Consider the following 108,969-nt stretch of genomic DNA (forward strand, 5'->3'; position numbering starts at 1 on the left):
ATGAATCTTCTGAAGCAAGCAGATTTTTCGGATGTCATAAAATCCAAAAACATTACAATTTCTCAAAAGCAGCACATTTGCGATAAATGCGAAGATTATCTGGATAGAGTCATTAAGTTATTTTAATGCGGATGCCCTGCATAAAAACAAAAGAAGAATGATAATGACAAATTGCACACAAAAACAAAAAAATTGCTGATGCGTACCATGTAGTAGCCTGTTATGCTTGTATTTCCCCGGAAAATGTAGGCAAGTGCATCTGCAATGAGCAAAAATCCAGTGAAAAATTCAATAAAGATGAGAGTTCGCCTGCCGTTTTGCTTTAAATTTTGACCAGACCACAAAAAAATTCCCACCTGAAAGCAAAAAAATGAAAGAAAGAAAAGAGATGAGATACTGATAATTCTTGTAAAGTCAGTCATGAAAAATTCCCCTGATAAAATTATTCCATAGTATTATACCAAGGTTTAAGGAAAATTTAAATAATAAAACTGATTTGAGTTTGAATAAAACAGGGCAAATGCCGGGTTTTGAATTTCAAAACCCGGCATTCGGCCTTTTACTCAGTCTTGCATGAACCGCCTGCACAATGCGGGCAGCTTCCACCGCCACAGCCGCATGAGCAAGAAGATTTCCCGCTGAGTTTGTTTTTGATAAGCCGCACGATTACGGCCGCAACAATGGCGAGCAGAATCGTGCCGACAATAATGTTTCCCATTTATTTTCCTTTGGAAACACTGATTTATTCAATCGAGAATAAATCAGTGTTCTCTTTGAATGTTGTTAATTGTCCGTAAATCGAAGATTTACGGCAATTTGGTGGGAAGTGCGGATTAATCGCGTCAAGTGTTAATCAGCACTTTCCCACATTTACTGTGAGTTTATCTGCCTCAGTATACTTCTTGATGAAAAGCATGTAAATGATTCCAACAAGAGCGACTACTGAAAGGGCAAATCCAACGATATTCACATTTCCTGTGAAGAGTTTTCCAAACTGATTGATTATGAATGCAACGAGATATGCGAATCCACACTGATAGCCGATTGCAAACCAGAACCACTTTGTGTTGTTCATCTCGCGCTTGATTGCACCGATTGCGGCGAAACATGGAGCACACAAAAGGTTGAATACGAGGAATGAGAAGCCGGCAACGCTTGTGAAAGCCTGTGCAAGAGCCTGATAAGCCGTAACATCTCCGCTTCCGTACAAGATTCCCATTGTACCGACGATGTTTTCCTTTGCGACCAAACCTGTGATTGAAGCGACCGCTGCCTGCCAGTTACCCCAGCCCAAAGGTGCGAAAATCCAAGCGATGCAAGAACCGATTTTTGCAAGGATAGAAGAATCAAGCTGATCTTCGCTAAGCATACCGAAGCCCTCTTCTGTCCAGCCGAAGAAAGATGTGAACCAGACAACGATTGTTGAGAGCAAGATGATTGTTCCTGCCTTTTTGATGAATGACCAGCCGCGTTCCCACATTGAGCGGAGAACATTGCCACAAGTCGGCAAATGGTAAGCCGGCAATTCCATTACGAAAGGAGCCGGATTTCCAGCGAACATCTTAGTCTTTTTGAGCATTACACCAGAGATGATGATTGCGGCCATACCGATGAAGTAAGCGGATGTTGCGACCCAGGCAGCTCCACCAAAGATTGCGCCTGCAATCATCGCGATGAAAGGAACTTTTGCACCACAAGGAATGAAAGTAGTTGTCATGATTGTCATGCGGCGGTCACGCTCATTTTCGATTGTTCTGCTAGCCATGATTCCAGGAACACCACAACCAACACCAACGAGCATCGGAATGAATGATTTTCCGGAAAGTCCGAATTTTCGGAAGATTCGGTCAAGGACGAAGGCGATTCGTGCCATGTAACCACAAGCCTCAAGGAATGCAAGCATGAGGAAGAGAACGAGCATCTGAGGAACAAAGCCCAAAACTGCACCAACACCGGCAACAATACCGTCAAGGATAAGGCCGCTCAACCATTCAGAAGTTCCGAGTTTTTCAAGCAAAACACCGATAACGGCCGGAACACCAGGAACCCAAACGCCGTAGTTTGCAGGATCAGGGCCTTCTTCGCCGTACTTTTCTGCCATTGCCTTTGCTTCTTCTGCCATTTCGGCTGTGATTTCGATTGGGTCAGAAGTTTCAAGAGTCTCATCATCTACTGTGATGTATGATTTTTCGCCAGCTTCAAGTGCCTCAAGGATTGCAGGTGTATCACCGTACTCTTCCGCAGCCTCTTCATAAGCTGCGCTTCCGATTCCAAGAAGATGATAACCGTCACCAAAAAGACCGTCGTTGGCCCAGTCAGTAGCCGGAGCACCAACGCCAATCATTGCAATCCAATAAACCGCGAACATAATCACGGCAAAAATCGGCAAGCCCAGCCAGCGGTTTGTTACAATTCGGTCAATTTTATCAGATGTTGAAAGAGAGCCGGCATTTGCCTTTTTGTAGCTTGACTTGAGAATCTGTGCAATGTAGATATATCGTTCATTTGTGATGATACTTTCGGCGTCATCATCAAGCTCTTTTTCGGCAGCCTTAATGTCAGTCTCAACATGCTCAAGCGTTGTTTTTTCGATTTTGAGCATTTCAAGAACTTTATCGTCACGCTCAAAGACTTTGATTGCGTACCATCTCTGCTGCTCTTCCGGGAGATTGTGAACAACAGCTTCCTCAATGTGAGCGATTGCGTGCTCAACAGGACCAGGGAAAACATGCTGAGGAACAGTTTTTGTCTGTGCTGCGGCTTTGATTGCTTCTTCGGCCGCTTCCATAACATTTGTGCCTTTGAGGGCTGAAATTTCAATGATTTTGCATCCGAGCTGGCGACTCAATTCCTGAACATTGATTTTATCGCCTGCTTTTTTAACCAGGTCCATCATGTTAAGGGCGATTACAACCGGAATTCCAAGCTCAACAAGCTGAGTTGTGAGGTAAAGGTTTCGTTCCAGGTTTGTAGCGTCAACGATGTTGAGGATTGCATCTGGTCGCTCTCCAACGAGATAGTTTCGTGCGACAACTTCTTCGAGAGTATATGGAGAAAGAGAATAAATACCAGGAAGGTCAGTTACGACAACGCCTTCATGTTTCTTGAGTTTTCCTTCCTTTTTTTCAACAGTAACTCCAGGCCAGTTTCCGACAAACTGATTTGAGCCTGTGAGCGCATTAAAAAGCGTAGTCTTTCCCGCGTTCGGGTTTCCTGCAAGTGCAATTCGAATATTTTCTGCCATTTTTTCTAAATTCTCCTTTTTTTTACTCTACTTCAATCATTTCTGCATCGGCTTTTCGCAAAGAAAGCTCGTAACCACGAACAGTGACTTCAACAGGGTCTCCGAGCGGGGCAACTTTTCGAACGAAGATTTCAACACCCTTCGTTACGCCCATGTCCATTATTTTTCGCTTGACTGCACCTTCACCGTGCAGCTTAACGACTTTTACAGTCTCGCCGATTTTTGCTTCACGCAATGTTTTCATATTTTTATATCCTCCAATTATTTGCTGACATTTTGCTTAAACCATGATTTTTCTTGCCATGCCCTCATCAATGGCGATTCTTGACTCTTTGACTTTGACGATTATATTTCCGCCAAGTGAATTAATGATTGTGACCGTGCCGCCCACAGTAAAGCCCAATTCTTCAAGATGCCGCTTTACTTCGTCACTGCCACCGATTTTTTTGATAACCTGTTCTTCCTCTTTGCCTGCATAAACTAATGGTATCATTTCCTATCCCTTGTTACCTTATAGCAATTACTAGTAAATAATATATATTAGTCATAAATAACTTTCAATAGCTTTAACGAAGAAAAATTTTATTTAAGTAACTGAAATTTGATTTGCGTTTTTTTTCATAATATTGTACAATTTTGATAGTGGTGCTATCAAAAGATTAAATGGAGCTTAATATGAAAAATCGACGGTTCTTTTTTGTTGCGGTTATTTTTTCAATGCTTTTTTTGCTTGCTGCTTGTTCGGATTCCCATCATGAGCGAATCTCTTTGACTGAGGGGTGGGAATACAATCTTTTTGATCCCGCGCTGCATGAGAACGACTTTAAGCCCCTTGAAGATTCAATGCTTTCCAATCTCGAAAATCTTGTTACTGATAATTACGGCTATCTCTGGCTCCGTAAACGATTTTCTGTGCCGGACACTCTCAAAAATAAACTTTTAGGCTGTTATCTTGGCCGAATAACTATTGCCGATGAGACTTTTTTGAACGGAGCAAAAATTGGCGGAGAAGGGCTTTTCCCGCCGCATGAATTCAGCGCATGGAACCGTGCCAGGCTTTACACAATCCCTGCAAATTTGATTCTGGACGGTGAGAACGAGCTTGTCGTAAAAATCTGGGTGGACGGCGAAGGTTCAATTGTCTCAAATCCTTTTATCGGTGAGATTGATGATGCGACTGAAATTGCAAAGCGCGAGGCATTCTGGGCTAGCCGAATCCAGCTTGTGTTCGCATTCCTTATGTTCGTAATCGGACTTTATCATCTTCTTTTGTATGTAAAATCTCGTTCTGAAAAAGATAATTTTGCTTTCGGACTCATAAATCTTATCTCTTCAGTTTATCTTTTTGTCTTCTATTATGTTGAGTTCCCGGCCTTTACCGGCGAGCATATTTCATTCTTGTGGTTCCAGAAGATTTTTTCGAGCGGGCTTCCTTATGTCCTGCCATTCCTTGTCACGATGTACATAAACAGCTTCCTTAAAAGGCGGGATCGAAAGCCTGTTCTTTTTGCGCGCCTCGTGTTCGCTGTGGTTCCTGTGATTATCGTAATGTTCTGTCCGTCTTACCGGGTTCTTCGCCAGATGCAGCCTCTTTTGCAGGGAATGTTGATTCCGCCGATGGTTTACATTCTGATTATTCTTGTCGGAAAGGTAATCCAGAGAAAAAAAGAATCTCTCACGCTGCTGATCGGTTTTTCTCCGCTGGTTATTTCTGTCGTCCTGGACTTTTTGATTCATTCGGTGTTCAAGTTCTACAATTTCCCTTATATCTCATCAACGGGCTGGCAGCTTGTAATCATCACCCTGCTTTTCATAATGGCAAACCGTTTTGCGAATTCAAAGCTTGAGGTCGAATATCTCAACCGCAATCTTGAAAAAGAAGTCGCCGACCGCACGAAGGAGCTTTCTGAGTCAAATGCCCAGCTCTCGGTTACGAACGATGAGCTTTCTACGGCAAAAAGAAGGGCTGATCGTGACATGCAGCTTGCGGTTTATGTCCAGAGAAGCTTCTATCAGAAATTTATGCCTGATTTTTCTGACTGGGAAGTGGCATATTATTTCAATCCTATGGCCGGAGTTTCCGGGGATTTGTACGATTTCTTCTATAAACATGAGACTCTGCGCGGAGTCGGGCTTTTCGATGTGTCGGGGCACGGAATTGCTTCGGGCTTGGTAACAATGCTTGCGAAGACCGTCATTGACCGCAAATTCAACGAGGGGCTTGAAAAACCTTTGAGTCAGGTCATGGGCGAGATAAACAGGCAGATTGGAGAAGAGAAGGGCGACATTGAGAATTATCTCACGGGCGTTCTTTTGAGGCTCAACGGAAATAAGGTCGAATATCTGAGCGCGGGGCATCCAAAGGCATTCTTCCGCTCAGGACACAGTGGTAAGACCGTTCCTATTGAAGTGAAGGGGCAGGAAAACGGCGGCGGATTGATTGGAATCCCGATGCTGGAGCCTGAGTACAGCGCAATAGGATTTTCAATGAAGAGCGGTGACAGCATTCTTTTGTACACAGACTGCCTTTCAGAGTCTCGTAACAAGGAAGGAAAAGAATTTGGCTATGAAGGAATCACGCGTTCGTTCTCAAATGCAGGCGGAGCGGCGCAGTTCCAGCTTGATTCGATTCTTGCTGATTTTGAAAAATTTACGGAAGGTGTTCCTGTGAACGATGACCTTACAATCATCGTCCTCAAGAAAAAATAATTTTTGATTTTTACTGGCCGAAGTGCCGTTAGAGCACATGCTTTCTCAAAAAATCGCCCACGCCGCTGTGATTGTTGTCCAAATCAGTCACAAAGCGGGCGATTTTTTTGATTTCTGGAAGACCATTCGTCATAGCCACGCCGTAGCCGGCCATTCTGATAAGGCTCTCGTCGTTCATGCTGTCTCCGAATCCCATTGTGTTTTCGAGGCCGAAGCCGAGCTGATTTGAAAGCCATTCGACAGCCTCGCCCTTGCCACAGTTTGGAGGAAGAATTTCAAGGAAGTAAGGCTTGCTCGTAAAAATAACGGCACGCTCGCCGAATTCTTCCCGGAGAATTTTCTGCAGCTTCTGAAGCTCCTCTGGCTCTCCCGGAACGAGCATTTTTGTGAAGCCCGTTTTCAAGAATTCCTTGTAATTTTCGACAGACTGGCCTTTTAAGCCGCACAATTCGACATCAAGCTTTGTCCATTTTGTTGCTTCGGCATAATAAATCGTGTCCGGGGTGTAGACTTCTGTTTTTAAGCCCCAGCTTTCTGCGATTTCGTTTGTGCGCAATAGAATCTCCGGCTCGACTTTACGGCAGAAAATCTGCTGTCTTTTGTGCATGTCAAAAATCGAGCAGCCGTTGATTGCTATGATGAATTTTCCGGCCTCTTTTCCGGCAATTTCTAGCTGCCTTACGAAAGGAAGAATCGCGTCCTCGGCACGGCCTGAGCAAAGGACTATGTAAATGCCCTTTTCGGCACATTCACGCAGAGCCGCTACATTCCCTTCGGGTATCTGCCTGTCATCGTTAAGAAGAGTATCATCCAGATCAAAAGCGATAAGTTTTACATCAATTTTTTCCATAAAATTCCTATTTGAGAATGAATTTCTGCAGGTAACCGACAGCCCAAATTGCGATGACAATCAGTGGAAGAATATAGCTGACATAAAATTTGAGGATCCGCGGGAATTTGATTCCTGAGCCTGTGTTTGCTTCGATGCTGAACTTGTCGAATCCCCAGCCGTACTTTGAAGTACAGAAAACAAGGTAAACGAGCGAGCCAAGCGGAAGAAGGTTGTTTGATACGATGAAATCCTCGATGTCCTGAATATTGCCGATTTTTGGAACGACAAATCCGCTCCAGATATTGAATCCGAGCGCGCATGGAATTGAAAGCACGAGTATCAATATGAAGTTGATTACGACCGCTTTTTTTCGGCTGTAACCGTGCATGTCCATAGAGAAAGAAATCGTGTTCTCGAAAACTGCAATTACGGTCGTGAGGGCTGCGAAAGACATGAATACGAAGAAAACTGTGGACCAAAGCCGGCCGAGGAACATTGAGTTGAAAATATTAGGGAGAGTTACGAAAATAAGGCCCGGTCCTTGCCCTGGGTTTGCGCCGAAAGCAAAACATGCCGGGAAAATGATGAAACCTGCCATGAGAGCAACAAAAGTGTCGAGCGCGATTACATTCAATGCCTCGCCTGTGAGCGATTTTTCTTTTCCGAGGTAACTTCCGAAAATAGCGAGCGCGCCGATTCCGAGAGAGAGGGTAAAGAAAGCCTGACCCATTGCCGCAAAAATAACTTCGCCGAGACCGTTTTCAGTCATCTTTGAAAAATCAGGTTTGAGGTAGAATTCGAGGCCTTTTCCTGCTCCCGGAAGCGTAACTGCCCTTACGACGAGAATGAGCATGAGAAAGAGAAGGCTTGTCATTATGATGGTCGAAGCCCTTTCAACACCGTTTTTAAGGCCGCCCAAGCAGATTAAGAAACCGATTATGACTACGATTGTCATCCAGAAAAGCTGTTCCCCTGGATTTGCGAGCATTGCGTTGAAGATATTTCCGATTTCGCCCGGTTCAAGGGTGGTGAAAACACCTTTCGCACTTTTGTAGATGTACGCGAACATCCAGCCTGCGACAGTCGTGTAGAACATCATGAGAAGGTAGTTGCCCGCCGCCGCAAAATATCCGAAAATATGCCATTTGCTTCCGGCCGGTTCCAGCGCGTGGAAAGAACGGACTGCACTCTTACCGCTTGCACGGCCAACTGCAAATTCCATTACCATGATTGGCGAGCCAAGAATGAAAAGAAACACCAGATAAAAAAGGACGAATGCCGCTCCACCGTAACGGCCGGTGATGTAAGGAAAGCGCCAGACATTTCCAAGTCCGATAGCGCAGCCTGCCGAAGTCATGATAAATCCGATTCGTGACTTAAAATTTTCTCGATTTTCCATAGCGAAAGATTCTAGCACATTATCGGATTTTAATCATCTGCCCCAAAATAGCAGTTCCCGGCAAGCCTGCTTCTGCAAGACCTGCCCCAGAAAGCCAGCTTTTTTGGACTAAAGGAAATATGTCTTCATCTCACCCTTGCCCTTTACGGCGACTTCAACGCCTGAGCTGTAAGGGAAGCTGTCTTTTGTCTGCTCGTAGGTCGATTCCGTGACATGGATTTTCATCGGCTCACCAGTGCTTTCCATTCGGCTTGCGACATTTACCGTGTCACCCCAGATATCGTAAATGAACTTTGATTTTCCGATAACGCCCGCGACGAGGTTTCCTGTGTTGATTCCAAGACGAATCTGGATTTTGACAGAAGATTTATCGTTGAAAGCCTTTACATCATCCATGAGCCCCTGAGTGTAATGAACCATTTTTAGCGCGCCTTTGTTGTCCGCATCTTCTGAAAGGCCTGTCGCGGCCATGTATGCGTCTCCGATTGTCTTGATTTTTTCGATTCCTTCGCGTTTTGCCCGCTCGTCGAATTTTGAAATCATCTTGTTGAGCATGGTGACTACTTCCTCAGCTGTCATGCCGTCGCTCATTTTCGTGAATCCGACAATATCAGTGAACAAAACAGTGACATTCGGGAATTTTTTAGCGATTGTCTGGTTCGGATGCTCCGTAAGTTCTTTTGCGACTTCTTTTGGAAGAATGTTCAGAAGAAGGCTCTCGCTCTTTTCCTTTTCAAGCTTAAGCTCGTGGGTTCTTTCCTCGACTTTCTGCTCCAGCTCAATCTGATAGCGGCGCATCTTTCGGATTTTATGAAGGACGATGAGTGCTGCCGTTGCGATGATTATAAGAATAATCAGAACCCAGAACCACACATGCTGCCAGATATAAGGCTTTTTGATGATTATGATTGGCTCGGTAGGTGCGCTTTCGATTTCATCGCTGTTCTGTGAGATTACGGTGAATTCGTAAGTTCCAGGCTTAAGGTTTGTGTACGAGACATTTCTCAAAGTTGACCAGTCCGAATAGTCCTGCTCGAATCCGCCGAGCTTGTAGCGGAACCTCATCTGGTCTGACGAAATGAAACTGAGACCCGTGAACTTGATGCTGAGTCGTTTTGCCGAAGGCTGGAGAATGATTTTTTCTCCATTATAGTCATACTTGTTGTTGTCGATTGTGTACTGCTGAATCTCGATTTTTGGTGCAATCTGATTTTTGCCTGATTTTACAGGGTCGTAGATTGCGAAACCGTCGATGAGCGTGAACCAGATTCGTCCGAGCGAATCCTGAGTAGATACAGATGTTGATGTTACGCCGCCTGTTATGAGACCGTCAGAGTTGCCGTAGAATTTCGGCGAGACCTTGCTTTTTTTGCCAGCTGCGACATCCTGCATTTCTGAAAGATTCAGCGAGAGAACGCCCTTGTTGCTCGTCATCCAGATTGTGCGCGTGTAATCACAAATCATCTGGAAAACGCTGTCAATTCCAAGTCCGTTCCGAGAGTTAAAGTTGAAGAATGAATTTGTTTCGGCCAGATATTTTGAGATTCCTGTTCCAGTGGTAATCCAGATGTCATTGTCGATTTCAGCAATTTTGAAGATTACATTGCCCGCAAGCCCCAGATCACTCTTGAAGTGCCTGTAGATTTCCTTGTCTTTGAGGATGTAGATTCCGCCGCCGTCCGTTCCGACCCAGATGTTGCCTTCTTTGTCCTCGAAAAGTGCCATGATGAATTCGTTTTCAAATCCTGTGTCGCGGGTGATGTTCGTTATCGCGCCTGTCTTTCCGTCGATGATGCTGAGTCCTTGCGTTGTGCCTACATAATAGTCACCGGTTTTTGTTTTTATTGCGACCCTGCATTTGAGGCCTGCCAGTCCATCCCCGGTTGACCAGACTTTTATGCTGTTGTCTGGGCTAAGCCGGATTTGGCTCAAGTCAGAATATGTTGATATGAGGATTTCATTGTCGCTGGTTATTTCGAGATGCCTGACCCTTGCGCCTTTTGTGAGGTTTGTAAGGTCGTTTTCGATGAATTTATTGTCCTTGTCATAGCAGTAAAGTCCGTCATCCGCGCCAAGCCATGTTAGCCCGCGACCTTTGTCCTCGCAGATTGCGTTTATTGCGATCGGCATACTGATTGTGCGGAATTTTCCGTGGCTCATTTTTTCGATGCCGCCGCGGTTGTATGCGATCCAGATGTTGCCTTCGTGGTCCTGGAAGATTTCGTTGATATAATCGTCTGCGATTCCGTTGCGCTTGTCGTAATAAGTGTACATTCCGTTGTGGAGAATCGTGATTCCGCTGTCCGAGGCGAACCAGAAATCTCCGGCAGTGTCCTGGATGATTGAGTTTACGACAGTTCCTTCAAGATGGTCGTGCGAGATGTCAAAAACAGTTTCCTCATTTTCCTTGATTCGGACTGCGAAGTGCGGTGCTACTCCGAACCAGAATGCACCGCTTCTGTCCTGTGTGACTTCGTTTACGGAAGGATCCTTGATTTTTGTGATTCCTGTGAACCGCTCGATTTTTTTGTTTGAGTAGACGAAAAGATCATTTTCGATTGCCGTAGAGACCCAGATTCTTCCTGCTGTGTCGCAGTAAAGCTGTGAGACTTGAATGGTTTCCTGACCAAGCTCATGAAGCCCTGTTGGCTGCATGACTTTTTGAGCCGGCGTGAGGTAGCACAGACCCGATGCCGTTCCGAGCCAGATATTGCCTGAATGGTCTTCACAGATTGCTCTGACTGAATTGTGGGGAATGCCGTTCTCGGTTGTATATTTTATGATTTCTCCGCTTGGTTTTAGGCATGTTACGCCCTCGTCGTTGTGTCCGACCCAAAGGTTTCCGTTAGAGTCCTGAAAAATTGCGCGGACTGATGCGAAGTCGTATTTCGGATCTACAGTTCGCGTGAAATTTACGAATTCAATTCCGTCGAATCGGACAAGGCCGTCATAAGTTCCGATATATATGTAGCCTTTCTGGTCCTGCATGATTGCCGTAATCGTCATGCCGGGGAGTCCGTCTGCGGTAGTCCAGTTCCTTCGGACGAAATCGTTCAAAAAAGCCTGATCAACATTGCCTTTTGCCGCTGCCTGTGAAAAGACAGATGATGCAAAAGATGCTAGAATGAGTAGAGAAGAAAAAAACTTTTTCATTTTCATAATATTTAATTGTAACTTAAAATTGAAAATAAGACAAATTTTTCTTTAAAGAATATTTTGAATTTAAAATTAATAGCGAATTCTGTTATTTTTTGCAAAAAAATGTTAGGCTATCACTAAATTTTGTACTTATAATTGACTCATAAAGCAAAAAAGGAGTGCGTATGAAATACGGTTATTTTGATGATGAAGCTCGTGAGTATGTTATTACTCGCCCTGATACCCCTGCTCCCTGGGCAAATTATCTTGGCTCGCCTGAATATGGCGCGCTGATTTCTAACAATGCGGGCGGTTACAGCTTCGCAAAATCTGGTGCCAACGGCCGAATCTTGCGCTATGTTTTCAATAATTTCGACCAGCCTGGCCGCTATATTTATATCCGGGACAACGAATCAAAAGATTTCTGGTCTGCTTCATGGCAGCCTGTCGGAAAGAATGTCGATGAGTATAAGAGTGAGTGCCGACACGGAACTGCTTATACAAAAATGCTTGCTGATTATTCTGGGATTCATTCTGAGGCACTTTATTATGTTCCTCTCAATCAGTCTTATGAGGTATGGTCTCTCAAATTAAAGAACACTTCTGACAAAACAAGAAAACTTACAATCACAGGTTACGCTGAATTCACGAACAACTCGAACTACGAGCAGGATCAGGTAAACCTTCAGTATTCTCTTTTCATCGGCCGAACTTACTTTGACAAGAACCGCGTCGTTCAGCAGGTTCACGGAAACTTGGCTGATGTCGAGAAGGACAAGCCTGTTGACAACAAAATCGTAACTGAGCGTTTCTTGGGCTTGGCCGGAAGCGAAGTCTCATCATATTGTGGTGACAAAGAAGAATTCCTCGGTCTTTACCATTCTTACAAAAATCCGGTTGGAGTCGAGAACGGAGATTTGGGAAATCATCTTTCTTACAACGAAAACTCATGTGGAGCAGTTTCTTCTATTATACAGCTTGCTCCTGACGAAGAAAAATCAATCGCTTTCATCGTCGGAATAAAATACACTGACGAGGCTGGAAAAATCATCGATTCTTACAAAGATGTTGCAAAAACTTGCGAGAAAGAGCTTTCTGAGCTTAAAAAATGGTGGCACGGCAAGTTCGAGAATTTCCAGGTCAACACACCAAGCAAAGAATTCAACACGATGATTAACACTTGGAACGCTTACAACTGTTTCATGACATTCATCTGGTCTCGCGCGGCTTCATTCATCTATTGTGGTCTCAGAAACGGCTACGGCTACCGCGACACAGTTCAGGACATTCAGGGCGTAATTCACCTTGCTCCTGAGATGGCTGTCGAGAAAATCCGATTCATGCTTTCGGCTCAGGTTGATAACGGCGGCGGCTTGCCATTAGTAAAATTCACACACAACGCAGGCCACGAGGACACTCCTGATGACGCAAGCTATGTAAAAGAGACCGGACATCCGGCTTACCGTGCTGACGATGCTCTCTGGCTCTTCCCGACAATCTTCAAATATATTTCCGAGTCAGGAAACCTTGCTTTCATCGATGAGGTTATTCCTTTCGCAAACAAAGATGAAGGAACTGTATATGAGCACTTGAAGAGAGCAATCAACTTCTCTATGGAGAGGCTTGGTCCTCACGGCTTGCCGGCAGGCCTTTACGCTGACTGGAACGACTGTCTCCGCCTCGGAAAGAACGGCGAGTCTTCTTTTGTTGCTTTCCAGTATTACTATGCGATGACCGTAATCAAATATTTTGCTGAGTACAAACAAGATACTGACTACATTGCCTTTATCGAGCGCACTCAGGAAAGTTTCAAAAAACTTTTGAACAAACTTTGCTGGAACGAAGACAGATTTATCCGTGGCTTCACTGAGGCCGGTGAGACAATCGGCAAAAAAGGCGACCCAGAGGCAAATATGTGGCTCAACCCGCAGAGCTGGTCTGTCATATCCGGTTTGGCAACAAAAGAGCAGGCTGAGAAGGCTTTGGATTCAGTCCAGAAGCAGCTCAACACTGAGTACGGTGCAGTCCTCATGGATCCGCCATACCACTCACACGCATTCGAGGGCGCACTTGCCGTAATCTACAATGCTGGCGTAAAAGAGAATTCTGGAATCTTCTCTCAGTCACAGGGATGGATTATCCTTGCCGAGGCTTTGAGCGGACACGGAAATGCAGCTTTCCAGTATTTCATGGAGAATGCACCGAGCGCGCAGAACGACAAGGCTGAAATCCGAAAACTTGAGCCATATTGCTACGGTCAGTTCACGGAAGGAAAGGCAAGCCCGCACTTCGGTCGCTCTCATGTCCACTGGCTTACAGGAACTGCTTCAACCGTAATGGTTGGCTGTGTCGAAGGAATTTTGGGTATGCGCCCGGATTTCGGAGGCTTGAGAATCGCACCGTCTGTTCCATCAGACTGGAAAAACTTCTCGATTGAAAAGACTTTCCGGGGCAAAAAACTCAAGATTACAGTGGAGAACCCGAACGGAAAAGAAAGCGGATTCTCTGAGTTCTATGTGAACGGCGAGAAACTCAGCGACAATTACATTCCAGAAAGCAAACTCACTGCTGTAACGGAAGTTCGCCTGGTAATGTAGAAATATCTGCTTTTAATTTTTTCCCTGCCTGCAATTGATAGGCGGGGATTTTTTTAGTTTCTTTTCCTTGCAAGATTTCTTTTTTGACTGTATAATGTTTCTATAAATAATAACATACATCTTTGCTTTGGAGAAAGAAATGTCCGAAAAAATTCCTTACAAAATCTATCTTGATGAAAATGAACTTCCAACTGAATGGTATAATGTCCGCGCCGACATGAAGAACAAGCCGGCTCCTCTTTTGAATCCTGCTACCGGAAAGCCATGCACCGCCGAAGAGCTTTCACATGTTTTCTGTGACGAGCTTGTAAAACAGGAGCTTGATGATACAACCGCAAATATTCCGATTCCTGCAGAAATCCGTGAATTCTACAAAATGTACCGCCCGGCTCCTCTTGTCCGTGCATACTGCCTTGAGAAAAAACTCGGCACACCGGCTAAAATCTACTATAAATTTGAAGGAAACAACACGAGCGGAAGCCACAAGCTCAATTCAGCAATCGCACAAGCTTACTATGCCAAAAAACAGGGACTCAAAGGCGTTACGACTGAGACTGGCGCAGGTCAGTGGGGAACAGCACTCTCAATGGCCTGCTCATACTTTGACTTGGACTGTCAGGTTTACATGGTAAAGGTCAGCTACGAGCAGAAGCCTTTCCGCCGAGAAGTAATCCGCACTTACGGAGCAAAAATCACGCCGTCTCCAAGTGAGACAACTGAAGTCGGCCGTAAGATTCTTGCTGAATTCCCTGGAACCGGCGGAAGTTTGGGTTGTGCAATTTCTGAGGCGGTAGAGGCTGCCACAAAGCAGGAAGGATACCGCTATGTTCTCGGAAGCGTTCTCAATCAGGTTTTGCTCCACCAGACAGTAATCGGTTTGGAAACAATGACCGCAATGGACAAATACGGAATCAAGCCGGACGTAATCATCGGCTGTGCAGGCGGCGGCTCAAACTTGGGAGGATTGATTTCTCCTTTCATGGGCCGGAAATTGCGCGGCGAGGCCGATTATCAGTTTATCGCGGTAGAGCCAGCAAGCTGTCCTTCACTCACACGCGGCTCTTATGTCTATGACTTCTGCGACACAGGTCATGTTTGTCCTCTTGCAAAAATGTACACTCTCGGAAGTGAATTCATGCCGTCACCGAACCATGCCGGTGGCTTGCGCTATCATGGTATGAGCAGTATTCTTTCTCAGCTTTACGATGACAAGCTCATTGAAGCGCGCTCCGTTGAGCAGACTGCTGTTTTTGAGGCTGCACAGGCATTTGCCCGCGTTGAGGGAATCTTGCCGGCTCCAGAATCAAGCCATGCAATCAAAGTTGCGATTGATGAGGCTCTCAAATGCAAGGAAACTGGTGAAGAAAAGACAATTCTTTTCGGTCTCACAGGAACAGGCTACTTCGATATGTACGCTTACAAAGCTTTCAATGATGGAACTATGAGCGATTACATTCCGACAGATGAGGAGATTGCGAAGTCACTCGCAAAAACGCCGAAAATCTAGGGAAGTAGATTTTGATGAATGGGGCAGAAATGCCCCTTTTTTTTATAGATTCCCCTTATCGAGGCGTTCGCTTCCGCGGAAAAATCACAGATTTCTCCGAGACTAACTAAAATCACGCCTCGCGTGATTTTCCCCTATCGGGTCGTTCGCTTCCGCGGAAAAATCACAGATTTTTCCGAGACTCACTAAAATCACGCCTCGCGTGATTTTCCCCTATCGGGTCGTTCGCTTCCGCGGAAAAATCACAGATTTTTCCGAGACTCACTAAAATCACGCCTTGCGTAATTTTCCCCTATCGGGTCGTTCGCTACCAAGTAGAATCCCTATCGGTCTTAGGGTTTCGATGTTTTCGCAGAAGATTTTTATGATTACCATTAGCGGGACGGCTAGGATTAGGCCTAAAAATCCCCAGAGCCAGCCCCAGAGGGACAAGCTTACGAGAATCACGAACGGAGAGATTCCAAGATTTTCTCCTTCGATTCGTGGCTCGACCACATTTCCTAGGAAGACATTCATAACGAGCACTGAGACTGCGATAAAAATCACCGGGAATGGTGAAGGGTAGCACTGCAAAAATGCGAATGTCGTCGTGATTGCCCATGAGATTATTGAGCCGAAAGTCGGAACGAAATTGAGGACAAAGGCAAGAAAAGCCCAGACGAGCGGAAAGTCAACCCTCGCAATAAGACAGAAAATAAAGACGAAAATTCCTGTCAAAAGAGAAATGAAGAATTTGATTGATATGTAATGCGTGGTGTCGCGCGCGATTCTGTTCATTATGTCATGGATTTTCGAGCTGCTGTGATTTGAGAAAGCCGAATAAATCTTGATTTTTGTAAACTTCATTTCAAGAAGAAGAAAAACCGAGAGAAGAAGAACAAGGAACGAGCTTTTCATGAACGAGATAAGAAAAGTCGTGAAATTGACCGCGAAATTTTTTAGAAGCGGAAGGACATTCAGCTGAGTGCTGATATTTTCAAGGAAAGTCTGGTCGTTGTTGAAATCAAAGAAGAATCCCAGTAGCCCGGAATCAGAATTCGCCGAAAAACTTTCCTGAATGTTTCGATAAATCGTCTGGAACCTTTCTTCGTAGCGCGGGTATGAATTGATGATTGACATGATGCTCGAAGAAAGGATGTTACCGATTCCGACGAAAATGGTGACAAACACACCGTAAACAATGATAATTCCCAAAAGCCAGGGAAGCTTGTACTTTGTATTGAGCCTTTTGATGAACGGATAAAAAACCGCCGCCAAAAGAACTGCCAGAACAACAGGTTTGAGAAAACTTTCCAGCACCTTGAGCATCGTTCCTGCCAGGATAACGCTCATAAAGATGAGAAGATAAAAGATTCCTCGTAAAAGCCTGTTTTCTGGATTAAGCATGTTTGATACCAATTATGCCCTGCACGGATGCAGGGTAAAAGCAAAGAGAGAATTTTCGAAACGAAAATTCTCGTACGAATCACGAAATCCATGGATGGATTTCGTGTTCGCTATTTTTTTGCCGGGTGATAAACCGGGTCTTTCTTATTCTTTGGCAAGATTTTGTCGAATCCGCAGTATGGAACGAGAACTTCTGGAATTGTGACAGAGCCGTCAGCGTTCTGATAGTTCTCCAAGATTGCGAGCATTGCTCGGCCTACAGCGATTGCAGTACCGTTGAGCATGTGAACATACTTGTTCTTGCCATCGTCATCTCGGTATTTTACGTTCAAGCGGCGTGCCTGATAGTCTGTACAGTTTGAAGTTGATGTTACTTCACCGTAGTCGCCATCTGGGTGAGCCTCGTTTGCTCGGCCTGGCATCCATGCTTCCAAGTCCCATTTGCGGTAAGCTGGAGCGCCCAAGTCGCCAGTGCAAGTGTCAACGACATGGAATGGCAAGCCCAAGCCTGTGAAGATCTCTTCCTCAATCAAGCGGAGTTTTTCGTGGATTTTGTCAGATTCCTCTGGCAATGAGTAAACGAACATCTCAACCTTGTCGAACTGATGAACGCGGTACAATCCCTTTGAGAATTGCCCAGCACCACCTGCCTCGCGGCGGAAACAGTGTGAGAGACCGCAGTAGAAAAGCGGGAGAGCTGATTTATCAAGGATTTCGCCTGAGTGGTAGCCACCCAAAGTGATTTCGGCAGTTGCGACCAGACAAGTTCCTTCGTCTTCGATACAGTAAACGTTAGATTCGTTTCCGCGCGGGTTGAATCCGATGCCCTGCAAAACTTCCTGCTTTGCTACATCTGGAGTGATGAACTGAGTGAAACCGTGTTTGCGGAGAACATTGAGAGCGTACATGATAAGAGCCTGCTCCAGGAAAACAGCCTCATTTTTGAGATAATAGAACTTTGGACCAGAAACTTTTGTTCCGCGGTCAAAGTCGAGAATATCAAGCTCTTCGCCAAGAGTTACATGGTCTTTTGGCTGGAAGTCGAATTTGCGTGGAGTGCCGACTTTTTTGACTTCAAGGTTCTCTGTGTCGAGCTTGCCGATTGGAGTGTCAGGGTGGTGCATGTTAGGAATCTGTCGTCCTGCGGCATCAAGCTTTTTCTCAACCTCAGAAAGTTCCTTTTCTGCAGCGGCAACATCGTCCTTAATCTTTTTGCCTTCTTCGATGTACTTTGCGCGTGTGTCAGCGTCAAGCTTCTGCTTCATTGAGGCAGCATTCTCGTTTCGCTTCTGCTGCAAAGCCTGCAATTTTGTGGTGAGAGCTGTTCGCTCGTCGAAAAGTTTTACAACAAGGTCAGCATCAGCGACCATGTTTCGGTCAGAAATATTCTTTTTGACTTCATCAAGATGTTCTTTAATAAAACGATAATCAAGCATTTTTATTTCCTTTTCTTCTATTATATTGATTTCTGAATTTTATCTCAACTGATAGACAGCATCGACTGAAATTGTGATTGTTGAAGATCCGCCTGAAATTGGGGTAGGGGCTGCTTCTTCAATAGCCATGTCATTTGCTGCCACAGCCGAAGTCTTCATGAGCCTTGCCCGTGGATATGCGTAATCGGCATGTTCGGAGATTGAGAGCACCTTGCCAAGTTTTGCCCCGCTCGCACCAGCAAGAAGATTCGCGCTTTCCTGTGCCTGAGCAATCGCAAGGCTCCGTGCCTGCTTTTTTGCAATCTCAGTGTCCGTAACCCCGTAAGTGAGGGAAGAAAGCTGGTTTGCGCCCGATTTGAGAGCAAGGTCGATAATTTCTCCAGCCATGTTGATTTTTTTGACCAGAATCTTGACCTGATTCGTAACGCGGTAATCGTCATAAACCTGCTTGCCGGATTTATTGTCGTAGTGGCTTTCCTGATAAACCGAATAATTCTGTGTCGAGATACATTCTTTCTGGATGCCCTTTGCCTTGACAGCATCCTGAACTGCTGTCATCTTTTTTGCGTTCTCTGCCGAAGTCTCAGCGACATCCTTGCCAGTCGTAATCACCGAAAGGATAATCGTAGCCGTGTCCGCCTCAACAGTGACACTTCCTGTTCCAGAAACAGAGACCGTTCTTTTCGCATAATTATCCTGCTGAATCGAGCAGGAAGAAAGCAGCACTGTAGCCGCCAAAATTGAAATAATTGATTTTTTCATGGACAAAGTTTATCACTAATCAGAAACTGGAGCAACAGAACATGTCTTAAGCCTAACTAAACTACTAGATTTTTCCTCGAATTTTTCCGCTATCCTTTAGTCACAAGCGCTTATAAATCTTAACTAAACATAGGTGGATACTTGAAATTTGATTGCGTATATGCAGATTTTGTTATATTTTCAATTTCTTCACGAAACTTCTGTTCTTTTGAATTCCAATCTTCTTCATTTTCTTCTCGAATGGATCATCGTGAAATCTCTTGCTATGCGGTAAAATTTCCCATTCCCCCAGCATCCATGCTATAATATCCTCATGAAAAGATTCTTCTATATAATAGCATTTCTCGCCCTCACGACATTCGCTTTCGCCGAGAAAGTCACATTCACCACAGGCGACATCGCAGGCTCTTCCCTCATAGACCGCTTCATGCTTATGGATTTTTCAATGCTTGCCTCTCAATGCACGGTGAGCGCAATCAAAAAAGTTGATAAAGATATCTGGTGCATAAAAATCACCGCAAGCAAGCAGGGCGGGGCTAGCTCAATTCCAATCGAATATGAATATTTCGTAAAAAAAGGCGATAAAATCCGCATGAGAAGAATTTCTGCACAGGGAATGAGCGAGTGCGAGCTTACAGTGGAGAGTCTGGACTGGAATAGGGCTGAGTTCAGTTTTTAAATATGTATTACCTTATATCAATATAGAATCTCTTGAGGTAAATCGAGCGGTTCTTTGCTTTTTTCCAGTATTTACTTGCTGGATAGAGCTTTACTAGCGTGTCATAAGAGTCCACGGCGGAACGGATGTTCTTTACGCTGCTGTTGCTTTCCCAAATCTGACCCAGAAGATAAAGTGCTTCATCGAGCCGAGTTGATGCCGTGTTGTAATACTGCTGTGCTTCTGTCAGGGCAAGCTCGTAGTTTTTTTCCTCAAAGTCTTTCTTTGCTTTTTCAAGAAGTGACTCGTCGGCTGCCACAGAGCTGTCTTCCACGATGACGACAGGCTCGCTTAAAATCGGGCTTTCTTCGACTGGTGCGCTCTGAGAAGAGACAGGCGTATAATTGAAAGCTTGTGCATCCGGGGCTTTTTCTGCTGTTTCGGAATCCGGCTGATTTTTTGCACTTTCAACAGCAGGTTCTCGCGTTTCTTTTGAAGACTCTGCTGTTGAGTCAGTGTTCTGAATTACTGTCTTGATGTTGCTTTCTGGAACTGCGGCTGAAATCTGCGTTGCTGCGGTTGCTGTAACTGGAGCCGTTGAGGCGGCAGAAGCTGTTGTGGCTGGAGCAGAGCTTTTTTCTGATGCTGCCATAGATTCGCTTCCTGCGGATTTTGCGCTTTCGGCAGGAGTTTTTTGTTCCGGAACTTTCTGATCCGTGCCTTTCTGAGCCGGAGTTTTATTCTCTGTTGATTTTTCCTGCTGAGTCTGAGCTATTTTTTTCTGAGAATCTTCTTTTGGTGAGTCGGTTTCCTTCTGCTCCGAAATTGCCTTTTCGTCCGCTGCTTTTTCGTTTGCACGGTCGATTCTTCGCTGCGGCTTTGCAGGAATTATATCAGCGTAAGAAGGTGCTTTGACTCTTCCTGCGCTTCTTGCGCTCAGAACTTCGACTTCAAGGTAATCATCGATATATTCACCTGTGAGCGCATCATTTTTGTAGAAGTGGAGTAGTGTTTTTCCGGCTTTTTTTGCACGGAGCGCGAATGTTGTGTTGCCTGTTCCGAGCTTTCGGCCAAAATAATTGAAAATCGGAGTTTTTTCAGTCTCTCCGATATAAATCCAGCCTGTTCCAGGATATGTTACATCAAGGTACTGGCTGAGTTTTACTTTGACTGAGCGAGAAGGAACGATTGGCTTTTCGGCCTCCGCCTTGATTTCTTCGATAACTTCAACATCCTCGGTCGGGGCTGCTGTTTCAACAGGGGCAGGGGCTGCTTGTGCCTGTTCTTTTGGCTCAGCTTTTTCAGTTTTTTCGGATTTTTTTGTATTTTTTGGAACTGCCGGAAGAGCTGCGGCCGCAATTGCTGCTTTATCAGCTTGTGGAGCGGGAGCTGTTTTAACTTCTGGCTTCGGCTCTGTTTTCGGTAAATCTTTGACCTTTACATCCGGCTCTTCGAGAATCTTATATTCTGAAACCTTGTTCTTTTCGTCTGTTGTCGGTGCTTCTCCGCCGTCTTTTTCAAGGTTTGAATCTTCTGCACTTACTTTTTCTGTGTTATTTTGTGAATCTGATTTGTTTTCTGACGATGAATTTTCTTCTGAATCTGAGTTTGCATTGTTTTTTGAATCTGTTTCGTTCGATTGCTCTGCATTTTCTTTAGTTGAAGAGTCTGAAACTGTATTTGCTTTTGATTCTGATGGCTTTTTATTATTGTCGATTATTGTTGCTTTTGCTTTGCTTGGGGCTGTTGAGACGAATGCGATTCCTGTTATTCCGCCTAATTTTTCATCTGAAGCGGATTCCTCGCCTGTTTTTTTATCCGCTTCTTCTGAATCTGATTTTCCGTCAGTTTTTTCATCTGAATCTGATTTTTCTGCCGAAACTTCGACTTCCGGTTCCTTCTGAATTACTGAGTTTTCTTCTTCTGTTTCATTATCTGATTTTTCTGGAGTCACTTCCTCTGTTGAAGATTCTTCTTCTGAAGGCCCTTCAACGGCTTCTTCTTCGGATTTTGGACTTGCCGCATTTATTTGCTCTGCGATTTCGTTCGCCACTTCCTCTTGCTTTTGATTCAGTGTGTCATCCGCTTTTTCGGGCTGAGTTGGAACATTTGTTGAGCCACAAGATGTGAGAAATACTGAAATAGATATGAAGATTGCTGCCAGAAAAACTTTTTTCATTATGGAGCCGCTCCTGTTATATCATCGACAATTTTATCATTAGCCTTTTCAAGCTCTTTCATTGTTTCTTCTTCGGGATATGTGAACCACTTGTTGATTTCTTCCTGAGACCACTGATTTTCTGTGATTCTGTTAGGGTAGTATTCTTTTTCGATGTCCGGCGGGTCGGGCGGAAGAACAGGATTGTCGGCCGTAAATGGCTCTGCCTGAGGAATCTCAGTTTTTTTGACTGGGGAAGTTTGAATCATGAGGATTATAAGACCTGCGAAAAACAGGAACACTACTATTCCGATGACCGCGAACAAAAGCGGCTTTTCGTGAGTCAAATCTGATAAACTGTCCTTTATATCGTCAAAATCAATCATTTTATGCCTCTTGTGGTTTTTCGGCTTCTTCCGTTACTGATGATTTTTCAGCTTCGGCCTCTGCCGCGGCTTTTTCTGCTTCTTTCTGAGCCTTTGCTTCGGCTCTGGCCCGTTTGGCGGCTTCTTTCTGCTCCTCGTTATATTTTTCGATAACAGGATCTGTGATTGTGCCGTCCGGGTTGTGGATTCGCTTTTCTGGGCGAGGTGGAATTACGACGCCTTCCTCAACAGGAACATCTTCCTCGACGAATTCTTCTGTCGTGTCATAAGTCGTATCTGTCGAGATATCTTTTTCGAGGCTGATTGTGATGATTTTACTGACTCCCGACTCCTGCATCGTTACACCGAGCATAGTGCTTGCGCCCATAACGGTTTTCTTGTTGTGGGTGATGACGATGTACTGAGAAAGTTTTGCGAATGAGCGGAGTGCTGTGACAAAGCTCGTGACATTCTTGTCGTCCAGAGCCGCATCAATCTCGTCCAAAAGACAGAATGGAGAAGGTCGTACCTGATATGTCGCAAAGAGAAGGGCAACAGCCGTCATTGTTTTTTCACCACCCGAAAGAAGGGCGATGTTCTGCAGTTTCTTTCCTGGCGGCTCCGCATAGATGTCGATGCCGGAAGTAAGTACATTCTGCGGGTCAGTGAGCCTAAGCTCGCCACGGCCACCGTTGAAGAGTCGGCGGAACATGTTGTGGAAATTCTTTTTGATTTTATTGTATGTCGAAATGAACATTTCGGTTGATTTCGACTTGATTTCTTCGGAAACGCGCAGAAGATTTTCGAGGGACTTGTTGGTGTCGTCGAAACTTGCCTGCAATTTTTCGTATCGCTCTTTCTGCTCGCCGAATTCTTCTGGTGCCATGAGGTTGACCGAGCCAAGATCAGCGAGTGCTTTTCGTGAGTCAGAAAGTTTTTCGCGCAAGACAACTGAAGGAGTGTTGATTTTGTACATGCGCTCCTCAAATTCCATGAGGTCGCGTGAGTGTGTTTCGATGAAGTTCTGCTTGATGTTGCGGATGTCGTTCTCGCTTGTTACCAGATCAAGTGTGAGCTTTTCGTACTGAGACTGATATTTCTGCTGCTCCTCACGTTTTTTGTCCAGAGCATTCTTTTTGCCGCTGACAGAGGTGTTGCATCTTTTGATTTCCTCGTCGAGATTGCCCATAGTTTCGGCACATTCCCGGCCGCGTCTTTCAATGTCGCCCAAAGCTTCATCCAAATCAGAAAGCCGTTCTTCCAAATCTTCCTGATTCTTCTGCTCCAGATACAAGTCCTGCTCGTTCTGGCGGAGGGCGTTCTGCTCGCTCGTGAGATTTCGCTTTAAAAGCTCTGCTGTCTGCTTTGCGTTGAAAATCTGCTGCTGCATCTGAGCCTCAGAGACTCGGAGCTGCCCCAGAGTTTCCTTGTACTCGTTGATTTTACCAATAAGAAGGATGTTCTCTGCCTTGTAGCCGTCGATTCGCTCACGGATTGTGGCGATTTTCTGCAAATTTTCCTGAATATTGCGGTCGATGTTTCGCTTTTTGGTGATGATACCTTCAGGAGAGAGGAATTCATCGATGAAATTCGGTGTGGTTGATGCGTAATTCTGAACAGCCCCTTCGATTTCCTTTACGAGTGAAGCAACTTCATCGAGTGCTTTGATTGCATCTTTTGCGAAATTCTCATTTTCGTCATCTGAGTGACCTTTGAGAGAAGCATAGTCCGTGAAGATGTTGCGGCGGCCTTCTGCATAGACTTTGAGCTTACCGACCAGAGAATCCAAATCTTCCTTAGCCTTTTTGCTTGCCGCAGATGAGAATCCTGAGTCCTTGAGCTTTGCGTCAAGCTCTGTAACGATATCCTCAGTGATTGCCTCAAGCTCTTTCTGGAAATTCTCGCGCTCTGTGTCGAGGTTTTTGATTTCTGTCTCGCTTTCGCTGACTTTCTGCTCGTTCGTGCTTATCTGGTTCTGGGAAGTGTTTATATTCTGCACGAAAGATTCGATATTCTGCTTAACTTCCTCAATCTGCTTTGTCTTTGAGTGAAGGTCAGCATCCTGGTCAGCGATTTCTTCGTTTATTTCGTCGATTCGTTCCTGAATTGAACGCTGTTTGAGTTCCAGAGTACCGATTTTCTCGCGGTTTGTTCGTGCCTGCTCGTTCAAAAGCTTCTGCTGGTCGAGTTTGTTTGTCTTTTCGGTCTGGATTCGGACAAGCTCCATCTGAAGCTCGCCCATCTTTGCCTGCAATTCCTTGATTTTGTCGCTGTTTTCTGTGAGCGTGTTAAGGATTTCATCAATTTCGGCCTGAACTGCGTTTCGTTTTTCGGCGATTTCTTCTTTTGCCTGAGTCTGGCGTGCCTGATTCTGAACGAAGTCCTTTAATTTGAGAAGCTGAATATCAAGCTCGAAGTTGAAAATTGCTTCCTTAAGCTCGCGGTATTTGATTGTCTTTTCGCTCTGGACTTTTAAAGTCTCGTAGCTCCGTTTGTTTTCTGCGAGGGCGACTTCAATCTGGGCAAGGTTCTGCCTTGTTCGCTCAAGCTCGCGCTCTGCTTCGGCAACTTCGGCCTTGCTTCGGGAAATTCCTGCCGCTTCCTCAAAAAGATAACGGCGGTCTTCCGGTTTGCTCGAAAGAATCTGGTCGATTTTGCCCTGTTCCATGACGGAGTAGGCTGCCTTTCCGACACCTGTATCCATGAACAAGCGGCGGACGGCCGTAGCTCCTACCTGCTTGTTGTTGATATAATATTCGTTCTCGCCTGAGCGGTAAAGACGGCGTTTGAGTGTGATTTCTGAAGGCGTGACATCGGCATCGTCAAATTTGAGAAGTCCGTTTTCGTTCGCAAGGGTAAGCGAAACTTCGGCAATATTAAGCGGCGGACGAGTCTCAGTACCGTTAAAAATGACCGATTCCATTGTGTCTGCACGGAGATTCTTTGCCTTGTTCTCCGCAAGAACCCATTTTACAGCATCGACTACATTGCTCTTTCCACAGCCGTTTGGCCCCAAAAGCGCGGTGATGCCGTCGGCAAATTCGACATGGGTTTTGTCGGCGAAAGATTTAAATCCGAAAATGTCAAGACTTTTTAGAAACACAAGGAAACCTCAAATTTTGAAATAGTAGCTAATACTATAGCATGAAATATGTATGTAGTTCAATAATTTGGAAGTTCTCACGGAGAACACAGAGTTCACAGAGAAAAACTCTGTGTTCTCCTTAGCTCTGTGAGGAATTTTCGTTGTTTAGTTCGTTCGGGTCAATCAGTTTGCCTTTGTAGAGCATTCTCGGATAAACGGTGATTTTGAGTTTCTTTTCGATTGCGGCATATTTGCGCATTTCAAAGCCGTCACCGATTACGATGTTGATTCCTGTCTTTCCCATGCGCGCCGTGCGGCCAGCCCGATGAATGAAAAAGTCGTCATCGCTCGGCATGTCCATCTGAATTACATGGCTGATGTTTGGAATGTCCATTCCGCGTGCCACAAGGTCGCTCGTTACGAGAATCTTGATTTTGCCGCTTCTGAACTTGTCTATCGTTGCTTTTCGCTCAACTTTGTCGGTCTTTGCCGTGAGTGCGTAACATTCGATGTTCTTGAACTTTAATTTCGCTACGATGTTTGCTACCTGATCGAGCTTTGAAGTGAAAATCAGTGCTTTCTCAGGCTTTTCGGCGTTCAAAAGGCTTCTGAGGGTGTCGATTTTGTTTCTGGTTTCAGAAAAAAGTGCAAGATGCGTGATTCTTTTGCGGAGAACATCTTCTGGCGGCAAAAAGAGCGTTTTGAGGTCGCTTTCCGTCGTTCCGTTCTGCTTGATTCTTGTTTCCTGCAGCGTTTTTTGTGTTGTTTGTGTGATTGTCGCGCTTGCCGCAATGAGCTGAATATCTTTTTTCATTGCGCAGATGAGGTCTAGGGTTTCTTCCTGCATTTCTTTTGCAAGAAGACGGTCAACTTCATCCAGGACAACTGCGACGGCTCCGTCCAGCTTGAGTTTTTTAAGATGGAAAAGCTCAAGAAGGCGGGCAGGGCCTCCGATTACGACAAGAGGCTTTTCTTTGAGAAGCTCAACCTGTCTTTTGATTGGTGCTCCGCCAACGAGAAGGGCTGCCTTGCAATCAGAAACAAGCTGAACCTGAGTCTTGATTTGGGATGCAAGTTCGATTGTCGGTGATATGATTACGATTTTGACTTCTTTTTTTGGATTTTCGAGTTTTTCGACTTTCTGCAAAAGTGGCAGAAGATATGCGAGTGTCTTTCCAGTTCCTGTCTCGCTCTGAAAAAGAAGGGAAGTGCCGGCAAAAAGTTCCGGGATTGCCTGTGACTGTACGGCAGTTGGCTCTGTGATTTGCCGTGAAGCAAGCCGTTCGATATAAATGTCTTCGATATTGAGTTCTGAAAATGTCTTGATAGGATCCATATCCTAATACTATAGCAGAGAATAGGAAAATTTGCTACAATTTAATGGCCTATGAAAATCGGTATTGATACTTTTGGTTGCGAACACGGGCGAAGTGGCAGCGGCTCATACTTGAGTTCCATTTCTCAGAAATTTCAGAACACAGAAGATGTTAAGTTTGAGCTTTTTGGTGCGGAAATTGACCGTTATACCTACGGTCGTGATTCAAACATCGGCTTTGAGTCTGTGCTTTTACCTGATACCGAACGCGCCGAAAAGGGCTGGCATATTCTTGTCTGCAACGCATTTGCCAAAAAACAAAAGTATGATGTCATGCTTTTTCCGGCATCAACTTATGCAATGCCGCTTGTTTTTCCTACTCCTTCTGTAGCCGTCGTGAACGATATTGTCTCCGAGCTTTTTGCGACAAAAACTTTAGCCGAGCGAATCAGAATCAAGTTCTGCCTTAGAAATGTCAATAAAATAATCGCTCCGAGCATGTATGTCAAAAAAGACCTCAAACGGCTCGGAATCAACCAGGATAAAATTTCTGTCGTCCACAGCGGAATAAATCATTCTCTTTTTTATCAGCGCGAGATTATTACTTCCGAGGCTGAGATGATAAAACCGTTTGCAATTCGCCGGCCTTATTTCCTGTATGCCTCAACGATGTCTTCTCCTCTTAAACGGCATGTTGAGCTTATAAAAGCGTTCGAGGTTTTCAAAAGAAAAACTAATCTTCCGCACAGGCTTGTTCTTGCGGGAAGTGAAGGTCAGTGCTCCGAGGCAATCAAAAAAGCCGCGATAACTTCTCAGTACGCATCAGATATTTTCATCACAGGCTATTTTCCGCATGAAAGTTTTCCTGCTCTTTACGCGGGAAGTGACGGGTGCTTGTTCCCTTCCGAAATCGAGGGAGTAGGGCTTCCTGTTCTTGAGGCCATGGCAACTGGAATCCCTGTCGCATGTTCAAAAAGTGGCGCGCTGCAGGAAATTGCCGGAGACAAAGCCATTCTTTTTGACAGCTCGAACATCGATGACATGGCGGCCGCCATCGAAAAAATTGCGACAGACAACAAGCTTCGCAAAAAAATGATAAAAGAAGGAATTGAGTGGGCGCAGAAATTCGACTGGCAGCAAACCGCTGATGACACGCTCGAAGTTTTGAAATCCGTGATAAATAAATAGATGGGAAAAAAAACTGCCCTGCAAGGATGCAGGGCCAAAGCCAGAGAATTTTCGTTAGAAAATTCTCGTACGAATCAAAAAATTACAGGAGGTAATTTTTTGTTCGGTTTAGTCCTCAACTGCTACACCCAAGTGTTTTTTCTGGAATTTCTTGAGCATTGCAACACCGTTGCGTTTGCCATTGTATACATAACCGCCATCCCAGTATTCGAGGGCTGCGAAAAGGGCGTTACCACCGTCCTGATCGTCTGATTTCTTTGTGCGGAATGAAACATAGTTTGCCAATTCCTCGAAATCTGAGTCGTGGAGTGCCTGCAATCGTTTGCGGTTGAATTCGTTCCATTTTTCCAAATCTTTGAAACCTTCGCCTTCGTCCTGTACGATGAGGTGAGCGTGTGAAGGGCTGAATGAATACCAAACCTTAACCTTTTTGTTGATGTCGCAGCCGTTACCGTGTTTTACAGCGTTTTTGATAACCTCGGAAATCTGCTGCTCAAGAAGGTTGATTTCTTTGATTTCAAGTGGTGCTGACTGAACAATAAGAAGTGTGAAATAGCGAATCTGGCGGAAATCTGATGGGAATTCCTTGTAGAGCATGTTCGTTGTGTCGAACAACGGATCGTTGTCGTCTGAACGCAATTCTTTAATCTGTTCCATTACTGTTTACCTCACTTATTATTCGTTTACCATGAGAAGTGCTTCCTCAACGCTGTTTGCGATAGGGAAGTAGCCCATGAGTTTTGTAAGTTCAATGACCTTCTTTACAGAGCCATGAATGTTTGAGATTGCAAGCTTGAGATTCATCTTTTTGATTGTTGAACAGATGTAAATCAATGCGCCGATTCCAGACGAGTCGATGTAATCTACCTGCTCAAGGTTGATGATGAAGCTCTTTACATTCTTCTCAAGCATTTTCATGACGAGTTCCTTTAGTTTATAGGAGTTGTAAAGATCCATTTCGCCGTTTACATCGATGATATAAACTTCTCCATTCTTTCTAATTTTCAGTTCCATAAATTTTAACTCCTTTAGTTACTGAATTTTAATCACAAGAAGTGTCTGGTCATCGCGCAGCGTTTCGTTGCCAACGAACTTCTTGATATCTGTTTTTACCAGGTTGGCAATATCCTTACCTGGCAATTTAGCATTCGCCTTTATGATATTAGTCAAGCTCGCAAGGGAATATTGCTGCCCCTGTGCATTAAGAGCTTCGACCAAACCATCAGTATAACATATTATAATGTCTCCTTGGCTCGCTGTAAACTCTATATCCTTATAACTTGTTGTTTTTTCGATGCCGATTGGCTCACAAGTTGTGGATATTTTTTCTATAGCGTCCTTAGCTACATTATAACGATAAACAGGAACACTTCCACCTGTTGAAAGCTGGAATTTTCGTTTTGTAGGATCGTAGTTGATGAGCGCGACCGATGCGAAGTGGTCTGCGTTCGGCTCGCTACAGATGCCCCTGTTAGCCCAGCTCAAGATTGTTCCTGCTGTCTGCGTTGTGTTGACGATAAGGCGGAACATGGCACGAATCATTGCCATTACAAGCAATGAGTTCATTCCCTTTCCTGCGACATCCATCATGATGAATGCTATTCTGTCCTGCCGTGCCGGGATTACATCGTAGATGTCTGAACAAACGCCGGAAGTGTGCTCCGCGTAAGTTCCGATGTTAAGCCCAGCAAGCGGAGGAAGTTTTTTTGGAAGAAGCGAAAGCTGAATGTTTGATGCAATGTCCGCTTCTTTTGTAAGTTCCTGTTTTTCAGTGTATTGTTTGAAATTAAGAACTGTTTTTAATGCGGCTTCGGCAAATCCTGCGAGTGTCTGTGCCCAATCGAATTCCTGATCTCCGAACGGGTCAACGCCAGGGTTGCGCGAAAGTGCAAGAACGCCTACGACAACATCTTTGTCAGGCATTCGGAGAGGAAGGAAGATGTAGCTGCCGAGCTTAAGGAAGTCCTCCGGCTCGTTCTCGAAAATGCGATCGTCCATCTTTGGAGCTGGAATAAGCTCTGCTTTTCCGGCCGTAGCGACTTCACCAAAAATGTTGTCGCGGAGAGGGAACTGCGCATATTTGAAACTTGTCGAGACTCTGAGTGGCTTGTGCGGCAAGTCATCAGGCAATTTGTATGGCGGCGGGAATTCGCCTGTAAATGATTTTACTGTGATTAAATCCTCGAATTCATCGACCATGAGGATTGCACCGCCGTTTGCCTTTGTCGCCTGAACACAAGTTGTGTTGATTGAGTCGAGCAGGGCCTGCATTCCGTCTTTGTTTGAGAAAGAATCTGAGGCGAGGGCAATGAAAGATTTGCCTTTTTCAATGAGGTCGAGTTTTTCGACCTGAATTTCTTCAACGACAATCTCTGGTTTCTGCTCTTCTGTTTCGGCCTCGTCCTCAACTGCCTTTACATACTCCTGTGGTTTTCCAAAGGCGAGCATGATGCAGTAAGGAATGAAAAGCAAAGCCGTGAGAAGGATGAGAAGCGCAAAAATCATCATACCTGGGTGAGAGGCGGTGTAAATACATGCGAATATTACTACCGCCAGCGCGAAATATGCAATAAAACTGACCTTTGCTGTTTTTCGAATCTTAATGATTGTTATGAGGACCGCTATTACTACAGCAATAGCAGCCGTACAGAACAAAGGTACATAAGAAATTGCGTCTGATGTGAACATTTGACTCCCTTTATTGAAACACAAGCCGATGTCAGGCAGCCTGTGCTTCCTCTACATATTTTATAATTGTAACATCGGAAGAAATTACCGTCAAGTTTTTATTTAATTTTGGATTTTGATTTTTTTCTTGAAAAGCAGTCCTTTCAGCTTGTTTTTGAAGTGGGTAAGTGGTGACTCACCGAAAGTCTTCATGAAAGGTGCGGCTATGTCTTCAAGGGTCGTGCCCTCTCCGAACTTGCCTTTCAGCTCGTCCCAGTATTTAATCATCCATACATAGAGGTCGCTCTTGGTGCGGTGACGGAAGTATTTCATGATGTGATATTTGTCAATTATCCGTATTACCGGGAGATAAACCGTCATAAGCCATGACTGCATAGCCTGGTCCATGCCGATTTCCTGTGACTGGTTCATGTTTATGTAATACTTGTGAGTGAGAATGTGGTTGTAAATCACATCGTACTGGCCGGGAACGGAAAAGTCCAGCGTCCAGAATTCTGTGGCATCGCCGAAACCTGTCTCTGTGTAGAAAACCCTTTTCTCGTAATTGATGACATGCTTCGTCATTTTTTTGAAGGAGTCGCCCGGATGAAGCTTGATTTCGCTTTGAAGGCTGACGACCTCCGCATCGATGAATTCGATTCCCTTTGATTTTGCGACTGATACCCTGTGGTTGCCGTCACGAACGAAATAGACTCCGCCAAGCTCATAAAGCGAGATTGGTGGAAGCGGAATGTCGTTGATGTGAGCCATGTCTATGTGCTCCCATCGGGCTTTCAGGTGAAGGTTCTTCGGGAAAAAGCGGTTGTCAAAGTCGTTGTAACGGCCTTCGCTTCCGACTATGAGATTGACAGGAACCGTCATCATTCCTTTGTAAACTTCGTTGTCAGGTTTGAGAAGCTTTTTGATGTCAGACAATGATATGAGCGTGGCTTCGTCCGGGTTGAGAAAATGCTGCACCTCGTTGAAAAGTGCCTTGTGACGAGCTTTTGAAAAGTCTTCGTCCGTCATTGTTGATGTCATTGATTCGCTCATTTATTCACTCTCCAAATCTAAAATTGTGTAGCTGTATGCGTTTACGACCGTAGTATTCCCCACTTTTGTTGTTCTTGGCGTGTTCATGTCGTAAAGATGTATGTGACCATGAACCAGATATGTGGGCTGGAATTTTTTTATGAACCAGTTGAAACATTCAAAACCTTTGTGGCACGGATCTTCCTTGTCATGAATATGGCGCGGTGAGGCGTGCGTGAGAAAAATATCAAGGAATGTGCCGTATCTGATACGATTGTAAATCAGCTTCGGAACCAGCGCAAGCAATTTGAAGAACATCTGTGAGTCCGTGTATTGGTTGAGGCCGTTGTTATAGCGGATTGAACCTGAAACCCCTGCAATCAAGAGGGGGCGTGTTTTTCCGTTTGTGCGTGGAATTCTGAATTTCTTATCCTTAAGGACTTTGAATCCTGCGTAAGTCGCACCGAAACTTCCCTCCATGTCGAGCGCGGAATGATAGTCCCAGCTTGGGTGAGAGCCTTTCTTTTGCTTCTGCTTGTGGTAGAATCCGAATTCGGAAAGATTGTGGTTCCCGAAAATAAAATAAGTCTGCCTGTTGAGCGTGGAGACGATGAAATCTATGTAGTCAGATGGCAAATCCCCGGCACATAGAATTAAATCTATGTCCGAGAAGCGTTCTTTTGCCCCGGTACTGTATACGAGAGGGTCGATTTGGTCGGAGACACAGAGAATCTTCATGGTGGCAGTTAAATCCCCGCTTTAGCAAGTAGAGATTCAAGCTTTTCTTTGCCGACAAGTTCGATAGGACGGTTCTCGGCAAATCTGATTGCCGTGGTTGTGAATTCTGAAGAAGTACATGCGAATGCCTTAGCGCAGTTCTTGGTCTTTGCCAGATCAAGCGTGCGGCGCACTTCGGCATCCTCGATAGGGTCGGTGACACGGTAGAAATTGAGCAGGAAGAGCTGTTTGCGCATGTTCATCCAGTCGTCTTTCTGGGCTTCGGTTGCGATAATCTGACAACCCCATTTTGTTTCCTGGGCTGTCTGTGCTGAAAGATTGAAGCCGGCCAGAGCTGTTTTTTTGCAGATTTCGACGAATTCAGCGTTTGAGCTTGTGAGGAATTCCTTGAGACTGTCGTTTGACTGCAAATCTTTGTATTCTGACAACTTGGAAGGAACATCGCGGAAGTTGCGGCTGATTTTTGAGATAATCTGCCACTGCTCGATGGCTTTGTCAATCTTGCGGTTCTTTTCGTAGCAGCTTGCAAGGAAGTATCGTGCGTAAAGAGTTTCCTGTGATTTATCGTCTTTTCCGGCCTTGATTGCCTTTTCGAATTCGAGCTGAGCATTGTCGATTGCGTTTGCGAGCATGTAGCATGAGCCTCGTTCAAGCAAAGCTCTCTGTTTGAATTCGGGATCGCGGCAGGCTTTTTCGAAAGATTTGACGGCTGCCGGGTATTCCTTGTTTTCCTTTTGGATTTTGCCAAGGTAGTAATATGTAGAGAATGTCTCCGGGCTGAGTTTGAGCGCGTAATCGATTGCTTTTTTTGCCTCGCCGAACTGTTTTGCACGGAAGAGAATCATTCCCATGCCGGCCCAAGCCTTTACATTCTTTTTGTTGAATTTGATTGCTTTTTGATAGAAACCGAGCGCACTTTCGGCATTGTTCTGCTGCTCATAAATTTTACCGCACTGGTAGAAGTTTTCTGAATTTGTAGGCTCCAGCTTGGTGAGCAGAAGGAATTCTTTGAGGGCATCGTCGAGCTGGTTGAATTTGAGGTAGAGCTGAGAAAGCTGCTTGCGGAATTCGGCCTCTGGGAGCTGAGCGTCAAAAAGGGCATTCGCCGCTACGGTTTTGAATTCCATGAGCGCGAGTTCATTCTTGTGGTCGGCCAGATATGCCTTGCCCAGATAATAATGTGCATGGAAGTCGCGCGGATCTTTTGCGATGAGTGATTTTGCTGCTTTTTGCGCGGCATTGTACTTCTGCTGCTTGATGAGTTTGTTGATAGCATCGATTTTTTTTGGTGCTACCAATGATTTGATTACGAAAACTCCGAGAAATCCGATGAGAACTAGAAGTATTAAGCTGACTGCAACAACTACCATAATTGTAGAGATTATATACCAAGTTAAAGGATGTTTCAATAAAAAATTACATCTTGAATGGGGTGCTTTTGTTCTTTTAACTTGCGAAAAAGGTTTTTTTTGTCGATAATTATAGAGTAGAAATGCCATTATGACTTTAAAAAAGATTTTTATATTAACTTTGATTTCCTCAATTTTGATTCCCGTTTTTTCAGCCGGAAAGAAAACATCGTCTTCTACAAAAAAAAATAAGGCTCCTGTTCCTGCGGCGGTAAATCCTACGACGACAAAATCCCCGGAGGCAAAGACCGCCGTTGACAAGCTAAAGAAAACTCCGTCATCAAAACAAAAAAAAGAGCCGGTGATTGTATATAATGAAGATTTTGTAAAGGGCGAGGAACTTTTTGTGCTCAATAAGCCAGAAGAAGCAATCGTCTATTTTGAAAAATCACTCCAGAGCGAAAATGTTGACCCAAAAGTCTATATCTATCTCGGAGTCTGCTATTATCAGATTGAGCAATATGACAAATCTCTTGCGGTATGCGTTCAGGGACTTGCCAAGGAAGATACTGACCACAAAATCCTTGCGTACAATGCGGGTAACTCGTGCTATGCGATGGGAAACTATATGCGTGCCGATGCGAGCTATGCGATAGCAATCCGTGAGGACGAGACATATTCTCCGGCGGTGTTGAACCGTGCCAATGCTCAGCTTAAGCTCGACCATCTTTCTGATGCGCGTGATAATTACCGCAAATACCTTGATATGGAGCCAGAAACTCCCCAGCGTGAAAAAATCGAAATAATCCTGCGACTTCTTGATGAAGAAATTTTGCGCCGTGCGAACGAAAAGCCGGAACTTGTGAACGCAGAATTCAACATCGAGAATGAAAAAATGGAAGTTCCTGAGGAGCCGGAGATAGTCCTTGCTGATGATATTCCGCAGGAAAAGAAGGTTGATGAGAAAATTCCGAGCGAACTCGTACATTCTGTAGCTCCAGAATTGCCGCAGGTTGCAGTCGAGAAAAAGCCTTTGGAGCGCGTTGAATCTGAAAAAATCGCCGTTAAAAAAGAAACTCCAATCATTCCTGAACTTGTCGGACCGGACGGAGAACCACCGTACATTCCTCCTGAGCAACTTAGGCTTGTTCCTGTTCTGCCTGTGATTGCTGATGCTGGCGATAATGCTGGCCGTCTTTCAAAAGATGCCGAAAAACTCAGGCTTGATGATGACATGAAGCGTTTTGAGGAAGAATACCGCCGTGAACGGGAAGAAGCTCAAAAGGCAGAGAATGCCCGAATTGCCGCCGAAGCCGAGGAAAGCCGAAGAAAAGCAGCCGAAGCTGAGCGTGAAGCCGAAGAAAAGCGAAGAAAAGCCAGAGAAGAAGAAGAAAAAATTGCGGCACAGAAACGCGCGCTTGAAGAAGAGCGCATGAATCTTGAAAAAGCAAAAATGAATGCTGAAATCGAGGCTCAGAAAAGAGCTTTGGAAGAGCAGCAGCGTAAAATGGAAGAATCGATGAAAGCTTTTGAGGAAAATCAGAAGCGTATCGCCGAGGAAAACCGCCGCAAAATGGAAGAGGACGCCCGCCTTGCCGAAGAAAAACGAAAACTTGAGGATGCGAGAAGGGCTTTTGAGGCAGAACAGCAAAGAGTAATGGAAGAAAACCGCCGTAAAATGGAAGAAGAGGCGCGGATAAAGGCTGAGGCCGAGGCAAAAGCTAAGGCGGAGGAAGAGGCGCGAAAGGCCATTGAAGCGCAGAAAGCCGCCGAAGAAGCCGCAAAACTCAAGGCTGCGGAAGAAGCAAAAAAGGCCGAAGAAGAAAAGAAAAGAGCAGAGGAAGAAGCCCGCCAGGCTGAGATTGCATCATGGCCGAAGCCTAGCGCATCTATTTCCGTCAAAGGCGGCTCGAATTTCACTCCTGACGGCGATGGTCAGAACGATACAGTTGTTTTCTCTCCTAGCATAGATTATCTTGAGGATCCTCCTGGCAGCTGGTCGCTCGATATTCTTGACCCGCAGGGAAATCCGTTCCGCACGATTAAAGGAAGCGGAAAACTCCCGAAAAACATTGAGTGGGACGGAATGAGCGACAAGGGCGAGGTCGTTCTTTCAAAAAATACATACACCGCGAAACTTACAGTTGTTCCATCTGCCAAAGATCAGGCTCGAATAGGAATGGCTTCCGTAGGTACTAGCGAAAAAGTTAAGACAGGCTTGCTTTTGCAGGTAATTGTTCCTGGCAAGGAGTGGAAAATGGTCGTAAATTCAATCAATTTCGTTCCCAATGGAGCACTTGGAGCCAATAAACTGACAAAAGAGCAAAGAGACTGGAACAAGGAGACACTTGACGAGATTGCCGAGGAAATAAAAGCTCACCCTGGCGCAAGCATAGTAATTATTGAAGGGTATGCGAACAATATCAGCGGAACAGAAAAAGAGAACCGGGAGGAACTTATTCCGTTGAGCCAGCTTCGTGCAGATGCAATCGTAGATGAACTTGTAAAACGCGGGGTCAGCCGGGATTTGCTTCAGTCTACCGGTATGGGCGGTGCTAATCCTATGGCATCACAAAGTGACAAGGCAAACTGGTACAAGAATCGCCGTGTTGAATTCAGAATCAAGAAGTAGGGCGGAATATGAAATCATATTTAAGACGGACTTTTATTGCAGTTTTTCTCTTGATTTTTAGTCATATAGCCCTCTTTTCGTATGACTTGACTTTCAGGTTTGAGCCTCTTGCACTTGCTCCGTTCATGTCTGCGGGAGAGACCAAATGGGATCCTGTGGGTGCCGGCGGAATGTTGAGCATGGGAATTGATTTGTTCGGATTGGTGAATGTCGGTACGATGGCAGGATATCTTTATGTTCCGAAGAACAATAATTCCGAGCTTCTGCCTGACGAGGCAAAATTCGTTAGCGTTATCCCTGTAGGGCTTCAGACCAGCCTGACTTTCTATCCTTTTGCGAGACTGGAGCTTGGCCTTGGCGGGGCTATGGGCTACGGAATCGCGCAGAACGGAAGCATGTCGCATTTTGCTCCGTGGTACAGGGGATTTGCCGAGGCGGGATTCAGGTTTAATCCGAAATGGACTTTGGGCTTAGGTGGCTCTTATTTTGCGTATCAGAATACATCATGGTTCGGGCAGCCGGGCATAGCAGGCATTACGGCCGGAGTCTCGCTCAAACTTCATCTGGAAACAAAGAAAAAATCATTCGGAAGCGGAACTGTCGTTTGTACCGCTGAAATCCCGGACAGTCTTTTCCCGCTTTTCTATACAATGTATAAGGAAAATCCTTTTGGTACGATTCAGATAAAAAACAACGAGTCTGCTGAAATCCGAAATGTGTCGGTAAGTTTCAAGGCAAAAGGCTATACGGCTTCCGAGCTGGAATGTGGTCATATTTCAAATATCAGGAAAGGAAAAACAAAGGAACTCCAGCTTGTGGCAGATTTCAGTAAGGAAATCTTGCGTTTTACAGAGGCCGGAAAAATCCCTGGCGAAATCATCGTCACTTATGAGCTTCTTGGTCAAAAAAAGGAATCAGTTTCTTCTATAATAATTCCTGTTTATAACCGAAACCAGATGCGCTGGACTGACCCGCAGGCAATTTCGGCATATATTTCTGCTTCTGCTCCTGAAGTCCTTGAATTCTCAAAGGTTCTGGTCGGACTCGCACGAAGCCATCTGCGTTCAGGCGTTAACCGTAATCTTCAGTTTGCGATGTATGTCTTTGAGGGAATGAGACTTGCCGGCATACGAAACATTGATGATTTTGAGACACCTTATTATTTATATCATACAGATGATTCTCTGGTAGATCACATTCAGTATCCTTATCAGACAATGTTCTACAGGGCAGGTGACAAGGATGAGATGGCAATCCTTTTCATGGCACTTCTTGAATCTGTCGGTATCAAGGCCGCTTATATTCCTCTTGAAAATGATTTCCTCGTTCTTATCAACACCGGCATTGATGGCGATAAGGCGGACCGATTCTTTGACGGTGAGGACAGAATCCTTGAGTTTGAGAATCAAATTTGGGTTCCGATTTCGATGAAAATGATTCAGGAGGGATTTATAAACAGCTGGCACAATGGAGCCAGGGATTTGACGAAGCTTATTATGGACGATGCAGACCTGTCAATTGTCTTCCTTGAAGAAGCATGGCAGATTTATCCTTCAGCCGGATTTACGAGCAACGAGAATGTTTCCGTTTCTGCTGATGAAAAGCGTCTTGTCGCAGCCTGTGAAGTTGACCTTGCCCGATATGTTTCAACGGAATTTGGTCCGAAAATCAAGGAAGCACAGGACATTCTTAAAACTGAAGGTGCTACTGCAGAAAATTATAATCAGCTTGGAATCCTTTATGTCCGGGCAGGAATGTACACCGAGGCATCTTCTGTTTATCAGAAATCTGCCGCATTGGGAAATGTTGCCGCGATGAACAACCTCGGAAACATCGCGTCACTCCAGAAAAACTTCCTGGAAGCAAAAAAATGGTATGAGAAAGCACTGGCTACCGATCCGAAGAATGCCAGCGCAAGGAAGAATCTTGAGCGTGTTTTGGGTGAACTTGAATAGAAAAAATCTGTTTTCATTTTCAAAAAAATATGCTGTTCTCTTGATTGCTTTCCTTTTGGGAAATTGCCTTGCCTTTGCTGACGGTGAGATTCTTTTTAATGTCCACGGATATTTCGGGTCTGTTTTCTCAAGCAATTACGCTTCTTTTCCTGTAAAAACCGGCTACGGCGGCGGAACTAAAATCTCTTACAGAACGCCTTTTGCCCTTGAATTTTCTGCCGGCCTTGACTACCTTATCCTTCCGCGTGAAACGAAGACCAGCGAAAGCCTTACCCCTGCAAGCTATCTGCGCACTGGAATCGGAGTTGGATTCAACATTCCGTTAGGCGAAAGATTTGCCCTTGTTCCGGGACTTAATGCGGGTATTTACAACCTCAATGTTTCAGGCGAGACAAAAAAGGCAATGTTCGTCGGCGGTTCAATTTCTTTCGTCTACAAAATTAACCAGCGTTTTGCAATAGAAATTCCTGCTGTCGCCGAGTTCAACCGCGGAATTTTTGCCGACATCGGATTGGCTCCCGGCCTCACTGTGAACCTCTCAAAAATGTTCTCCGATAATGCCCTTGTCTCAATGGAAGTAAAGGAAGTTAAGCCTGTCTTCCCGGTTCTTTATTCATGGTATGAGAAAAATTCTTTCGGCACGGTTTCTGTCACGAACCAAGAGGACACCAGCATAACCGATGTAAGCGTAAGTTTCTTCCAGAGCCAGTACATGGCACAGCCTAAAGAATGTGCAAGAATAAGCAGGATTGAGCAAGGAGAATCAAAAGATGTTGACCTGATCGCGTTCTTCAACGAGAGTATGCTTGAGCTTATCGAGAAGGTTGACACTCAGGGCTCAGTGACCGTTTCATATTCCGTGCTTGGTCAAAAGAAAGAAAAGACTTTCCCTGTCACGCTCGGAATTTACGGCCGAAACTCGATGTCTTGGGATGATGACCGCCGTGCCGCCGTCTTTGTTTCTTCAAAAGACCCTGCCGCCATGCTTTTTGCGCGCCATGTCATGAGCTGCGTTCGTAACAATCTTCGTTCCGGGGTTCCTCAGAACATTCAGTACGCTATGGGAATTTTTGAGGCTCTGGATGAATTCGGCATCAACTATGTAATCGACCCTAATTCTTCTTATTCTGACAATGTTGGTTCTTCTTCAATCGACTTCCTTCAGTATCCTTATCAGACTTTGATGTATCGTGGTGGTGACTGTGATGACCTTTCGATTCTGACTTGCTCGCTTTTTGAGGCTGTCGGTATTCGCACGGCATTCATCACGATTCCGGGACACATTTTCATTGCCTTTGATTCTGGAATCAAGCAAAAGGATGCCGGAAAATACTTCCATTCACTGAATGAATATATCGTTTCGGACGGAGAAGTCTGGGTTCCGCTTGAAATTACGCTTTCTGACGAAGGCTACACCAAGGCTTGGCGTGTCGGTGCAAGAGAATGGTATTCAGCCGCAAGGACGAACGAGGCGATGCTTTACAAGATGCACGAGTCCTGGCAAATTTACCGTCCTGTCAGCGTTCCGGGGGCTGCCGTTAAATTTCTTCTTCCTGAGAGAAATGATGTTCTTGCAAGATTTTCTGACAGCGTTGATGAATGGATTGTCCGCGAAATTTCTCCGCAAATCCGAGCTTACAACGAAAGCCTTGCAAATGGTGAGGATGCCGGGGTTCGCAATGATTTTGGAATCCTTTATGTCCGCTATGCGCTTTTTGATGAGGCGGAAAGTCAGTTCAAGATTGCGCGCAAAATGAAAAATGATAACGCAGTCCTGAATACGGCCGGCATGTATTTTGCGAAGGAACAGTACGAGTATGCTTCCTTATTATACAAGCAGATTATAAAAAATGATGATGAAAACACTCTTGCTTATCTAGGGCTTGCCCGTTGTGCCTACGAACTTGGTGATTACAAGACTTGTGATGACGCTTATGCCGTAGTCCTTGAAAGGGACATGGATACGGCTGCAAAATATGCTTATCTTGGTTCTTTTGAGACTGTGCAGGGGCGTGCTTTCTCACTTTCGGAAAGGCTTGAGAATACAATCTGGGTCGGAAGTCAGGACATTAAGAATTCTCTGGAGCCGGACAAGGACATGGACTATTATGTTCGCCACGGAATCGGCCTGAACTCACAGTTCATCATTCCTACGGACAATATGCCTGTGGTCGAGAAAAAATCCGAGCCAGAAAAACCTGTCATTGCAAAAGAGCCTGACTGGAATAAGGACAAGACCTGGCAGAAAGTCATCGTCATTATTGAGGAAGAAGAGCCTAAGAGAAATACTGCCGAGGAAACTAAGCTCAAGAAAGAAATTGCCGCTGTCCATCAGAAATATATGCAGAAAGATGAGCAGCCAGAAGAGAATGTCGAGGTTGCCGTCGCTCCTAAAAAAGAAGAGCCTGACAAAAAAGAGATTCCTGAGATTCCTTTTGTCACACAGACAAAGGACGAGCTTTTCTATAAGAACAAGGATCCGCTTTTCTATGAGAAGGAGCTTCGCCGTCGTTACTATTATGTTCAGATTGCAAGTTTCTCAAGCTATGAAAGGGCAGTGGAGCTTTGCAAAAAATATCCGAAATATCCGCTGCAAATTGTTAAGAGCGGAGAATATTTCCGTGTCGTGATCGGTGCGCTTACAATAGATGAATGTGGGGCTGTCCTTGAGAAATTCAAGGCATTTGGATTCAAGGATGCTTTCATAAGGAGGATTGAATAAGCTAATCGAATAAGCGGAATTCCAAGCATTTATTCGATTTATTTCCTTAGTATAAACTTGTTTTCTGATTCTTTTTGAGTTAAAATATACTGAGGAGTCTCTTTAAATATTCTGAATGAGGCAAAAGGCAAGTTAATGAAGTTCAAGAAAAATATAGTTTTTAATAAAAATTCTCGAAAATTCCGCATGTCGGCGTTTGTTTTTGCCATTACAATGCTTCTTTCTGTTGTTTTTGCCGCTTCGTGCTCGTTTATGGAAGATGATGAATTCTTCGGCAAAATTGAAAATGAGGTTGCCGTTGCCAATGCCGACAAGATGAGCGTTTACATCCGATATGCCAACACCCGCTTTGGAAAAACTTCCCCGGCCGATGCAGGCTATTATACCGCAAAAAACAATGTAGCGTTTACTGTTTCGGCTACAACAAACACCGACTACGGTTTCTTCAAATGGGCGGCTTTTTCAACAAAAAACTTTAACCCTTCCGAACAGTATTCTGCCCTCGTTTACAACAGCGATGAAGAGTATAACCAGCTTTTTGCCCCTCTGGAACTTCCTGAGACTATCGTAAAATTTTCCAGCAAGAACAGCCAGAGCACCGAAGTCACGATTTACGCCACAAGGGATGACATCTGGCTTATACCGATTGTCGTAAACAGGCCTGTAATCAGTACGACCTTCCCGGACACAAGCTCCAACCCTGTCCGAAACGCCAGCCTCCGCGTCCAGTTCTCAAAGCCAATGGACGAGGCTTCATTCAAGGGCAACTACAGCGTAGGTGAGGGTAACCTTACCGATCAATTCGAGCTTAATCTTCAGGATATTACTGACTTGTTTGAAATCAAGCTCAGTGAAAGTAAAAAACTGGTAACATTTTCTTTTAAAAATGAAGTAATTGACGGCGTAAACCGCTACGATACAGGCTTCAAAGCCTCAAGCAACGTCCAGATTTCGTTTACTGAGGACATCACCGATGTTTACGGCTATAAAATGGCTTCCTCGGCTTCGGTAAAATGGCGAATCGGTACGACCTATGACCGTGCGGCTCCTATTATTGAAGTCCTTACCGGCGGAACAGGCTCTAACTTCTCTGCCTTTGAAAGCGTTGATACTCCACAGGCGCTGGCTGCCACAAATGCTCTTGCTAATTACCCTGATACCGTACTTGCTCAGCGTTCTACTGGAAAAGTCAATTTCTATGTTTATGCTACTGATATTGCCGCCAAGGAAAACTCTGCTAAGCAGGAAAGTGACGTTCAGATGATTGGATTCAGGGCGACAAGCCTTACCGACATGGAAGGAAACTCACTTGACGGAACTGCCGAAGGAAATTACATCAGCCAGAAGTATGAAACTTATGCTCCTGCCCTCAACTACAGTGAAGTCAATCAGGACTTTACAACGCTCATGCCGGGCAAGGGAGAGGGATGTCTTTACACTTATGACCTTTCTTCTCTGCCTGACGGCCTTATCAAGGTTGATGTATGGGCAATGGATATGACCGGTAACAACGGCCTTGAACATTACGATTCTTCTATAGTATATGATGGTAACCACAACGGCTACAGGTCAATCTTCGTTGTCAAGGATTCTAAGGCTCCTGCCATCGAGACAGAAAAGGATAAAGTTCGCTCTTCTTCTAGCGATGCTCCTTACGGCTGGTACAACGCTTCTTCATTCAACCCGATTAAGATGAACGAAATGTCTCCTATCGTCGATTTGGGTAACGAAAAGCTCCGCTCACCACACGACAAGATTAAGTGGATGTTCCGTCTCGGTGCAGATACTAACTGGTCTGTCACTACTGACGATGCTTCATGGAAACTGCTTACGACACCTGCCACACCGTATGAAGTCGGACTTGCCCGCGTTGATTCCGAAGGCCTTGTTTCAATCACAATGCGCCTCATGGATGATTTGGGCAATATAGCGGATCCTGTCGCAATCTCTTCTGCATACTATGATGAGACTCCGCCTGTAATTTCTGCCCTCTCTTGGGTCAACTCTGACGGAACTTTGGCATTGAACGCTACTAAGGATTCTACTCTTTCTCAGATTCTCAAAATTCCGTTCACCGAAGAAAAGAGCGGCATCAAGCGAATCGAAATCAAAGTCGAGGATTCAAGCGGAAACAATGTTCCAAATGCACTTGCCGGTGCAACAATCTCTTACTCTACTGATTCTGCTCCTTCTGGTGCTGCCGAAGTTACTTATGATACTTCTGATCCTGCTCATACAGGCTCTGTCCTCGTATTCACGGATTCCGTCACGACAGGAAACCTCTATGTAAGCGGCTTGAATATTAGAAACTCTGCCGATGAAACATTCACGGTCAAGGTAAAACTCTTGGATGCGGCTATAAACTCTGGCGACAAAGAAACTAACATCAAGTGCGACATCACTGACCCTGTAGTAAAGGATGTTTCTGTCGTTGGATTGAGTCCTCGTGCAACAAAGAACGGAAGTGCAGACGGCGTTACAAAGTGGCTTCCGTACAGTGCTTATGATACCGCTACGCAGCAGGCTGTAAAAGCCCGAGTTTCTGTCAATGTAGAGGAAAGCTGCTCAGGCATTTACGAAATCAAGCTTGGTGAGGACGCATACCTCACAGATTCTTCTTACATAACGATTGGCGATACTGCTCTTGCCGCCGGAACGGACTTCAGCCTTAATGTCGCCGCCAACACAATCCTTATGAGCGACATGTTCAGTCCTAAACTCAAAGGTGATGACATAACGTTCATCATTGAAAATGTAAAGATTGACAATGACAACAGCACTGTAAAAGTTTCCGTTAAGGATTTCGGCCTTAACGGTGGTGATAAGTCTCTGCCAAATGTAATGAAGGACAGCACTTCTCCTGCAATCGACAGTATTGTCCTTTCTGACCGTGGCGAGGCTTCCGGAACATTGCCGAGCGTTGCCGATGCTGACGGAACAAGATACACCAACGACCGCATCGTAGACCTTACAATCAACGGCGCAAAAGACGGAGATGCGGGAAGTGGTCTCCGTGGAATCGTCCTTGACTCTGGCGCGACATTCACTGATACGACAACAATTACAGTTGAAATTTCAGGCTCTTCTTCTAATTGTACATTCACTAAGACTGATGATAAGACTGTCACATTCGATACGGCTTATGCTTATGATTCTACAGTCAGCTTCGTCATAAAGAACATTTCTCTTGATTCTAATACCGATGGCGTTAAGACTGTTAATGCTCACCTCTTTGATATGTGTGGCTGGAAGTCAGAGGTTAAGACCGATTCCATCATCCTTGATACGACACCACCTGGCTGGCTCGACAAGTGGATTTATGTTGCTGACAGCGGCAATGTTGCCGGAGAAATTTATCCTGCCACAGGTGCAATCGGTGTTGAAGCTGCAGTCAGTGGTGAACCTTACTTCTACACAAAGAATGCAAATGCTTATCTTTCAGTTTCTTACAGCGATGCCAATTTCTACGGCTCGAAGTACAGCACTACAAAGACGGCAGCACTCGAAATCCTTTCTGATTCAAGTTCTGTTGATCTTACAGGTTCCGCAGGCCTTGAATTCCAGGCTCTCCCGGCTTCAGGCTCTACATCATATTCAATCGTACTCAGGGATAAGGCCGGTAATGTTTCACCAGTCAAGACTTTCCATGCCGTAAGTGATGTTGCTATTACAAAAGACACAGGCTCACCTGCCGTTTCCCTCACAAACAGAATGGCTAAACTTGATTCAAGAAGCGATTACAAAGTCTATCTTGAAGGTCCTTCACACAGAAACCGATTCTCAACGAGCGGCACGACAGGAGCTGATGACTACAAGGTTTACATCAGCGTTAGTCTTGCTGACTATACAGAAAAAACATACACGACAAGTCAGTCAGGCCTTGCAAAATTCGCAATAAACGATTCTTCTACTGCCGCACCTTCAGAATCTGGCAGTGGAACAGATTTCAACAAGTGGATTCCATATTCGGCAGCCTCTGGAGACGAAATCAAAGTCTGGATTCCTTCTGATGATAATCTTCGTGGCCCTTACTATCTGTGGCTCATGGATAATGTAGGCAACACCAATTGTGTCCAAATCCGAACTCCTGCAAATGAAACTGCCGGCAACAACGAAACATGGCTCGGCAAGGCTTCGGTCAATCAAATCGGCACAATCGATTATGTAAACGGAACTTCAACAGAAAGCACAACCGAAGAACTCGGAAAACTTGTCACAAGTACATTCGACGGCTTGAGGGGCAATGTAACTTATTACAACGACGAGGCAAAAATCGGCTTTGCTTATGATGAAGGCACAACTGGAATTGACTTCTCTGGGGCTGCATCTGCAACAAATTACCCGGTACGAGTTGCCATTGTCAAAAAGACTGCTAAGACAGCACCGTCTAAATCAGACTTGAGCGACACAACGGAATGGATTTATCCTGATACTGCAAGCGGCACAGCATATACATTTACAAATAAATCTTATCCGAAGGATTTGAGCGAAACCGAAAAATACGGCGCAAATTATGAATATCTCTACTATATTATTGAAGATGCTGTCGGCCATGTGAACACAGGAATCCTAAAGCCTGGAGCTGAGGATTCCCAGTGGAAATACGACAATGATGCACCGAAAGTGACTCTGCGAACGGAGCCTGATGTTGATTTGACAACTTTGGGTGCTGGAAATCTTTCGGATCTTGTTCCTATGCACTATGGTGTGCAGGCATTCTATGACAATTCAAAAGTTTGGGTTCCTGCTACCGCTGGAGATATTTCTGAAACTGTCGAAGAAGGCGATAATACTTATCATAGTATTGAAAAATCCCTCTACTTTGATTTGAGTATTGCGGAATCAACTAAGATTACAAAATTCTATTACAGCACATCTTCTTCAGCAGAATCTTATGATTCACCAAGCTGGCAGAGCTCATCGGACGGAAAGGTTGATGTTTGTATTCCTGTAAGCATTCTTTCTTCTGCTACTGACCTTTATCTGCACGTGTGTGATATTGTCGGTAACATCAAGACTTATCAAGTTTCAGCTTTGAAATGGCAGGCTGATGCTGTGGCTCCAGATTTTGCATCCGGAACAATTACGCCTCCGTATAAACTGAAGGAAGGCTATTATTATGCTTTGCCAAACATAGACAACAACACAATTGTCGTGGCACTTTCAGGAAATGCCTATGCCAGTGATTCTGTCAAGGTCACAATACCGCTTACATGGTTCAGCGATGACTCTGGTTCTGGTGTTTATGCTTATTCATTTGAAGATTCAGAAGATAATCCTGGAAGTATTCCTATCTCCATTGATATAGATTCGGGGGATTCTGAGAATACAAATCATAGTCCTTGTATAAAACTTACAAAGGGAATTCATTATGAAAGAGATACAGATAAGAATTTCTGGCTTTATGTTTATGATTTTGTAGGAAACTGCAAGAAAGTAAATTTAACAACCAGGGTTGATACATACGCACCGGTTTTCAAACTTGGTTTTGATATTGACGGCACGGGAACAATCTTAAACCATCCGCAGACGCATGGTGAAGTTACGGTCAATTTGAGCGGTAAAGAAGGTTTTATTTATGATGCTATTGAAAATGTATCTGCTGATAAAACATACAATGTAAAAGATAGTGAAGGTAATGAGAAGGAATTTCAGTCTAAAGTGGAAAATCAGGACTCGCCTGGTTACACGGAAGCTAATCCTTACATTATTTATGCTTCTCCAAATTCTACTTATAATATTGACGGAAAGCGGTACTTTATAGGTACATTCACTGCAACTGATGAGGATACAGGTGCTGGTGGTGCTACACTGGGAATTTCAGACATAAAGGTAGACCGAAAACTTGGTGTGGCAGGTAGTACTTGGGAGAATGATTATCTTACAATGTCGAACCTGAAAAATTATGCAACTGACACTAGTAGATCTTATGTCACAAAAGTTCCGATTGATTTGGATGATACAGGTCGTTTCTACAGAATAACTGTCAGTGACTATGCTGGTAACACAACTGAGGTGTACATAAAACTGTTCCTCGATGTTACCGAACCTGCATTTACTAGCAATCCGACTGTCGAAGCAACAACCGGCTCAATCAATACAGACGGCACGAATTATTATTTCAACGAGATGAAGCTTGATTTCACCGGAAAAGACATGATTTCAGATACAAATTCCGGTTTGGCTTCGGGTACGAAGAATTATGAAATCGTGAGCGGAACAACTTCAATAAAGGACGCAACTGCTGTCACCGATTCTGACAGCGGATTTGAAGTCAGCCTCACAAATGAGCAGGCAGGATTTGCTTCACACACCAACGAAAGCAATCTTTATGTAAGGCTCTCCGACAAACTCGGAAATTCTAAAGATTATGACTTGTATTTGGGTGGAACAAAGATTGAAAAACCGTGGGTTCGTGATACGGAAGCACCGACTTGGCCTGATTGGAATTTATCTACTACAACGGCTATTATAGGTGTATTGAGCGGCTCTAATGCATCACGTTTTACTTTGGATGCGAATATTCTCCTTTATACAAGCTCTTATAAAAACAGGGATATTGAATTAAAACCGACTGCAGCTTCGGATACAGGAAGCGGCATTATGGGCTATGTGCTCTCAACAAGTTCAACACTTACAGGTCCATACAGTTCTTCAAACTTCACTGGAACGACTGCAACGCTTTCGGCAGCTTCAACTGCATTTGTGAAAAAAGACGGAAAATTTACTTTCAAAGTTTCTAATTTCATTGATGCTGCTTCTGGAGCTGGAAGTCTTTGGCTTTATGCCGTTGATTATGCAGGAAACATGACGAAGCAGGAACTCCAGATTCTTGAAGATGCAGGATACCCTGTAGTATCTTCAATTGTCGCATCAACTTCAGGGGACATTTATTGTGATTCTAGCCAGAATTATTACAATACTGATGCAAAAATTAAAGTGACTGCTAGTGTTACAGCTACCCGCGGTTCTGTATATATTTGGAAATATATGTTCAAAAACACCGATGTTTTTGAAGACAGTGATTTAACTTCAACTTCATGTGTCAATTATCCTTCAGATGAAATTCTTCCGCTTCCTTCTGACTGGACGGCCGGAGACACATTGTATCTTCATCTTGTTTCAAGCCGCTACGGAGTTACAGCAACGCCTGTCAAACTTACGGGAGAAGGAACACTTAATTCTACTGTTGCCGCATGGACTAAGGATACGACTCCGCCTGTTATTTCTCTTTCTCTTGCTTCTGGTGGCGGACTTGTAATTAAGTCTGGCGAATCAGAGCTGGTTTCTGCAGGTGCCTTGTTTGAAGATTCTTCTACATATATAACAAACGCAGTTGGTTATACTGCAGATGTTGCCCTTACTGATTCTGGAGCTGGTGTAGCTTCGTCAAATGTTGACGGTGGAACGGATAACACAGCTTCTTCTTATACAGTAACAGCAAATTCTGCCGGAGACATTGTAATCACCGCAAAAGACCATGTTGGAAACGAATCCTCATTCACTTTGAAGACAGAACTTGACATCACGGCACCATCTGTTTCAAATCTTGAGATTTCAAATGCTGCTGCTGACGATGCGGGTGCTGTTCATTCCGTGAACGCTGATTCTAGCGGTGTAATCTATTTCAATCCTTCGCATATCAATGTTTCTGTCACAACTTCTGATACTCAGACAACGGTTGCGGGATATCTTGTCGATTCTTCTAATAGGGCAAGTGCAACTAGCGGAGGTTGGACTTCAACACTTTCAAGCACGAACTTTGCTTCTGCGGACGGAACTGCGCTCTATCTGCATGTAAAGGATACCCTTAATAATGTGGAGGATTATCCATTTGCAGGAAACGCAAAATACACGCCGATGGGGGCAGCTTCTGCTTCGACAGCAGTTGCTTCGGCAACATGGAAGGCTTTGACTGAAAATACAGCAAGCGTAACTTCTGTTACACCTTCTGTGGAAAACGGAAGCGGTATCTATTATGACTCAACGGCTGGAAAAATCTGGTATAATCCTAATTTCAATGGAAGCACGCTTTCTTTGAGCCTCACTCCAGCTGCTTCTGGCTCTCTTGTAAAAGGCTTCCGAATCGGAGCTGCAGGAAGTTCTTGTGATTCTGGTCTTACTCCAAGTCTTGCGGATGGCGATATTGCAATCTATTCTGTCGATTATGCCGGAAATATTTCAACTTCGGCATTCAATCTTAACCTCATCGATGATTCTACGGCTCCTTCAATTGTGGCGACATTGGCATCTGGAGAAATCACTTCTGATAAAACTGCTTTAATTGCCGATGGTGCAGCACTTGCTTCTGGAACTGAATATTTCACTAATTCAGATTATTACACTTCAAGCATTGCAATCACAGAAGAAGGTTCTGGAGTTGATTCTGTGACAGATATTTCTGGAACTGCCGGAAGCTATTCTGTTTCAATTGATGCTGCGGGTGAAAAGACAGTCACGGCAAAAGACAAGGTTGGAAACGAAGGCACATTCACTTTCAAGACAAGCCTTGTTTCTGAGGTTCCGGCTGTAAGTGCCGTGACTTATTCTTCGGCAACTTCAATGAATTTAAAAGACTCTGCTTCTCTGTATTTCAGTTCTGCATATATTTCAGCGGCAACTATTACAACTCCGGTTCTGCCAATCAAATATGAGCTTTCAATTGATTCAACAGGCGTTGTGCCGTCAAAGGATGTCGGTACTGACCTTTCACTTGATTCATTCAGCGGAAAATCTTCAGGTGGAGTCTATATTTGGAGCGGAGATGTTCTTGGAAATACAAAGGCTGTTCTTCTTTCTTCAATAACTGCTACTTATACTCCATTGAGCGGAACTTCTACGACAATTACTGGACCATATAATTTTGTAAAGGATTCTGACAAACCTGCGGCTCCAAATTCTGTTTCAGATAATCAGGGTGATAATACTGATTTTGATTCGTCAAAAAAGATTCTTTATTACAATACATCCGTGGTTGCTTTGGAAATAACGCCAACCCTTGCGACTGCCGACGATTCTCTTATGGGATTTATGTCAGCTGCTGATTCAACAGATTATTTTGATAAACTTATCCTCAGTGGTGATTCACTTGTTCCAGGGGATAAGTCATTCTATTCTATTGATTATGCGGGAAATGTTTCAGAGTCTTCTTACAACTTGACTTTGAAAAAGGCTGTGTCGTACAAAATCGAGGGCAAAAAGATTACGCTTTCTGATTTCCCGGAAGGCGAGACAATTGCTTCGATAACGCTTACTGCTTCGGCTGGTTCGTTCCCTGCTTTAACTGCAAGCCCTGGCACTGCTAGTGTTCTTGAAGGTGGTGCTTCGGTTACAGTGGCATTTACTTCTCCTAGCAGCCTTACTTCTGTTGAATTGACTTCTGAGAGCGATATTTCTGGATTGACAATATCTAAAATCGTATTGTCTTCAAGTGCTGGTAGCAGCATCGTTGATATAATACCGTCAAATCCTTCAAATTATATTTCTGTGCCGGGCGTGTTCGCAGGTTCGTTCCCGCTCATGAAATCAACGGAACGCGCTTTGCCTCGTGGCCGCTCAATCACGCATGAAGACTTGATGGCTCAAAAAGAAGCATTGCTGAGCCTTGCAAGGAAAAATGTTGGAAAAACAGCCGCTCCTAAAGCTGATTTGACACCGGCTTCTGCTGTCGCAACTTCTACAGGTGATTCTGCATGGTCAGGATTGAGCCGTGATTTTAATTCTGAGTCAGAGAATCTTGACAGGGCTGTTTCAAGGCTAAAATCTTCTGCAGCAAAGGCTTCTTCTTCTGAAAAGGCTTCTACCTCAAAGACTGTCTCAAAAGTGAAGGAAGAGTCTGGTATTCCAGAAGTCGAGGCAAAAGTTTCTGTCACTGAAAGCGTTGCTCCTTCTGTGGAAAAGGTCGCTCCAGTTTCTGTAACTCAGCAGGATAGTGCTGAGAAGCCTTTCAGAAAGATTGGTTTGTTGATATTGCTTGCAGTTTTTGTGCTTTCTGGCGCATTTTTTGCAAAAAAAGTTGAAATTTTTCATAAAAAAAGCTGAAAAAAATTGACAACTTGGTATTAGTGCGTTATGATTTAATAGAGCATGGTGTGCACTTAGTATTATTTTTAGGAGGTTCGCCTATGAAAATGATTAAAAAAATAGTTATTGGGTTCGTAGCTTTTTTTGCTACTGCGTCGTTGTTTGCCGCTGGTTCGTACAAGGTTGAGAAGGTTACAGGCAAAGTTACTTATGAGGATGGTGGTGCTTGGAAGACTGTTGCTGTTGGACAGGAGCTTTCAGCTGGTACTAACATCAATACAGCATTGAATTCAAGCGTTGTCATCAATGATGGCTCATCGTCAGTTACAATCAAAGCTATGCAGAAAGGCGATGTTGAAAAGCTTGTTGCTTCAGGTGCAGGCAAAGGTGGTCTCAAAAAGGCTTCTGTTGCTAAAAACACTGTAGCAGGCAAATCAAATGGTGCTCAGTCTGGCGTCTCAACAGCTTCTTCAAGAGCTAGTGAGGCAAAGAGCGATCTTGAATGGGATGAGTAATCATCTTTAACATGTTTTGTTGGGAATCCTGCATTATCTGTGCAGGATTTTTTTTGTTTCAATTCATTAGAGCTGTCGTGCTGACTTTGGAGTTCTTATGAGAAAAATCCTCAAAATTCTTCTTCCACTTGTTGAAATACTTTTTTTTGCCCTTGCCGTACTTTTTGCGGTCATCCTTATTCCGAGCCTTGACAAAAAGGCCGCGGACTGGTTCCAGAGGCCACTAAAGCCTTTGGAAGAGCAGAAAGATGTCCTTATGATAAACGTCGATGATGCGTCGATTGACTCAATCGGTGTCTGGCCATTCGGTCGTGATGTTTACGCTGGAATGATGTATGCGCTCAAAGATTTTGACACCGAGGCTGTCGTATACGATTTAAGCTTCCTTGACAAAAGCCAGCGCAAGGTCGATGAGGCCTATCTTTCCGAAGAACTTCCTGTAAAGATTGACGAGACTTTTGAATCGATAAACGGTGAAATTGCTACTGTAATGGGCGGTTTTTCTGACCGTTCGCTTGGTGCAAAAGATGCCGAGTCCTGTGCCGAAAGTCTTCTGACCCGCACCGAAGAGGCGAAGAATTCTTTGAACGAGGCCGTCGCTTCTACTGTCAAGGATGTTGATTCGATTCTCGCTGATTCAATTCAGTTTTTTGGAAGCACATATCTTACGCTCACGATTGATGATGCCTATCCTCTCGAAGATGAAGAGCAGAAATCTTACATTGCAGAATATATTTCCCTTAAGAATGTTGTTGATGACGGTGACACGCTCACTTATGATTACAAAGGTGTCATGCCTGCGATTCACATTTTTATGGCCAGGGCAAATTCTGCCGGATTCGTAAACGCGCCGCCTGACAAGGACGGTTATCTCCGCCGACTGCCGATTGTCCTCAAATATGACGGAAAATATTATGGACAGCTCACTCTCGTTCCGATTTTGAAACGCTTTGGCAACCCGGAAGTCCATGTGTCGAACAAATATGTCACGCTCAAGGGAGCCAAGCTTTCTGACGGTTCTGTTAAAGACATTAAGATTCCTCGTGACGAAAAAGGAATGTTAATCGTTAAATATCCGCCTAAAAAATACAGTGAGTACAATTCTATTTCACTCTGGAACATTTACCGGCTTTATCTTCTTGACAACAATATCTACAAGAACATAAAGGCAATGAGTGAGAGCGGTCTTTTTGAGCTTTGGGATGGTGACGACCCTGTAAATCTTTACGAAAGTGCACATTACATAAAGGACTGGCTTTGTAAGAATCCTGAAGATGAAGAAAATGATTTGACTTACAAGAATTATACTGCCCTGAGGACAAAATACTATGAGAATGTAACGAATTACCTTAATGGCGATCAGGAAAATCTCTTGAAGGCTCAGTATCCGGACGATGCGGATTATATTTCCGAAACTTTTACCACGATGCGCGAGCAGTTTAAGGACCTTGAGGATAGCCACAAGGATGTGAAGGAGAAGGTAACAGGTGCCATTTGTATTATCGGTACCAACGCAACGAGCACGACTGATTTTGGCTTGAACCAGTATCAGCAGGCATACCCGAACCCAGGCGTTCACTACACGATGGCAAACCAGCTCCTTACCCAGGACTTCATCGATGATTCTCCGTGGTGGGTTTCCGTCATAATCGCTGCCGTTGTCTGTCTCTTCTATTCAATGCTTGCAATCAGAATCAAGAGCACTTTCAGGCAGATTCTTTTCGGCTTCTTTACTGTTGTCCTCACACTTGGCTCTCTATATGCCTATTTCTATATCACGAAACAATATGTCGGCGTTGTAATTCCGCTCCTTACGATTTTGCTTGCATTTGCGACAACCACGATTGTAAGCTATCTTTCTGCATCTTCTGAGAAAAAGTTCATCACGAACGCATTCAGCCAGTGTCTTTCAAAGGAAGTCGTAAACGACATCGTTGCTAACCCTGATTCATTCAAGCTCGGTGGCCAGACTCTTGAAATGACGGCCATGTTCACCGATATTCAGAAATTCTCAGGATTCTCGGAGCTTCTTACGGCAGGCCAGCTTGTCGCGCTTTTGAACTATTACCTTACAAAAATGAGCGACATCATCATGAATGAGCGCGGAACCGTAGATAAATACGAAGGTGATGCTATTATCGCCCTTGTCGGTGCGCCTGTTCCTATGGATGATCATGCGGCTCGTGCCTGTGCGGCGGCTATCAAGATGAAAAAGTCTGAGCTTCTTATGAACAAGGAAATCCAGAATATTGCTTCAAAGCCAAAGCCTGATACAATGGACGATGAGCTTTATGATGCTTTCAAGATTATGATTGCGAACAACCGCACTTTGTTCACCCGAATTGGCCTTAACTCCGGCGAGATGGTCGCGGGTTACATGGGTAGTGAGAACAAGAAAAACTACACGATGATGGGCAACAATGTAAACCTTGCTTCCCGCCTTGAAGGTGTAAACAAGCAGTATTCAACCGGCGGAATCTTAATCAGTGAGGCTACCAGAAACATGCTTGGTGACAGGTTTGTCGTGCGAAGCCTTGACCGCGTTCGTGTCGTCAATGTAAACACTCCAATTCGTCTGTACGAGCTTGTCGAAGAAAAGACTTACGCAGATGAATTCCTTCTCAAATACATGGAACTTTGGGAAAAGGTAATGTCTTTGTTTGAGGCAAAAAAATATTCTGAGGCTCTTGAAGGATTCAAGAAACTCTCAGAAAAGAAACCTGATGACAAGGTTGCCAAGTATTACATTTCGCTTCTCGAAAAATTCTTCATCAAAGGCACTTATCCTCAGGAAAAAGATGACTTCGGTGTTGCGTATAACCCAGAGGACGGAGTATTCAAGCTGCTACAGAAGTAATGGACATCCTGTCCTGACGAGTTTTTCATGGAAAAACTCGCGGTCTACTAGCTTTTCGCCACCTCCATGTGGCGAATTTTCTGTATTTATTGTTTACCTCGTGCGGCGGACGCGGGCGAATAGCTCTTCTTTGGTGAGAGTTGTCCAGCAGGGGCGGCCGTGCGGGCAGTGAGGGTCTTTTAGCTCCAGTGCTTCGCGCGCAAGATTTTCTGCGGCTTCTGGGCCTAAGATTGTTCCGTCTTTGACTGCAGCTTTGCAGGCGGTCATTGCGGCAATCTGGTAGATAATTTCTTCCGGGCTGACATGTTTTTCAAAAAGGGCGGCTTTTAAGTCGGCCTCAGTTCCTTTGTAGCGGGCGGGGAGTGAGCTAAAAATCCACTTTCCGCCCCCTTTGTTTTCGCAAGTGAAGCCTGCTGTTGTGAGCGTTGTTTGAATCGAAGAAAGATAATCGTCATCTTCTTTGGACTCGGTGTGGATTTCATAAGGAACCAGAAGTTCCTGCTTTTCGCTGCCCCCTGCCATCAGTTTGTTGAAAAGAATGCGTTCATGGGCTGCGTGCTGGTCAATAAGATAGAAAACGCCGCTTTTCTGAACCATGAGAAATGTGCCGAAAAGAGTTCCGTAGTAAACAAAATCAGGATCAGCTCTGGATGAGACGGAGCTTCCCGGAATTGAGAAGCGCATTTCGTTTCCGTCCTGGAATCGGATGTGATTTTTTGCGAAAGAGTCTGAAACTTTCGGCTGATTCAATGATGATGAAACGGCTTCAGAAGATTCGGATGGTGCGGATGAATCCAGTGCGTAATCTGCCAGTCGTGATGAATATGATGATGCTGAAGATTTTCCTGAATCGAAAGTAGAGCTGGTGTGGTCGATTTTGAATCTTGCTTCTTTGTTGGGAGCGTTGTTAATAGAAAAATCTTTTGCGCTAAAGCGAGATTCTGCAACATCGAGATTTGTGCCAAAAGACTTCCTGTTGAAAAATCTCTCTGTGCCCTCCTGGTTCTCTGCGAGGGATTCTTTTTCTGCACGGGCAAGCTCGTTATCCACGATTGCCTGAAAAAGCGTGTTCCTTTCGTTTTTGGCGATTTCTTCCTGAATTTCTTGCTCGCGCTCAAAGCTGTTTTTGATTCCATAGCTTCGGAAGTAATTTTTTACTCCGCTACTTACTCCGTGGTGAACGCTTGAAATGTCTTTGAAACGAACTTCTTTTTTGGCAGGATGAATGTTGAAATCAACGAGGCGCGGGCTTACTTTGAGAAAAAGGGCAGCGACTGGGTGCGTGCCGTTGGGAAAAAAGCCCTGACAGCCGTATTCAATTGCCTGCATCAAGGAATATTCCTGAACGCGGCGACCGTTTACGAAAATGTAGATTTGCTTTCTGTCGTTTCGGTAGATGCCTGGTTCTCCAATTACAAGAGAATAGCTCCAGTCGGTTGTTCCGTCATTTTCCTTTCCGCTTGATTTTATTTCTGCAAAAAGGCTTGTGCTTTCTTTTAGTTCAAGCGCGCGGGCAAATCGTTCTGCAAGTGTGACTCCAGATGGAAGATCGTGGCGGATTGTGTCGTCAACTGTGAGGCGGAAAGCAATGTCCGGGCGGGGAAGGGATTTTTCGATAAAGACTTCGCGGCACATCATTGTCTCAGATGAAGGCCGTTTTAGAAAGTTCCGTCGGGCAGGGAAGTTTTCAAAAAGGCCTTCGCTCATGACGATTGTGCCTTTTCCGTCCTGAACTGGTGGTATTGTCTCAATCAAGTGGTCTTCGGTGATGCTTGCACGCATTTTGTTCGAACCGCTCATGATTGAAAGGCGGGCTACGGCTGCGATTGAGGCAAGTGCTTCACCACGAAAGCCTAGAGTCGTGAGATTCAATAAATCTTCGGATTCGGCGATTTTGCTTGTACAGTGGGGGCGGGCACAGTTTTTGAGGTCATCCAGAGTCATGCCCGCACCGTTGTCCGCGATTCGGATTTTTTCGATGCCGCCGCCTGCGATTTCGACATTGATTGAATCGGCTCCGGAATCTACGGCATTGTCGAGAAGCTCGCGCACGATTGCGGCAGGGCGGTCAATTACTTCACCGGCGGCGATTTTTCTTGCGACATCAACTGAAAGTGCGCGGACAGGCCTTCGTTCGCTCATTATTGGCGCAATCCTTCTTGTGGTGCGCCCGCACTTCCTGTTGTGGCATCGGCTCCGCTGAACAAATCAAGCTGAGGCTCAATGTTTATCTGCGGAACAGGCGAGGCCGGGTCAGCTTTTACCGGCTGATTCATGAGAATCTGGATTTTGCCTTCGATTTTTTCTATATCTTTTTCAAGAGTCTTTGCAAGTTTGATTCCTTCCTCAAAATTAGCAAGCGCATCTTCGAGAGAAATGTCCTGCTTGCGGATATTTGCTGTGAGTTCTTCCAATCGGGAAAGGTTTTCTTCAAATGATTTCATAACTCACAGTGTATCAGAAAAATCGGATAAGTTCCACAAAAATCATTAAGGGCGAAATCCACCTGCTTGCGCTGTTCCGCAGTTCGCTAACGCTCAGCCGCTTCCCTCACTCACTCCGTTCGTTCAGTCCAGTGGCCGCCTCCGGCGCTGCTCCATAGCTGGCGCGCCCTTTCTTTTTATCCAAAACCGACTTTCTTTTTAACAATTCTGATTTTATTTAAATCGCGTTGCCAAAAATGAAAATTTTTTGGAAATAAATATATGTCAGAAGGAAAACTTTCCTCAGAGCATGGATTTTCCCCTGACGGAAATTTATTTTTTACGAGGCGTATTTATGGCAGCCAAAAGAAAGACTAAAAGCTGGGAAGAATTAACATTCGCGGACAATTTTTTGTTCTGCAAAATTCTGGAAAGCGAGCCTGAGCTGTGCCGGGAACTCATAGAGTTGCTTCTTCACATCAAAATCGACCATCTTGAGCAGCCGCAGTCAGAGAAGACAGTGCAGGAATCGTTCGATGTGAAAAGCGTTAGATTCGACGTCTACACGAAGGACGACAGGCGAATTTTTGATCTGGAAATGCAGACCACCGACACGAAAAACCTTCCAAAGCGTGCAAGGTATTACCAGAGCGCAATCGACACGGACAATCTGGCGAAAGGCGAGAATTACACGAAACTGAAAGACTCTTACATCATCTTCATCTGTCTTGACGACATCTTCGGAAAAGAACTTCCAGTCTATTCCTTCGAGAATTTATGCCGGGAGGACAAAAACCTAAAGCTAAACGACCGGACATACAAAGTCTTTTTCAATGCAAAAAACTGTGATAAACTTAAGACACAGGAAGAGAAAGACTTCTTCAAATTCCTCAAAGGGAGCAAAGCCGAAACCTCACTTTCCAAGAGAATTGAAGAAAAAGTCGAGTTCGCAAAGAAAAACTCTGATTGGAGGAAAAACTACATGACCTGGCAGCAGACGATAGATGAAGAAAAAGAAATTTCGTTCGAGGAAGGAGCGCAGGCAAATGCCATTGAAAACGCCCGGAATCTTCTTCGTATGAATTTGTTAACAGAAGAACAGATTTCTCAGGCCGTATCCCTTCCGCTGGAGCAGGTGATTGCACTCAAAAATGAATTGAAAACGGAAAGTTGAAAGTTGAAAACTGAAATCATTGCAATCCGCGGGAAAAAGTATTGCCGTACTCGATGTTTAATACAGCAATACTTGATGCTTCACATTGCAATACTTGATGCTTCACATTGCAATACTTTTACATTCATACGGCAATGTTTGAGTGTTAGTATTGCTGTATGAATATGTTAGTATTGCCGTTTGAAAACTTGCGGATTGCCGTGCAATTGTTAGTCGTCGTTCAAATTTACGGTAAACCAGTAGTGAGCTCGTCTGCCGCTGTCACTTATTGTAGCGCCAGAAGAGTTGACACATTGCGAATCAAAACTATAGTTATGGCTGCTGTTCATGCCGGCCTTTAATTGCTCCAAAGTGCGTGTCGTATGTGTGTACCCTTTGTTTACAATTCCACATGAAACAGAAGAATCGCTGGTATCGTCTGCCAGACTCGTATAAAAGTAGAATGTACTATCAGGGGCAGTAAGAGTAACATAATTGGAGTTTGAATTCGTTGTAAGTATCTTAGAGAGAGAACCGTTTTCGCCGCTGGTTTCAGCCCATGCCTTAATTGTCTGTCGTCCAGTATCTTTGCCGTCATTCTTTCCCTCGATGTACAGTTCCACAGAGAGAAAAAGCCTGCAATTTTGATCTCTTGTACAGAACGCTGTTACGTTAGGCACTGTCACTGTTACCGGCTTAATCATTGCATGTACCCTTGTCGTTGCCGTCACACTCTCGCTTCCCTTTGTAAGTGTTGCGCTCAGTGTGTGGTAGCCGTCAGAAAGGCCTATGTCGTAAGGAACGCCGACATTAGTGCCGTCAAGCATGAATTCCATAGACCAGTCCATGCTGCCAAACGGATTTGTGACATCTAGACTCAGATTATCATAGTCAAGATAGCTGTATTTGATTACGATATACGGCTTATCCTCGTGTGTTTCAGTGCCGTAAACAGTTCCGTTCGGGAATGTATTATCAAAAGAGAAAACTATATTCGTAAGGTATCCTTCATTTGAGATGTCAAAAATTTCCAGCTGCTCTGATTGCTGCCTTATGCTGAATTTTGCCCGCTCATTTGCAATCGTTGTTGAAGTCGGCTCTGCAAGAGAGAGAATCGGAGTTCCGTCCGCATATTCCTCTGGCGTGATTGTTGCGACATGGCTGGAAGTCAGCGAATCTGAAAGAGCAACTGTTTTTCCTGTAATTAGATACAGGTCGTTCTTCTTGTCGTTACCCGCTGGAATTGAGATTGAGCCTGAGAGAGTCAGACTTCCGTTGTTCATAAAGATTCCGCCACCTCTTCCAGTTGCGGAATTTGACTCAATGCTTCCGCCCGTAATCTCCGTTTCTCCCGATGCATAAAGTCCGCCACCGTCTTCGGTTACGCTGTTACCTTTAATAACGCCGCCTGACATCGTAAGGCTTCCAGAAACATAGATTCCGCCGCCCTGTTCTGCGGTGTTTGCGTCTTCCTCCGAGTTTCCGCCGATTGTCCCGCCTTCAAATGTAAACGATTTTCCGTACTCGATGAAGACTCCGCCGCCGAATTTGTTTGCGCGGTTACCCTTTATTACAGCCGTTCCGCCCACAGTGACAGTTCCGTTCTTTGCCGGGTCTGAATCAACAGGTCCTCCGCAGTAAATGCCGCCGCCGCTTGTTCCTGTAGCCTTGTTTCCTGAAATTTCACCGCCGGTAACGCTTACAATGCCGTTTCTAGCGTAGATTCCGCCCGCACGGGATGCTTCGTTCTCGGAAATTTTTCCGCCAGTCATAGTGAATCTTGCTTCAGGACATTCCTTTTCAAATGCTACGGCTCCACCGCTATCATTAGCAGTATTTCCAGAAATCTCACCGCCGCTCATGGTACAGATGCCTTTTCCGTTGATGAATATGCCGCCGCCGTTTTTGGAAACTGTATTGCCGCTAATTTTTGCACCAGTTTCTAGTTTTATCGTTCCTGCAGAAATGTTGATTCCCCCGCCGTTTGCAGCTTTTCCGTTCATGATTGTAAGGTTTTTGATTGTGACAGGCTTCGTCATTCCTATCGTAAGAACCGAGCCTTTCTGCTCTCCGTTGAGGATGTCTGAGTCGCTTCCCGTAACTCCGCAAATCGTGATTGATTTTACCTTTTCATCGAGTGAGGAAGGAAAATTCGTGGTCGTAGTTCCTGATTTTGGCTTGATTTCGCCACTTATCAGAATCGTGTAATCAGTTGAGCTTGAGCCAACTGCGGAAATCATTGAGATTGCCTTTGAGACTGTCGCAAACGGGGCGTAAGGGCTTCCAGTTCCTGTTGTGTCAGATGGAACGACATTACTTCCGTCTGCAAGTTTTAAGCCTGTGTTTCCAACATAGATTTGTGTTCGTGCGAATGTTTCAATTAGTGCGGAACTGACCTCAAAATTTCCGCTTGAATTGATTGGTTCTGCCGAGCCGCCACCTGAAATCCATTTGTTCGTGGTTAAGCATGACAAGACGTTTACTGACTGTATGGAAGAGTAGAGGAGAACGCTTTTGTCATCATAAAAACTGAATCTAACTTCATAGACCTTTGGTGATATGCCGCTTGTAGAATCTCCATCAACTTTTGGTTTGCTCAGCGTGTAAGTTGTGCCGGAAAGATTTTCATCTGTATTCCCCCAGTCGGAATCTGGACAAGTTGTTGTAATGCGCTTAATGGATGAATCTACGGTTATCGTAAGTTCCACGAATCCGTTCGCAGTGTTTTCAGAAGCGGCCGTATTCAAAATAAAATCATGCGTTAAAGTTCCATTGCCTGCGTTTTCCCTTGTCGGCGTGACATCCTTCCATTCGTCTTTTAGGATAATTGTATCATCAGATTTCAGGCCTGCCGTTACGGTGTAAGTTCTTCCCAAAACAAGGCTGATTGAATAAGAGCCGTCCGTTACCGTTCCGTTAATTGTTTCGCTGCCGCTGACTGCCTGAATGAAATAACCGGTCAAACTTACGGTAGGTGCGGCACTTCTTGAAGAATCAGAAGCAGTTGCATTTGCAGATAGATTTTCTGCTATTTGACTTGGTAAAGCACCGTTCGTTGAAATTCTTCCAGTCAGTGTGACGAATTCTGTAGAATTACAAGAATCAACATATCCCACATCATATACAGAGTGTGACTCTGAATCCGTGATGTTTATACATGAAGAGAAAAAGACTGCCGCAAAAAGCAGCGAAATAAAACAAAATAAAGGATATTTTCTCATTTTAGTCATGCTCAATTCCTTATTTATTATCAAGTTCTCCAAGGTCAAGTTCTGGCTTGCCGACTGCATTTAGCTTCCATGAAGCAAACTGCAATGAATCTGAGCTGTTAGTACTTGCCCAATTATTAAGCGAATTTTTAGTAGTCTGGCTGTCAGAAGATGTTGTAACATTTTGTGAACCTATAGTAACTGACCCGCTATAGTTTACTATGTTTCCACTTGTATAACTTCCATCCATGCAGTAATTATTTGTAATCCATTCTATACTAGAAAAACTGTCAGCTATTTTAGATGAAAAACCATAATAAGAAGTGCCTGAATTACAGTTATTTTTTAGATGCGGTTTTTTAGACAGATTACCAAAAAGCCCGCTGCTCTCGCTTCCAGAGTTAACATCTCCATTGTTACAGCAGTTTAATACCATTTTATTAGTAGCAGAAGCATCATTTCCGTTATTTAAGTATCCTGCTATTCCACCTACACTATTAGCTGATGTTGTAGTTGTAATAGTCCCAACATTTTTACAGTTACTAATAGCTGTATATTCACATAATTGCCCAACTATACCGCCAAGACCATAAATAGGCTTACTTACTGATATATTTCCCTTATTTATACATCTGTCAATTATGATTGAACTATCCCAGCAATCTCCTGCTATTCCCCCAGCTCTTATGCTCCCACCTCTATCAATAGTAATATTTCCCTTATTTACGCAGTTTTTTATTACACTTGAACCGTTAGAAGGTCGGTTTATAGAAGATACAATACCACCAACATAAACTTCTCCGGTGCTATTAATTGAGTCAGATGAACTAATTGTAATATTTGTTTCTGAAACACAATTTTCTACCGTGCCTTCTTTTAAGATGCCTATTATAGAGCCGCGGTTTGAAGTTCCTGCCACCGTCAGGTTTTTTATTGTGCCACCTTTTACATAATAAAATAGAGCACTATATTTGTAATTAGAGGAGGTTTCTGGTATTGTATTTGTTATTTTGTGTCCGTCTCCGTCTAAAGTTCCGCTAAAAGCATATTCAGTATTAGAACCAAAAGAGGAATATTGGAAATATCCAATTGTAATCTGCTCTCCTTGAGTATCAATATCATCGGTTAATTTAAATGTTACATTTTCTAAAGTTGAACGCGGTGCTGTGCCTACCCAAGTTCTAATCTGCTTTAACTCGTCCAATGTGCTTAGCGTATAAGTTCCAGATGTCGGAGCTTCCGTAAGACTTGAAACTGGATAAATAGGCTCATAATCGAATCCACACTTCCCGTTCGTACATGCTACGCTACCATCAGTGTCCCCATCTTCCAGAGTTCCATCATGCCATTTTGTTGCACTTGTGGAGTTATCAGGGCGCCTAACTTTGCCCCACTGTTCCTTAGTTCCTTGATAGGTGATTGTAAATCCGCTATTACAGTCTGTAAATGCACCTGCTTGAATTCCATAATGCTCGCCGCTTCCTGTAATTCCTGCTGGAATAGTTATGCTTGCAAGTTTTACGCAGCCGTTAAAGGCATTTGTGCAAATCCATTGGGTGTTTTTGCTGAGAGTTACGCTTGTAAGATTTGTACAGTCTTTGAACAAGTTAGGAATTACATATTGCATCCAGTCTGGAAGTATAATTGATTTCAGTTGTGTACAGTCTTTAAAATATGCTCCGTTATTGTAAGTTGCAATGTCGCTTAATCTTGATGTATTAATTGCATCAAGATTTATGAATACATTGCTTGAGCGGCTTTTTATTGCACTTGCTACCTTTGCAAGTCCTTCTTCTGTTCCGGGACCTACCGCACCTTCAACTTCTACGGTGTATTCTCCTGCTTCTGTAAGTGAGTTTATGTAAAAAGCTGCATTTATGGCATTTTTAGAAATATTTATAGAAAAATATGCATCATGTGATAGGCCAAGGTAGGTTGATGTAATTTTGAGAATATAATTATCCCGATAGGTTTGTGCAGGTACTGTCAGGGATATTTTTCCTGTTGATGAATTTGCCGTGACAGCAATGCCGTCTGCTACAATTATAGCATCATTTAGAAGGCTTGCAGTCCATGTTACTTCTTTTTCTTCAATGAGAGTCTTTCCGTTTTCTGTGATTGTTAATGGAATTGCCGTGCCTTTTTTTGTAATCGTAGGATTTATAACAAAAACAGCCTCTTGTCCCGGATAGATTACTGTAGCGTCAGAATCATCCTGATTTTTAAGTGCAAAACTGAAATTGTAATCAGCAAGAGTGTAGACAGTTCCGTTTGATGAAAACATCCACTTAGCATAAAGCGTGAGGTCTTTAAGATTTTCCCTGACCTTGATTTTCTGGACTGTATTTGGAGCCGTGCCGGATTCCGGCACTTTGGATGCTTCGGCAAAATCTGCGGAAGTGTACCAGCCTGAGAATGTCATGCTGCTGTTTGAAAGTTTCGGAAGGGTGATGTAACCGTCTGTGCCAGCACCGGCTTTTCGGCTGAATTTCAATGTCATTACGCTGTCTGTTGGGTCGAGTGCGTCCGCGACGGGAACATCGGCGTTTGTTGTCGGCTCGTAACCATCATAAGTAATTGAATAAACTTGGTTCAGGTTGAAGTTTGTTACTTCTGCCTTTGTTGTGATTCCTTTTTCGATGCGGAAAACGTTTTTGTAGGTGTTGAGTACTTCTGACAATGGGGCAGAGGAGTTGTTTGCATTTTTTGCACGGAATTCTATCTTTAATGCGTGCGTTCCAGGCGTTAAGCCAGACTCTTTCCAAATGATTGTATCTCCAGATTTCTGTGTGTCGGGAAGGGGCAAACCATTTACTATTACTTCGTAATCAACGCCCTCTGTTCCGGTAAATGTGAGTGAAAAATCCAGCGTTCCTGTCGTCGCTCCGTCAGCCGGTTCAAGCGTAAAACTCAGCGGATTTTCGCCGCCGCTTTTTATCTCCTTTGAAACCTCACCACTGCTGTATGCAACTCCACTGACCTTGGCAGTAAGTGTGAATTTCCATGTTTCAGTATTTGATTCTGTCTGGAGTTCTATCTGTTTTGCACTCATTTCTAGGAGTGTGTCAGCTTTTGAAAGGACTTGTGTTTCTCCGTTGCCACGCTTGCCTGTGAGAACCAAATTAGAGATTTCAACTTTTGGAAGAAGTGTTCGTGAGCCTGAATCTGTATTTTCGACATTTACCCGTATGTACGCCCGCTCTGATTTTGACTCTTCTGCCGTTAAGACTGCCTTGAATTCTTCTTCCCTGTCAGCAATGTTGCTGCAGGAGATTATGAGAGGGGCAAAAGCTAATGCAGCTAATGTAAGAATTTTTCTTATTGTTATCATTTTCATTGCGGCTCCTAATTTTTTGTAATCTGAGCGTGGTAAGAGTATGTCTTACTGTCTTTTACAGCTTCCAGATAAATGTCGTAAGTGCCTTTTGTCCAGCTTGTTGTGTCAATGACAAGCGTATCTGTTATTCCAGTCTGTGCTGTGCCATCAACCGTCCAATTATAAGTTGAGCAGCCAGTTGTGGTTAATTTGAATGTGACTTCGTTTCCGCTGCTTGTCTGCGTTACTTCAATATCTTCTTCCTGCTGTATGACGGTGATTGTAATGTTTCGCTTTACCCTTTCGATGAGGGTTCCGTCGCTCAGAACAAGCCATACGCTGTCAGTGTTATTCTGTTTTACCTTAATCTTTTCGTAGTTTGCCGCAAGATATTCGCTGTCCGCTACGACCTTTGCTCCGTTTGCATAAGTTTCCGGCGTGATTGTCGCTGCCGTTTCCTGCTTGAGGTTGCCTGTAATCTTGAGTGTTCCGCCACTTACAAGGTTTACTTCCGTAATCTGGGCGTTAGATTCGATTCCAAGACTTGTGCCTTGTACGGTTGCCGTTGTGATTACAGCATCTTCTGAGACTGTGATGTTGTTTGCAGTCTTTGCCGTGAGGTTTGTAACCTTGACAGCCTTGATTGTTACAGGAATTCCACTTGTAAGGCTGAATGTGCCGAGCGTGTCCGAAGATGGAGAGTTTGCGCTTGTGATTATGAGTCCTGAAGCTGCTATTGAATCTGTGTTTTCCTCTCCTGTGACATTTCCCTGAATCATGAGAGTGTATTCTACGCTGTCATCGTTGCGCTTGTTGATGTCGGCGATTGCCTTATGGATTGTCTTGTAAGGCAGTGCGTCCGTTCCGTCGGCTTCCGTGTCCTCATCGCTTCCGTTTTCGCCGATGAAGAGACATGAGTCGAGTACGCGGATATAGCTGATTGCCTTTGCTGATTTTTCATAGTTTGTCTTTGTTGCATAAGTTTCCAGATACCATGATCCGACTTCAAGTTCCAGTGTCAGGCTGCCTGAGAAAGTTCCGGTCTTGACGAGTTTTGCGACTTTCGGGGTTCCATTGTAGAGCGTGTAATGAACTTCAAGTCCGTCCGAAGAAACCGCTCCTCCGAGGTTGTCCGCAGTCGGGGCTGTGACAGTCACCGTCGTGTATTCTTTTCCGCTCAAAAGAGGAAGTGACTTTGGCTTGTATTCATTTGTTACGCTGTTGTAGTCCGTGTCATATTTTGATTCGATTGATTTCCCTGACACATTCGTGATGGTAGGGGAGTTGAGTTTTGTGATTTTCGTGCTTGCAAGTGATGTCGAGGAAAGTCCCGCCTTGTCTGCAAGTATAATTGAATATTCCTTGTCACCTTCGACGAAAGGCTCGCCCGTGGTGTAGTAAACCGAGCGGTCATTGTACGTGAATGTTTTTCCACCGATTGCGATGAGTGTTTTCTGGGTTGTTGAGAAAGCAGAATCTGAGAAACTGAAATTTCCGTCCGCATCCACGGAAACAGGATAAGATTGCCCGTTTACGCTGATTGAAGTCAAATCTTTGTGCCGAAGAGCAAGCTCCGCCTGGGAAGGCATGTCGAATGCAACTACAAATGTCGTGTTTGATTCGTTCAGAACAGTCGGATTGTTAAGCTCAGGCGGCTTTGTGTTGCTGAAAAGACTGAAACTGTAGTCTCCGAAATTTCGTCCGCTCCGTGGCTCAGTCAGATGGACTGTCGGACTGATTTCCTTTCCTTCGTCAGCATCGACCAAAAATGTGACAGGCATAGTAAGCTTAAGGGTGTCGTTTGTGTCCTGCTCGATTGTAACGGCTGACAAATCGATTTCTGAGTCAAGTGCCGGAAAAGTTACGGTTGTGTCGAGCTTGTACCGCTGCGGATTTCGCATGAAAAGGGTAACTGTACCGTCTTCCATTGAGCTTATGCAGAGGTGGAGACTTCCGTCATTGTATGTCGGAACGAGAATCTGGTGCTGCATGACTGCCGCGCTTTCCGTGTATTCCTTGAAGAATTCCTTTGCCGGGTCGTTGAAAGTAGGCTCGAGAACATTTTCAAAATCACATGCAGGAAGAATAAAAGGAAGAAAAAGCGTTAATTTCAGTGCGAGAAAATTTAATTTGACAGATTTGTCAGATCTTTCTGCATTTTTTCTGAATTTCTCTAAAAACATTTTAACCTCCTAGAACTGCCAGCCCACGCCAAGTGAAGGCTGAACCATGCCAAGAATCATGTCTTTGTTCATTGTGAAGATATAATCTGCCGCAATCTCCGTGTAAAGCCGCTTGTTTATGTAAAACTGAACGCTCAGGCCTGCATCTGCCGAAGGTGAAAGAGTGTTGAGCGCAGGTGACTGCATGTTGTGCGGGAAGTGGAAGATGATGTTGTTGAAGTAGGTGACTCCTGCTCCGGCGTGAATTTCTGCCACAACGCGTCTTCGGAACATTGGCAGCTGGTAGATGAAAAGGAAATGCCCTGTGCCCAAATTTCCGTCAATCGTGTAAGTGTCTTCCTTATACTCAAGCCGTGAATAGCTTGCCCTGAGACCTATTCCGAGGTAGCCCCAGTTGCGCTTGAACGGCATGAAGCTGATTTTTGCCTGACCGCTTAAAGGATAGATTTTTGATCCGAGATATGTCGGAAGCGTTTCATCGTGAAGGACATAAGGGCATGTGTAGCCGGCCTGAATGTCCAAATCCATCCATTTCTTGAATTTGACCGTGAATTCTGAGTCTGAGCTTGCCTCTGAGTGGAGGCCTGAAGCGTCCTGTGCGAAGAAATCGTATCTTCCGACCTCAAGTTTTTTCATGTCGAAGCGGAATTTGATTTTTCGGTTCCTGAGTTCGTCGATGCTTAAAACTTCTTCCGGGTAAATCGTGCGCGAGCCCTTGAGGAAGTATTTTGTGTGGACGATAGCCTTGTCTTCCGGGTCCGGCATGAAAAGGTTACGGCCTTCGACTTCAATGATTCCGTCGTTGTCCAGATCGTCGAGGTAAATCGTGCTCCTCATGTAAAGAGGGTAGCTTACGCTGCGGATTTCCGGCTTGTATGCCTGGCGGACCGTGAATTCGTCGTGGCTTGTCAGGCTTTGCTCCAGTTTGCCTAAGATATTGTAAACCTTGATTTCCGAGCGGTACTGGCCGACCGGAAGAACCGGATCAATGTAGATGATGCAGGATTTTGTTTCCTCTTCGTTGGTTTCATGGAAGAAATATGGAAGATAATGTTCCGCTCCCTCATCGAACCGTTCGATTATGATTTCATATTTGAGGACATCGCCTGCACTTACCCATGAAAAAGGCTGCTTTACTTCGTTTGCCTGTGCCGTATCGCTCTGGGAATTTCCAATGTCTCCGATTCCAAAATCCTGCTCAAGACCAATTGTAAAATTCTGTTTTTTCTTTCCCCACGCCCATGAGAATGGGATGGAAATTGTAAAAATAAGGACAATCACAGAAAATTTGAGCATAATCCTACTGAGCATAGAAATCTCCATTCCGCTTTCGAGATGCACCGGTTGAATTCAATGTGTAGTCAATCGTGAACCTGTTTTCGGCAGGAATTCCGTCAATCAGGATGCGTTTTTTGTCATCTGTCATTCTTACTGCCCATACTTTCCATGAGAAGTTTCCTTTGTCCAGAATAGTTAAGTCTCTGAGGACGAATTTAGTGTTTTCGTTGCCGTCAAGAACTTCCCTTACAAGCCGTTTGTTTTTCTCAGTGTAAAGTTCAAAAATGTAGCTTTGTGCGCGGGAAACCTTGTTCCATGAGAAGTCAATCTCGTGGTTGTTTCTGAGATATTCGGCGTTGAAAACAGTCCCACCCTCAGTTTTTGCATTTTGCGGCATGTCGAACGGCGGAATAGGCTCAATCGTAAAGTAAGATGGTTTTACGGCTGAAATATCAAGTTCGTCCATCGTGTAGGCGTTTACAGTCCATTCATAAGTTCCGCTTGAAAGCTGTGGAAGACGGCATGAATAGCCTGTCTGCCTGAGCACGATTGGCTCGGCGTTTTTGTCACCGGTCTTCGTGATGACGATGTTTGCCTTGGAGAATTTTTCGGCAGACTGCCACTTGAAGTACGGCGGATTTTCGATTGCATCCCAGCCTGAGATTGATGCGCTGTTTGAAGGTGAAACAAGCACTACCGGGCGGATTTTTCGCAATACGAAGTATGCGCTTGCAAGTTTACTGCTTCGGCGGGAAGCTGATTCCGTCTCGTAAGAATATGACTGCAATTCCCAGCGGTAAGAGCCTTCCTCAAAATCGTCCATTGCGACTGAGAAATTCGTTGCCGTTATGAAATTTTCGTCCAGAATCGGAGTATCGCTCTGTCCCTTGAAGAGTTTGAGCCTGTAATAGTCGGCATTTTCGGCTTCATCCCATGTAAATTCATATTCTTCTGCCGGTCGCACGACTGCCTTGTAAGATTCGGAAGGCTTTATCTGGTGCGGCTGAGGAAGTTCAGGCACGATATGAATCTGTTTGCCAGGAGTTGAATTCTTGAAATTTCCTTCCTGTGTGCTGATTCGCCACCAGTAAGTTCCTTCTTCAAGCTGTGCTCCGCTGAATGAAGTGTTGTTTGTCTCCGAGTCAAATATGATGTTGCTGAAGTTGCTGTCCTTCGCAATCTGAATGTGCTGCGTGAAAGTGAGGTTTGTCTTCCATGTAAAGCGTGTGTCGCCTGTGAGCGGCTGCCAGATTGAGTAGCCGTCTGGCGGGAAGATTGTCCTCTGCTCGATTTTGCCGTTGATTGCATAGAAAGAGCGGATTTCAGATGTTGCGGATTCATTTCCTTCGCTGTCAATCTGTGTGACTGCCCAGAAATATTCGCCGTCCTTGAGGCTTGAGACATCGGAACCCTTGAATGTGATGAAGTTTTCTGCTGTTTCGCGGGTGAAAGTAGGGAAGTTGAGGCTCTTCATCGCTGAGACAGTGACTTTGTAAGAACTTGCTTCGTTTTCCATGCCCCACGAGAGCGTGAGAGAATTCTTTGATTTGTTTACGAATTCGCCGTTGCCAGGTGTGTAAAGTACCGGCGGTTTAAGCTCGCCCTGCCTGTTTACGGTGAATGTTCCGATTTCTGAAGGATTTGCAAGTCCTGTCCTGTTAATCATGTAATATGGAGTGACCTGCCACCAGTAAGTTCCTTCCGGAAGGGTAGAGATAATCATTGATGAAGAAGAACTTCGCTGCTCGATGACAGGATTTTTCATGTCAGGGCTTTTTGAGATTACGAAGTTGTATGCGCTTGCTGTATCAGACTCAGTCCAGATGAAGCGGATTGATGGAGTCTTCTTTCGGTAATGATATGAGTAGTCCGTGGCCGGTGCGAGAAGATTTGGCTTCAATGCCTGAATGACCTGCAGTTTGCCCGAACTTTTTGCCTTTTCGTCTTTTTCGGAAGAAAGAAGCCAGTAATATGTTCCTTTTTTGAGATTGACCGTGGTTTTGTTAAGCCCGCTGACATCAAATTCTTCGGTTACGGAACGGAAATCCCTGTCTGAGGCAATTTTGAGCGTGAGATTTTCATTGTCCTTGCCGTTCCATTCAAAATTGACCGGATATGATTCATCATCAAAATAGAGAATTTTCTGATCGGGCAACGGGCTTGTGACTGAGAGCAAGGCTTCGGTTTCGCCGCTTTCGTTTACGAGAAATTTTTTGCCCTCTGTGAAAGTTGAGCCGTCGGCGAGCGAGGCCGTACCTTTCTGAACAGTGAGGTTGATGTTTTCGCTTTCCTCGGTTTTCTGTGCGGAAATTTTTGTTCCGGCCTTAACATTGACCTTTACATTTGATGCCGTGAGAGTGAGTCCTGCTCCATTTTCGCTAGAATCAACTGTCGCGATACCTTTTTCAAGTTCTGCACCGAGAGAGCCGTCCGTGTGCCGGAAGACCTGAGCCATTGTGTTTTCTGCAAGGTCAAGCACTGTTCCGTCATCGAACCAGACTGTTGCTTCTGAAAGGTTAGCCGTGTGAATCGTGTCGCCGTTGTATACGGGGGAGTGCTGACGGAGTCTGTCCCATACAACTCGGTCGAGGAATTTTCGCTGTGCTGTCTTATATTTGAATGTAATCGTCGCGATCGGAGCTTCGTTGAATTTCTCAAGCGCACGGAAAAAGCTCTGGTAAAAGAGCAGGAAGTTTATGCCTGCGCACAAGAGACAAACAAAAATCGAAATCCAGAACGGAACGGCTAAATCATTTCTTAACCTGAATTTTGTTCTCTTCTTCATTCAAGTTCACCGATTCAAATTCTGGGATTGGGATTCCAAGCAAGTTCCTTACTTCGTTCAAAGTTTTTGGGCCTGTAGGGCCTACGCAACGCGCACAGCTAGCGTCAAGTTTAAACTCTTTGTCCGATGTCTTGAAAAATGCTTCTATGTCGAAACGCGGCATGTTGACTACGCCGTAGAAATGCTGCGCTCCTTTGCCTTTTACTTCAAATTCAACAGGAATCATCTCAACAACGATTTCGTTAGCTTCATTCTCCTTAGGAAGCTTGAAGTTGTTTTCCTCGCACTTGATGTAATCCTTTTTGAGAAGGTTGTAAGTGTCCTGCGTGATAAGAATGTCAGTGCCGCAAGGCTTGTTTGAGCTTTCGGTTCGGCTCGCGAAGTTTACGCTGTCACCGATAGCCGTGTATTCCATCTTGTCTTCGCTGCCCATGATACCGCAGGTTGCTCGTCCTGTGTTGATACCGCAGCCGATTCGGATGTGCGGCTTGTATTTTGCCTTTGCCTCGTGCTCGTGTGCCTTTGTGAATGCCTCCGCATCCTTGTTGTACTGCATGAGGGCGTAACGCATGGCGATTGTGCCGCGGATTGCGCTGACTGCATCCTGTTTTACATGGAGTGTGTGAAGCTCTTCCTTCTGTTTTTTGCTTGGGTCAGAGTCCGGGAGAAGCTCGAAGCTCAAATCCTCGTCGCGAAGGATGCCCCAGACCGCCATGATTGCATCACCTTCAAATTTGTCGATTGTGCCGCCTGAAATTGTTACGCAGTTTACCATGCGGCTCATGTAGTCGTTCAAGAAGCCGATGATTTCGCGCGGACTTTCTTCACCGAAGCGGTTTTTGAATCCGTCTGAGATCGCTGTGAATCCTCGGATGTCCGAGAAGAAGATGCTTACATCCTTAAGGTGCGGCTCGAAGTCGATTTCCTTTCGGGCGATTGCCTTTGCGACTCCACGGTTTGTGAAGCGGGCGAATGTGTTCAAGAATTCCTGCTCGTCCTGGGTTGATTTGTTCAATACGCCGATTTCGTCACGCCTTTTTGTGTTGAGGGCTGCGATGATTGCCGTGTTGAAGTTACCTTTCTGGATTTCCTCTGCCGAAGCCGTAAGGTGGCGCAACGGTTTGGAAATTACGAAGCGCGCGAAAGTGAGGATGAATATAATGGAAATAAAGAGGACTATACCCATGAGGTAAAGGTTGTTGCGCCTTGTCGTACGGACGCCCTCAAGAACTGTGTCGAGCGGAACAGTCGTGAGAACTGAGATGTCCGCGATTGAGATTTTCTGGTATGCGCCGATGAATTTTGCCGGCTTGCCGTTGTCGCCGACTGAATCGAAGATAATCTGGCGGCTTTCCTCGTTGTTCTGGTTTTTCTGCCTCATTTCTACGACGAGAGGGTGATTCCTCATGCTCTGACCGCTGAGAATCCTGTCGTTCTCGCTGTGACACAAAAGGTCGTCAGTGTCGTTTATCATGAATGTTGAGCTTGTGCTTCCAGTGCCGAGGATGTCAGAGATTGACTCAAGGCTGAAAAGGATGAGGCAGCACTGCTCAAGGCCGCTTTCACGGTATGGAAGGAGAAGGGCAAGAACGCCAATCTGGAAATATGGGGAAGCATTGAGAACGATTGTCTCGCCGTTGCATGCGCGGTCAATGTTTTTTCGGATTTGGGCGATATATGTGTCCGTGAGGCTTGAATCAATTTCATTTGATGCGAAAAACCTCGTGTTCTTGAGACGGGTGTGAATAGGAAGCGTTGCGCCTGCATTGCCGTAATTCGTGAATACGATGATTTCGGCGATGTCGGAATTGCGCTCGAAAAAGAATGCCTCTGCCTGTTTTGCAAGGGCAGCGTTCTTACCGCCACCAGCCGCGTTGATGAGGTCAAGCAGCTGCAGGACATTTGCACGCACGCTTGAAAGCTCGTTCTGGGCGGTGCTTGCCGAACGGGTGTTGATTGTAAGGTTGTTTTCTTCGGCCGTGATGCGGACATCTTCCGAAACAAAGTAACTGTTAAGGAATGTTACCGTGCCGAGTGAGACAAGTACGATGAACCCGATGATGAGGGCAAGCTTTACACCTATGGGAAAATTCTTCTGTTTCTTGACTAGATACGGGGGGGGGGTATAATTTAGCTTTACACCTATAGGAAAATTCTTCTGTTTCTTGACTTTACTTTGAGTATCTTCACTTTTTAACATATCAAACCATTATAACGCATAAGATTAAAAAAACACAATTACTACATAGATTTTTCAGTTTTTTTTGCGATATAGTTTTAATAGTATGAAAAAGTCAAAGTTCCTTTTGTTTGTCATATCAGTTCTCTCCGTTTTTTTATGATTACTTCTTGTATCGGTAGTTTTCAAGATTCAGTTTAATCCACCGTGGCAAAAATTTTGCCCTGGGCTGGGGTGATTTCAAGCCTTGTGCCTGTTGCGGCCTCTAGTGGACTCCTTACAATCTTTCCGTCGGCGGTGCGCACCATTGAGTAGCCTCGGTTTAGGATTGTCTGCGGGCTTGCCTGCTCCAGAATGTGTACGCTCTGCTGGATAATCTGCCTTGTGTCCTTGATTTTTTGGTTCATCGACTCAATCATGGCTTCCCTTGCGTTTTCGAGGCGGTTCAAAAGCGGCTGCTCGATTGAGCGGAAGCGCACTTCCATATTCCCAACATCAAAAGACTTAATCATCAGTTTGAGCCTTTCAACCTTGCTTGTAATCTGATTGTAAAATTCTTCTTTATAGGCTGCCAGCCCTTGCAAAATGTCGCTCTGTTTTGGGACGACAAGCTCGGCTGCTGCAGAAGGTGTGGGGGCACGCATGTCTGCTGCATAATCGCTGAGGCTCCAGTCAATTTCATGTCCGACCGCGCTCACCACAGGAATTTTGGAATCAGCAATCGCACGGACTACAACTTCTTCGCTGAATGGAAGCAAATCTTCGAGAGAACCTCCTCCTCGGCCTACGATAAGAACATCACACAAATTAAAATCATTCGCCGTTTTGACCATGTTTGCGATTGTAATGGCAGCTCCATCTCCCTGAACGAGTGCCGGAAGAATCACGACATCAACGCCTGGGTTTCGCCTTTTTGTAATCTGCAAAATATCCCGCAATGCGGCTCCAGTGGGGCTTGTTACGATGCCGATTCGCTTTGAAAATCGTGGAATTGGCTTTTTGCGCTCAGAATTGAAAAGACCTTCGGCAGCAAGCTTTCTTTTGCGTTCTTCAAGAATCTGAAGAATGTTTCCGGCTCCCGCAATTTCCATTTTGTTTATGATAATCTGATAATTTCCTCGCGGTGCATAGACCGAAATAGAGCCTGTGCATTTGACCTTCATTCCGTCTTTTGGCACAAATCCGAGGCTCATGGCGCGGCCACGGAACATTACGGCACTAATCTGTGCGCCTTCGTCCTTCAAAGTAAAGTAAAGATGACCGCTTGCGTTGGGGCGGTAGTTTGAAATTTCGCCCTCCAAAGTGATGTTTGAGAAAGTTCCTTCTAAGATTTCGCGGATTAAAGATGTGAGATTTGAGACTGTAAAAACTGTGTCTTTCGGAAAAAGCTCGGCCATATCCTCTGAATTATATAGAAAATTCCAAAAAAAAGCATAAATTTCGCAATTTTTTTCACTTTTTTTTCAAACAGACTGCCAAAAATGAAAAAATTTTGGAAATACATATATATAAAAAAATGGAGGTACTTTTGTGATTCTAAAAAAATTGCGGTATTGGATTTCGGCTGTGCTTTTTGCGTCGTTCCTTTGCGTTCCCGCTAAAAAAATCTGTGCGGAGGAAGCTTATGAATTCGTGAGCCGTGACATTCATGAGATTCTTTACGCTCTTTCCCTTTACACCGGGCTTTCGATTTCTGCCGACGACACTGTTTCGGGCAAGGCAGATTTTCGCTGCACAGGCGAAAATTTCGATGAGTCTTTTGAGGCTTTCTTGCTTCAGTCAAGGCTTTATGTCGAGAAGAGTGAGAACCGCTGGACTGTCAGCCGCGTGAGGATTCAGAAAAACAATGATTTGTACTCGCTGGATGCTTTCGATGTCAGCCCTGTTCAGCTTTTTGAGAAGATTGCGATTGCAACAGGCTTCTGCGTCACTTACGATTCACTTCCTTCTGTGAAGGTGAGCCTGCACACAGGTTTCTGTAAGTCTGAGGAAATTTTGAAGCGGATTACCGGGCTTTGCATGGGATTTTCGCTCGAAAAGGAGCAGGAAAAATCTTTCCATGTGTCGCGGAACAGCTCGGCTCAGGCTCAGGGGGCTGGGAACGGAAAGGCTTTGTTCGCATTGAATGACGGCAAGTGGTTCGTTGATGTGCAGAATACGCCACTTTCTGTTGCGGTGGAAAAATTTTTCAGCGAGGCGGGCAAGGAATTCTGCTTCTTGCTTTCGAATGAGCAGAAAATCATGCGGGCAAGCTTTACGGCGGATGATTTTGACGAGGCTCTTTCGCTTCTGTGCGTTCAGGCAGGGGCGGAATTTGTCGTGCGCGAAGGAGTTTATTTCCTGAAAGCCTCGAAAAACAAGAATCTTTTTGCTCAGGCGGGCAAAAAATGGCGGAAACAGGAACTTAAATTTTTGAAAAACACGGACTGCATTTCTTTGCTCTCAAAGCGTTTCCCGGAGATTGAGTGCATGTCGGTCTCTGACGGAAGTTTTTTGTTCCTTTGTGATGATGAGGAGCTTGGGGCGGTTAAGGATTTTGTTTCCGAAATCGATTCGAAAAATCACAGCAGGATTGTCAATCTGAAATATATCAGGACTGAGGATTTTATGGCTCATCTTCCTCCGTTTCTGGAAAAATCTTCAATCAGCGATACCGGGCATGGTGACAGCTTTTTCTTTACAGGCTCGGATGCGGCTTACGAAAGGCTGATTGAGGAGCTGGCTGTTCTGGACAGGCCTGTTTCTCGCGTGAGATACGACCTTCTGATTATGCAGTATCAGTCCACGAAGGACACGGAATGGAATCCGCGGTTTAAGGCCGGACGGGTGAAACTTGGTGACATGAATGATGGTGCCGTTCAGCTTGGAAGCGTCCTGAACCTTAACCTTGATGTCGTCGGCGCGTTCGGGCTTCATTTTGCCGGGGAACTTCAGACGGCTATTTCTGAATCCCGCGCGAAGGTCTTTGCCGACACGACTTTGAACGGTGTGAGCGGAAAACCGATTAACTTCCAGAATACGAACACTTACCGCTACCGTGACAACAATCTTGATCCTGAGACTGGGGAGCCGATTTATTCGGGCGTTACGAAGGAAATAATTTCCGGCCTCAAGCTTGAAGTGACAGGAACTGTGACTGGAGACGGAATGATTACCAGCAGAATCACGGCAAGCGTATCAAGGCAGGGGACTGATTTGTCTACCACCACCGGGAATCCGCCTCCGACGAGCGAAAAAGTGATTACGACTGAGGTGCGGGCAAAATCCGGGGAGCCTGTAGTTCTGAGCGGATTGGTTCAGGAAGAGGCGAACGAAAATGTTTCGCGCATCCCGCTGATTTCAAGAATTCCTTTGATTGGAAGACTTTTTAAGGCTGAGGAAAAATCCGCGGAGAAGACGGAGCTTGTGATTTACCTTCTTCCAAGCGCGGAAATCTTCGGGGCGGAGAAAAAAGATGAGCAGAGAAAGGCCGGGCTAAAAAAACGGTTGTCAGAAGCGGCTGAAAATGCTGTGAAAAAACTTAGTGAAAATGGAGCGAAAAAATGAGCGGAAAGTTTGATTTGTCCGTAACTTTCAGCCTTTACAACGGGGCTGTTGTGCTTGAGAGCGGAGAAAATCTTGTTCGGATTGGACTGACTGATATCGATAACGAGGAGCTTAAGAAAAAACTTGAAAAATCTGTGCGCCAGTTCGGGAATCAGAGATGCGATTTCGTTGCAATTGATGATGAAAAACTGCGTCACGAGATTTCACTTCGCTATGGTGAAAGCCCGCGTGAGAACGAGAGGATGAACGAAGGAAGCGAGGCGGCTATGCTTTTGGACACGCTTCTTTGCGAGGCTTCAAGGAGAGGCGCGACGGACATTCATATAGAAGAAAACCGCGTGCGTTTCAGAATCTGCGGGATGCTTGAAAGCGTGACGGAACTTTCTTCGGAAAAAAGCCGTGAGCTTATCAGGAGAATCAAGGTGCTTGCGAACCTGAATGTGCTGGAAAGCAGGCGTGGTCAGGACGGGCAGTTTGTGTTTTCGGATGGGAATCAGGTTTTTGTGCGGGTGTCATGTATTCCTTCATTTTCTGGGGCAGGGGCTGCTGAGAGCGTTGTGCTCAGGCTTCTTAATGTCGCGAGGCTTCCGCTTTCAATCGGGGAGCTGGGATTTTCTGATGAACAGTGCAGGAATCTCAGAGCGGTTCTTGTGAAGGAGCAGGGGCTGGTGCTCATCTGCGGGGCTACAGGCAGCGGAAAGTCAACGACGGCGGCTTCTCTTCTTATGGAAGTCGGAAAAATCTTCGGCTCCAAAAAGAAAATCATCACGATTGAGGATCCGCCGGAATATGTTCTGGACGGCGTGACTCAGATTCATGTTGACGAGAATTGCGGCATGAATTTCGGCGAGGCATTGCGCTTCATTTTCAGGCAGGATCCGGATGTGATTTTTGTTGGCGAAATCCGTGACTGTGAGACGGCACGAACCGTATTGCAGGCTTCCCTTACCGGGCATCTTGTTTTTGCTACGGTTCACACCAGCGGGATTCGGGAGACTGCAATCAGAATGAAGGAGCTTGGAGTTGATTTTTCGGAATTTTCATCAGTTCTGCAGGCGGTGATTTTTCAGCGGCTGGTCTGCGAATCAGGAAATAAAGTGCGGCTTGAAGCTGAGGTCGTTACCCGAATGAATCAGGTAGGCATGGAGGAATGTGCATGAACGGATTTTTTGATTTTCTTTCGAGGAAAAAAAGACTTGCTTGTTTCACAGAAAGACTTTCTGAACTCGTGTCCAGCGGAATTTCTATTCAAAAATCGCTTGAAATCCTGGGGCGAATTTCTTCCACGGACAGAAAACTCGCGGAATTTTGTTCCTCGGTTGGAAAGTCTTTGTGCGGCGGAACGAAATTTTCTGTCGCAGTGAGCATGTCGCCTTTGGTTAAGGCTCCGTCCTGGTACATATCGTATATAAGCGTCGCGGAGGAATGTGGGGCTGTTGCCGAAGTTCTTCTTCATCTCAAAAAACTTCTTTTGCATGAAAGTGAGTCGCTGGAAAAGTTCGTTTCGGCTGTGGCATATCCGTTCTTTGTTGTGATTCTTACGGCTGTTTCTGGATTCTTTTCGGTGAAGCTCTTGCTTCCTGAGTTTTCGGGGCTTTTTGGGGGTGACGGAAAAACTGCGGCTGAAATTCAGTCTGAGGCAATGAGTGCAATGATTTACGCGGATTTTGTTCTTTTGGCGGTATTCATTCTTTTTGTGTGGCTGTCGCTGAGAATCCTTCGCGCAAGTCCGTGCCTGAGCGTTCTTAAGACAATGGATTTCCTTTCCCGACATTCCCTTCCGACGCTTTCTGCCGTGAATTGCGCCTTCGCTTTCTCTGAGAAAGACAGGAAGATTGCGTTCGCCCTGCTTTCTGTGCGGAACGAGCTTCTTGAGGGAGCGAAAATCGCATCCTGCTTCGGGAAATGCTTTTCTGATGCCGGCTTCAAAAAAGAGGGGCTGCTTCTTTCGGAGAATCTGTCTCTGTGCGAGCAGACAGGCAGGAATGACGGCTTTAAAAACACGGCTGACTATATTTCGGCCAAAAATGAGCGGACGGAGAAGATTTTCCTTGCCTCTGTTCAGCCGCTCCTTCTTTTTTTTGCAGCTGCTTACATGACTTTGATTCTGAAAACGGCGTTTCTGCCGTACATCACAAATATTGGAGGAATTATATGAAAAAAATCACGCGGAAAGACCTCGGAAAACTGAAAAAACGGAAGGATGCAGGATTCACTTTTATTGAGACTCTGGCAGTCCTTGCTGTGACGGCAATCCTTACTTCGCAGATTGGTATCGCCGCCCACAAGATGATTCAGAAAGCGCGGGTTGCCTCTGCCAAAGCACAGATTGAGCAGATTAAGCTTTCGCTTGAGAACTATTTCGCTGATTGCGGACGTTTCCCGACAGAGGAGCAGGGGCTTATGGCTTTGTGGGAGGAGCCGGAGCTTTTTCCTCTGGCGGAAAACTGGAACGGCCCTTACACGGACAAGAAAATCTCTGCTGATCCGTGGGGCAGCGAATATGTCTATTTGCTCAAAGGCTCTGCGGACAGCGAGAAACTTCCTAAAGGCCTTCCGTTCGGAATAATTTCGCTCGGTGCGGACAGGACTGAGGGTGGAAATGGAAATGACAGAGACATTCTTTCCTGGGAATAAAAAAATTGATTTTTAAGGAGGATTATTATGAAAGAATTTTTTAGAAAAACTATGGTAAGAAGCGCGGACTATGAGCTTTACAGGATTTTCCTTCCGTGGAGATTCGCTTTTTCCAGGCGCAGAAATTTCATCATCAGCGAGCTGGAGAAAATGCACCCGCGATTTTCCGGGAACTGCTGCTATGACACGAAATATTGTGTTGAGCGCAAGAATCTCTTGGCCGAGGTCGTTGTGATGGAAAAAGCGAGCCTTGCCGCTTACAAGAGTTCTGGCGGCGCGCTTTATCTTGAGGGACAGGCAAAAAGGAGCGTGTTTTCCTGGAGAACGAATACAATCAGATTCCTCGCACTCTTTCTGATTGTTCTCGCCGCACTTCTTTCATTCAGAATCGCAAAATCTGTGCTTTTTGCGCAAAAGTCGGCGGATGAAGTCTATCTGCAGATTGCGGAAGATGCCGCCACAAAGCCTGAGGTGGAGAACAATGCAGACATTAATATAGGAGAAAAATCATCTTCTTCTGTTGAGAATTTGCTTTCATCGGTATTTTTGTCCGTAAGCTCTCATGGCGGAAAAATCTCATCGTTCTCATACAGAAAAAATGATTTGATTTCAAAAGCGCATGGTGGCGGGGTCTGCTCGTTTTCAGTTTACGGCTGCAACTGCGAGGATGTCGCTAATGCTCAGTATTGCGTGGTTTCGTTTAAGGACAATGAGCCTCGCTTTGAGATGGTGCTTCCTTTTACGGAGAGTGATTCTCTAATGGAACTTCCTTTGCGAAAAAATTCTTTTGAGGAGGAAATTTCCTTCGTTGTCGGAATAAGAAAAGGTCTCCGGGATTTGGGGGCGGTCTTTGACAAGGAGCATAACGGCGATGACTGCGTGGAATTCAGTTTCTTTGCAAGGCGGGAAATCCTTTACTCATGCCTGAAAACTGCCGGACTTGTGGCAGAGAAAGCCGGCTGGGCAGAAAAACTCGTGTCAGTTTCTGAGAACGGCGGAATGTGCAAGGTTCAGCTTTCCTTCCTTAAAAATACTTTGCGGGATAGTTTCAGCCCGGTCCTGCTTGCGGCTCAGTATGCGTATCTTTTCGGTTCAGAGCCTAAACTTGCTAAAAAAGAGCAGAAACTGTTCCAGGCAGGGGCTTCGCGTTCCGGGGCAGTCAAGGCTTCCGAAAAATCTTTGCTCAAAAATAAAATCGGTGAAATCAAAAAAGACGGCTCTGTTTTTATCTGCTACAGGAATATGGACGGCCGTATGGCTTTTGAGAAAAAGGAGTCTGTGAATGCGAACTAAATGTTTTTTCTGGATTCTTGTTTCAATGCTGCTCGTGTCCTGCGCGTCAACAAAATTTGAGGGAAAGGCTGTCCTGATGGGAAAAGTCTGCGATATGGACGGAAAACCTGTGCCTGACTATCACCTGAATCTCGGAATCGGAATGAATGCCGTTACTGATTCTTCCGGAATCTTTGTGTTCCGGGATGTTTCCTCTGGCTTTCACAAGCTTTCTGGCGGTGGTGATGGCTGGAAAAATTTATGCGAGACCGTGGATTTTCATGACAGGAAGACGATTTTCTGCGTTCAGGTTGAGCGGATTGATTCACTTCTTGATGAGATTTTACCTCTTGTTGAAGAAAAAAAATATGCCGATGCCCGGAAACTTCTTGCCAATTCAAGGCAATACAATGAGAAAAATCCTTCATACAAGTGTCTGTGCGCGCTGATTGATTTCTGTGAGTCTCCGTCCGAAAAAACGAAGAAATCTTTTGATGAAATGCTTGAGAAGATTTAGGGAGTGAATATGAAGAATAAATTCAAAAAAACGGTTTTGCCGATTCTGGCCTTTGCGCTTTGCATGTTCTCTTTTAGCTCGTGCGAGACCACGGACTCATTCACATGCCCATACCTGATTTCCAATCCTCACATTGAGCTTGGAAAGGTTGAGGAAAAATACAATTTTGCGGGGCTTCATTTCGGTCTTTTCAATGACAGCTCGAAGACCGTGGAGCGATTTACCGTCTCGTTTATGCTTTACGATGCAGACGGAAACAATCCTTTTGTCGGATCGAACTGCATAGTATCAAAATGCAACTGGAAGGTACAGCCGGGCGCGTGCACTGATTTTGTACTTGGCCTTGACCAGTATCTTTCGTGCGTGCCCGATGAGCCTTACATCATCGATTACATGTATCTTAGGGAAATCACATACACGGACGGAAGCACTTGGAAAGACCCTTACGGCATGTATTGTGTCAGGGAGGCGTATGAATGAAAAAATCAAGTTTGTTCCTGTGCTTCGTCATGATTCTGTGCCTGTTTTCATCATGCGACGGAAATTTCGGAGCGGAAGAAGGGCCTTCTGTGTTGAACCCGAAAGCCCCGGAAAACACTGACACGAAAGAAAATCTTTCTGATAAAAATAGGGAGACTGAGCAGAAAGATTCTGATTCTGAGGCAGGAGATTCCAATTCAGATGATGAGATGGTAATTCCTTTGAATGAAACTGGCGTATCTGATGAGGAAATTGCTAAATGGACGCTCCTTGTCTACATGGCGGCGGATAATAATCTTGAGGGCGCGGCGATTGCTGATTTCAATGAGCTTGAGAATGCGGATATAGCTTATGATGTGAATGTGCTAGTTCTTTTTGACCGTTCCGAAAACTATGATGCCACGAACGGAGACTGGTCTGACACAAGGCTCTACAGGATTTCAAAGGATGACAGGCTCAACCGTTCCCAGATTGTGAGCGAGCAGCTGGACTGCCCGGAGCTTGGACTTTCTGTCGGAGTGAGAACAGAGCTTGATATGGCAAACCCGTTCACCCTGTCTGGATTCTGTGAATTTTCGAAAAAAAATTTCCCTGCCGAAAATTATGCCCTAATTATCTGGGGGCATGGAACTGGCTGGAGAAACGAGACCGAAAAATCCGTCGTGACCAGGGCTGTCGCAATTGATGATGCTTCCTCTTCCTACATGGCGATTTCCCAGCTGCGCTCCGCCGTGAGTGACGGAATGAAGGAAAAAATTTCCGTCATCGGATTTGACACATGTTTCGGCATGACTCTTGAATGTGCGTATGAACTTTCAGACTGTGCCGACTACATGCTGGGAACGCCGGCTCTTGTTCCTGAAAGCGGCTGGAACTATGCGGAATTTATGAACAATTTCTCCGAAAGCGAAAAAACTCCCGCAGATTTTATTGATTCTGTGGCGGCGCAGTACGAAAAAAGTTTCTGCGATTACGGCTACGCTTCTTTTGTATGCGTCGATTTGCAAAAAGTTCCTGCGTTTGTCCGTACATTTTCTGATTATACGAAAAAACTTGCATCATCCATCAATACAAAGGACTTGCACGATGAGATTTTCGGGATTTTTGAGAAGGGATGTGTTTCTTACTGCTCGACATCATATCCGACTGATTTTTATGTCGATGTCAGGGATTTGCTTTTGAAACTTTCAGCTTATTGTCCTAGCGGTGAAGTCCTTCCAGTTCTTTCGGAAATGCTTGTAAAGGAATGGAGTGCTAGTGGGGAAGGTGCGGCTCCAGGGGTGTTTTTCGGTGTGTACAGAAGTCCCGGAGTTTTGCAAAGCTCCCATCCACAGAATTATCGGAAAGGCTCGCGTGACACGAACCTGGGTCGTTTTGTCCGTGACTGTGACGGCTATGTTCCGACCGAGGACAATTCTGGAAGCCTGCTCGACAAATTGTTTTACACAAATTTCTAAAAAAGGAGATTGATTATGAAAAAACTGTTTTCCGTTATTGCGCTCGTCCTGTCCTTCATGATTTTCGTTCCAGCCCATGTTCGGGCGGACTCGGACGATGATTCTTCCGACTGGTCGGACTGGTCAGACGACTCAGAAGATGATGATGATTCTGACGATGATTCAGATGATGATGATTCTGATGACGACGATGATGACTGGGCTGATGATTATCCTGACTGGGTGGGATGGTTTGACAATGTAGATGATGAAGATGAAGAAGATGATGATGGCCCGATCAGCGAGGAAGAGGCTGCGGCACTGCTTGAGGCGGCTTCTGCCTATAATGATTTCCTTGATGTCCCTAACGGTGACGGAGGTTTTGACCACATTACGATTGATGATGTTTATGATGAAGAAGGAAATTTCATCTACGAGTATACAGGCCCGGGCGACAAAGAGGAGAACGAGGCAATCATTGCGGCAAGTTTTCCTTCTCCCAAAGGCTCTGCCACTGACGCTCCCGGAACTGAGCTTCTTTCAAGGCTGATAGAGGCAAACAAAGCTCTTGAGGAAGCCAGGGGGCGGGGCGAGAATCTTAGCACGATATGGGATTTGGAGGATAAAGTTCGCAGCTACGAGAAAATTCTTGATGATTACTGCGAGAGAATGGGTTTTAAGAGCGAACTTAACGAGAGCAAGACCGCCGGAGTCATAACGAATAAGGAAGGAAAGACAATAAGCTTTGCCGGGGATCCGGTTCTCATAGCAACTGGTGAGTATACAATAGAAGATACTGATTTATCCGTTACAGGAAGAAAGGCATCTTTTTCCGTTGAAAGACATTACTCATCTTGGGATGCCTCAAAAAATAATTACGGAAGCGGATTTTTCGGCCGAGGCTGGAGCTCAAACCTTGAGACAAGAATCATCCGCGGACACTCAGACTTGTATTCAAATGAAATTGCCGCTTGGGAAGAATATCTTTCCGCGCTCGCAGACTATGAGAAGGAAATAAGTTCTTATGCTGACGAGGACTCTGATTGCCGGCCTGTTCTCGATGATATGCTCAGCCTGCTTTCTGAAAAAGAAGCTGAATTCTCAGTGCTGAGAGAGCTTTCCTGTGTCAATGAAAAGCAGAAGGAGCTGAACCGTTATGTTGAGTACGCTTATCCGGGCGAGCTTGCTTCATGTATCGACCATGATACTGTGATTTATGTGCAGGACAACGGAAGCGTGATTGTTTTCAGAAAAAATGAGTTCGGCTCATTTGAGCCTGCTTCTCCGTTCAAAAAATGCAGGGTTGAGCTTTCCGTGCTTGATGACGGTTACAGCGTTTATTATCCTGTGACTGGAGAAAGACGCTATTATTCGGAGATAGGGCTTCCAACATCGTTCACTTTCAGAAATGGCGGCTCTGTCCAATTCTTTTATGACTCTGAAATGAGGATTTCATCTGTCCTCGTTGACGGAAAAAAGATTAGTTTTGCATGGAATGGTCGTAACCTTGAGGCAGTCAGGGACGAATCATCTGCGCTGGGTTTTTCATATTCTTACGCAGAAGGAAAACTTTCCGCTGTCACGGATTCTGACGGAGACACAAGGGGCTTTGAGTATAATCAGGATGGGCTTTTGTCAAAGCAGATAAAGGCAGATTCTTCATATCTTACATTCGCCTATGAACTTTTTGGCGATGAATTTCTTGTTGTAAGGACAACAGATGAGGAAGGAAAAAGCGAGTATTTTTCTTACGATGTCGCGGGAAGAAAAACTACTTACACTGACCATGACGGCATTGTGTCCGTGTTTGACTATGATTCTTTCGGGCGCGTTGTGTCTGCCAGATTTCAGGACGGGGAAAATGTTTCATATCAATATGATGAGAATGGATTTCTGAAAGCAAAGTCCTCATCTGCTGAATCAGTGTCCTTCGCTTATGATTCTTCTGGCAACATGACCGAGAAGATTTACCAGGACGGAACTTCTGACAGATGGGAATATTCAGACGGAAAAATCTTGTCTTTCACGGACAGAGATGGAAATTCGATTCGCTATGTTTATGATTCTGCCATGCGTATTACAGAAGTGTTCTGCGGAACTGAGGAATTGCTTCATTTGGAGTATGATTCTGACTCGAATATTTCGTCTGTAACGGACTGCCATGGAAAAAGGACTTGGTATGAGTATGATGATTCAAACAATGTGACTTCAAAAACAATCATCGACGGAGAAAGCGGAAAAATTTCCGGCTCCGAAAGCTGGAAATATGATTCTGCCGGAAGACTCGTATCACACAAGGACATGCTCGGCAGGGAAAGCACCGTTTCTTACGAAGAGCACAAGATGCGCCTGAACATGAGCGGTGGCCTTGAAATCACGGAAGAATACTCTCCTCGAAAGCTGCTCCTTAAGCGGACTGAAAAAGACTTGCTTACCGGGGAATGTCGCGTTCATTCTTATGAGTACGACAAGGCGCGGCGATGTGTTGCGGAATATGTCTCTGGCATTGATTTTGAAGGAAATTCTTGTGATAAAATCTGCGTGCAGTCTGTTGAGTACAGTGATTCAGGCCGGGCAGAAAAAAACTTCCTTTTCGGCTCGCAATTTGAGCCTGACACAGAAAAAAGCCCTGCAATGAATACAATCCGCGAATATTCTTCAAAACAAACTGCTCAGCCTGACAAAAATGCTTTGCGCGCGTATGATTTGTCCGGGCGGCTCATTTCGGAGGTTCTGAAAAATGCGACCGGAGAGACGATAAAAGAAGACAGCTGGATTTATGAGGACAGAAAAATCACACATATCTCCGCAAAGAAGTATAAGGAAGAATTTCTTCTAAACGCATTCTCTGAGGTGGTCGCATATATTGATGGGCTTGGAAACCAGACCTGTTATGAGCGAGATATTCTCGGACGAATCAAATGCGTAAAAAATCCTTACGGCGAGAAAGTTTTTTATCTTTATGATGAAAACAGCCGGCTTGAAAAAGTTTTATTCCCGGACGGAACATTTTTCAGATATGAATATGACTCTGCCTCAAATTGCGTGAGCCTTTCGGACGGAGCAGGGCTAGTGTGGAAAAAATCTTACAATAAAGCCGGAAATATGACGAGCTTTTCGGAACGACCTTTCTGGACTTTGTTTGAATATGAGTATGATGATTCCCAAAACATTATGGCCATGAGGCAGAACGGACAACTTATCGCCCGCTATGATTATTCTGCGGATGGAAAAACAATAGTCCGGACTGATTCAGAAGGAAACGGATTCTCATATTCGTGCGACGGATTTGGCCGAGTTGTTTCGTTCAGAAATTCCATCGGTGACAAATGCGAGCTTGGTTATGATTCGGAAGGAAAGCTTGTTTCCCAGCGGGATTTCAACGGATTCTTAAAGACCTTCTCATACAATGGGGCTTCCTATTCCGTGAAAGGCTCAGGCGAAAAACCGTTCAGCTATGTCTATGATGCTGCTGGAAATCTTACGGAAGCTTCGTGCGGCGCGGAAAAATTATTCTTCTGTTATGATGCTTCTGGCGCGCTTATCCGTCAGGACGAAGGAAACAAGGACAGCGAGATTCTATATTCTTATGATGATGCCAGAAATCTTGTCGGAATCAAGTCAAAGAACCGTGCGATTACATACACTTACGGAAAAAACGGCGAGATAGTTGAGATGACCGATTCTTTTTCTTCATCTGGCTCGGCTGTGAATGTCCGTGTTCGCTTCGTGTATGACAGGTGCGGCCGTGAGACTCTTCGTGTTTATGATTCTGGTGAGAGCGTCAGGACTTTTTATGACAAGTTCGGCCGAAAAATCCTTACGGCTGGCTACTCTTCCGATTTGTCGCCTGTGTTCGTCGAGGGAACCGTCTTTTCAAAAAAAGGCGAAGTCTGCTGTTCACTTGATTCCAGATTCCTTGTCACTTCGTATCAGTATGATGATTTCGGAAGAATAAAGAAAGTCTCTTATCCTTACAGTGATTCCCTTGAGCGCAAAATGCGCCGTGAGGTTGGGGACGCTGGGCTTTACTGCCTTGATTCGTCTAGGGCTTATGAGCGGGCTTCTTTTGATGATGAAGCCTACGATTCCCTTCAAAAACTTTGCTCGATGATTTCTTTCGGCGCATTGCAGGTGAGCGGCGGAGACTGCGTGATTTCCGAGTCCTATGAATATGACGCAAGGGGAAACATGATCAAAAAAACAAATCCTTATGGCGTTATTTCATATAATTATGATTCTGAAAACAGGCTCGTCTCGTGGGGAAATTCAGGCAGAATCTCTTATGATGCCAACGGAAACATGATTTCCAGAAAAAGCACTTATACGGAAATGAAATGCGATGTTAGTCCTGAAAACAGAATCGAGAGACTTTTTGTGCGCGACCTTCTGGACGGAAGCGAATTTGTCCGCGAATATGAGTATGATGCCCTGGGAAGAAGATGCGCATCGTGGAAATCTGAGTCCGGGATGAGAAGAAATTCCTATCTTGGGGGCGGAATGTTCATTTTCAGCTCTCGGAATGATTTTTCAAGAAGGGTGACTGAGCCTTCATCTGATTATGCCAGAAGCCGTGACGGAAAAGCCCAGAAAAAATCTTCCGAAAGATATGTTTTTATTGATGACAATGATGCTGCCAGCGAATACAAGCGTACAAATTCCACGAAATTCACGCCTGATTCTTATCCGCTTTACGATCCTCGTGGAAATGTATTGTCATGCTTTTCAGAAGGAGTGTCTTACGGGGCAGAAAAATCCGTGCTTATGACTGATTCGGCCGGAAGCTTATGCTCGGAGATTGGATTTGGCGGCCTCTCAAAAAACTTTGACTATGATTTGCATGGGGAGCCTTTGTCGGATTCGCCTGAGTTTGGCTTTGCTGGAAAAAACTTTGACTCGGCAAGCCGTTTGTATGATTTCGGTTTCAGGGATTATGAGCCTTCCTTCGCACGCTTTTGCTCGGTAGACCCCATTCGCGATGGCATAAACTGGTATGCTTATTGTGATGGAAATCCTGTGTCTTTCTTTGACGAGAACGGACTTTATGCCGTCACGATGAAGGAGCAGTATATGCAGGATATGGGAAATGTTCCGCTCGGTGCCACAAGTGTCAATATCATCACTGGTGTAAACAGCAACGGAGTGTCATATCAGATAGATAAGACTGTATATGCTTCTAAAGAAGGATGCCTCGTTACGGCTGCCGCGGAGATTATTTCTGCCCTTAGCGGAGTTCCTGTGACCAACGATTTTATAAACAATTGCAAGTCGAATTTCAACGGTGAGTACATCAGCTGGCAGGGCTTGAATAAAAATTTCGGTCTTGAAAAGCATAATGTCTATACCAGCGGCGAAAAACTGTCGGAACTTAGCAAGGCGGAAAAAATGTATGACCTGCTCTACAGCGACTTCATTGGCCCGCAGCAAAAGGTTGATATGAAGTCAAACGGATTCCGGCCATACAGCGTTGAGAGGGTAGACAGCCTTATGACAAGCCGGAATCTCAGCGAAATAAGGTGCGCAGAAACAATCCGGTCAATGCAGTACATGGACAAGCCTTGTGCCGTAATCGCTCAGGTAGCTTACTCTTCCCATAATGGGGAATATTCCCTGCATTTTGTCGGCCTGACGAATGATGTCCGGACTATTGACGGAAAGCTTGCCGTCGCGATTACCCCCACATCCAAATTCGATACGGCAGGTTCGCTTGGGAACAATCGAAAAGGAGTGGGCTGGACTGTTCTTGACGGAAAAGTTTATGTTCCGCTTGATAAAATAAACCGCATGGACACTGTTGCGAAAAACCATTAGGTAAAATTAATAAAAATGAGAGGTGTATGATGAAAAAGATTTTTCTTGCTGTCCTGTTTTCTTTATTTTCATGTTCTTTATTCGCCCAGTTCATGGAATTCCATTTTCTTCCTGTGTGGAACGGTGAAGAGAATATGAAAATTGCTTATAATATTCCTCCTTTTTTTGAGGAATTTACGCTTCCCGAAGAAAATATGCCGGAAGTCAGCCCTGACCGCTCTTTCAAAGTTAAATTTAACGGTGCGGAGGGTGAAGTTCACTTCATTTTGTTTTCTGATACAGGCGTCGATGAAAAGAATCCAATGAAGGAGCTTGATTTTTGGAATTCGCTCATAATGCAGAACATTGCGGGGGCGGGAAGATTCTCGAAAATGCAGTACAAGGAGCAAGTTGCAAAAGATTTTAAGGCTGATTTATTCGGATTAAGCTGGATTATGCCTGTCTCTTCAAATTTTGCGAGGAATTATAAGTATGCTTATGTAGATTCTTCTTATAAAAAAGGGCGGGGAATTTGCATGAGGGTTTTCCTGATGAATGACACAAAATTTGCCGGCACGGACTTAAATGGAAATGCCGATGCGGATGCTGAGTTTTTCGAATATTATAAGACATTTAGTTTTTGAGTAGATTTATTAATTCTGTCTTAAAAATTTTTATAGACAAAACCAATTTTAAGTGGTAAATTTTATAATAGATTTTGTTATCTTGAAAAGTTTAGCCTTTTCAAGATAATTCTGACATATATTTGGAATTAGGACAGAATTATGCATTTACCTTCAGAGATTATCAAACTTTATTCCTTGATGGGTTCTACAAAGGTATACCAGCCTTTCCTTAAGAACTTTATCCTTGCTGTTTTTGCAGGCGCGTTCATTGCATTCGGAGCCGTGGGAAGTCAGATTGTTTCCTGCGCCGTGACTCCGGTCGCTTTGGGCCGGGCAATGAGCGGCCTTATCTTCCCGGTAGGCCTGATTATGGTAATCGTTGCTGGTGGCGAGCTTTTCACCGGCAACTGTTTGCTTTTTATTCCGGTTCTTGACCATCAGATTTCAATCGGTGATTTTGTTAAGAACTTAGCGATTGTCTACTTCGGAAACATGGTCGGAAGTTTCCTTGTAGCGGCTTTCGTAAACTTCGGTCATGTACTCTCGCTTTATCACGGCGAACTGATAAAGACTGTCGTTACAACGGCTGCCGTCAAGTCTAACATGCCGTTTATCGATGCGCTTATAAAAGGTATTTTGTGTAATGTACTTGTTTGTATCGCTGTTTGGGCGAGCCAGGCATCGGAGGAGTTGAGCGGCCGAATCATCGCTCTTTATCTTCCTATTTTCCTTTTCGTTGTCTGTGGTTTCGAGCACTCTGTCGCAAACATGTACTTCATCCCGGCTGGTATGCTCGCGCAGTATGTCTACGGAGCTGCCGGTCATATCACACTTTTCGGCTTCTTTGTGTCAAACCTGCTTCCTGTAACCCTGGGCAACCTAATCGGCGGTTCGTTCCTTGTAGGCGGCGGATATTACCTCGCATACATGCGGGCAATGCGCGGTTATGAAGACGATTAGGAACCAAAAATCCTTCCATGGATTTTTGAATTCCTGACGAGAATTTTTTTACAAAAAATTCTCGCTTTGCTTTTACGCCGCATCCGTGCGGCGATTTTTTTTTGATTTTTCGGGTTTTCTTATAAAATTTTAATCATTTTCGTTTTGCATAAATCAGGCTTTCGCAAAAAAAATCGGGACGAGGAAGAGAAGTTCCATTTGTCCCGATTTGATTGCTAATTGCTCACTTCTGAGTGCTTATTAATTACAGTGGGATGTTTCCGTGCTTTTTGCAGATTATGTCGCTTGAAGTTTTGCCTTCGAGGAACTTGAAGCTCTGTACAACCTTTGCGCGGGTTTCTTCCGGGTTGATTACAGCCGAAATATAGTCGCGCTGAGCTGCGATTGTCGGAGTCATGAAAGTCTCGCGGTATTCCTGACCTTTCTGTGCTTTGACATTCGGGTCGGCTTCTTTTGCGTACAAGATTCCGATTGCGCCCTCTGCGCCCATTACGGCAATCTCAGCCTTTGGCCATGCGTAAACGAAATCAGCACCAAGATGCTTTGAGCACATTGCGATGTATGCGCCGCCATAAGCCTTTCTGGTGATTACGGTTACTTTTGGAACGCTTGCCTCGCTGTATGCGTACAAGAGTTTTGCACCGTGGCGGATAATTCCTTTCTGCTCTTCCTGCGGGCCAGGGATAAATCCCGGAACATCAACGAAGGTGAGGAGAGGAATATCGTAGCAGTCACAGTAGCGTACGAAGCGTGAGATTTTGTCCGAAGCGTCGCAGTTAAGGACTCCGCCGAAGAAACCTGGGTTGTTTCCGACGATGCCGACTGTTTTTCCTTCGATTTTGCCGAATCCTACCACAGCGTTAGCGGCGAATTCTGGCATGATTTCGTAGAATGTTCCGTCATCGATAACATTTTCGATAACAGCTTTGATGTCGTAGCCTTTTGTGCTTGACTCAGGCAAAACATTCTGGATTTCCTTGAGTTTCTTTGAGCTGAAAGCAAATTCTTTCTTTGCGAACAAGCCTGCTTTTTCTGTCTTTTCAGCGAACGGTGATTTGTCACCGTAGTAGTGCGGGATGTAGTCCAAAAGTGACTTTACTTTTTCGAAACATTCTTTTTCGTTCTGTGCACGGTAGTGCGCAACGCCAGATTTCTGTGCGTGGATTGCAGCTCCACCCAAGTCCTCAGAAGAAATGTCCATGAACATAACCTGTTTTACGACTTTTGGACCTGTGATGTACATCTCGGAGATTTTATCGACTGTGAAAATGAAGTCTGTGAGGCCTGGCGAATAAACCGCACCGCCTGCACATGGACCGACGATTACAGAAATCTGCGGAATAACGCCTGAAGCGCGGACATTCTGCTTGAAGATTTCGCCGTAACCGCAAAGCGCGTCAACACCTTCCTGAATGCGTGCTCCGCCCGAATCGTTTACGCCGATTACAGGGCATTTGAATTCGATTGCCTTTGCGATAAGCTCAGCGATTTTCTCGCCGTGAACTTTACCGAGCGAGCCGCCCTGAACAGTGAAGTCCTGTGAGTAGATTGCGACCTTGCGGCCGTTGATTGTTCCGAAGCCGGTGATTACGCCGTCATAAGGAATGTCTTTTTTGTCCATGCCGAAGTTTGTGCACTGATGACGAGCTGCGGCGTAAATTTCCATAAAACTGTCTTTGTCCACAAGAGCATTGATGCGCTCGATTGCGTGGAGCTTACCTTTAGCGTGCTGCTTTTCAAGATTGTATTCGAAAGCCATGATACACCTCAATTCATTAGAATTAAAGAAAGTGTATAATTCTCACGGAAAAAAGTCAATATGACAAAAAATGTAAAAATGTCATTTTAGATACTTCTCGGCCTCGGTGCTGCCGTATTCTGATAGCAGGAACTCTGCCGCGTCTTTCATGTCTGGCTCGCTTGGAAACCAGCCGTATTTTTCCCTCATAATGGAAGAGGCTTCCTTGATCTTTGAGTTTTCTTCATCCGTGCTGTTTTCCAAAAGCGAGTGATATTCTTCTATAAAATCGCTTGATTTTACGCTGTCGTTTTTGGCATTTCCGTCAATCTGAACGACCCGCCATTTCTTTCCGTCCCAGCGAAGTGTTACGGTGTCGGTTATTTTTTCTATGAAAATCCTTGCCTCGGCCTGATTCACATAATAATATTCTGCCGTGTGAGTGACCTCATCGCCTTTTTTGAGAATCTTTCCGTTTTCCTGAGAGAGCGGGGCAGGGTTGTCCTTTTTCTGCTGGTAATCGCATTTGAGCTTGAAATCTTTTCCGTCAATTTTAAGGTTTGTGACTCCGAGCATCCAGTTTTTTGTGCCCTTTTTGAAAAAAAGCCACTGTTCCGGAGTGACGGTGCCGTTGTCGGGGTGAGCCTGGAGCCTTTGCTTCGAGCCGACATAAAGCGCGCTGATTTTAGAGAGCAGGTCCTTCGTTTTTTTGCCCTTTATGATTTCCTGCAGGTTCGGAACATCGGTCTTGTGAATCATCGAGTACAAAGCATGGGTTGTCTGCTCAGATGTAAGCCCAGCCGTCGTGAGCAGCTTGGCGTTCTGGTCCAGAAATCCTTTAGTAAACCATGTAACTGCCAGAGCTACTGCGGCCGCCACAAGAATCCTGTTTTTGTTCCTTCTTAAAAATCTTTTTGCGCCAAGATAAGACTTTTGCTTTTTTGTGAAAGATGCCCTTGCCGCCGCAAGTTCTGAATCATTTTGCCGTGCGGAGATAATTGTTTCTGAAAGCACTTTTTTGAATTCTTCGGAATCGAATTTCTTTGCGCTTTCTAAAAGCTTTCTTTTTTTGCTCTCAGCCTTTGCGTCTGTAAGATTGCGCTTTCCCGCCATAACCTGAACTGTTACCTTTGCCGAAAGGGAAGAACGAATTGCCTCGCAGATGTTTTTGCTGATACTTGCGTTCCAAAGCTCAGGCGGAATGTAGTTTGAGTCAAAGATGTCTTCCTGCCGCCTGCTTGTGTCCGCTTCCTCGAACGGAAAATGGCCGGACAAAGCCTTGTAAGCGACGATACCGCGCAAAAAGCAAAGCCCCTGAGCGTAATCAAGCCCCTTGTAAAGGTATTTGCCCTGAACTTCCGTGTAAGAATCCTTGTGGTTGAGCGCACATTCTTCGAAAATCTTCGGATTTATAAAAAGAATTGCCGTTTTGGAAGTTTTTTCGTCTGTGGAAATGATGATTCCTCCGCCACCGAGCGTAAAATCTTCTATATAATTGCCGTCTCGTGAGAAAATCTCCGGGCTTTTAATCAGAAAATCAACTGTCCGTGAGAAATGTGTGAGCGAAAGAATATCGCCGGCAGAAAGACTTGGCTTTTCGAGAATATCCGAAAGCAGCTCACCTGAAAACGGCTTCCCCTCAAAGACCGTGATTCCGTCCTCGCCGGCTTTTGTTCCCTCAAAGAAATAGTCTTCGATTTTAATAATATCTCCGTCAACATGGAGAATCAGGCTTTTTTCCCTTAAAAGCGTGTTCAAATCAGTTTTTGAAAAAGAATCCTGCGGAAGTCCGGAAGAGAGTGTAAGTGCGTTTTCTGTGAGTTTTACGATATCCATATAATGAATTTAGCGAGAAAAGACGAGAAAAGCAAGGAAAATCAATTTGGGACGATAAGCCTAATATACAATACCAGGACAATGCTGTTTTATCACTGAGCCACGCATCAATATCTGTCCTGATTTTTTTCCCATAAAAATAGATTTCAGTCTAATTCTACAAAAAGGCGTTTGTAAAATGTATTTTTCTCTTCTGACAAGTCAATCTTGTACGACAATTTGTGGATGTCGCTCATCCTGCATATCTGCTTCCATCTGGCTTCAGAATATGGCTTGTTAAGCTCGCGCTGCAATATGTGAGGCGGCAAATCCGGGAACCATGGAACGGCTTCCCATTCTTTCGGGTATTTTTCTGCTGCAAGTGTCATAAAAAAATAAAAAATAAAATAATGTATTGCATTGCCGTGTGTTTTCCAGTATTCAAAAAGCAAATCTCTGGTAAGAGTTAGAATCGGATTGTTTCGTTCTGCGGACATGAACCAGTTTTGCGCTGTGGTCGCAGGATCATTTTTTTCTTTTGTCTTGAAAACAAAAAGAGGAATGTTGAATATATAATCGGGGCGGGACGTACAGAAAACAGTGGCATCAATCCAAGTTCCGCCATATTTTATCAGAAGCTGTAGCCTTAGCAAATCCGAGAAATGCGCATGCGAAATTTTCCCGTGCGCATATTTTTCTTTTATATAGTCTGGAAAATCTACATAATCATACATGTTGTCGCTCGTGATGATTTTGATTTCTTTATCTGGTATATGGAGTCTTAGAGATTCTAGGCACTTTTTGCTTAGGGCAGGGGCATTCTCTTCTCCCTGAAGCCAACACCACCAGATAATATTGCTGTATTTATGCTCCTCATTGCTGTGCGCAGGATAGTTTTTTAAGAATCGCTTGTATTTTTGTTTCAGATATGTGTAGATAATCCAATCCTTGTTAGTCTTTTTTAAATCAGGATGCCAGTCTTTCCCAGTGATGCCGAACCAAATCTTGATCCTTATGAAGTTGAGGTATACGAGTCCTGTCGAGAAGAGTGCCTTGTATTTCTTTTGCCTCAGCAAACTTGTTATTTTTCCTGTGATTCGCATAAAAATTCATCCTTGAAAGAGTTGACTTTTTTGTTTACGAAAGCTCCGAAAGGCGAGAAAACATATTTTGTAAGAAAATATGAGATTATTATTGTAACTGAAAGAGAAACTAATAAGTAGATGGATGTAGATAAAATATAATTGTTTGTCCGATTATTACATTCTGTAAATATTGATTTTAGTAAGATTGGTGTCAAACCATGAAAAATATAAAATGTGTAAGAAATCTTCGCAAGTTTTATGCAAACTTTTGATTCGAAAAATCTCTGGAGCCTTGGGAGATTCATTACCGCTGCTATCAACATGAATGATGCAATCATGTGATAAAAATGGTAGCTTTCTTCAGGTTTTAGAGGAATGTTTATGAATCTGTAGAAATTGTCAGGCATACATCCGCTTGGATATGCGCCGAGAATAATCGACAAAATAAAAATAATCCAGAAAGCAAAGTTGTAAATGCGCGGACGGTTGCATTTTATAAATTCTATTCGTGAGGAACCAAATCTTTGAAATATACAGTAAGCACAGCCTAAAAAAAGAGTCGGGTAACAAAGTGTTAAATTAATGAAAAGGAGACCTGTAAAAAACATGGCGATAATAAAAGACTTCTGTGCGTTTATAGCCCATGTCGTTGCGGCAATAACAGAGGCAAAAATACCTCCCAAAAAAATGTAATTCATCATCCAAAAATGCCCGGCATATCTTGTATCGCCGAAATAAAGAATTTTGTATAGTGATGTTTTTATAGTCATGAAGAGACTGTAATTTCCGTTTTGAGTTACCCCTGAAAGAAGGTCCTTGTCTAGTTTGTTTATAATAAAGAAAATAAAACAATAGACAAGAAGTGGTAGCGTGAGCTTCAGATATCGCTTGAAATGGAAAACACCGAAATCAGCAGGTCTCATTCGGAGCGTCTGGTAAGTTATAACATAGCCGCTTATAAAAAGATAAAGAAATACAAAAAAATTACCGTTTAGAAAGATTCCGAGAGGACTGGTTGAAAGGAAAGTGTCTATGCCGAACAAGTGAGATTCTTTTGTAGTCCCATAATAAGTGGCCGGAAAAAGTACTATGAAAAAATGGTGAAGAAAAATAAAAATACAACTGAGACCTTTTATTCCGTCTATCCAAAGAATGTGGGAGGATTCTATTTTTTTACTTTGTTCCATAATGTAGTTAGTATACTCCGTTTTTTTTGATTGAGTAAATATATTGACTGTTCTTATTTAAAGCCTGAAGTGGATATTATGTTGGCTCGTGGAAAACTTAGGAATGAAAAGTGTGAATATTGGACAGATGAATATTGGACAGGTGGTTTTCAATAGAAATGATAAATGTTATAATAACAGTAACTGCTTTGAAAAGGAAGATGAAATGAATGTAATCCAATTAGCTCAGATGCTTGAATTTCCTCAGCATGGTGACGACCGCGGTCATCTGGTAATCGTCGAGGGATTGAAGGACATACCTTTTGATATAAAACGAATCTTCTATATATACGGCTCTGATAAAGATGTTGTTAGAGGACAGCATGCGAATCGCAGAAGCGAATTCGTTCTTATCAATGTGTCCGGTACAAGCAAGGTAAAGGTAAAAGACGGAAAAGGTAACGAGGCTGTTTTTTCTCTGAACAGGCCTCATACAGGTATCTATCTTCCAAAGATGGTCTGGAAGGATATGTATGAATTCAGCGAGGATTCAGTTCTTTTGGTTCTCTCGAATGAGCATTACGACTCTTCCGAGTATATCAGAAATTATGACGATTTCGTAAAGGAAATTGAAAAAACGGAAACAGTTGGCTAATAATGAAACTTTCTATAATAATCCCAGTTTATTACAATCAGGATAATCTTCGCCCGCTCTATGATGACATCAAGAAAAAGATAATCGATGTCATTGATTATGAGTATGAGCTTGTTCTTGTTAACGACGGCTCAAAAGACAAAAGCTATGAGGTGATGCAGGAGCTTGCCCAAAAAGACGACAATATCAGGATTCTCAGCCTTTCACGCAATTTCGGATCCCATTCCGCAATTTTATGCGGGCTTGCTCATTGCACTGGCGACTGTGCCGTCATAAAGGCTGCCGACCTTCAGGAACCTACGGAAATGATTCTTGATATGGTCAAAAGCTGGAAGAAAGGAAACAATGTCGTCCTCGCGGTGCGTGAGGGGCGTGATGAGAAAAAAAGCCAGACATTCTTCTCAAATCTTTATTACTGGATGGTCAGGAAAACTTCCTTTCCTGCTATGCCTAAGATGGGCTTTGATGTGTATCTCCTCGACCGCAAGGTGATTGATGTGCTGAACGCGCTCGACGAGAAAAATTCAGCCTTGACAGGACAGATTCTGTGGAGCGGATTCAAAACAAGCCAGGTCTATTACACAAGACTTGAACGGAAAATCGGTAAAAGCCGCTGGACGCTAAAAAAGAAAATCAGGCTTGTCACCGATACGCTTTTCAGTTTCTCGACTTTGCCAATAAAAATTGTCTCGACATTAGGGTTCCTTGCGTTCTCAGGGAGCCTTGTCTGGGCCGCGTTCCTCGTGGTCGCAAAAATAATGAAGCTTATCCCTGTTACGGGCTGGACGACGCTCATAGTGTTCAATCTGTTCAGTTTCGGGGTGATTATGCTGTCAATCGGAATCCTGGGCGAGTACCTGTGGCGTACATTCGATGCCACAAGGAACAGACCACCTTACATAATTGAAGATTCAAATATCAAAGGAAGAGAGGAGAAGTAAACTATGGAAAAAATAATGCCGAACCGCCTTGACCGCGGATTTTTCATGTACCAGAAGGAATTCGAGCAGAAGGCGATAGAGGTTCTTCGTTCTGGATGGTATATCCTCGGAAATGAGGTGAAGCAGTTTGAGACGGAGTTCGCCGCATATACAGGCTCAAAGCATTGCGTGGGGCTTGCGAGCGGTCTCGATGCTCTATGGATTGCGTTCCGTGTGCTTGGAATCGGCAAGGGCGATGAGGTTATCGTTCAAGGAAACACCTACATTGCGAGCGTAATGGGAATCACGATAAACGGAGCGACACCTATATTTGTCGAGCCGGATGAATACTTCAATATGGATGTCTCAAAAATCGAGGAGAAAATTACCCCGAAAACAAAGGCGATTCTCGTCGTGCATCTTTACGGTCAGGCCTCAAACATGAAGCCGATTACAGACCTTTGTAAGAAATACAATCTCCGGCTCGTAGAGGACTGTGCCCAGTCTCACGGTGCATGTTTTGACGGTAGGATGACAGGAACTTTTGGTGACATCGGCTGCTTCTCTTTCTATCCGTCAAAGAACCTCGGTGCGTTCGGGGATGCTGGCGCAATTACCACTGACAATGCCGAACTTGCGGAGAAAATTCGTATTTTTAGAAATTATGGCAGCGAGAAACGCTATCACAATAAAGTGGTCGGAGCAAATTCCCGCCTTGACGAGATGCAGGCAGGGCTTCTTCGTGTTCGGCTTACGCATTTGGATGAGCTTGCCGCAGAGAAAAAACGAATCTGCGAGCGATATCTAAGGGAGCTGTATAATGACAAGATAATGCTTCCTGAAACTCGTGCGGGGGCTACGCATATCTGGCATCAGTTTGTAATCCGAAGCAAACAGCGCGATGAGCTGATGAAATACCTTGATGCAAAAGGAATCGGAACAATCATTCATTATCCTATCCCTCCGCATCTATCCGAGGCTTATTCATATCTCGGTATGAAAGAAGGCTCTCTGCCTGTTACTGAAAAATACGCGAAGGAAGTCCTTTCCATACCGCTTTACAACGGCATGACGGAAGACGAGCAGACAAGAGTGATTGAGGCGATAAACACATTTTAGAGGGCAGAATGAAGAAAGAAAACTGGATAAACATGGCGAAATTTATTGCGATTCTCGCGGTGATGGTAGATCACACAAACGGTGTCCTGTATACGCATCACTCCGTCGCAGTCGCATCATATTTTTCGGTCTCTTTGTTTATCTTTCTTATGGGAATAACAACGTTCTGGTCTTATGAGCGGAATGTCGGCAATTTGAAGACAAAGGTCATCCAGAAAATTTCCGCTATATCCGTCTCCTACTTTTTGGCGACAGCAGTTTATCAGGTTACGGCTTATCATAGCTTTGATTTTGGCCGTTATGTTACGGCGTTAATCAACTTCAACGCATCGGGACCGTTCTATTTTGTTCTTCTGTATATACAGCTTGTTTTTGTAAGCCCATTTATCTTTTATCTTATAAAGATTATAGGCAAAACGAATAGCAAAAGATTTGCTGTAATGAACTATATATTTGTTTGGGGGGGGGTAATATTATTAAGCTACTTCACAACTAACTTTACGAATATTCTTGACATATATGGCGGTGGTGGAAAGGTTTTTGGAGGAACATATCTTATCCTGCTTTATATGGGGATGATTTTTGCGGCGTATTACAGGTATTTCAAGGCTGATATTTTTCTATTCTTGATATTCCTTGCTCTTGCGTTCGGCTGGTGGCGTTTTGAGTGCCACAATCAGTTCGCCATTGACAGGAAAGTGCCGTTCGGGGGCGGATTCAATCCACCGAGCATAACATCAAGTACTATGGCTCTGCTTCTGGCTGGAGTCATGTTCAACTTTGGTGCGCTGGTTGAAAAGAACCGTGTATTAAGAAAATATTGCGGAATGTGGGCATGGCTCGGTTCACACACGCTTTATATATTTTTGTATCACAGGTATTTCCTTGATTTTTGGCTCGGAAGATTCAAGTTCTTGCAGGAAAATATCTGGATAAAAAGAGCCGGCTATATGTGCGTTATGATTTTTGGTTCGATTGCCATTGAATACTTGGGTTATGGACTAAAAAAAATTTACGCACGGCAAAAAACTATTGTTATGGAGATGACAGAACGAATTGAAGAAAGAGACGCTTGCTAAAATCACACAGTTCGTCAAATTCGGAATTGTTGGTTTTTCAAACAATGTGATTTTTTATCTCGTGAATCTTGCAGTCCTGTTCCTGCTCAAAAATCAGAAATTATCATGGGATTATATGGCAGGAAACATCGCGGGCTTCTTGTTCAGCGTCCTTTGGTCGTATTACTGGAACAATAAATATGTTTTTAAGCAGGACGGGAACGAGAAACGGTCCGCATTAAAGACACTCCTTAAGACATATATGGCGTATGGCTTTACTGGAATAGTTTTGAACAATGTGCTTTCTTATCTCTGGATTTCAATTCTTGGAATTTCAAAGCTGATTGCTCCTCTTATCAATTTGTTCATTACCGTTCCTGTGAATTTTATTATGAACAAACTATGGGCTTTTAGAAGCTCGGTTACGGAGGAGGAGAAAAATGATTCATCAGCTTGCTGATTGCAAATCCTCAAATATAGGAAAGGACACAAATATCTGGCAGTTTTGCGTTATTTTCCCGGAAGCAAAAATTGGAGATAACTGCAATATCTGTGCGAATGTGCTTGTGGAGAACGATGTTATAGTGGGAAACAATGTGACCGTAAAAAGCGGTGTTCAGCTTTGGGACGGCGTTACGGTTGAGGATGATGTGTTTATCGGTCCGAATGTTACTTTCACAAATGACTTGTTTCCTCATTCGAAGATTCATCCGAAGGAATATTTGAAAACGATTATAAAGAAGGGGGCAAGCATTGGTGCGAACAGTACGATTGTTTGCGGTCATACGATAGGAGAAAATGCGATGATTGGAGCCGGAAGCGTGGTTACGCATGATGTTCCCGCTGGGGAACTGTGGTACGGAAACCCGGCAAAATGTATACGAAAAACTTTTTGAAGTAATTTTCGGAAAAAAATTGAGCATTGAGGGAAATTAGGAAAATGATTGGTTTGGAAGCTATAGGAAAAAAAATAAAAGAAAATTTTTGTCAAGATAATTTGTACTTTTTAAGTTCCATCGTTTTGAAAATTAGTATTCTTTCTTTGGTGTTGTTAATACCTTTTGTGCAAGATTTATTATATACGCTAGCTTTTAGTAAAGCCAATATGGATGTTTATCAATATCGACATATTATTGCATCAAAAGAACTTTTCTTATTTCCGATTTTGCTTCTTTTTTCAATTTTGATTTATGGTCTTGGACGGTTGTTTGATTATAAAAAATTAGATTTTGATCAAAAAATACATTTTTGGACTATGGTTGCATGCTTTTTTATCATTTTTGTTATTCATCAGTATTGGGATCCAAATTTTGGAGATGATGAATTTATGACTTCTGTATTAGATGGGCGTTTGTTTTCTCAATATGTTTTATCTACAATTAAGACTTGGCAGACTAGAATTGTTGGCTTGTATACTGCAAAGTTAGTTAGGTTGAATCCTATTATATGGAGACTCCTTGATTCTCTTTGTATGGTTACGATCATAGAGGGAATTGTTCAAATCTCTTTAACTGGGAAAAATAAAAAGTATGCTTTTTCAGTTTGTTTGTTATTAGGATTGATACCTGTCTCTATTTATAAAAGTGCTGGTTGGATAATGACAACAACAACTTATGTCTGGCCTTTAGCTTTTCTTATGCCAAGTTTTATTATAATAAAAAAAGAAATAATAGGAAAAGAATCTAGAAAATATGAATATATTTTATCATTTATTCTTGCTGCTATAGGAGCTACAGAGCTTTCATTAATACCTGTCATTTTGGTGGCATCTTTTTTATTTATTATCTATCAAATCTTTCTTCAAAAGAATAATTATTCAAAGCCGAGTAAATACATTGTTGCAATTTTTATTTTATCTATTTTAGAATTTGCTTTTGCATTTTTAGCACCCGGAAATGCAGTTCGTTCCGTTGAGGAATTAAAGTGGTTCCCTGAATTTCCATCTTTGTCGATATTGAATAAATTAAAATTAGGAATATTAATTACGATGCCTTATTTTTATGGAATTGCATCTAAGAATTTTATTATTTTACCATTAGAATTTGCTTTGTTTGTAAAATTTTATTCTGAGAAAAAATGGAAAATGTGTATATGTCAAATACCTTCTCTGTTTATAATTTTTGTTTTTGGTTTCTTTCCACTCTTTTTGAACAAAATTTTTAGTGTTCCGAAGTTTTTTTATGGTTTTAAAAATATACACTTAGCAGAATTCTGTAATTTTAGTCATGCGAATTTCTTTGTAAATGTAGAAATCTTATTTTATATTGTTATTCTGTTTTTAACTTTGTATTCCTTATATATGGCGGTTGAAAATAGATATAGGGCAATTTTTACTGTTCTTGTTTTTTTAGCAGGTTTTTTAACACGGTTTATATTGTGTTTTTCACCTACAGTTTATGCTTCTGGTTTTAGAACTAGTTATTATTGGGCAATATCAGTTTTTATTTGCTCTGCCATAGTTTGGGAGAATACTAAATCTGAAAAAACTTGTATAACATTAGAACGAGGATTAGTCTTGATAACTATTTTTCTCTTTATTGTTATTTGCTTATCTTGATTATAATTTCTAATCAATTATGCTTGCTGTATTTTGAAAAATTGATTGTATGCAATATTTTCTCTATCCTTGAATTTTTCGTCTTAAGAGTATTTTCCATGCGATTAAGCCGAAAAATCTTTTCATTATTCTAAATGTATTACGGATAATATTTTTGTCCAAATAAATATACTTGCAATTTTTTGCAAAATATATGAATGTAAACAAAGTCTTATCCTTTAATTCCGTGTAATAACGGATTGTTGCGTTTAAGAAATCATACTCGCGTTTTTTAAAAGGAATGGTGTTTTTAAGCAACAAAAGCCGTTCCAGTCTTTCGTCGTTTTTTGCACATTCGAAATCATATTTTTCTTTTTTTAGCGTAAGTCCTTGCTCTTGTATAAAAGAAAGTTTTTCATTTGCTATAGTTTCTGTATTTTCATGGCGGCGGTACCTTATTGTACATTCATTTAAATATATAAAACCATTTTTTGCACATGAATTAAATGCAAACCACCAGTCATGATATTTTATTTGTGCGGGTGCCGCAGAGCATGATTTTAAAAAGTCGGAATGTGCAAGCATGGTAGAGCCTTGTACGATATTGCTGTATAGAATCCTTTTAAAAAGTTTGAAGGTATCTTTTGGAATCCAATGATAGTTTGCAACATCTTGCATGGTAATGTTCTGAGATTCATTATTTTTATTTACTAGCATTGAATTTGAGCATATAAAGTCATACTCACCAATATTATTGACAAGTTTTTCCAGTTTGTCTGTCTCCCATATATCATCTTGATCAGAGAGGGCTATGAAATCACCTGTGCAGAGAGATATGGCTTTTTTAAAATTCTTGGAAAACCCAAGGTTGGCATCGTTAAAATACAATCGTATTCGAGAATCCTTTTCAGCGTATTCCTGCAAAATCTTTCTTGTCGAATCTGTTGATAAATCATCGCAGATGATAAGCTCAAGAGGTTGGCTAGTTGACTGATTCAATATGGAGTCGAGCTGCTCTTTTAGGTATTTTTCTCCATTGTAAGTTGCCATAGCTACAGAAATCATTTGTTTACTCCTTTTTGCAGATGAAATAATCTTTTTAGAATCCTTGGAATATCTTAGAAAGATAAATATATCCTTAGATAGTGTGAAAAATAATATGCAGTATTTTCCTATATCTTATTGGTGTAAGTCATTATATTTTCAATATTTATGCTTTCGATATTATACAAAATCACAGTCAGCACCATTCTTATCATAGATGTAATTATAAAATATAAAAAATGTTTTTTGCAACATGTATTCTCATTTTCAACGAAAACATTCTTAAAATTATTATTTTGTTTTTTTACAAAATTTTTCTATATGCAATAAAAGCCTTTGCAAAAATCCACCAGTGTTTTGCAGCTTTGAAATCTAATATGCAGTAGTCTCGAATGTAGCCCCAGATTTCCTTCCTGTAAATTTTCCCAATATTTGCTTTTTTTGAATACCTTTTATAAACGATAAGCTTGTTTCTGAATATATAAAACAATCTAAAGTCATTATGGTAGCTGCATTTCGAAAAAAAAGTTCTTTTTCTGGCACCAAGAGAATGAATCAAAGAAATATTATTGAAACGCACTATTTTGAAATCATTCAGTTTCACTCTTATGCAAAATTCATGGTCAACCTCATCGATAAATAAAGAATCATCGAATTGACCGATAGAATTCCACATTGTAAGGTTTATTATATTTCCAGAGGCATACACTCTTTCAGGATATTCTACAGGGGGACGAGTAATTTTGGGTTTGCTGAAATCTTTTCCAAGCGTATATTTCAAAAGCTTTTTTATTTGGCTTTTTATAAGAACTGACACTGGTAATATTTGTTTTGACGGATCGACAATCATGGGGGCAAAACAGCAGGCTGATTTGTCTTGGATAAATGCTGTATCAGCTAAAGCCAAATATTCAGAAAAATGATTTTCGGCAAACATCGAATCCTGATCCATTGTCAAGACCCAGTCAAAGCCATCGTTCATGGCGCGTTTGCAACCAATGTTTTGGGCTGTCGCTATTCCTAGATTTTTATTATTCGGAATATAAATTGCGTTCGAAATCTTTTTGGCCAATTCCTCGTTATTTTCAGCACTGTTGTCAACTATATAGACTTTTTCGATGAACTTTGAATATGACTCTATGTTCTGAATCAGATTTGAGACAGTTTTAGGATTATACCAAATTACTACAGCTGCAAGACGCATTTTTTTTAACCTTAGTTACTTATTTAAGCGGTTATTATATTATAATAAATAGTTAGCCTTAGTCAAATATTTCTGATGATTGAAGAAATTTTTATTTTTTATTAGAATCCTTATTGATATGTCTTATAAACAAGAACGCAACTCTGCTTTTGAACTTTTACGAATAATTAGCATGTTTTTAATAGTTATGCACCATTATTCTGTGCATGGTGGTTTTGATTTTATGAGTCCATTTTCTGTTCGATTGTATTTCGTGCAATGCTTGGAAATGGGTGGAAAACTTGGTGTTAACTTATTTGTGCTTATTTCTGGTTACTTTTTATGTAAATCTAATTTTAAATGGTTTCGACTTGTAAAACTTGAACTTGAAGTGATTTTCTATTCATTCGCTATCGGTTTGCTGTTTTTTATTTTTTCCCCTGAACGAGAAAGTCTTAAGGGGTTGCTTTCTGAATTGACGCCGATTCTTTCTTCTAAATATTGGTTTTATGAAACTTATTTCGTCCTGGTATTAATTTCTCCTTTTATCAATAAGTTGATTGATTCGCTACAAAAGAATGAATTTAAAAAGATTTTACTTTTGCTTACTATGCTATGGGTGGTTATTCCAACTTTTCCAAAAATAGGGCAACTGCAAATGTCTAATCTTGGCTGGTTTGTTTTTTTGTACTTGTTCGCAGCTTATATCAGAAACTTTCACGAGGATTTTAAAAAAACTCAGTTTGTTTTATTCTGGTTGGAATCGTAAGTTATGCCTTAATCCTGCTTTCTGTTTTAGCGTTTGATTTACTTGGATTGATAGATTTGAGATTCCGAAAGAAGTTCGATTATTTTCTTCCTGTAAATAGTATTTTTATATTTATTTCTTCTATAAGCTTTTTGGTTGGTTTTTCAAAAATAAATATTAAATATAGGAAGGGGCTGAATTTGATTGCTTCGTCAACATTCGGTGTTTATTTAATACATGATAACCTTCTGTGTAGGCCTTTTTTATGGAACGATTTATTTAAAAATGCCACTTATATTAATTCTAATAAAATCTATATTCATGCAATTGTTGTGATTATGGCAGTATATATCATTTGTACCCTTGTAGATTTCTGTCGAAAATTTCTATTTGAGAAAACATTTTTTGTATTTGTAGAAAAAATAAAAGACTTGTACTACAAAAACTTGAATAATCTATAGTTCCTCAGTAACATATAGAAAACTTTACTTTTTCCCTAAGATATAAATATTGGTTTAAAATGAAAAATTTTTTTAAAATCTTTAAAATCCTTACTCATCGGCAGATGCACATTTGTGCGCTTTTAATTGTTCTAATGTTTGTCGTTGCTGTTCTTGAGGCATTTGGCATAGCTCTTTTGTATCCTCTTATAACAATTATTGGAAATCCTGGATGGTTGTTGGAGCATGAGAGAATTGCGGGTGTTTTAAATGTGTTTGGAATCAATTCCCATAGAAAATTGATTTTTTTTGCCTCTGTTTCTCTGTTGGTTTTCTATGTGCTAAAGAATTTTTTAGTCATTTTGCAAAATAAACTTCAAATAGATTTTTCCCTGAATAATCAGAAAGTGTATACAAGAAGATTGTATGCATATTATATGAATAAACCTTATCTGTTTCACATTAATACAGATGTTTCTGATATATTAAGAAATCTTGTGGCTAGTGTTTCTGCTGTTTTTAGTGAAATCCTTATCAATACTTTGCAAATAATTACAAATATTATATTAACTGCTGTTATTTGGATTCTTGTTTTTATTATGGATCCATTTATTGCTGTTAGTATAGCATTTGTTATGGGGCCTTTGGTTCTTTTTATTATGAAGTACTTCCGAAAAAAGATAACTGAGGCTGGCCATGTTTTGTTCGAATGTGCAGGGAAAAATAATAAATTTGTTTATCAGGGCTTCTATTCACTGAAAGAAACAAAGGTCATGAAAAAAGAGGCATATTTTATTGACGAATTTGCTCTGACATATTCAGATTATGTTGACAGCAATAAAACATTCCTTTGCGTTCAGAGGTTTCCGAAAGCTATTCTTGAGCTTTTTGCGGTAGGTGGAATTCTGGCATTAATCGCCGTCAAAATGATTATCGGCTCTGATGCCGCCTCCCTTATTCCGACATTGGGCGTTCTTGCTTTGGCTGCTGTTCGGCTCATGCCGACGCTGAACCAGATGATTAGCATGTTCAACGCGATAAAATTTAAGTTCCCGCTTTTTAATGATATATATGATGACTTGATGGCCATCCGGGATGGAAAAAACTTTGAGGAAATAAACGGAAAATCAAAGTCCAAAAGCAAACTGCCTTTTGAACATGAGATTTCTGTGAAAAAGCTTTCGTTTGCTTATCCTGAAAAAGATAGTGATGTTTTTTCGGATGTTTCATTTTCTATTCCGAAGGGGGCTTTTGTCGGCATAGTAGGGCCTAGCGGTGCTGGAAAAACTACATTCGTTGATATTCTTCTTGGCTTGCTTTCACCAAAATCAGGTTCAATTACTGTTGACGGAGCTGATATTGCTGATAATTTACCAGGCTGGCTTGACAACATTGCCTATGTTCCTCAGGGAATCTACCTGATTGACAGCTCAATCAAGGAAAACATTGCTTTTGGTGTGCCTGAAGATGAGATTGATTCGGAGCGTATTGAGACTGTCCTGAAAATGGCAGAACTTTATGATTTTGTACAGACTTTGCCTGAGAAAGAGAATACGAATGTTGGTGACAGGGGGGCAAAACTGTCCGGCGGGCAGAAGCAGAGGATAGGAATCGCAAGGGCACTTTACAGAAATCCGAATGTGCTCGTGCTTGACGAGGCTACATCTGCCCTTGATAATGAGACTGAAAAACATATATCTGATACAATCCTAAAATTCAAGGGCAAAATCACGATTATAGCAATCGCTCATCGCCTTAGTACTCTTGAGAACTGTGATTTTAGGATTAAATTTGAAGGCGGAAGCGCGGAGATAATAGGGTAGTTTATGCTGAATGTAGCCGCAGTAGTTATATTATTCAATCCTGAGAGTATTGGATTCGAAACGATTGTCAAGAATATTAGTTCCTATAAGAATTATGTTAAGAAAGTTTACCTTGTAGACAACAGCATGAGTAATAACAGTGCTATTCTTGCGAATATCGAAGATGCCGAGTATATCTCGAATAGAAATCGAGGCGGAATAGGCGGTGCTCAGAATATTGGTTTTCAGAAAGCTCTGGAAAATGGATGCGACTGGGCGATGACCATGGATCAGGACACTTATTTTGAGCCTGGACAGGTTAAGGAATATTTCCGCCTGATTGAAAATTCTGTTGGCGAAAATAAAACCGTTGTCTCCTATTCCCTGCGTGCGGAGAACATGACGAATACTTTCTATTGGATTGATCCGTTGAAAAATGTTCTTCGTCCTTTTGTCCGAAAGATTTTTGCCAAAAAAAAGAATACAAAAATTTTTTCGTTTCCTGTGCGCTGTATTGCAAGTTCTAATGTAGTAAAACTTAGGGCCTGGAAAGATGTCGGTGGATTTGATGAGTCTCTTTTTATCGATCAGGTTGATTATGATTTTTGTTATCGCTTAATAGAAAGGGGATATAAAATCTTAACCTTCAATTCTGTTTATATGAACCAATGTTTTGGTGAGGCGCATGGATTCACTTTGTTTAGAAAGCATTATGCGAAATACAGCCGTATACGCTATTATCATTGTATTCGCAATGCTTTTGTGATGAAAAAGTATTATGGCCAATACGATGCGTTCTATAACAAGTATATTAAGGATTTATTTTTTGATAACTGTGTGAATTCTATTCATGTTTTAAGAAACTTGAAAATCTTTTTTAATGCTCTTAGGGATTCAAGAAAATTTAAACTGACTGTTAATAAAAAAATTGTTTCTTCTGATAATCAGCAGAAATTTAAGAAATATCAATTGTTTGAGAAAATTTCAGAAGTCCAGAATGCTGGCGGAAAGGCTCCGATTGATATGTGTTTTTTTGCCGAAAAAGAGGGCTTTGAGACGCTTCCATTATTTTTTTGGGGAGAGCGAAATTTATTTCATAGAATTACCGGCCATATAAAGCGTTTGTCCGAATATTCTATTCTGTTCTTCCGAGTAAAAAGAAACTCGGTTTTGTTAATGCAGTTTCCCTATGTCCGTGGCGGAAGAATCTGGAGAAATCTTTGGCTGGGAATTGTAAAATCTTTAAAGCATATAAAGATTATTACTCTTATTCATGATCTGAATGAATTGCGCTATGTTCATCCGGATATGGAAAAAAAACTGTTAGATTATTCAATTCGCTACACCGATGTGTTCATAACTCATAATGAAAAGATGTCTGCATATCTTAAGGATAAAAGGGGTGTTTCTGACTCAAAAATTGTTCCGATGTCGCTCTTTGATTATAATTCCCCAATACCAGAAGAGCACATTCCTTTCGAGAAAAGCATCTCAATCGCAGGAAATCTTGATGCGAACAAGAGTGCATATCTGAAAGCTCTGCCTAAACTTGGTTTAACTATATATTTATATGGCATGAACTATAATAATAATAATAATAA

The 108,969-nt window shown here is 43.6% G+C and carries 68 protein-coding genes; 33 read left to right on the top strand and 35 right to left on the bottom strand.

What is annotated here, in order from left to right:
• Positions 1–559: 559 nt before the first annotated feature.
• The 4 genes from IJJ71_RS08925 to IJJ71_RS08940 form a co-directional block, all read right to left on the bottom strand.
• Positions 560–718, bottom strand: coding sequence for a FeoB-associated Cys-rich membrane protein (locus IJJ71_RS08925; protein WP_296846482.1), 159 nt, complete (start codon positions 716–718; stop codon positions 560–562).
• 135 nt (positions 719–853) lie between these two features.
• The gene (feoB, locus tag IJJ71_RS08930) at positions 854–3,244 is read right to left on the bottom strand and encodes a ferrous iron transport protein B (protein WP_296846483.1); all 2,391 of its coding nucleotides are present in this window, start codon (positions 3,242–3,244) and stop codon (positions 854–856) included.
• Between the two features lie 22 nt (positions 3,245–3,266).
• Positions 3,267–3,488, bottom strand: coding sequence for a FeoA family protein (locus IJJ71_RS08935; RefSeq protein ID WP_296846484.1), 222 nt, complete (start codon positions 3,486–3,488; stop codon positions 3,267–3,269).
• Between the two features lie 36 nt (positions 3,489–3,524).
• Positions 3,525–3,737, bottom strand: a complete 213-nt coding sequence (locus IJJ71_RS08940) for a FeoA family protein (RefSeq protein ID WP_296846485.1) — start codon at positions 3,735–3,737, stop codon at positions 3,525–3,527.
• Positions 3,738–3,919: 182 nt separating this feature from the next.
• Here IJJ71_RS08940 and IJJ71_RS08945 point away from each other — a divergent pair, with 182 nt between their 5' ends.
• Positions 3,920–5,953, top strand: coding sequence for a PP2C family protein-serine/threonine phosphatase (locus IJJ71_RS08945; protein WP_296846486.1), 2,034 nt, complete (start codon positions 3,920–3,922; stop codon positions 5,951–5,953).
• 28 nt (positions 5,954–5,981) lie between these two features.
• Here the strand turns inward: IJJ71_RS08945 and IJJ71_RS08950 are convergent, their stop codons facing one another.
• The 3 genes from IJJ71_RS08950 to IJJ71_RS08960 all read right to left on the bottom strand — a co-directional run bounded on the left by IJJ71_RS08950 (position 5,982) and on the right by IJJ71_RS08960 (position 11,337).
• A complete protein-coding gene (locus IJJ71_RS08950; RefSeq protein ID WP_296846487.1) occupies positions 5,982–6,803 on the bottom strand; it encodes a Cof-type HAD-IIB family hydrolase in 822 nt (273 codons plus the stop codon).
• Between the two features lie 7 nt (positions 6,804–6,810).
• Positions 6,811–8,184: a sodium-dependent transporter gene (locus tag IJJ71_RS08955; protein WP_296846488.1), complete on the bottom strand. Its 1,374-nt coding sequence runs from the start codon at positions 8,182–8,184 to the stop codon at positions 6,811–6,813.
• A gap of 108 nt (positions 8,185–8,292) precedes the next feature.
• Positions 8,293–11,337, bottom strand: a complete 3,045-nt coding sequence (locus IJJ71_RS08960) for a ligand-binding sensor domain-containing protein (protein ID WP_296846489.1) — start codon at positions 11,335–11,337, stop codon at positions 8,293–8,295.
• Positions 11,338–11,507: 170 nt separating this feature from the next.
• Here IJJ71_RS08960 and IJJ71_RS08965 point away from each other — a divergent pair, with 170 nt between their 5' ends.
• Both IJJ71_RS08965 and IJJ71_RS08970 read left to right on the top strand, forming a co-directional pair.
• On the top strand, positions 11,508–13,919 hold the full coding sequence (locus IJJ71_RS08965) for a glycoside hydrolase family 94 protein (protein WP_296846490.1): 2,412 nt from the start codon (positions 11,508–11,510) through the stop codon (positions 13,917–13,919).
• Between the two features lie 139 nt (positions 13,920–14,058).
• Positions 14,059–15,426 carry a TrpB-like pyridoxal phosphate-dependent enzyme gene (locus tag IJJ71_RS08970; RefSeq protein WP_296846491.1) on the top strand — a complete coding sequence of 456 codons (1,368 nt, stop codon included), beginning with the start codon at positions 14,059–14,061 and terminating at the stop codon, positions 15,424–15,426.
• A gap of 270 nt (positions 15,427–15,696) precedes the next feature.
• On the opposite strand, the gene IJJ71_RS08975 is transcribed toward IJJ71_RS08970, so the two are convergent.
• From IJJ71_RS08975 to IJJ71_RS08985, 3 genes are all read right to left on the bottom strand, one after another.
• The gene (locus tag IJJ71_RS08975) at positions 15,697–16,812 is read right to left on the bottom strand and encodes an AI-2E family transporter (RefSeq protein WP_296846492.1); all 1,116 of its coding nucleotides are present in this window, start codon (positions 16,810–16,812) and stop codon (positions 15,697–15,699) included.
• A gap of 110 nt (positions 16,813–16,922) precedes the next feature.
• A complete protein-coding gene (serS, locus tag IJJ71_RS08980; RefSeq protein WP_296846493.1) occupies positions 16,923–18,248 on the bottom strand; it encodes a serine--tRNA ligase in 1,326 nt (441 codons plus the stop codon).
• A gap of 39 nt (positions 18,249–18,287) precedes the next feature.
• Positions 18,288–19,010: an SIMPL domain-containing protein gene (locus tag IJJ71_RS08985; protein WP_296846494.1), complete on the bottom strand. Its 723-nt coding sequence runs from the start codon at positions 19,008–19,010 to the stop codon at positions 18,288–18,290.
• 313 nt (positions 19,011–19,323) lie between these two features.
• Here IJJ71_RS08985 and IJJ71_RS08990 point away from each other — a divergent pair, with 313 nt between their 5' ends.
• Positions 19,324–19,689, top strand: coding sequence for a hypothetical protein (locus tag IJJ71_RS08990; protein ID WP_296846495.1), 366 nt, complete (start codon positions 19,324–19,326; stop codon positions 19,687–19,689).
• Positions 19,690–19,696: 7 nt separating this feature from the next.
• Here the strand turns inward: IJJ71_RS08990 and IJJ71_RS08995 are convergent, their stop codons facing one another.
• The 4 genes from IJJ71_RS08995 to IJJ71_RS09010 all read right to left on the bottom strand — a co-directional run bounded on the left by IJJ71_RS08995 (position 19,697) and on the right by IJJ71_RS09010 (position 26,612).
• Entirely contained in the window at positions 19,697–21,847 is a 2,151-nt protein-coding gene (locus IJJ71_RS08995) for a hypothetical protein (protein WP_296846496.1), read from the bottom strand.
• On the bottom strand, positions 21,847–22,212 hold the full coding sequence (locus tag IJJ71_RS09000) for a hypothetical protein (protein WP_296846497.1): 366 nt from the start codon (positions 22,210–22,212) through the stop codon (positions 21,847–21,849). Before IJJ71_RS09000 ends, IJJ71_RS08995 begins: the two co-directional genes overlap by 1 nt.
• Before the next feature lies 1 nt (position 22,213).
• Positions 22,214–25,294, bottom strand: a complete 3,081-nt coding sequence (locus IJJ71_RS09005; protein ID WP_296846498.1) for a chromosome segregation SMC family protein — start codon at positions 25,292–25,294, stop codon at positions 22,214–22,216.
• A 121-nt stretch (positions 25,295–25,415) separates the two neighbouring features.
• Complete coding sequence (locus tag IJJ71_RS09010; RefSeq protein WP_296846499.1) at positions 25,416–26,612, bottom strand: DEAD/DEAH box helicase; 1,197 nt, start codon at positions 26,610–26,612, stop codon at positions 25,416–25,418.
• Between the two features lie 51 nt (positions 26,613–26,663).
• On the opposite strand from IJJ71_RS09010, the gene IJJ71_RS09015 reads away from it, so the two are divergent.
• Positions 26,664–27,779 carry a glycosyltransferase family 4 protein gene (locus tag IJJ71_RS09015; protein WP_296846500.1) on the top strand — a complete coding sequence of 372 codons (1,116 nt, stop codon included), beginning with the start codon at positions 26,664–26,666 and terminating at the stop codon, positions 27,777–27,779.
• A 108-nt stretch (positions 27,780–27,887) separates the two neighbouring features.
• Here IJJ71_RS09015 and IJJ71_RS09020 read toward each other — a convergent pair whose 3' ends face one another.
• The 6 genes from IJJ71_RS09020 to IJJ71_RS09045 form a co-directional block, all read right to left on the bottom strand.
• Positions 27,888–28,436 (bottom strand): ATP-binding protein, encoded by a 549-nt coding sequence (locus tag IJJ71_RS09020; protein ID WP_296846501.1) that lies wholly within the window; start codon positions 28,434–28,436, stop codon positions 27,888–27,890.
• 18 nt (positions 28,437–28,454) lie between these two features.
• Positions 28,455–28,793 (bottom strand): anti-sigma factor antagonist, encoded by a 339-nt coding sequence (locus IJJ71_RS09025; RefSeq protein WP_184658136.1) that lies wholly within the window; start codon positions 28,791–28,793, stop codon positions 28,455–28,457.
• An 18-nt stretch (positions 28,794–28,811) separates the two neighbouring features.
• Entirely contained in the window at positions 28,812–30,467 is a 1,656-nt protein-coding gene (locus IJJ71_RS09030; protein ID WP_296846502.1) for a GAF domain-containing SpoIIE family protein phosphatase, read from the bottom strand.
• A 102-nt stretch (positions 30,468–30,569) separates the two neighbouring features.
• Complete coding sequence (locus IJJ71_RS09035; protein WP_296846503.1) at positions 30,570–31,499, bottom strand: transcriptional regulator; 930 nt, start codon at positions 31,497–31,499, stop codon at positions 30,570–30,572.
• Complete coding sequence (locus tag IJJ71_RS09040; protein WP_296846504.1) at positions 31,500–32,216, bottom strand: metallophosphoesterase family protein; 717 nt, start codon at positions 32,214–32,216, stop codon at positions 31,500–31,502. It lies immediately after the preceding gene.
• Between the two features lie 8 nt (positions 32,217–32,224).
• A complete protein-coding gene (locus IJJ71_RS09045; RefSeq protein WP_296846505.1) occupies positions 32,225–33,586 on the bottom strand; it encodes a tetratricopeptide repeat protein in 1,362 nt (453 codons plus the stop codon).
• 130 nt (positions 33,587–33,716) lie between these two features.
• Between IJJ71_RS09045 and IJJ71_RS09050 the strand changes: the two genes are divergently transcribed.
• The 6 genes from IJJ71_RS09050 (at position 33,717) to IJJ71_RS09075 (ending at position 54,269) form a co-directional block, all read left to right on the top strand.
• Positions 33,717–36,197, top strand: coding sequence for an OmpA family protein (locus IJJ71_RS09050; protein ID WP_296846506.1), 2,481 nt, complete (start codon positions 33,717–33,719; stop codon positions 36,195–36,197).
• A gap of 8 nt (positions 36,198–36,205) precedes the next feature.
• Positions 36,206–38,152, top strand: a complete 1,947-nt coding sequence (locus IJJ71_RS09055; RefSeq protein ID WP_296846507.1) for a tetratricopeptide repeat protein — start codon at positions 36,206–36,208, stop codon at positions 38,150–38,152.
• 40 nt (positions 38,153–38,192) lie between these two features.
• Complete coding sequence (locus IJJ71_RS09060) at positions 38,193–40,874, top strand: SPOR domain-containing protein (protein WP_296846508.1); 2,682 nt, start codon at positions 38,193–38,195, stop codon at positions 40,872–40,874.
• 186 nt (positions 40,875–41,060) lie between these two features.
• On the top strand, positions 41,061–50,915 hold the full coding sequence (locus IJJ71_RS09065; protein ID WP_296846509.1) for an autotransporter outer membrane beta-barrel domain-containing protein: 9,855 nt from the start codon (positions 41,061–41,063) through the stop codon (positions 50,913–50,915).
• Positions 50,916–50,998: 83 nt separating this feature from the next.
• The gene (locus IJJ71_RS09070; RefSeq protein ID WP_296846510.1) at positions 50,999–51,412 is read left to right on the top strand and encodes a FecR family protein; all 414 of its coding nucleotides are present in this window, start codon (positions 50,999–51,001) and stop codon (positions 51,410–51,412) included.
• A gap of 97 nt (positions 51,413–51,509) precedes the next feature.
• Positions 51,510–54,269: a CHASE2 domain-containing protein gene (locus IJJ71_RS09075; RefSeq protein ID WP_296846511.1), complete on the top strand. Its 2,760-nt coding sequence runs from the start codon at positions 51,510–51,512 to the stop codon at positions 54,267–54,269.
• A 93-nt stretch (positions 54,270–54,362) separates the two neighbouring features.
• Here IJJ71_RS09075 and mutL read toward each other — a convergent pair whose 3' ends face one another.
• Positions 54,363–56,411, bottom strand: coding sequence for a DNA mismatch repair endonuclease MutL (gene mutL / locus IJJ71_RS09080; protein WP_296846512.1), 2,049 nt, complete (start codon positions 56,409–56,411; stop codon positions 54,363–54,365).
• Positions 56,411–56,713, bottom strand: coding sequence for an exodeoxyribonuclease VII small subunit (xseB, locus tag IJJ71_RS09085; protein ID WP_296846513.1), 303 nt, complete (start codon positions 56,711–56,713; stop codon positions 56,411–56,413). The genes mutL and xseB overlap by 1 nt, the downstream gene beginning before the upstream one ends.
• A gap of 334 nt (positions 56,714–57,047) precedes the next feature.
• Between xseB and IJJ71_RS09090 the strand changes: the two genes are divergently transcribed.
• Entirely contained in the window at positions 57,048–57,866 is an 819-nt protein-coding gene (locus tag IJJ71_RS09090; protein ID WP_296846514.1) for an Rpn family recombination-promoting nuclease/putative transposase, read from the top strand.
• Positions 57,867–58,075: 209 nt separating this feature from the next.
• Here IJJ71_RS09090 and IJJ71_RS09095 read toward each other — a convergent pair whose 3' ends face one another.
• The 7 genes from IJJ71_RS09095 to xseA form a co-directional block, all read right to left on the bottom strand.
• Positions 58,076–61,075 carry a right-handed parallel beta-helix repeat-containing protein gene (locus IJJ71_RS09095; protein WP_296846515.1) on the bottom strand — a complete coding sequence of 1,000 codons (3,000 nt, stop codon included), beginning with the start codon at positions 61,073–61,075 and terminating at the stop codon, positions 58,076–58,078.
• 10 nt (positions 61,076–61,085) lie between these two features.
• On the bottom strand, positions 61,086–64,391 hold the full coding sequence (locus IJJ71_RS09100) for a leucine-rich repeat protein (protein WP_296846516.1): 3,306 nt from the start codon (positions 64,389–64,391) through the stop codon (positions 61,086–61,088).
• 8 nt (positions 64,392–64,399) lie between these two features.
• The gene (locus tag IJJ71_RS09105; protein WP_296846517.1) at positions 64,400–66,553 is read right to left on the bottom strand and encodes a hypothetical protein; all 2,154 of its coding nucleotides are present in this window, start codon (positions 66,551–66,553) and stop codon (positions 64,400–64,402) included.
• Between the two features lie 9 nt (positions 66,554–66,562).
• Positions 66,563–67,864 carry a hypothetical protein gene (locus tag IJJ71_RS09110; protein ID WP_296846518.1) on the bottom strand — a complete coding sequence of 434 codons (1,302 nt, stop codon included), beginning with the start codon at positions 67,862–67,864 and terminating at the stop codon, positions 66,563–66,565.
• Positions 67,854–70,616 (bottom strand): FecR domain-containing protein, encoded by a 2,763-nt coding sequence (locus IJJ71_RS09115; RefSeq protein WP_296846519.1) that lies wholly within the window; start codon positions 70,614–70,616, stop codon positions 67,854–67,856. The genes IJJ71_RS09110 and IJJ71_RS09115 overlap by 11 nt, the downstream gene beginning before the upstream one ends.
• Entirely contained in the window at positions 70,582–72,816 is a 2,235-nt protein-coding gene (locus tag IJJ71_RS09120) for an adenylate/guanylate cyclase domain-containing protein (protein ID WP_296846520.1), read from the bottom strand. Before IJJ71_RS09120 ends, IJJ71_RS09115 begins: the two co-directional genes overlap by 35 nt.
• 176 nt (positions 72,817–72,992) lie before the next feature.
• The gene (xseA, locus tag IJJ71_RS09125) at positions 72,993–74,192 is read right to left on the bottom strand and encodes an exodeoxyribonuclease VII large subunit (protein ID WP_296846521.1); all 1,200 of its coding nucleotides are present in this window, start codon (positions 74,190–74,192) and stop codon (positions 72,993–72,995) included.
• 133 nt (positions 74,193–74,325) lie between these two features.
• Here xseA and IJJ71_RS09130 point away from each other — a divergent pair, with 133 nt between their 5' ends.
• The 11 genes from IJJ71_RS09130 (at position 74,326) to IJJ71_RS09180 (ending at position 90,059) form a co-directional block, all read left to right on the top strand.
• Positions 74,326–76,341 carry a type II secretion system protein GspD gene (locus IJJ71_RS09130; protein WP_296846522.1) on the top strand — a complete coding sequence of 672 codons (2,016 nt, stop codon included), beginning with the start codon at positions 74,326–74,328 and terminating at the stop codon, positions 76,339–76,341.
• Entirely contained in the window at positions 76,338–77,501 is a 1,164-nt protein-coding gene (locus tag IJJ71_RS09135) for a GspE/PulE family protein (protein ID WP_296846523.1), read from the top strand. The genes IJJ71_RS09130 and IJJ71_RS09135 overlap by 4 nt, the downstream gene beginning before the upstream one ends.
• Complete coding sequence (locus IJJ71_RS09140; protein WP_296846524.1) at positions 77,498–78,499, top strand: type II secretion system F family protein; 1,002 nt, start codon at positions 77,498–77,500, stop codon at positions 78,497–78,499. The genes IJJ71_RS09135 and IJJ71_RS09140 overlap by 4 nt, the downstream gene beginning before the upstream one ends.
• On the top strand, positions 78,496–78,978 hold the full coding sequence (gene gspG / locus IJJ71_RS09145; protein WP_296846525.1) for a type II secretion system major pseudopilin GspG: 483 nt from the start codon (positions 78,496–78,498) through the stop codon (positions 78,976–78,978). The genes IJJ71_RS09140 and gspG overlap by 4 nt, the downstream gene beginning before the upstream one ends.
• Before the next feature lie 27 nt (positions 78,979–79,005).
• The gene (locus tag IJJ71_RS09150) at positions 79,006–80,271 is read left to right on the top strand and encodes a hypothetical protein (RefSeq protein WP_296846526.1); all 1,266 of its coding nucleotides are present in this window, start codon (positions 79,006–79,008) and stop codon (positions 80,269–80,271) included.
• Positions 80,261–80,767 carry a carboxypeptidase-like regulatory domain-containing protein gene (locus IJJ71_RS09155; RefSeq protein ID WP_296846527.1) on the top strand — a complete coding sequence of 169 codons (507 nt, stop codon included), beginning with the start codon at positions 80,261–80,263 and terminating at the stop codon, positions 80,765–80,767. The genes IJJ71_RS09150 and IJJ71_RS09155 overlap by 11 nt, the downstream gene beginning before the upstream one ends.
• Before the next feature lie 9 nt (positions 80,768–80,776).
• On the top strand, positions 80,777–81,247 hold the full coding sequence (locus tag IJJ71_RS09160; RefSeq protein ID WP_296846528.1) for a hypothetical protein: 471 nt from the start codon (positions 80,777–80,779) through the stop codon (positions 81,245–81,247).
• Positions 81,244–82,704 (top strand): clostripain-related cysteine peptidase, encoded by a 1,461-nt coding sequence (locus IJJ71_RS09165; RefSeq protein WP_296846529.1) that lies wholly within the window; start codon positions 81,244–81,246, stop codon positions 82,702–82,704. Before IJJ71_RS09160 ends, IJJ71_RS09165 begins: the two co-directional genes overlap by 4 nt.
• 15 nt (positions 82,705–82,719) lie before the next feature.
• The gene (locus IJJ71_RS09170; RefSeq protein WP_296846530.1) at positions 82,720–88,494 is read left to right on the top strand and encodes an RHS repeat-associated core domain-containing protein; all 5,775 of its coding nucleotides are present in this window, start codon (positions 82,720–82,722) and stop codon (positions 88,492–88,494) included.
• Positions 88,495–88,520: 26 nt separating this feature from the next.
• Positions 88,521–89,117 (top strand): hypothetical protein, encoded by a 597-nt coding sequence (locus tag IJJ71_RS09175; protein WP_296846531.1) that lies wholly within the window; start codon positions 88,521–88,523, stop codon positions 89,115–89,117.
• Between the two features lie 141 nt (positions 89,118–89,258).
• Positions 89,259–90,059: a formate/nitrite transporter family protein gene (locus IJJ71_RS09180; RefSeq protein WP_296846532.1), complete on the top strand. Its 801-nt coding sequence runs from the start codon at positions 89,259–89,261 to the stop codon at positions 90,057–90,059.
• 244 nt (positions 90,060–90,303) lie between these two features.
• Here the strand turns inward: IJJ71_RS09180 and IJJ71_RS09185 are convergent, their stop codons facing one another.
• The 4 genes from IJJ71_RS09185 to IJJ71_RS09200 form a co-directional block, all read right to left on the bottom strand.
• Positions 90,304–91,818 carry an acyl-CoA carboxylase subunit beta gene (locus IJJ71_RS09185; protein ID WP_296846533.1) on the bottom strand — a complete coding sequence of 505 codons (1,515 nt, stop codon included), beginning with the start codon at positions 91,816–91,818 and terminating at the stop codon, positions 90,304–90,306.
• Between the two features lie 81 nt (positions 91,819–91,899).
• On the bottom strand, positions 91,900–93,633 hold the full coding sequence (locus IJJ71_RS09190; RefSeq protein WP_296846534.1) for a protein kinase family protein: 1,734 nt from the start codon (positions 93,631–93,633) through the stop codon (positions 91,900–91,902).
• Between the two features lie 146 nt (positions 93,634–93,779).
• The gene (locus IJJ71_RS09195; protein WP_296846535.1) at positions 93,780–94,715 is read right to left on the bottom strand and encodes a capsular polysaccharide synthesis protein; all 936 of its coding nucleotides are present in this window, start codon (positions 94,713–94,715) and stop codon (positions 93,780–93,782) included.
• Positions 94,694–95,884 carry an acyltransferase family protein gene (locus IJJ71_RS09200; RefSeq protein WP_296846536.1) on the bottom strand — a complete coding sequence of 397 codons (1,191 nt, stop codon included), beginning with the start codon at positions 95,882–95,884 and terminating at the stop codon, positions 94,694–94,696. The genes IJJ71_RS09195 and IJJ71_RS09200 overlap by 22 nt, the downstream gene beginning before the upstream one ends.
• Positions 95,885–96,089: 205 nt before the next feature.
• On the opposite strand from IJJ71_RS09200, the gene IJJ71_RS09205 reads away from it, so the two are divergent.
• From IJJ71_RS09205 to IJJ71_RS09235, 7 genes are read left to right on the top strand one after another with little or no spacing between them, the layout of a single operon-like run.
• Entirely contained in the window at positions 96,090–96,518 is a 429-nt protein-coding gene (locus tag IJJ71_RS09205) for a sugar 3,4-ketoisomerase (RefSeq protein ID WP_296846537.1), read from the top strand.
• A gap of 2 nt (positions 96,519–96,520) precedes the next feature.
• Positions 96,521–97,459 (top strand): glycosyltransferase family 2 protein, encoded by a 939-nt coding sequence (locus IJJ71_RS09210; protein ID WP_296846538.1) that lies wholly within the window; start codon positions 96,521–96,523, stop codon positions 97,457–97,459.
• Between the two features lie 3 nt (positions 97,460–97,462).
• The gene (locus IJJ71_RS09215) at positions 97,463–98,557 is read left to right on the top strand and encodes a DegT/DnrJ/EryC1/StrS family aminotransferase (protein ID WP_296846539.1); all 1,095 of its coding nucleotides are present in this window, start codon (positions 97,463–97,465) and stop codon (positions 98,555–98,557) included.
• Positions 98,558–98,565: 8 nt separating this feature from the next.
• Positions 98,566–99,636 (top strand): acyltransferase family protein, encoded by a 1,071-nt coding sequence (locus IJJ71_RS09220; RefSeq protein WP_296846540.1) that lies wholly within the window; start codon positions 98,566–98,568, stop codon positions 99,634–99,636.
• Complete coding sequence (locus IJJ71_RS09225; RefSeq protein ID WP_296846541.1) at positions 99,614–100,075, top strand: GtrA family protein; 462 nt, start codon at positions 99,614–99,616, stop codon at positions 100,073–100,075. Before IJJ71_RS09220 ends, IJJ71_RS09225 begins: the two co-directional genes overlap by 23 nt.
• Positions 100,056–100,511 carry an acyltransferase gene (locus tag IJJ71_RS09230; RefSeq protein ID WP_296846542.1) on the top strand — a complete coding sequence of 152 codons (456 nt, stop codon included), beginning with the start codon at positions 100,056–100,058 and terminating at the stop codon, positions 100,509–100,511. Before IJJ71_RS09225 ends, IJJ71_RS09230 begins: the two co-directional genes overlap by 20 nt.
• A gap of 44 nt (positions 100,512–100,555) precedes the next feature.
• Positions 100,556–102,172, top strand: coding sequence for a DUF6056 family protein (locus tag IJJ71_RS09235; RefSeq protein ID WP_296846543.1), 1,617 nt, complete (start codon positions 100,556–100,558; stop codon positions 102,170–102,172).
• Between the two features lie 63 nt (positions 102,173–102,235).
• Here the strand turns inward: IJJ71_RS09235 and IJJ71_RS09240 are convergent, their stop codons facing one another.
• On the bottom strand, positions 102,236–103,216 hold the full coding sequence (locus IJJ71_RS09240) for a glycosyltransferase (protein ID WP_296846544.1): 981 nt from the start codon (positions 103,214–103,216) through the stop codon (positions 102,236–102,238).
• Positions 103,217–103,499: 283 nt separating this feature from the next.
• Positions 103,500–104,399, bottom strand: coding sequence for a glycosyltransferase (locus IJJ71_RS09245; RefSeq protein ID WP_296846545.1), 900 nt, complete (start codon positions 104,397–104,399; stop codon positions 103,500–103,502).
• A 118-nt stretch (positions 104,400–104,517) separates the two neighbouring features.
• Between IJJ71_RS09245 and IJJ71_RS09250 the strand changes: the two genes are divergently transcribed.
• The 3 genes from IJJ71_RS09250 to IJJ71_RS09260 all read left to right on the top strand — a co-directional run.
• On the top strand, positions 104,518–105,147 hold the full coding sequence (locus IJJ71_RS09250) for an acyltransferase family protein (protein ID WP_296846546.1): 630 nt from the start codon (positions 104,518–104,520) through the stop codon (positions 105,145–105,147).
• A 1,018-nt stretch (positions 105,148–106,165) separates the two neighbouring features.
• Positions 106,166–107,389 (top strand): ABC transporter ATP-binding protein, encoded by a 1,224-nt coding sequence (locus IJJ71_RS09255; protein ID WP_296846547.1) that lies wholly within the window; start codon positions 106,166–106,168, stop codon positions 107,387–107,389.
• Between the two features lie 3 nt (positions 107,390–107,392).
• A partial coding sequence (locus IJJ71_RS09260) for a glycosyltransferase (RefSeq protein ID WP_296846548.1) occupies positions 107,393–108,969 on the top strand: 1,577 nt, incomplete at its 3' end.

The sequence above is a fragment of the Treponema sp. genome, from assembly GCF_017430385.1.
Classification (GTDB): Bacteria; Spirochaetota; Spirochaetia; order Treponematales; family Treponemataceae; genus Treponema_D.

Excerpts from the sequence above, each read along its gene's own strand:
- IJJ71_RS08925 (WP_296846482.1), bottom strand. The coding sequence starts at position 718 with ATGGGAAACATTATTGTCGGCACGATTCTGCTCGCCATTGTTGCGGCC.
- feoB (WP_296846483.1), bottom strand. The coding sequence starts at position 3,244 with ATGGCAGAAAATATTCGAATTGCACTTGCAGGAAACCCGAACGCGGGA.
- IJJ71_RS08935 (WP_296846484.1), bottom strand. The coding sequence starts at position 3,488 with ATGAAAACATTGCGTGAAGCAAAAATCGGCGAGACTGTAAAAGTCGTT.
- IJJ71_RS08940 (WP_296846485.1), bottom strand. The coding sequence starts at position 3,737 with ATGATACCATTAGTTTATGCAGGCAAAGAGGAAGAACAGGTTATCAAA.
- IJJ71_RS08945 (WP_296846486.1), top strand. The coding sequence starts at position 3,920 with ATGAAAAATCGACGGTTCTTTTTTGTTGCGGTTATTTTTTCAATGCTT.
- IJJ71_RS08950 (WP_296846487.1), bottom strand. The coding sequence starts at position 6,803 with ATGGAAAAAATTGATGTAAAACTTATCGCTTTTGATCTGGATGATACT.
- IJJ71_RS08955 (WP_296846488.1), bottom strand. The coding sequence starts at position 8,184 with ATGGAAAATCGAGAAAATTTTAAGTCACGAATCGGATTTATCATGACT.
- IJJ71_RS08960 (WP_296846489.1), bottom strand. The coding sequence starts at position 11,337 with ATGAAAAAGTTTTTTTCTTCTCTACTCATTCTAGCATCTTTTGCATCA.
- IJJ71_RS08965 (WP_296846490.1), top strand. The coding sequence starts at position 11,508 with ATGAAATACGGTTATTTTGATGATGAAGCTCGTGAGTATGTTATTACT.
- IJJ71_RS08970 (WP_296846491.1), top strand. The coding sequence starts at position 14,059 with ATGTCCGAAAAAATTCCTTACAAAATCTATCTTGATGAAAATGAACTT.
- IJJ71_RS08975 (WP_296846492.1), bottom strand. The coding sequence starts at position 16,812 with ATGCTTAATCCAGAAAACAGGCTTTTACGAGGAATCTTTTATCTTCTC.
- serS (WP_296846493.1), bottom strand. The coding sequence starts at position 18,248 with ATGCTTGATTATCGTTTTATTAAAGAACATCTTGATGAAGTCAAAAAG.
- IJJ71_RS08985 (WP_296846494.1), bottom strand. The coding sequence starts at position 19,010 with ATGAAAAAATCAATTATTTCAATTTTGGCGGCTACAGTGCTGCTTTCT.
- IJJ71_RS08990 (WP_296846495.1), top strand. The coding sequence starts at position 19,324 with ATGAAAAGATTCTTCTATATAATAGCATTTCTCGCCCTCACGACATTC.
- IJJ71_RS08995 (WP_296846496.1), bottom strand. The coding sequence starts at position 21,847 with ATGAAAAAAGTTTTTCTGGCAGCAATCTTCATATCTATTTCAGTATTT.
- IJJ71_RS09000 (WP_296846497.1), bottom strand. The coding sequence starts at position 22,212 with ATGATTGATTTTGACGATATAAAGGACAGTTTATCAGATTTGACTCAC.
- IJJ71_RS09010 (WP_296846499.1), bottom strand. The coding sequence starts at position 26,612 with ATGGATCCTATCAAGACATTTTCAGAACTCAATATCGAAGACATTTAT.
- IJJ71_RS09015 (WP_296846500.1), top strand. The coding sequence starts at position 26,664 with ATGAAAATCGGTATTGATACTTTTGGTTGCGAACACGGGCGAAGTGGC.
- IJJ71_RS09020 (WP_296846501.1), bottom strand. The coding sequence starts at position 28,436 with ATGGAACAGATTAAAGAATTGCGTTCAGACGACAACGATCCGTTGTTC.
- IJJ71_RS09025 (WP_184658136.1), bottom strand. The coding sequence starts at position 28,793 with ATGGAACTGAAAATTAGAAAGAATGGAGAAGTTTATATCATCGATGTA.
- IJJ71_RS09030 (WP_296846502.1), bottom strand. The coding sequence starts at position 30,467 with ATGTTCACATCAGACGCAATTTCTTATGTACCTTTGTTCTGTACGGCT.
- IJJ71_RS09035 (WP_296846503.1), bottom strand. The coding sequence starts at position 31,499 with ATGAGCGAATCAATGACATCAACAATGACGGACGAAGACTTTTCAAAA.
- IJJ71_RS09040 (WP_296846504.1), bottom strand. The coding sequence starts at position 32,216 with ATGAAGATTCTCTGTGTCTCCGACCAAATCGACCCTCTCGTATACAGT.
- IJJ71_RS09045 (WP_296846505.1), bottom strand. The coding sequence starts at position 33,586 with ATGGTAGTTGTTGCAGTCAGCTTAATACTTCTAGTTCTCATCGGATTT.
- IJJ71_RS09050 (WP_296846506.1), top strand. The coding sequence starts at position 33,717 with ATGACTTTAAAAAAGATTTTTATATTAACTTTGATTTCCTCAATTTTG.
- IJJ71_RS09055 (WP_296846507.1), top strand. The coding sequence starts at position 36,206 with ATGAAATCATATTTAAGACGGACTTTTATTGCAGTTTTTCTCTTGATT.
- IJJ71_RS09065 (WP_296846509.1), top strand. The coding sequence starts at position 41,061 with ATGTCGGCGTTTGTTTTTGCCATTACAATGCTTCTTTCTGTTGTTTTT.
- IJJ71_RS09070 (WP_296846510.1), top strand. The coding sequence starts at position 50,999 with ATGAAAATGATTAAAAAAATAGTTATTGGGTTCGTAGCTTTTTTTGCT.
- IJJ71_RS09075 (WP_296846511.1), top strand. The coding sequence starts at position 51,510 with ATGAGAAAAATCCTCAAAATTCTTCTTCCACTTGTTGAAATACTTTTT.
- mutL (WP_296846512.1), bottom strand. The coding sequence starts at position 56,411 with ATGAGCGAACGAAGGCCTGTCCGCGCACTTTCAGTTGATGTCGCAAGA.
- xseB (WP_296846513.1), bottom strand. The coding sequence starts at position 56,713 with ATGAAATCATTTGAAGAAAACCTTTCCCGATTGGAAGAACTCACAGCA.
- IJJ71_RS09090 (WP_296846514.1), top strand. The coding sequence starts at position 57,048 with ATGGCAGCCAAAAGAAAGACTAAAAGCTGGGAAGAATTAACATTCGCG.
- IJJ71_RS09095 (WP_296846515.1), bottom strand. The coding sequence starts at position 61,075 with ATGACTAAAATGAGAAAATATCCTTTATTTTGTTTTATTTCGCTGCTT.
- IJJ71_RS09100 (WP_296846516.1), bottom strand. The coding sequence starts at position 64,391 with ATGAAAATGATAACAATAAGAAAAATTCTTACATTAGCTGCATTAGCT.
- IJJ71_RS09105 (WP_296846517.1), bottom strand. The coding sequence starts at position 66,553 with ATGTTTTTAGAGAAATTCAGAAAAAATGCAGAAAGATCTGACAAATCT.
- IJJ71_RS09110 (WP_296846518.1), bottom strand. The coding sequence starts at position 67,864 with ATGCTCAGTAGGATTATGCTCAAATTTTCTGTGATTGTCCTTATTTTT.
- IJJ71_RS09115 (WP_296846519.1), bottom strand. The coding sequence starts at position 70,616 with ATGAAGAAGAGAACAAAATTCAGGTTAAGAAATGATTTAGCCGTTCCG.
- IJJ71_RS09120 (WP_296846520.1), bottom strand. The coding sequence starts at position 72,816 with ATGTTAAAAAGTGAAGATACTCAAAGTAAAGTCAAGAAACAGAAGAAT.
- xseA (WP_296846521.1), bottom strand. The coding sequence starts at position 74,192 with ATGGCCGAGCTTTTTCCGAAAGACACAGTTTTTACAGTCTCAAATCTC.
- IJJ71_RS09135 (WP_296846523.1), top strand. The coding sequence starts at position 76,338 with ATGAGCGGAAAGTTTGATTTGTCCGTAACTTTCAGCCTTTACAACGGG.
- IJJ71_RS09140 (WP_296846524.1), top strand. The coding sequence starts at position 77,498 with ATGAACGGATTTTTTGATTTTCTTTCGAGGAAAAAAAGACTTGCTTGT.
- gspG (WP_296846525.1), top strand. The coding sequence starts at position 78,496 with ATGAAAAAAATCACGCGGAAAGACCTCGGAAAACTGAAAAAACGGAAG.
- IJJ71_RS09150 (WP_296846526.1), top strand. The coding sequence starts at position 79,006 with ATGAAAGAATTTTTTAGAAAAACTATGGTAAGAAGCGCGGACTATGAG.
- IJJ71_RS09155 (WP_296846527.1), top strand. The coding sequence starts at position 80,261 with ATGCGAACTAAATGTTTTTTCTGGATTCTTGTTTCAATGCTGCTCGTG.
- IJJ71_RS09160 (WP_296846528.1), top strand. The coding sequence starts at position 80,777 with ATGAAGAATAAATTCAAAAAAACGGTTTTGCCGATTCTGGCCTTTGCG.
- IJJ71_RS09165 (WP_296846529.1), top strand. The coding sequence starts at position 81,244 with ATGAAAAAATCAAGTTTGTTCCTGTGCTTCGTCATGATTCTGTGCCTG.
- IJJ71_RS09170 (WP_296846530.1), top strand. The coding sequence starts at position 82,720 with ATGAAAAAACTGTTTTCCGTTATTGCGCTCGTCCTGTCCTTCATGATT.
- IJJ71_RS09175 (WP_296846531.1), top strand. The coding sequence starts at position 88,521 with ATGATGAAAAAGATTTTTCTTGCTGTCCTGTTTTCTTTATTTTCATGT.
- IJJ71_RS09180 (WP_296846532.1), top strand. The coding sequence starts at position 89,259 with ATGCATTTACCTTCAGAGATTATCAAACTTTATTCCTTGATGGGTTCT.
- IJJ71_RS09185 (WP_296846533.1), bottom strand. The coding sequence starts at position 91,818 with ATGGCTTTCGAATACAATCTTGAAAAGCAGCACGCTAAAGGTAAGCTC.
- IJJ71_RS09190 (WP_296846534.1), bottom strand. The coding sequence starts at position 93,633 with ATGGATATCGTAAAACTCACAGAAAACGCACTTACACTCTCTTCCGGA.
- IJJ71_RS09195 (WP_296846535.1), bottom strand. The coding sequence starts at position 94,715 with ATGCGAATCACAGGAAAAATAACAAGTTTGCTGAGGCAAAAGAAATAC.
- IJJ71_RS09200 (WP_296846536.1), bottom strand. The coding sequence starts at position 95,884 with ATGGAACAAAGTAAAAAAATAGAATCCTCCCACATTCTTTGGATAGAC.
- IJJ71_RS09205 (WP_296846537.1), top strand. The coding sequence starts at position 96,090 with ATGAATGTAATCCAATTAGCTCAGATGCTTGAATTTCCTCAGCATGGT.
- IJJ71_RS09210 (WP_296846538.1), top strand. The coding sequence starts at position 96,521 with ATGAAACTTTCTATAATAATCCCAGTTTATTACAATCAGGATAATCTT.
- IJJ71_RS09215 (WP_296846539.1), top strand. The coding sequence starts at position 97,463 with ATGGAAAAAATAATGCCGAACCGCCTTGACCGCGGATTTTTCATGTAC.
- IJJ71_RS09220 (WP_296846540.1), top strand. The coding sequence starts at position 98,566 with ATGAAGAAAGAAAACTGGATAAACATGGCGAAATTTATTGCGATTCTC.
- IJJ71_RS09230 (WP_296846542.1), top strand. The coding sequence starts at position 100,056 with ATGATTCATCAGCTTGCTGATTGCAAATCCTCAAATATAGGAAAGGAC.
- IJJ71_RS09235 (WP_296846543.1), top strand. The coding sequence starts at position 100,556 with ATGATTGGTTTGGAAGCTATAGGAAAAAAAATAAAAGAAAATTTTTGT.
- IJJ71_RS09240 (WP_296846544.1), bottom strand. The coding sequence starts at position 103,216 with ATGATTTCTGTAGCTATGGCAACTTACAATGGAGAAAAATACCTAAAA.
- IJJ71_RS09245 (WP_296846545.1), bottom strand. The coding sequence starts at position 104,399 with ATGCGTCTTGCAGCTGTAGTAATTTGGTATAATCCTAAAACTGTCTCA.
- IJJ71_RS09250 (WP_296846546.1), top strand. The coding sequence starts at position 104,518 with ATGTCTTATAAACAAGAACGCAACTCTGCTTTTGAACTTTTACGAATA.
- IJJ71_RS09255 (WP_296846547.1), top strand. The coding sequence starts at position 106,166 with ATGGATCCATTTATTGCTGTTAGTATAGCATTTGTTATGGGGCCTTTG.